We start from the raw sequence: 112,375 nt of genomic DNA, 5'->3' as shown, positions 1-112,375 counted from the left end.
GATGTTCCGCGCCTCCGCGCTGTTTGCCCGCGCCGCTGGGATCTCGCCCGCGTCGGCCGAAGCGCTGACTCTCCACTTCCGCGCCCCGCTCGCTCAGGAGCGCGCCGTCCGCCTGGCCGCGATTCCCCGCGACTGCGCCTACCGCGACTCCAACGAACTCGGCGAAGTGATCGCCAGGACCCTGGTCATCGCGGCAGAGCGCGACCCGGTGCATCCGGTGGCTATCGCCGAGGCCTGGGCTACGGGTCTTCCGGACGCGCATCTCGCGCAGGTACCGTCGCGCGACGCGGGCCTCGCCGACCAGCAGCAGCGGATCCGCGGCCATGTGCGCGACTGGCTCGCCCGGCGCTGAGATCTTCGCGCGCGAGCACGAGTCCGACGACCGCAAGCCACAGCACCGCAATCGCCGTCGCGACGAATTCGAGCGTGCCGCCGAGCCGAAGCCACACCCGCAGGAGTGACAGGATGCCGCCGGTTCCTGCAACCAGCGTCACCGCGATCCCCGCTCCCAACGAAAGCCGGGCGACCGCCGGACGCTCCTGCGCGGTCGCGAGCTGCAGCATCGCCATGCACGCCGCCGCGAAGCCGAGCACCGCGGCGCAGGTGTGGATCAGGTCCTGCCAGCTGAAGGCAGGGCCGACCGGGAGCGGGCATCCCGCTGTGCAGGTCACCTGCGACGCCAGCGCGAAGCAGGCGGCGGCCAGGAGTATCGCCGCCGCTGGCCGGACCGCGCGAAACAGGCGGACCCGCACCGACCACGCACCGGCGGCGATCAGCGTGCCGCCTCCCGCGACCAGCAGCAGCGCGATGCGAAAGGCGCCGGCTGTCGGCAGATCGGGCGCGCCCATCTCGCTGACATACACCCAGCGACTCGTGCCGATGCTGATCCGGGCCGCGAGGAGGATGACCAGACCCACCAGAACCAGGGTGGCACCGCCCACGAGCACGGGCCCTCGGGAGCGTCTGTGTGGCATCCCCTCATCGTGCCAGACCGTTCCGCCGCGCCTTCTCCGCTCCGAATCTTCTCCACGAGCCCGAATATTCTCCAAGGGGTGACACCGCCGTAACAGCGCTGACTCATTACCGCGGTTTAATAATCACGGCGTCGGAATGTGGGGATCGGGGCGACGCTCTCGACCCTGCTCGAACGTGGCGCCGCGACACGAAGGGCCATGATGCACACCAGCGCGCACGGGCACGGACTCGCAATCGGCGAGATTCCCCAAGAGGTCATCCTCCCCCGCATGATGACCGCGGCGGTGATCGACGCTCCGGGACGCGCCTCCGCTCTGCACCTGGCAACGGTGCCGACGCCGTCGGCGATCAATGCGGAGTTCACCGTGAAGGTGATTGCCGCCGGAGTGAATCCGCTGGACGCGAAGACGCGCGCAGGCCGGGGAGTCGCCTCTCAGATCACGTCCTATCCGGCGGTACTCGGCCACGACTTCTCGGGCGTCGTCGTCTCGAGCCCCTACCCGGCGCATCCCCTGCGACCGGGCGACGAGGTCTACGGCTTCGTCATGGTGCCCCGCTATTCCGGCTCGTATGCCGAGTACGTCAGCGTCCCGAGCGTGTCGATCGCGCGGAAGCCGTCGACCCTCTCGCACGTTGAAGCGGCTGGCGTTCCGCTCGCGGCGCTCACGGCGTGGGGCATGGTGGTCGAACTCGCGAAAGCGCACGAGGGCCAGCGGATGCTGATCCACGCCGGATCGGGTGGAGTCGGCCACTTCGCGGTGCAATTCGCCGCCTACTTCGGCGCCTCGGTGACCGCGACCGGATCGACCCGCAACGTACAGTGGCTCCGCGAACTCGGCGCCGCGCAGGTCATCGACCATACGACCGAGCGATTCGACGAGATTCTCGACGGGATGGACGTGGTCATCGACCTGGTTGGCAACGTGCACGACGACACCGGCTCGCGGTCACTCCCGGTCCTGCGCCCTGGCGGTTTGATCGTCAACGCGCCGACGGGCAGCTGGCCCGGCTTCTTCGAGGAGGCAGCGGCGGCCGGCATGCGGGCTTCCACGTACCGTGTCGCCCCAGACGGAGCGACGCTTGCCGTGATCTCGCGCCTCCTCGAGTCGGGTGACGTCCGCGTCTTCATCGACGGTATCTTCCCGCTCGCCCGCGCCTGCGAAGCGCACGAGCAACTCGAGACCGGTCACACCCGCGGCAAGATCGTCCTCACCGTCTCGGACTGCTAACGCGCGTCTCCCTGCCGCCTCGCCCAGCTACACGCCGCGAGATGCGGCTTGAGTACGCCTTCTTCGGCGGGTCGCGTACTCACGTGGCATCTCGCGGCGGGGACGGCTTAGGCCAGGATGTTGACGTCCAGCGGGATGCCGGGGCCGAACGTCGTTGAGACGGCGGCCTTTTGGATGTAGCGGCCCTTCGAGGAGGACGGCTTCAAGCGGACGATCTCGTCGAGAGCGGTCTTGAAGTTCTCCTGGAGCTGCTCCTCGGTGAAGGCGGCCTTGCCGACGACAAGGTGCACGTTGGCGTGCTTGTCGACGCGGAATTCGATCTTGCCGCCCTTGATCTCGGTCACGGCCTTGGCCACATCCGGGGTCACGGTTCCGGTCTTCGGATTGGGCATGAGGCCACGGGGGCCGAGCACCTTCCCGAGACGACCGACCTGGCCCATGAGCTCAGGAGTGGACACGGCGGAGTCAAACGAGGTGTACCCGCCCGCGACCTTCTCGATGAGTTCGGCGCCACCGACCTCGTCGGCACCGGCGGCGATAGCGGCCTCCGCGGCCGGCCCCGTCGCGAACACGATCACACGAGCGGTCTTGCCCGTGCCGTGCGGCAGGATGACAGTGCCGCGGACCATCTGGTCGGCCTTGCGGGGGTCGACACCGAGCTTGAGAGCGACCTCGACGGTGCTGTTGAATTTGGCGGAACCGGTCTCGCGGGCGAGAGCGACGGCCTCATCGGCTGTGTAAAAGCGGCCCTCTTCGAGCTTGGCCGCTGCGGCCCGGTAGGCCTTCGACTTCTGTGCCATGTTGTTTCTCCTTGAAACGAGAATGTGGTTCTAGAGCCTGGCGGGCTCTCCCACGGAAAATGAGAGTTCTGGGGGCGCGACGGGATCGCGCTTTCTCACGCGGCACGGACTACTACGCGCCGCGCGGCAAAGGGGTTACGCCTCTACCGTGATGCCCATTGAACGAGCCGTACCGGCGATGATCTTCGCCGCGGCATCAATGTCGTTGGCGTTGAGGTCGACCTGCTTCGCCTCGGCAATCTCGCGAACCTGAGCCTGCGTGAGCTTGGCGACCTTGACGGTGTGCGGGGTCGACGATCCCTTAGCGACTCCGGCAGCCTTCTTGATGAGTTCCGCCGCGGGCGGGGTCTTCAGGATGAAGGTGAACGAGCGGTCCTCGTAGACGGTGATCTCGACGGGGATCACATTGCCGCGCTGAGACTCCGTCTGCGCGTTGTACGCCTTGCAGAACTCCATGATGTTGACGCCGTGCTGACCGAGCGCCGGACCGATCGGGGGCGCGGGGTTCGCTGCGCCGGCCTTGATCTGGAGCTTGATCAGGCCTGTGACCTTCTTCTTGGGGGCCATTCTGATTCCTTTTCTCAGGGTTCGAGCGGTCGGGGGCTCCCGGCCGCTCTCCCGCGCATCCGACTGTGCCGAATCGCGGTGGAGGAGGGTCGGCCGACGCGCACGAAGGCGCGCCGACACGAAAACCCAGGTAAGCCTACACGGGCAAAGCCGCCCCTACTCTCCGGGGCCAGTGCGATCTGCAGGAGGCAGTGCGATCTGCAGGAGGCAGTGCGATCTGCAGGAGATCTCGACCGCCGGACAGCGTCCAAGCGAATGAGAGCGCTCCCCCATCCACATCCCCTGCAGATCGCACCTCCCTGCAAATCGCACCGAGGCGTCCCGCCGTGCGCGGTGTTAGTGGCCCGTCAGAGCTTGGTGACCTGGTCGAACGAAAGTTCGACCGGAGTCTCGCGCTCGAAGAGCGACACGAGCACGGTGAGCTTGCCACTCTCGGGCTTGATCTCACTGATCGAGCCGGGAAGACCCGCGAACGAGCCCTCCTTGATGGTGATGGTCTCGCCGATCTCGAAGTCGACCTCGGCGGGCAGGACGCGCTGCGTCTGCTTCTGACCCTTCGCGCCGGCGGTCTTGGAGGGGGCGACATCCTTGATCTCGACGAGGCTCTTCAGCATCGTGAAAGCCTCCTCGAAGCGCAGCGGAGTCGGGTTGTGGGCGTTGCCGACGAAGCCGGTCACGCCGGGAGTGTGGCGGACGACAGACCACGAGTCCTCGTTGAGGTCCATCCGTACCAATACATAGCCGGGGATGCGCACGCGGGTCACCATCTTGCGCTGGCCGTTCTTGATCTCCACCACGTCCTCCATCGGGACCTGGACCTCGAAGATGTAGTCCTCGGCCTCAAGCGAGACCTTGCGGTTCTCGATGTTGGACTTCACGCGCTTCTCAAAGCCCGCATAGGAGTGGATGACGTACCACTTACCCGGCTTGCCGCGCAATTCGGTGCGGAAAGCCTCGTACGGGTCGATGTCGGCAAGCTCCTCGCCTGCGGACTCGGCATCCTCGGCGGCGACCTCGGCTTCGTCCTCGACTGCCTCGAGAGCCGCTTCGGCTTCCTCGACGGTGTCGATGTGGGCAGCCTCATCGACTGCGGAGTCGGCCTCGGGGTCATCGACCGAGCCGATCGCGTCGAGCGCTGCCTCGAGGTCGGAGGCAAGGTCATCCTCAGACTCGTTCTCGTCGATGACACTGAGGGCGCCCTCTTCGGCGGGCTCGACGGCGTCTTCGGCCTGAGTCTGCGTGTCGCCTTCCTGCTCCTCCTCGACCTCGGACGACTGCTCAGCAGCCGTCGCCCAGTCGACGTCGTCGCGGTTTCTGTCAGACACTCGTCACAACTCTCTCTTGATCAATCGGTCGCACCCGTCGGAGCCGGTCAGGCCGCGGGCGTGCCGAACACGTAGGTCACGGCCAGGGCGAACACCCAGTCGAGGAACGACACCAGCGCCATCATGATGACGACGAAGATGAGAACGACCACGACGTAATTACCCAGCTCCTTGCGGGTGGGTGTGACGACCTTCTTCAACTCGGCGATGACCTGCCGGATGAAGAGGGCGATGCGCGCGAACGGATTACGCCGCGCGGCTCGCTGCTGATTCGCGATCGCGACGACGTCCTCGCTCGGCTCGTCGACTGCTTTCCCGGCCACCTGCACGCACCTTTCCCGCACCGGAACCTCCGGTGTGGCCGACCGCCCGTTCCCGGGCGACCCTGGACCGATGACCGCTGCGTCGCGGGGACCGCGTGCGACGGGCATCGATGTGCAGGGCGGACAGGGCTCGAACCTGCAACCTGCGGTTTTGGAGACCGCTGCTCTACCAATTGAGCCACCGCCCTACGGATGCCATTGCGAGCATCCGAGGAGGAAATCGACCCGCCGGAGGAGCCCCGGCCGCCCCGAGGGCGCTGCGGATCCTGGCAGAGATCGACTACCTCGGACGAGTGTACGGGGACCCGCTGGGCGTGTCCAGCCGAGCGGCGCCAGGCCCGGAACCCCTCTCGCGCACGCACGTTACGCTGGCCGTCGTGTCTTCCACCACGCGCATCTCTGCCCGCATCTCCGCCATCGCCGAGTCCGCGACCCTCAAGGTCGATGCCAAGGCGAAAGCCCTCCAGGCCCAGGGCCGCCCGGTCGTGTCCTACGCCGCTGGGGAGCCCGACTTCGTCACTCCCGAGCACATTGTCGAGGCCGCCTCGGCCGCCGTACGTGATCCGCGGAACTATCGGTACACCCCGGCGGCGGGTCTCCCCGACCTGCGTGAGGCCATCGCCGAGAAGACGGCGCGCGACTCCGGTTGGGCGGTCGACGCCGCGCAGGTGGTCGTGACGAACGGCGGCAAACAGGCCGTCTACCAGGCGTTCCAGACCCTTCTCGATGACGGCGATGAAGTCCTCGTGCCGACGCCCTACTGGACCACCTATCCCGAGGCGATCAAGCTCGCAGGCGGCGTGCAGGTCGACGTTTTTGCCGGAGCCGACCAGGGCTACCTCGTCACCGTCGAGCAGCTCGAGGCGGCTCGCTCCGAGCGGACGAAGGTCCTTCTCTTCGTCTCCCCCTCCAATCCGACAGGAGCCGTCTACTCGCCCGAGCAGACGCGCGAGATCGGTGAGTGGGCCGACGCGCACGGGCTCTGGATCATCGCTGACGAGATCTACCAGAATCTCGTCTACTCCACTGGTGACCAGGACGACGCCGGTCCGCTGGAGCGCGCGACCTCGATCGTGGAGGCTGTCCCCTCCCTCCGCGACCGCACGATCCTCGTCAACGGCGTCGCCAAGACGTACGCGATGACCGGCTGGCGCGTGGGCTGGATGGTCGGACCGGCCGACGCGATCACGGGTGCCGCCAACCTGCAGTCGCACCTCTCGAGCAACGTGTCGAACATCTCGCAGCGCGCGGCGATTGCTGCCCTGACCGGTCCGCAGGAGCCGGCGGAGGAGATGCGCCTCGCCTTCGACCGCCGCCGCCGCACCATCGTGGCCGAACTCAGCGCGATCGACGGCATCGAGTGCCCGACCCCGGGCGGAGCGTTTTACGTCTACCCCGACGTGAAGGGGCTGCTGCACCGCGAATGGGGCGGCGTCACTCCGACGACCTCGCTCGAGCTCGCCGATCTGATCCTTGAGCAGGCCGACGTCGCGACGGTGCCCGGCGAGGCCTTCGGTCCGAGCGGATACCTTCGTCTCTCCTACGCCCTCGGCGACGACGCACTCCTTGACGGCGTCAAACGCCTCCAGCGGCTGTTCCGTTAAGCCGGTTCGCGGACGGATATCGCGGAACACTGTGTCTCGGCGGCGCGACAGGGCACGCTGGAACGATGAACGATGACCATGCGGTCCGCGTGCGCGACCTACGGAAGGACTACGGCGGTGCCCCAGCCGTCTCGGGTATCTCCTTCGACATCCACCGGGGCGAAACGTTCGCGCTGCTCGGGCCCAACGGCGCGGGCAAGTCGAGCACGATCGAGATCCTCGAGGGCTACCGCGACCGCTCCGGCGGCGAGGTCTCGGTCCTCGGAGTGGACCCACGGCACGGCGACCTGGCCTGGAAGGCGCGGCTCGGCATCGTGCTCCAGTCCAGCGGTGAGTCTGGCAACGCGACGGTCAGGGAGCAGATCGCGCACTTCGCGAGCCTGTACCCGCGTCCGCGCGACGTCGACGAGACTATTGATGCGGTCGGCCTGACGGCGAAGGCCCGCTCCCGCATCGGGCGGTTGTCAGGCGGCCAGCGCCGCCGTGTCGATGTCGCGCTCGGCATTATTGGCCGGCCGGAGCTGGTGTTCCTCGACGAGCCCACGACGGGTTTCGATCCGGAGGCGCGACATGGGTTCTGGGACCTGGTCGCGCTGCTGAAAAGCGAGGGCACGACCATCTTGCTCACGACGCACTACCTGGACGAAGCCGCTCACCTCGGTGACCGCGCCGCCGTCATCGCCAGCGGGCGACTCCTCGCAATCGGCCCGATGAGCGCCATCGGCGGCGACGAGGCACGCGTCCCGATCGTGCAGTGGCGGGAGGATGGCGCGCTCCGCCGTCTGCGCACGACTGAGCCCGCGCGGACTGTCGCCGACCTGCATACCCGACTCGGGGAGCCGGCAGCCCTCGAAGTGGTCCGGCCTAGCCTCGAGGACATCTACCTCGACCTCATCCGCGAGGATCGCGACGCCGTCGACCTGATCGGAGAGCCGGTATGACCGCCGTCGCCACTCGCCCCCGCGCGCTCCCCACCGGTCCGGGGAGAACGATCCGACTGGGCCTGTCCCGGGCTCGCTACGAGATCCGCTCCTACTTTCGGGCACCGGATCAGGTGTTCTTCACCTTCCTTTTCCCGGTGCTGCTGCTGACGATCTTCTCGGTCGCGTTCGGCGACAACGCCGTGATGCAGGCGAACCCGCAGGACCCGGGGATCCCGATGGCGGAGTATTACGTGCCGGGCTTGGCCGCGGCCGGCATCCTCCTGTCCGGAGTGCAGAACCTCGGCGTCGACATCGCCGTCGAGCGCAGCGACGGCACGCTCAAGCGCCTCGCGGGCACTCCGCTCCCTGTGTTCAGCTATTTCCTTGGAAAGTTCGGCCAGGTGCTGGTGACGAGCCTCGCGCAGACGGCGCTGCTCCTGATCGTGGCTGCCACGGTCTTCTCGGTCGAGCTGCCCAGCGATAGCGGCCGCTGGGCGACCTTCGCCTGGGTCTACCTCGCCGGAGTGGCGACGGCGGCGATCCTCGGCATTGCCGTCTCAGCGCTGCCCCGCTCCGGCAAGAGCGCGACGGCGGTGATCGTGCCGCCGCTGCTGGTGCTGCAATTCATCTCGGGCTCGTACCTGTCGTTCACCACGCTGCCCGACTGGCTGCAGAACACGGCGAGCGTGTTCCCGCTGAAGTGGATCGCCCAGGGGATGCGCGCCGTGTTCCTCCCCAGCGGCTTCGAGGAGGCGGAGGTCGGCGGCTCCTGGGATCTCAGCGGGATCGCGCTCGTGCTCGGTATCTGGCTGATCGTCGGCCTGATCGCGTGCCGCTTCGGTTTCCGCTGGATCCGCCGCGATAGCTGAGACCCTCGCGCGCACTCAGACGGACGTGCCGACGACCACGGGCTCAGGGTGCAGGAGCACGCCGAACTCGGCCAGGACCCGGCTCTGCACGAAGCGGGCGAGTTCGGCGACCTGCGCGGCCGTCGCCCCTCCGCGATTCGTGAGAGCGAGCGTGTGCTTGCTCGACACGGCCGCGCGCGAGCCGGGCAGCGCGAAACCACGGGCAACTCCGGCGTGCTCGATCAGCCAGGCTGCGCTGAGCTTGACCAGGTCTGCGCCGGGAGCGACAACGGGCCAGCGCGGCGCCTCGGAGGGCAGCGCCTCCGCGAACGCGGTGGTGACCAGGGGGTTGGTGAAGAAGGAGCCGGCGCTGGCGGTGTCGGGATCTGTCGGATCGAGCACCATGCCCTTTGCGGCCCGCAGCCGCAGCACTGTCTCGCGCACCTGCGCGAGCGAGACCCGCGCGCCGAGGGCAACCCCGAGCGCAGAAGCGAGCTGCGCGTAGGCGACGGGTGCGCCGATCTCGTCGGCTCCCGCCTCTTCGAGACCGAACTCGACGGCCAGCACGGCACCGCGACGACCCTGCTTGACGATCGAGGTGCGGTAGCCCAACTCGAGGTCGGCCGCGGTCAGCCGGACGGGCTCGCGCGTGCCCTCGTCGAGGAAGTCGACGGCGAGGAGCGTGTCGGAGAGTTCCTGCCCGTAGGCGCCAATGTTTTGCACCGGCGAGGCGCCGACCGTCCCCGGGATGCCGCTCAGAGCCTCGAGTCCGGCCCAGCCATGCTCGACGGTCGTCGCGACGAGGCCGTCCCATGACTCCCCCGCCTGCACTCGGAGCCGGACCTGGCCGGGCTTGTCGGACGGCAGCTGCTCGACGCCCGTGGTCCGCACCCGGACGACTGTCCCCTCGACGCCCTCGTCCCCCACGAGCAGGTTCGAGCCGCCGCCGAGCAGCAACCACGGCTCGTCCTCGGACCACACGCTCACCAGCGTCGCGACGAGTTCCGCCTCGGTGGCGGGTTCGAGGAGGCGTTCGGCCGGACCCCCGACGTGCAGGGTCGTGAGGGCGGAGAGGAGAGGCGCGGTCATCGGGAGGCGATCACGAGAGTCGGACCAGGGCCTGCGCCTTGCCGAGCACAGTCTGGCCTGCGACGGACACGGCAAGGTCGATGCGGACTGCGCCCTGGTCAGGGTCGAGCGCGCCGACCTTTGCGACGACCTCGATGGCGGCGCCGTCCTGGGCGTCGATGACGACCGGGCGCGTGAAGCGCACTTGGTAGTCGATGACGCGTCCCGGGTCGCCGACCCAGTCGACGACGACCTGCACGGCCGTGCCCATCGTGAGCATCCCGTGGGCGAGGACGCCGGGGAGGCCAACCTCGGCCGCGATGTCGTCGCGATAGTGGATGGGGTTGAAGTCTCCCGAGGCACCCGCATAGCGAACGAGAGTGCCCCGATCAATCGCGAACCGGTTCTCGGCGACGACCTGGCCAACACTCAGCTCAGCGAAGGCGGGAAGCGTTGCGCTCATTCGTCGCCCCTTACTACGAGGGTGGAGATCGCCGTGACGACATGCTCGCCGCGCGCGTCGACCATCCGCGACTCGGTGGTGACCATCGAGTGCGCGCCGAGCTTCTTAATGCTCGCGACCGACAGGGTTGCGGTCAGCTCGTCGCCGGCCACGACGGGGCGGCTGAGGCTGAAGCGCTGGTCGCCGTGCACGACTCGGCTGAAGTCGATGCCGCCGTCGGGCTCGGCGAGAAGCTGCGCGAGGGTGGACTCCTGCACGACGACGGAGAAGGTGGGCGGAGCGACGAGGTCGGGGTAACCGGCGGCGCGCGCAGCTTCGACGTCGTGATGGAGAGGAGAAGTCGCAGAGACGGCCCGCGCGAATTCGCGCACCTTTTCGCGTCCCACCTGATAGGGCTCCGTGGGCGCGAAGAGGCGCCCGACGAGTTCGGGATTCACTGACACTCGGCAATACTAGGCGCTGCCACGTGGCGTACTTTGGCGCATTCCGGCTCCATCGCGGCACGATCGGGCCATTCCGGTATGACCATCGAATATTACCCATCTGTATATGGCTGACCGGCAGCCCAACATCTTCGAAGCTGGCGGGCATGTCGACACCCACACCCGAGCGCGACTGGGCGACGTACGCCCGCGAGCTCGGCACGAATATGCACCGTGCCCGTATCGCCCTGGGCGCCAGCCAAGAGCGGATCGCCCATGCAGCGGGCCTCGCCGGCTACACGTACCAGAAGTTCGAGAAGGGCGAGTCGAAGCCGGGCTCGCCCGCGAACCCGACACTGCACACTCTGCTCGCGCTGTGCGAGGCGCTCCAGATCGACCTGATCGATCTTCTGCCGCCGAATCCGCCGCGCTCATCAGCGGGCCTCGAGTAGCCGCAGCACCACGTCGGCCGCACCGACGAGTCGCGCCGCCGAGCTGAGGTCGAGGTCGAGTTCGCCGATCCCGTCCGCCTCGAGGCGCAGGCGGTCCTCGCCGTGAGTTCCGGGACGGCACACCGAGAGGTGCACTGTCGCAGCGGAGGGTTCACTCTCGCCCGCCCACAGCACCACCGGGAGCGAGCGCGCCTGCGAGCGGTGTAGCCGCTGCCCGGCCGCCGCCGCTTCGTCATGCTCGCCCACGCACCACCGCGGGCACTCATTGTTTCTGTCGTCCTGTCGTCCGTCCACGTTTCGCACCAATCGTTCGAGGTGGCAAGCCCACCAGGCGGCACCGACATCGACGCCTCCCCCCGCCCGGATCCGGACCGGGCTGTGGACAGAAGCCGGTCTTTTTTCCGCTGTGGAGGAGCGCGGACAGAATCCCATACTCAGATGGTCGTCCTCGATGCGTGGCGCGAAGCGCGCAGAAACACAGGGGCAGCACGGTCCCGGACCCTGCGAGGATCAGGGAATGACCGTCCTGCGTGACCTCGGCCTCGGCGCTCGATTGTTCCTCCGCGGCTTTCGCACCTGGGGGCGCTCGCCGCGCGCGATGCTCCTCGGGGCGATCCCTCCGCTGATCGTCGGACTGGTCTTCGTCGGCGTGCTGGTCTTCGTGCTGACGCGCGTTCAGGACGTAGTGACCGCGCTCACGCCCTTCGCCGACGGCTGGGAGCAGGGCTGGGCCACCACCACGCGGCTCCTGCTTGCCGTCGCGGCGGTCGGAGCGATCGTCGCACTCGGCGTGGTTCTCTTCGCCGCGGTCACGCTGCTCGTCGGGGACCCCTTCTACGAGCGGATCTGGCGCCGCGTCGAGGACGGGCTCGGCGGTGTCCCGGACGAGCACGAGACTGGCTTCTGGCGCGGGCTTGGTCGAGGGCTCCGCGACTGTGCCGTGCTCGTCGCGACGTCGATCGGGGTCGGAGCGATCCTGGTGCTGCTGGGCCTCGTGCCCGTGATCGGATCGATCATCGGGCTCATCGCCGGCGCCCTCGTCGGCGGGCGGGCGCTCGCGCTCGAGCTGACCGGATTCGCGGGTGATGCTCGTGGGCTTTCGCTCGCGCAGCGGCGGCAACTCCTTGCCGAGCACCGGGCCGTCTCGCTCGGATTCGGGGTCGCCGTCTACCTCGCGTTCCTCATCCCGGGTGGCGCTGTCGTCGCCATGCCCGCGGCGACAGCGGGTGCGACGCTCCTGCTGCGCACCCTGCGAGGTGAACCGATCGACGCCGTGTGCGTCACCGCCTGATCTCCGCTTGGCCGCTCGCGAACGCGTCCCCTAGACTCCCTCCGTGCCCGCGTTGATCCCAAGCCCCTGGTGGACCGCCTCCTAGGCGGACCGACGCGCGCAGACCCTCGCACTCGACCGCCTCCTCCGGGCGGTCGTTCTGCATGTCAGGGCCCGGGTGGGGCACGACCCTCAAGGACCACGATGACCTCGCTCCTCTCCCGCATCCTCGCCTCCGACGGCTCGCTGCCGTTCGCGGTCGTCCTTCGCCAGGGGCGCCCCGACGTCGACGTCTTCACCGGTGACGTCCTCGACGTGGAGGGTTTGGCCGATATCCCGCTCGACGGCGACGACGTGCTGACCCTGGTGCCCTATCGCCAGGTGCGGGAGCGCGGCTTTGCGGCGAAGGACGACGGGGCACCGCTGCGCAACCTCGTCGTCCGCGAACGCGAGAGCGTGCCGCTGGAGGAAGTGCTGCGCCTTCTGCCCGAACGCGAGATCCCGGTGCAGGAGCGCGGCTTCGATGTCCCGGACGACGAGTACGCCGACATCGTCCGCCGAGTGATCGACAAAGAGATCGGGAGCGGGCAGGGCGCCAACTTCGTCATCAGCCGCGCCTTCGTCGCGCAGACCGACGCTCCTGCGGTGGCAGCGGTGCTCGCCTGGTTTCGCCGGCTGCTGACCGACGAGTCGGGCGCCTATTGGACCTTCGCCATCCACACCCCCGGCGCTAACGGCTCCCCCACCGTCACGGCGGTCGGGGCGACGCCCGAGCGACACGTCTCGGTGCGCGACGGCGTCGCGATGATGAACCCCATCAGTGGTACGTTCCGCCACCCCAGCGCCGGTCCGACCGGCGAGGAGGTACTCGCGTTCCTCGCGGATGTGAAGGAGAGCGAAGAACTCTTCATGGTGGTGGACGAGGAGATGAAGATGATGAGCGCGGTCTGCCCCGCCGGAGGCCGCATCCTCGGCCCGTTCCTCAAGCAGATGTCGCGGCTCAGCCACACGGAGTACCTGCTCGAGGGATACACCGACCTCGACGTCCGGGAGGTTCTGCGCCTTACGATGTTCGCGCCGACCGTCACCGGCTCACCGATGGAGAACGCCTGCGCTGTGATCGCAGAGTACGAAAAGGAGCCACGCGGCTACTACTCCGGCGTGCTCGCGCTCTTCGAGCCGAAGGAGAGCGGATACACGCTCGACGCGCCCATCCTCATCCGCACCGCCTACCTCCGTTCCGACGGGCGTCTCACCGTGCCGGCGGGCGCGACGCTCGTGCGCCACTCCACCCCAGAGGGCGAGGTCGCCGAGACGCGTGCCAAGGCGTCCGGCGTGCTCTCGGCCCTGGGTCTGCTGCCGCACCGCGACGTGCCGCCCACGATCGACCTCAACTCGCAGCCCGGCGTGCAGGAGGCGCTCGAAGCGCGCAATGAGCGGCTCGCGTCGTTCTGGCTGCGACCGCAGGCGCGCGACCACATCATCGGACTGGCCGGACACACTGCGCTCATCATCGACAACGAGGACCAGTTCACGACGATGCTCGCGCATCAACTGCGCCACCTCGGTATGGACGCCCGGGTCGAACGCTGGTCCGAGGTCGACGACGTGCTGAGCGATGACCTCGTCGTTTTCGGCCCCGGCCCCGGCGACCCGCGTGACCACTCCGAGCCGCGAATCGCGCGCCTGCGCGAGCTGATGACTGCGCGTCTCGACTCGAAGCGCCCGCTGCTAGCGGTGTGCCTGAGCCATCAGATGCTGTCGCTGCTGGCCGGCCTGACGGTCGAGCCGCTGCCCGCTCCGCGCCAGGGCGTCCGACTGGCCGTTGACGTGTTCGGCGAGGATGCGGCGATCGGTTTCTACAACACCTTCTCCGCACTCGCCCTGGGCGTCGAGCGCACGCCGAAGCTCGGACTCGAAGTCTCGGCCGATGCAGAGACGGGAGTGGTGAACGCCCTGCGCGGCGAGCACGTCGCGTCAGTGCAGGGGCACCTGGAGTCGGTGCTCTCCTCCGATGGCCTGCGCACTCTGGAGCGGCTGGTCCGCACCGCGACCGCGCAGCCCAGCCGCGCGTGAGCGGCGTGCGGCTGATCGCCTCCGCCGCCTACCCGGTCGAGCTGCAGGAGGCGGTGGCCGCCAGTGTCCGTGCGGCGGCCGAGGCGGCCCGCAGTTGGTACGGGCGCGGCGACAAGCTCGCGGCCGACGCCGCCTCGGTTGCCGCCATGCGCGCAGTGCTCGCCGAGGCACCGTTCGCAGGGGTCGTGGTGATCGGTGAGGGCGAGAAGGATGACGCTCCCATGCTCGCGAACGGCGAGCGACTGGGCAGCGCCGCCGCTCCCTCCTGCGATGTGGCGGTCGATCCGCTCGATGGCACTCGGCTCACGGCAGAGGGCCTCCCTGGCTCGGTGAGCGTCATCGCGCTCGCGCCGCGCGGCACGATGTTCGACCCGCGGGACGTCTTCTACATGGACAAGCTGATCTGCTCCGGAGCCGGGCGCGGCGCCGTCTCGCTCGATCTCGATCCAGGGGAGAATGCTTCTCGCCTGGCCGCCGCGCTGGGCAAGCCCGTGGGCGACCTGGTCGTGGTGGTGCTCGACAAACCGCGGCATGTGGGGCTGATCGCGACGCTCCGGGAGGCGGGGGTCGCGCTTGAGCTGCGCGGCGAGGGCGACGTGTCGGTCGCGATCGAGGCGGCGGACTCCGCCGGCCGCGTCGACCTGGTGCTCGGAGTCGGCGGGACTCCAGAGGGCGTGGTCGCTGCGTGCGCCGTCCGCGCCCTCGGCGGGGTCATGGAGGGGCGCCTGGCCCCGCAGTCGGTGGGCGAGCGAACCGCCGCCCTGGCCGCGGGCCACGATCTCGACCGCCTGCTCACCCTCGACGACCTCGTCGCCTCCGACGCTGTCCTCTTCGCGGGCTGCCCCGTCTGACCCTCCGCCGACCCTCGCGAGGTGACGGATGTCATGGGCGGGTGGTGACGGAGGGCCGGGGTGTGTGAGCGCGTGCGCGGACAGGCTGGGGGCATGACCTCGACCCTGCTCGCCGTCCAGGCGACCGCCCTCACCAAGAACTTCGGCTCCGTCGCCGCCGTCGCCGGCGTGGACCTCACCGTCCGACCCGGCGAGATCGTCGCGTTCCTCGGACCCAACGGGGCGGGCAAGACGACGACCATCGATATGCTCCTGGGCCTCTCGACACCGGACACCGGCGAGGTGCGCGTCTTCGGGCGTCCGCCGCGCACCGCCATTGCGCACGGACTGGTCTCGGCCGTCTTGCAGACCGGGGGCCTGATCAAGGACCTCACCGTGCGCGAGACCCTCGAACTCACTGCGAGCCTGTTCGCCGACCCCCGGCCCATCGCGGAGGCCCTGGACCGGGCCGGCATCGGCGAGCTCGCCTCCCGGCGGGTCGGCCTGTGTTCGGGTGGCCAGCAGCAGCGCCTTCGCTTCGCGATGGCGCTGCTCCCGGACCCGGGCCTGCTCCTGCTCGATGAGCCGACGACCGGCATGGACGTCGAGGGCCGCCGCGCGTTCTGGGGCGCCATCCGCGCCGACGCCGCCCGCGGCCGCACGGTCCTGTTCGCGACGCACTACCTCGAGGAGGCCGACGAGTATGCCGACCGGATCATCCTGATGAGCCGGGGCCGCATCGTCGCCGACGGCACGACCAGCAGCATCAAGAACCTCATCTCGGGGCGGATCGTCCGCGCCACTCTCCCCGACGCCGACCTTGCGGCACTCGCCGCCCTCCCCCGAGTCTCGAGCGTCGATGCGCAGGGTGACCGGATCGCGGTGCACACCGACGACTCCGACACACTCGCCCGGCATCTGCTCACCCGGACCGAGGCTCGCGACGTCGAGGTCACCGCGCAGACCCTCGAGAACGTCTTCCTCGCCCTCACCTCCGAAGGAGCCTGGGCATGACCGCCACGCCCCCCGCCGCCGCCGACCATGTCCGCCTCGACCGCCGCTCCCCTGCGCTGGGCGGCTTCACCGGCACGTATCTCCGCATCGAGATCCTGCGACGGCTGCGCAACCGGCGCACCCTGTTCTTCACCCTGCTCTTCCCGGTACTGATGTTCTTCATCGTCGGCTACACCCGCCTGGACGAACCGCTCACCGCGACTCCGGTCGCGGCCGGGGGCGTCTCGGTGGCGGCGTTCATCCTGGTGTCGATGGCAATGTACGGAGCGATGATGTCGGCCACGCAGACGGGCGCCGCGGTCGCCGTCGAGCGCGCCCAGGGCTGGAGCCGGCAACTGCGGCTCACTCCGCTGAACCCGGTCGTGAACGTGCTGATCAAGATGATCGCCGGGATGGCGCTCGGTCTGCTCGCCGTCGCCGCGACCTACGTGGTGGGCGCGTTCAGCGGCATTGAACTCTCGGCCGCGCAGTGGGTGGCGACCGGAGTGACAGGCTGGCTGCTCGCGAGCGCCATCTTCACCACGCTGGGACTCATGGTGGGCTATCTGGTGCCCGGCGAAAATGCGGCGCAGATCATCAGCCTCGTAATCGTGATGCTCGCGTTCCTCGGCGGACTCTTCTACCCGGTGAACACCATGCCAGAGTTCATGCAGAGCATCGCCGCCTTCACTCCGGTGTACGGCATCGCCGAACTCGCCCGCGCCCCACTGACGGGCGAAGGCTTCAACCTTGGCGCCCTCGTGAACGCGCTGGTCTGGCTGGGCATCTTCCTCACGGGGACGGTCGTCTTCTTCCGCCGCGACACGAAGCGGGTCTGACAGATGCGCGAAGCCCCGGTCTTCCCGCCCCTAAGGTGAGCGCGTGAGCAGCACGAGCACAAGGCAGCACGGCGAGCATGGCATGTTCTGGACGCCGCTCGCACGGCGCTGGTACATCGGCGCCGTCCTCTCGCTTTTTTGGGTCTACATGACACTCCCCTCGGTTCTTGCATTCCCCGAGTGGCCGGGGCGGGTCGCCGGCGTCGCCCTGATCGCGGGCTTCAGCATCGCCTTCCTCGTTGCGCCGCCGATCGCATGGACGGTGGCGCCCCGCGGCCGGGCGCTGATCTGCGCGGGGATGCTCGCCCTCTCGCTCACACTCCTCCCCTGGCTAGGCCGTGACGTGACAGGTCTCTGGACCTACGTAGGCGTGGTCGTGGGAATGTGCCTGTTCTCGTGGTGGCTGACGCTGGGCATCATCGGAGCGCTGGCGCTGGTGGCACTCGCCCTCCGCTGTGACGGCAGCGCCGGAACCGAAGGCACCGTCGTCGTGCCCGTCATCATCTTCTCGATCTCGCTGATGATGGCCACCTTCGCCCGCACCATCGCCACCGTCGACCAGCTCCGCACGACCCGCGCCGAACTCGAGGTGCTGACGGCCGAGCGCGAGCGGAGCCGCGTCGCCCGTGATATCCACGACATCCTGGGGCACTCTCTCACGGTGATCGCGGTGAAATCGGAGCTGGCGGGACACCTCCTTGCCGCCGACCCTGCTCGTGCGCGGGCCGAGATCGCTGATGTGGAGTCCCTCGCGCGCGGCGCCCTCGCCGACGTCCGCGCCACCGTCTCGGGGTTCCGCGCGACAACCGCAAGCGGCGCGCTGGCCGCTGCCCGGGATGCCCTGAGCGCCGCGGGGATCTCGGCCGATCTGCCCGCGTCCACCGACGCCGTCCTTCCCCAACACCACGAGCTGGCGGGCTGGGTGATTCGCGAGGGGGTGACCAATGTTCTCCGCCATTCCGCCGCCTCGCACTGCCGCATCCGTCTCACGCCCTGCGAAGTCGACATCGCCGACGATGGCGTGGGCCTGCAGGAGGGGACGGCGAACTCGACCGGGCTGGCCGGGCTCCGCGAGCGGGTCGAGGCGGCGGGCGGGCATCTGTCGGTCGGCATGAGCGAGCTCGGTGGGTTCCGTCTGGCCGCGACGCTGCCCCGCGGCGTGCGATGAGCGCGGCGCCGCTGCGCCTCCTGATCGCCGACGACCAGGCGCTGGTACGGGGCGCGCTCGCCGCGCTGCTCTCGCTCGAGCGCGACATCGACGTGGTCGCTGAGGTGGGCCGCGGCGACGAGGTGGTCGCGGCTGCACTCGCCTCGGCGCCTGACGTCGCGCTCCTGGACATCGAGATGCCAGGCCTCGACGGGATCGCGGCAGCGGTTCTCCTCCGGGAGGCGCTGCCCTCCTGCCGCGTGCTGATCGTGACGACCTTCGGCCGGCCCGGCTACCTCACCCGAGCGATGCAGGCCGGCGCCTCGGGCTTCGTCGTGAAGGACACCCCCTCGGCTCAACTCGCCGACGCGGTGCGGCGGGTCGGGCAGGGGCTGCGCGTCGTCGATCCGACCCTCGCCGCGGAGTCACTGGCGCAAGGCGGCACACCGCTCACTGAACGCGAGACCGACGTCCTCGCTGCCATGCGCACTGGCGGATCGGTCGCTGACCTCGCGCGGATGCTGCACCTTTCGCAAGGGACGGTGCGGAACCACCTTTCGGCCGTCATCGGCAAGACCGGGGGCCGCAACCGGGCGGACGCGCTGCGCATCGCGGAGCGGAATGGGTGGCTGTGAGGAGCCGGCTCTAAGTCCCAGCTCAGGGCCGATAAGAGCCGTAGCGCACCGCATGAACCGGTGGGCTTCAACTCCACCGGAAGTGGAACATAATTCAGGCTCGTACCGAATCCCCCAACTTTACTGGCGGCCGCAACTACAACTGCTTATATGATCGGGACGCGGATAGTTCGAGACCTCACCGTTAGCCCGGCAGGGCGTTAATAAGATCGAATTTTTTAGTTAGTTGCCTGACGTCTACTGAGCCAAGCTACATTGAGACCTATTCCAGACAACTTTTCCAGAAATCGGTAATTTTCAACTATCAGTAAGGAGTGGGTGCTCTGGCGCTTCACGATGCCTAAGTTCACGATAAGTGACATTGACGCGCCGAATATAAAGCACAGTGACGATAACGCCAGGCCAAGCAGCGAGAACCGCGGCAAAGACAAGGAGGTCATAGAGGGCGCTGATGATCTGATCCATAACTACGTTATCGGCAAATGCGCCAAGCGGGCCAACCAGCGGCCAACTTGCTTGCAACAGAAGGATAGATGCGATCCACGTGATTAGCCCCCACCAGCGGAAACCTTTCCGCTTCACTACCCAACCGGCGCTGGCGATCGCGCGATACTTCTGAATCCACTCGATGGCCGAGACAAAGCCCGATGCCATCCCGACCAGGCCGACCGCTGACATGCCGTAAAGCAAAAGCGGATTCAGGTATGGTACATGCATACCGAAAACAGTATCGAGAGTGAACAGCACGTAACACGCGCTGATTAATACGAGCAACAGCAAACAAGCAACGGTCAAAATCCGGTCGCTGAGCACCACAGTTCGAGCCCGAATCCAGGTCCAGAGGTTTCGGATGACGTAGCCTAGAAGGACAAGCGTCATCAGACTACCAACGAAAGTAGTTGCTTGCTTCCCGAGATCGATGTTCAACATAGCGAGGGTTGCACTTTGCTGCCAGTGACTCAACTTTCCTGAAAAGTTGAGGTAACACATAGTGCCGGCGAATGTTAGCATGAAGATGCCGACACCAATTCCCTTTGCTGTCCACTGCCGGACTTCGCCGAAGCTGGTGACCAGGAAAAGTGCGAACAGCTCAAAAGTTGCGGTCGCCATTACTGCCAGAGTGACCAGGAGTACTGCGTTGGAGACAATGGCTTCCCAATCGGTCGCCGCCGCCTTATCCGAGCCAACGAGACTAAATCCTGCCACAAGGATGCCGAGAAAAATGCCACCTATTGTCGCACCAACGAGGTGTTTCCCGTGAATCTTGACGAGATACGGAATGGTTCGCGGCAGAAACCAGGCCAAACCATTGAGCGCGAAATGGAAAGCATTTACGCCTCTGAGAAAAGACCAGAGGTGGCTCGCAACCGTGAGGCTCGAGACATTTGCAACCAGACTCACCTGCCGCCGGAGGGCGGTCGTTGCCAGCCGGTCTCGCCTCCTCTCGAGCCGCTTTGCAAGCACTGACCGGTCCGCGGCATCAGTCATGATCGCGACGGCATCGAGAATTACCCGATCGGACTCGCTCTCCTCCGGCTTGGGCTTCGGCCCCAGGAGTCGCTGGGCAGCGAGGTGATCAGCCTGCGACACGGTACGGACCTGCTGATAGCGCCGGGCTATTTCAATCTCGCCTGCCGCATAAAGCTTCTCACTCCATCGCGACGGCCACACGGACACAGCACCAATTACCAAAGTCAGAGTCAGAAAGAACACGGCCAGCGTGAAGACGGGCCACAATAACCACGAGAAGAAATCCATGCCGCGTACATTAGCGCGGAGCACAGACGGTCCCGCATGCGTACTCTGCAAGCTTCACCCTAGTCACATGCCAGGTCTCTCAGCCTGGTGGAGTGACTTAGGCGAGGCGATCTTCGAGCAGCCCGTAATCACACTTCGACCAGCCGAGGGACTTAGGCGGGCAGATAATCGCAGACGCGGGAGCAGGTCCGGTGCCGGAACCTCGGGTCGCTCGCCGGCCCGGAGCTGCCGACCATGACGATTCAGCGTCTGCGGCACACGATAGCCAGGCTCAATAATATGATTCGCGATTTTCGCGTCAAGTGTCCATGGCTATGAATTAACGTGCGCGTCTCTCAGTTGCCGAGGGGTGCGCAAGTCGTGATGAACGAGATATATTCCGTGAGACGCGAGCTTGCGGCCGAAATATCGGTGGCGGACATCGAATGCTGGCTCGCGTTGCCGCTACATTCCGTTGCGAATCTCCACAGACGCCGGTGCGCCAGTGAGGGGTTACGTGCATTTCTCACCTGGATTGCCCAACGCCCGAAGTTATTCGACGCGAAGTATCGATGTCACTGCACGAACGCACTCGTGTCGATCCAGCGCAGCGACGGTACTTCGGAGCTTGCGTTCCGGTGCCGAGTGAATTCCGATGAGAAGGCTCGCGATGTGATCACGATCTGCTCTGGTCTCTCGTTCTCGCGGTGAGGTTTGAGCGAGGGTCTCCACCGAGACGTCGTTATCCGCCAACGCTGCCGCGACTCTCGCCAGCACGTCGGAGCGATCGACGACGGTGAGAGCAACCTGATAGCGAGTGAAGACATCTCCCATCGGCACCATCGGAAGAGCGCCGACAACGACCGGCGTCATGCCGGGACCACCCGCGACACGCCGACGGGCCGCGGAGACGAGATCACCAAGGATCGTCGACGCCCGCCCGCGCCGGCACCGTAGAACATCAGGTCTCCCGCGGCTTCTGCCTCGACGAATACCGCGTTGCAGGCGCCGCGGACCATCGCGAGCCGACGGTCAGGACTGATCAGCGCCAGGTAGACGCGCGCACTAACCCCGACTGGTTCTCCGCCCGGACCGAAGAGTCGTTCGCGAATCGTCAGGAGCTTGATGACCAGGCCGTTCAGTCGCGCCGACTCGATCTGCTTCCGAGTGATCCCCGTAATCCCCTCCCGGTATATAGGCTCGAGCGGCACATCCTGGTGGAAGGCAAGCCGGGAGAGGATCGCTGCCTTGTTCGCGGCGCCCAGACCCTCGATGTCGGCGATTGGATCTGTTTCGGCGTTGCCGGCGGCCGTTGCCGGCGCAAGAGCCTCGGCGAAGCTCTCGCCGTGAGCGTCCATCCGGTCGAGGATGAAATTGGTGGTGCCGTTCACGATCCCAAGCACGCGCGTGACCCGGTCTGCCGCGAGGGATTGGCTCAGCGGGCGCACGATGGGAATCGCTGTGGCCACGGCGGCCACGTAGTGGATTTCGGCTCCGACCCGCTCGGATTGGGCGAAGAGTTCCGCGCCGTGGGCGGCGAGCAGCGCCTTGTTCGCCGTGATGACATCCGATCCGGAGCTGAGTGCTAGTTCGATCAGACTCTTCGCCGGATCGATGCCGCCGATCACTTCGATCACGAGGTCGGCGCCGACGATCAACTGCTCGAAATCGGACGTCAGCAGTGCGGACGGGATGTCCGGATACTTGGACGGATCCGACGTGCGCACGCCAACACCGACCAGTTCAACGTCGACGCCTACCCGATCTCCGAGTTCTCGATGGTGCTCAAGCAGCAACCGAGCGACCTGGCTGCCAACCGCGCCAGCGCCGAGCAGCGCAACACGCAGTCCGCTCATGCTGCGACGCCGTTCGGGACTGCGGCGAAAACGGTCCGAGCCGCGGAGGGCAGATCAGCATTCGGTAGGCGCGCGCGGGTAGGAGACGCTGGATGATCAGCCACGGTGAGACCTTGAAGATTAGGGGAGTGAGTCACTGCTAGGCGAGCGGATCCGGATTGACCCCTGAAGCCATCGGTTTCAGTGCAGCCCCTGGCAAAATATTGGGGTGAGCGATCGTCACCCTAGTACATCCACCATCGTAAGAAGCGAACTCGGCAAAGCGGACGCACGCGCAGGGGTCCGATGCGCGCGACGCAGAACACCTCGCCGTTCTCGGCAGCGTGCGCCGACGTCTCAAGGAGGACAACCGGTACAGCACGAGTGATCGTTGCAACCTGCTTGTACGCAGAAACGGCACCTGACTCGACCGGTCAGGCGCCATTTCGTTAGATGTAGCGGGAGCGGGACTTGAACCCGCGACACCACGATTATGAGCCGTGTGCTCTAACCACCTGAGCTACCCCGCCGCGCGTTACCCACAGGCTCGACCTGCGGGGAACGGAGCCCCCTGTGGGAATCGGACCCACTACCTCTTCCTTACCAAGGAAGTGCTCTACCAATGAGCTAAGGGGGCGCACCCGCGGGTCGAACGGCCCCGATCGGGGCGTGCCCGCGATTTGGCACCGTTAGATGCTAGCACCCTGCCGAAGAGCCGGAGACCGGGAGTCTTCACGGTTCAGCGGGTAGTCGGCGTAGGCGAAGCGCGTCGAGTCTGGCGACCAACCCGCGACGTTGATCGTGCCCTGCCCGCCGTACAGCCGCTGCACGACTCGTCCGGGTTCGCGGGTCGCCCGCCCCGTGAGATCGAGCAGCCGCAGCTCGACGTCGACGTTCTCGGGATGCCCGATCGTCCCCGCGGGATAGGCCAGATAGAGGAGGTGCGCGCCGTCCGGCGACTCGTGCGGGAACCAGTCGACAGTCTCGGACTCGACCAGCCGCGAAAGCCCGGAGCCGTCAAGGCCCATCCGAAACAGTTGCGCTCCCCCACCGCCGCGTTCCGAGTTGAACACGAGCCCATCGGCCGAGACGTCGACCCCGTCGTCGGCGAAGGCGTCGTCGGTCAGCGCGGTGAGGTCGCCTCCCTCGGCCGGCATCGTGTACACGTTCGTCCGCCAGCGCCCGGAGTCGACGCCGCCGCCGATCAGCGCGAGCAGCGTGCCGTCGGGCGAGACGCCGTGCAGATAGTGCTTGAAGCCCTCGCGCACCTCGGTGAGCCGTCGGGCGGGAGCGGAGCCGTCGAGCGCGACTGCATAGAGGTGCCCGTCCCGCGCAGAGACGTACGCCGTGCCGCCGGAGGGAGCCAGCACGTGATCGTTGTTGAGTTCGGCCGGCACGCCGTCGAGGGGAATCGGCTCAAGCGCCGCCGGCCCGTCGAGCGGGAGGCGAAACAGCCGGCCGTCGCCGTTGACCACGAGCGCTGTCCCGTCCGGAGTCCAGTTCGGCGCCTCGACGAGCACTGAGTCGGATTCGAAGACGGTGGTCGCGATTCCGGTGGCGAGATCGTGGATGCGGAGGCGGCAGAGCTGAGCGGGCAGAAGGGAGCGGGCCATATCCCCACGCTAGAGGTCATCGCTCAGGGAGTCGCGAGCGTCAAGCCTCTCCACACTCAGGTTGGGCAGGAAACGCCTCCGGTATCCTTGGCGGACGAATGCGCTGGGTACACGTTGAGAGGAACATGTGATGCTCCTCATCCTCCTCATCTCGTTTGCGCTCGCCGTGGTCACCCCGTGGATCGTCGGCCGCTTCGGCCCTAAGACCTTCTACGCGCTGGCTCTCGTGCCTGCGGCGAGTTTCGTCGCCACCGCCACGGCGCTCCCGACCATTCTCGACGGCGGCGAGATCCGCGAGAGCGTGCCGTGGATCCCAGCGCTCGATATCGCGCTCTCCTTCCGGCTCGACGCGCTCTCGATCGTGCTCGCGCTGGTGGTCAGCGGGGTCGGCGCGCTCGTGCTCGCCTACTGTGCCCGCTACTTCGAGCCTGACGAGCCCTCGCTCGGCCGGTTTGCCGCGCTGCTCTTCGCCTTCGCCGGAGTGATGTACGGCCTCGTTACTGCCGACGACGTCATCATCCTCTTCGTCTTCTGGGAGGCGACGAGCGTCCTCTCCTACCTCCTAATCGGCCATTACAACGGCCGGAAAGAGAGCCGTGGAGCAGGTCTCCAGGCGCTGCTGGTCACGACGCTCGGCGGCCTGGCGATGCTGGTGGGGATCATCGTCCTGATCGTGCAGGCCGGCACGACGAGCCTCTCGGGGATCGTCGACGCGGCCCCCTCCGGACCGATGACCTCGGTGGCGCTCATCCTCGTACTGCTCGGTGCTTTCTCGAAATCGGCCCTGGTGCCCTTCCACTTCTGGCTGCCGGCCGCGATGGCCGCGCCCACACCGGTGAGCGCCTACCTGCACGCCGCCGCGATGGTGAAGGCGGGCATCTACCTCGTGGCACGCCTCGCGCCCGGCTTTGCCGACGACTCCGTCTGGCTACCCGTCGTGGTGAGCGCCGGAGTCTGGACGATGCTTGTCGGCGGCTGGCGCTCGCTCCGGCAATATGACCTCAAGCTCGTGCTCGCCTATGGCACGGTCAGTCAGCTCGGCTTCCTGACCGTCGCGGTCGGTTTCGGCTCGCGCGACGCCGCGCTCGCCGGGTTGACGCTCCTGATCGGCCACGCCCTCTTTAAGGCGCTGCTCTTTCTCGTGGTCGGGATCGTCGACCACCGCGCAAGAACGCGCGACCTTCGCAAGCTCAGCGGCCTCGGCCGGCAGGCGCCCGTCCTCGCGGCCGCGGCGCTGATTGGCGTGCTCTCGATGGCGGGAGTCCCGCCGCTCCTCGGGTTTGTGGCGAAGGAGGCGGTGTTCACCAGCCTGATCTCGGCACTCGAGCAGGGCTCGTTCTGGGCCTGGGTCGCGCTGGTCGGGCTGGTACTCGGCTCGATCCTCACCGTCGCCTACTCCGCCCGCTTCTTCTGGGGTGCCTTCGCGCGGAAAAAGGGGTTGGCGGACACGCACCTGCACGCGGAGCCGTGGACGTTCACCGCCGCTCCGGTGCTGCTCGCCGCCGCCACCGTGATCGGCGGGCTGACCGCCTCCGTGCTCGATCCGCTCGTGGCCGTCTACGCCGATACGCTCCCGTACGCCGCCCCGGACGCCGACCCGCAGCTCGCCGCGGCCGCCGAGGCTTCGGACCACGGCGGCTACCACCTCGCCCTGTGGCACGGGTTCGAACCAGCGCTGGGCCTGAGCGCCCTGGTCATTGCCGTCGGCCTCCTCCTCTTCGCCAAGCGCGTGGTCGTCGCCCGAGCCCAATCGATGCTCCCTCACCGGATCGACTCCGCCGAGGGCTACTGGGCGAGCGTCCGCTCGCTCGACCGCGTCGCGAGTACCGTCACCGAGTTCGTGCAGCGCGGCTCGCTCCCCCGCTACCTCACGGTGATTTTCGCCGTCTTCGTGCTCGGTGTGGGCGGCGCGGCCGCCCTGAACCGCACTTGGCCGGGTGATCTCGTCTTCTGGGACAGTCCGGGGCAGCTCGCGGTCGCGGCCGTGATGATCCTCGCCGCGGTGCTCTGCGCCGTGGCCCGCAATCGCGTCGCCGCCGTGCTCCTGGCCGGCGCCACGGGCTACGGGATGGTCGCCCTCTTCGCGCTGCAGGGTGCTCCCGACCTCGCTCTCACTCAGGCCCTCATCGAGACGGTGACCCTGGTGGTCTTCGTGCTCGTGCTGCGCCGCCTTCCCACCAGGATCGCGACGAAGCACCAGCCGATGCGCAAGCGCCTGCGCGCGGTCATCGGTATCGCGGTCGGAGCCGTCATGGCCCTTGCCGCGACCATCGCTTTGGGCGCCCGCACGGCGACGCCGATCTCGGCCGACCTGCCGCGTCTTGCCTACGAGGAGGGGAAAGGGCGCAACATCGTGAACGTCCTCCTGGTCGACATCCGCGCCTGGGACACAATGGGCGAGATCTCGGTGCTGGTCGTGGTTGCGACCGGAGTGGCAAGCCTGATCTTCCTTTCGAGCCGGGCGGGAGGCGCGCCCCGCCTCGACATGCAAGGCGCGGGTGACCGCCGCGAATCCGCCGGGCCCGAGAACACCGGCGACCGCGGCTCCTGGCTCGTTGCCGGCCGCACCCTCCGTCCCGAGAACCGCTCGATCGTGCTCGAGGTTCTGGTGCGCCTGCTCTTCCACCCGGCGATGATCGTCTCGGTCTACCTGCTCTTCGCCGGCCACAACGCCCCGGGCGGAGGCTTCGCGGGCGGCCTGCTCGCGGGTCTCGCCCTGGTCGCGCGCTACCTCGCGGGCGGCCGCTTCGAACTCGGCGAGGCCGCTCCGATCGACGCGGGTAAGGTGCTCGGCCTGGGCCTCTTCTTCGCCGTCGGCACCGCCGTCTCCTCGCTCGCCTTCGGCCTCGAGGTTCTGGAGTCGGGCTGGCTCGATCTCGAGGTGCCGGTGCTCGGCGAGCTCCACCTCGGTACCTCCACCCTCTTCGACATCGGGGTGTACCTGATCGTGATTGGCCTCGCGCTCGACATCCTGCGCAGCCTCGGCGGTGAAGTCGACCGCCACGGCGAGGAGGCCGAGAACGGCGCACCCTCAGGTGACGGCGTCACCCACTCGATCGCCAACACGCCCGGCCCCGCAGTGGGCACGGTCGACGGCCTTGAGACGACACTCCCCACCGGCTCCACAGTCGTCGGCGGACCAGGCAGAGGGGACGGCTCATGAGCATCACGCTTGTCCTCGTCGTCGTGATGGCCGCGATGTACGCGGCGGGTGTCTACCAGATGCTCGAACGCAGCCTCACCCGCATCTTGATCGGGTTCCTGCTCGTCGGGAATGCGACCAACATCCTGATCCTGCTGATGGCCGGCCGCTCGGGCGTCGCCCCCTTCGTCACCGACGACGGCCGCTCCTACGAGCAGATCGCCGCCGAGATGGCCGACCCGCTACCGCAGGCGCTGATCCTGACGGCGATCGTGATCACCTTCGGCGTCTCCGCGTTCCTCCTCGCGATGATCTACCGGCGCTGGCGCCTCGCCAACGCCGACCAAGTGGAGGACGACGAGACAGACGCCTCCGTCCGCGAGGACGCCGCCGGCATCTCGGCCCAGACCACCGCCGACGACCGGGCGCTCGACGTGCTGCTCGAGTCCAGTGACGAGGGCACCGCCGCCAAGCACGGGGAGAGCGCCATGACCGACGACAGGAAGGAGGACCGATGAATGCCCTGATCCCGCTCGTCGTCACCCTCCCCCTCCTCGGAGCGGCCGTCGCGCTGATCCTCGGTCGCCACCGGCGCGCGCAGATCACCGTGAATATCGCGACGCTCTCGAGCGTGCTCGTGATCTCCTCGGTGCTGCTCGTGCTGGTCCTCGCCGGCGACGAGGGCGGCAGCGCCGTCTACGTGGGCGGCTGGGAGCCGCCGTGGGGCATCGTCCTGGTCGTCGATCCACTCGCCGCCCTGATGCTCGTGATCACCTCAATCACGCTGCTGGGCGTCCTGCTCTTCTCTGTCGGCCAGGGCCTGGTGGACGGCAATCGCGAGACGCCCGTCACGATCTTCCACCCGACCTACCTGATCCTCTCGGCGGGCATCCTCAACGCCTTCGTCGCGGGCGACCTGTTCAACCTCTACGTCGGCTTCGAGATCCTGCTCGCCGCGAGTTACGTGCTGATCACTCTCGGCGGCACGGCGCCGCGGATCCGGGCCGGCACGACATACGTGGTCGTCAGCCTGGTCTCGAGTGTCTTCTTCCTCTCGGCGATCGGCCTGCTCTACGGCGCGACCGGCACCGTCAACATGGCGCAGCTCTCGATCCGCATCGCCGAACTGCCGGCCGATGTGCAGCTGGTACTGCACGTGGTGCTGCTGCTGGGCTTCGGCATCAAGGCGGCCGTGTTCCCCCTCTCGTTCTGGCTCCCGGATTCGTACCCGACCGCTCCGGCGCCGGTCACCGCGGTCTTCGCGGGACTGCTCACCAAGGTCGGCGTGTACGCGCTGATCCGCACCGAGACGCTGCTCTTCCCGGGCGGCAGGCTGAGCGACGTGCTGCTGGTGGTGGCGCTGCTGACGCTGATCGTCGGCATCCTCGGCGCGGTCGCGCAAGCCGACATCAAGCGGATGCTGTCGTTCACCCTCGTCTCGCACATCGGTTACATGGTGTTCGGGATCGCCATCGGCACCCCGGCCGGTTACGCGGCGACGATCTTCTACGTCATCCACCACATCACGGTGCAGACGACCCTGTTCCTCGCGACCGGCCTGATCGAGCGCGTCGGCGGCACCACGTCGATCCTGCGACTCGGCGGGCTCCTCAAGGCCTCGCCGTTGCTCGCCCTGCTCTACTTCATCCCGGCGATGAACCTCGGCGGCATCCCGCCGTTCACCGGCTTCCTCGGCAAGGTCGGACTCTTCGTCGCCGGCACGGAGTCCGCCGTCGACCGCCCGTCGTGGCTGATCTGGGCCGTCATCGCGGCCGGCGCCGTGACCTCGCTGCTCACCCTCTACGCGGTCGCTCGCGTCTGGAACATGGCGTTCTGGCGGCGCCAGGAGGAGGTGCCCGGCTACGAATCACCCCTGATCGACCAGCTCCAGGAGGACCCGCACGACACGGGCAGCATCCGCACCCGTCACTCCCCGCCGATGATGGTCCTCGCGACCGCCGGCATGGTCGTGGTCGGCGTCGCGCTCACCGTCGGCGCCGGTCCGCTCTACGACGCGAGCGAGCACGCCGCGAGCGCCGTCGCCGATCCCGCGACCTACATCGCGACCGTCTACCGAGACTCGTCCTTCGGAGAGGAGGGCCCCCGATGAGCCCCCGCCGCCGCATCGACATCTGGAACCGCGTCGCAATGTTCGTCACCCTGGTCGGCATTTGGGTGCTGCTCTGGGACGACGTCTCGGTGCTCTCGGTCGTCTCCGGCTTTCTGATCGCCCTGCTCATCACGCGAGTCTTCTACCTGCCGCCGGTCGAGTTCTCGAACCGCGTGAACCCCTGGTTCGTGCTGGTCTTCCTCCTGCGCCTCCTCTACGACATCGCCGTCGCGTCGGTCCGAGTCTCGTGGCAAATCGTCGCCCTGCCGGTGCCGGTGCACAACGCGATCGTCGCCGTGCACCTGCGCAGCCGCTCAGAGGGGATGCTCGTCTGGACGACCGAGGCCGTCTCGCTCGTGCCGGGGTCGCTCGTGATCGACGTCGACCCGCAGCAGAACGTGCTCTACCTGCACGTGCTCGGCGTCCTGCACGATGAGGGCGAGCGGATCGAGGACGTGCGCCGCACGGTCCTGCAGACGGAGGCGCGCATCGTCCGCGCCATCGGCTCCCGAGAGGACGTACGGCGCGTGAACCAGCCGCTCGATGCCAAGGCAGGGGCGGTCGGATGATCGGCTGGCTCGTCTGGATTCTGGTACCCGTGTTCGGGGTCGCCTGCCTGCTCGCGCTCGTGCGCATCCTCCGCGGCCCCTCGGTGCTCGACCGCGTCGTCGCCGCCGACGTGCTCGTCGCGACGATCATCTGTGGGATCGGCGCCGAGATGGCAATCAACCACCACGCGAGCACTCTGCCCGTGGCTCTAGGGCTCGCGCTGTTCGCCGTCTTCGGCTCGATCAGCGTGGCGAAGTTCATGGCGAATCGCGAAGAGGACTGACATGGACCTGTTCTTCGACATTCTCACCGCCGTGTTGCTGATTATCGGCGCACTGCTCTCACTCATTGCCGCCGTCGGCCTGCTGCGTTTCGACGATCTCCTCTCGCGGATGCACGCCGGCACCAAGCCGCAGGTGCTCGGGCTGATCTGTGTGATGCTCGCCGTGGCGATCCGCAATCCCGGTTTCGCCGCGGCCGGAACGATCGTGCTCGTGATCGGCTTCCAGCTGCTCACCGTGCCGGTCTCGGCGCACATGGTCGGCCGGGCGGCGTACCGGGCCGAGTCCGTGTCTCCCGGTTTCCTCGTGATCGATGAGCTCGCAGACGCGGTCAACCGCGCCGACGAGCAGGCCTAAAAGCGCGGATTGTCGCTCGCACCCTCGCGTGCGCACATCCCCAGACCGGCGGACCCACCCTCTCCCTAGGCTCGATGCCATGACAGTGGATTCCACCCTTTCCAACGTGCCCGAGAACTCACCCCGTCCGTCTCGGGAGGGAGGTGAGCACCCGGGAGCCGAGTGGTGGCGCACCGCCGTGATCTACCAGATCTTCCCCCGCTCGTTCGCCGATGGTGACGGTGACGGCATCGGCGATCTGCCCGGCATCTCCTCACGGCTCGACAGCCTGGCCGAACTCGGCGTCGATGCCGTCTGGCTCTCGCCCTTCATGACCTCGCCGCAGAAGGACGCCGGTTACGACGTCGCCGACTACTGCGACGTCGATCCGCTCTTCGGCACCCTCGCGGACTTCGATGCGATGCTCGCTCGCGCGCACGCCCTCGGTATCCGCATCATCATCGACCTCGTCCCGAACCACTCCTCGAGCGCGCACCGCTGGTTCCAGGAGGCGCTGGTCGCCCCTGCCGGCAGTGCCGAGCGCGCGCGATACATGTTCCGCGACGGGCGGGGCGAGTCGGGCGAGCTGCCGCCGAACAACTGGGTGTCGGTCTTCGGCGGGCCCGCCTGGAGTCGAGTCACCGAGCCCGACGGCACTGCGGGCCAGTGGTACCTGCACCTCTTCGACCCCACGCAACCCGACTTCGACTGGACGAACGAGTGGGTGCGGGAGCGCTTCCGCGAGGTTCTCCGCTTCTGGCTCGACCGCGGTGTCGACGGCTTCCGCGTCGACGTCGCGCACGGGATGATCAAGGCGCCAGGACTGCCGGACTACACGCCTCCGGCCCACTACAGCCCGATGAGCGGAACGTCCTCGAAGAACCGCGACGATCCCACCACTGCGCCCTACTTTGCGCAGGAGGGCGTGCACGAGATCTACCGCGACTGGCATGTCCTCCTCGCCGAGTACCCGGACGACCGCGTCCTCTGCGCCGAGGCGTGGGTGCAGCCGCTGTCGCGGCTCGCGAAATGGGTGCGGCCCGACGAGATGCACCAGGCCTTCAACTTCGCCTACCTTGAGACGCCCTGGAGAGCCTCCGACCTGCGAGACGTCATCGACTCCTCCGTCGAGGCGTTCACCTCTGTCGGTGCTCCCCCGACCTGGGTGCTCTCGAATCACGACGTCATCCGTCACGCGAGCCGTCTCGGCCTCCCCGTCGAGATTCCGCAGGGATACGGGATCGGCCCGCTCACTCCGAGCCAGCCCGATCCCGTGCTCGGTCTGCGTCGCGCCCGAGCTGCGACGGCACTCATGCTCGCGCTTCCCGGCTCCGCCTACCTTTATCAGGGCGAGGAGCTGGGCCTGCCCGAAGCGATTGATCTCCCCGATTCCGCCCGGCAGGACCCGAGCTGGTTCCGCACCCGCGGCGAACGCTACGGCCGCGACGGTTGTCGGGTTCCGCTCCCCTGGGAGGCTCAGGCGCCGGCCTATGGCTTCAACTCGACAGGCGACTCCTGGCTGCCGCAGCCGCGCGAGTGGGCGCTCTTCGCGCGCGACCGTCAGCGCGGAGTCGAGGGCTCGACCCTGGAGTTCTACCGGACCCTGCTGTCGGTGCGCCACGCTGAGGACCTGGGCTCCAGCGTCCTCGAATGGCTCGATGGCTACCCGGAGGACGTGCTCGCGTTCAGGAACGGAGCGATCACCGTGATCGCGAACGTGGGCGAGGCGCCGGTCGAGTTGCCCGTCGGCTCCGTGGTGCTCTCGTCGGAGGAGCTGCACGAGCCGGCGCTGCCCGCCGACGTCACGGTCTGGCTGCGGACGGAGTAGGCCCGACGTTAGCGCCCTGCGTTTGCCTTGAGCCAGAGGTAGGAGTCGACCTTCGTCACGCCGTCGAGGCGGATCTCGAAGTGCAGGTGCGGGCCGGTCGACATGCCGGTCGTGCCGACGAGTCCGAGCAGCTGGCCGACCTTCACCGGGTCGCCCTCGTGCACTGCGGCGGAGCCGTGCTGCATGTGCGCATACACGCTCGACACGAGCTGCCCATCAATCTCGTGGTCGACGATCACGTGGACGCCGAGCGAGCCCTCGCCGTCGATGACCGTGCGCACGACTCCGTCGGCGATGGACTGGATGGGTGACCCGTCGCCCGGGTTGAAGTCGGTGCCGCCGTGGTTCACCGAGCAGCCGGCGCAGTTGCGGTAGCCGAACCGGTCGCCGACCGGCACGCCGACCGCGAAGGGCCATTGGATTGACGCGTTCGGGTCGTTCATGAAGCCGGAGTCGGAGGTGCGGACGATGTCGGCCACGTTGGTCTGGGTCTTGCGTTCCTGGACGCCGAATCCGTCGCGAGCAACGGTCTCGGCGCCGACCTCGCCGGCGACGAAGGATTGCGCTCCGCGGCGGAGGTCGGCGCCGAACGAACTCGCCAGACCCTGCGCCTGCACCTCCTCGGCGGTCAGGAGCGACGTGGCCGGCAGCGACGTGGCCGCCACGATCGCGGCGACGAACGAGAGGGCCACGACTCCGCCGACGCGGGCGCGGCGCACGGGCCTGAGCGGCGCCGCGCGAGGGGCGGCCACAGGTGCGGGGGCGGTGCTGCGGACGGAGGCGACGCGTCGCTCGGCCTCGCGCAGCTCGCGGCGCGTGAGGGGGGCGGGCGAATCGGGGCTCACTGAATCAGGATCTTCCGTTGGGGGCAGGCGGGGTGCGGGGACGTGAGTGCATCCTGTGCGAACATCACGAATTCGTAAAGACTAGCCACGGAAGCCGGATCCGGCCAGTGCTGCCCGCACGGAGGCGCGTTCCCCGACGCCCTCCACACCCCGCCTAGACCTCGTCCGCGCGCAGGCGGCGCAGCAGCTCCTCCAGCTCGACGAAGAGCGGGTCCGGCGCCGCGATGAGCATGCCGGAGCCGAAGGGAGCGCCGTCCAGGCCCGCTACCCGCGCGCCCGCCTCCTGCGCGATGAGCGCGCCCGCGGCCAGGTCCCACGGGTTGAGCCCCCGCTCGTAATAGGCGTTCAGCTGCCCTGTCGCCACCGAGCACAGGTCCAGCGCAGCCGACCCGATGCGTCGGATGTCACGGACCGAGCCGAGCAGCTCCTGCACCACCGCACCCTGCCGCATCCGGCGGCCGGCGTCGTAGCCGAACCCTGTGCCGACGAGAGCGAGAGAGAGTGACGGCGGAACCGCGACACGCAGCTCGACGCCGTTGCGTTCCGCTCCCTGACCGCGGCTCGCGGTGGTGACCTCGCCCGTCGCGCCGTTCACGACCGCGCCGGCGAGCGCCGTCCAGGTCACCGGGTCCGGTTCACCCTCGACAACCGCGATACTCACCGCGTACGAGGGGATGCCGTAGAGGTAGTTGACGGTGCCGTCGATCGGATCGACGACCCAGGTCAGCCCGCTGGTCCCACCGCCCGCACCCGACTCCTCCCCGAGGAATCCGTCATCCGGCCGTGCCTCGTCGATACGGCGGCGAATCAACTGCTCGACCTCGCGATCGGCCGCCGTCACCACGTCCTCCGGCGAGGACTTCGATGCGGCGATCTCGACTCCGTCCTGCCGCCGCTGACGGGCGAGGTGCGCCGCCTCGACGGCAACCGAGCGGGCGATGGCAAGGAGGGAGGCGTGGTCGCTCATGCCTCAAGCCTAAAGACGAGGCGCATCATGCGTTCCCCTGCACGCTCACCGCTTCATGAATGAGAATCCTCGAGGCTTATGCAAGATTGGGACAGGGCTTCGCGGAATGCAAGGTCAGAGGGTTGTTCGCTGGGCGTGCGAGAGAATTTTGTAAACGCCTTAGTGTTTTGCCTGCTCTGCGCGTCCTCGCGGACTCCCGGTCCGTACCGACGGGGGACGTTACCGGTGGACTCGATGGTGCACAGTGCCGCGCGGCAGCATCCGAGAACGAGCAGACTCGCGCTTCCTAAAGACGAACAAAGTAGTCTTCACCGGCATCGGGACACGCCGCGCAAAGATCTGCGCCTCAGGTACGGCTTCGGCCTCTTGGCGCATCTGCCGTCACGCTGAGCGGCGAACCTTTCTGCTACCGCTACTCTCTCCGTGTGATCGAACTTGGCTTCGCGGCCCTATCAGCACCCCACATCCGCCAGGACAGTAAGAGAAGCAGAGCCCCGCATGAGTGACCGAGCCGACAACCAACTTGTGACTGGCACCTCGCCCTCTCGACCCGGACGACGTTCACCCTCGAATCGCCTTCTATGGTGCATCATTGCGTTGGTGTCGCTTGCTGCCATCGCTGCCGGAGGTTTCTGGGCGAACGATTTTTTGCGGGGCGGACCCTCCCACGACGTGAGTATCCTCAACGACACCGGAACAGTTCTTGATTGGTCTTGCTCCTGGTCTGACCTCAAGCTTTCCCCTGGCGAAACGGGTAACATTCGCATTAGTGAACACCCATCGGAGGAATTTGGGTGCGTACCGCAACCTACATCTCTACGCCAGGACATGTGTCCTAAATTGGATTTAATGACAGTCGGCGCCGCCTTCACCGCTACCGAGTTCGCACAACGCTTCCGCTGTCGAGGATGACTTTCGCCACGCGAAAACGCAGCACTGGTACGGCACTTGGTGTGATCGCTCGGATGTAATCCGAGTTCATTTGCGCCGGCGGAGAAGGGCCATACCGCCTGTGCGACCCTTCTCTTTTTCTCAGGAACCGTCGGACCGAGACGCATGAGTGAATTTTATGCATGGGAAGCGGGCATCGTTACTCGCGTGAAGCATTCGATCGCACTCCTCACCCTCCTGTTCAGCCACTACGATTAAGGCTGACAATGTCAACAACTCTCTCGTGCGACGCGCTAGCGATCACCTCAGCAATTATCCTGACGACAATCCTCGGCCCTACGAACGCAGTCGTTCAAAAGCCCCGTTTGTTACGCCAGTAGTGCGCGCAACCGCACTGATTTTTGGCGGTTATAATGCGGAACGAGTAGCAAAGAAAGGTTACGACGTGAGAACCGACGTAGACGGATGGCAGTACGCGATGCCCATAGGCACTCCGAATGGAAGCTTGGAGGGAGCGATGCCAAAATACAATCCAACGACGGATGAGACCAGGGCAGAATTATACAGTCTCAACGGGCTTCTCGGCACAGCGCTCGCCGATCATCCGAGCGATTCCCTCTGAGCATGGCTGAGGCAGATCTTCCGCCCGGCATCGTTCGAGTGCACGTGAATGATGACCGCGCCCGTACTTTCGGCCTTCCTGTCCTGCAATCGAACCATGCTGATGCACGATTGCTCGGGTACTCGATCTACGGACGGGACGGCATCGACCTGACCGTCGAGGCCGGTCACGTGCTCCTGGACGGCACAGCGCCGACGCCCTTCACGACGCGTTCCTCACAGTCCGGCGAGGACGACGAGCGGGAGTGGTCATTCCACGCGCTCGATCATCTTCAGAACAGTGCGCAGGAGGTCGCCACGGCCAGTCGCGCGGAGTTGATCGAGAGGCTCCGGTCAGCGCCGAGGAAAAGAGGGATCATTCGAGTCGATGGTCAGCGCATCCCCTCCGAGGAATTCACTCTCCTGAATTCGGTGTTCGCCAGAGTTCACCTCGCCGACGACGCGCTCATCACCATCGCTGCGCCGCAGACGATCATCGCGGCCCCTTTCTCGACGCTCACGAACTGACCAGAGTCATCGCCAGCCGCGTTCCTCGGCCCACGACGCGATCCCGTCTACCAGCCGGTCAATGAACACGTGCGGTCCAAGGACGGCGCGCGCTTCGTCAGCCGCGCGATCGAAGGCGTCGACCACTCCTGCCGTGATGACGCCCGCCCGGTCTCGCGCGTACCCCGCGTCGAGGCCGAGCGAGACGGCGGCGCGGACGAGCGCATCCGTCCCGATGGCGCGGATGCGGTACTCGTCGTCGATGGACATCGCGAGTGTCAGCGCCGCGCCCCGCGTGGGGTACGGTGCATGGCTGCCCAGGTCATACAGGGGCGCCAGCCTTGCGCGGTCTCCTTCGAGCAGGAGCGAGTAGTTCTTCGCGTGGGCGTCAGTCCCCTGCGAGGCGACGGAGAAGACGAGGGCGTCGTAGAACCGCTCCGCGTTACGCACCCTGTCCTGTGCCTCCGGAAGACTACGGAACAGGCGAGCGATCTGCCGGACGCTCGGCCCCCGTCGACCTGGTACTTCTTCTGAGGCAGGACAGCCATGCTCCGGCAGAGGTCTTCCTGGTGCAGCCGCACCCACCGAGCACCGATCGTGACGCGGTCGTACCGCTCGGAGACGAAGGCCGCATCACCGCGGGTCGTCACGATCATCGTGTCGTTCGCGACGTCCAGGCCTAGGTGGCGAGCCGCTGCCATCGTCATGAACTCGTTGAGATGGTGGTCCGGGTAGGGCGGGACCGCAGGCTTGATGATGTGCGTTGTCGGAGTCGAATCGTTCGGGACTCCCCAGAGTTGATCGCGTGATCGGAAGAGCGCGATCTTTGGCTGCGCTCCCGGCAGGCTCCAGCGGACGCCGAGTTCGCGCCTCCCCCAGACGTCCCGATTGGCGATCACGTCGGCGACAACGTCGGCGAAGCGATCGTCGTCGAGCAGTTCGACGTCCCCCTGACGCCGCGCAGCATCGGGGCTGCTCTCTCCCGCGGGCAGGATCTGCACAGCGCCAGCCGCATCCCGGCCGATGTGCGAGAGCAGCGCAAATGGATTCCTCGCGGAAACTCCGTGCTCCCGGGCGAGGGCGTTCCGCCGATCGGCGCTATCCGGGAGCAGACCTTCGAGGAACGGCAGCACCGCGCGACTCGGATGCGCCCGGCGCTCGAGCGGCATCGACAGCGAAAGCGGAGTTGCGGCCGCCGACGCAGAGTACTCGCCGTCGTACTCGAAGGTGACGTTCCCAGTGACACCCTGCCGAAGAAGTCCGGCCGGCTCCCCGTCGAGGAACAGGGCGAGTTCAGCCATTATCCCGGGTGTCCGCCGCGCGCACGACGACCTCCAACCGCAGCTCCCGGAGGACCCTCATCACACGGAACAGGGTCACGGAGGGCGATCCCGCCTCGAACCGGTTGAGCCACTCCCGCGTCACTCCGGCCCGTTCAGCGAGCTGCGCCTGCGTCAGCCCCTGCCCTGCGCGGCTCTCGGCGACGAGTGCACCCACGCCACTGGCCGACCTGATGATCGTTCCCCGTTCATGTGACATAAACATCACATTAAGGGATGTGCGATTTACCGCACAACACGATCTGGTGGCGAGTGAGGGATTCGAACCCCCGAAGGCTACGCCGTCTGATTTACAGTCAGATCCCTTTGGCCGCTAGGGTAACTCGCCGTGGCGCACCCGACCGTGTTCACAACCGGAGACGCTGGATCAGGATACCCACGGGGTGGACGGATCGGAAATCGGGACGACATTGCGTCAGGAGACCTCATCCGCATAGCGCGACGCCGCCTCCGCGACCTTCCCCGCGTAACTTTCGGCCGGATTGTAGGCGGCGATGGCCGCGCGCCAGCCCGACTCCGTCGAGAGATCGCCGCCGGACGCGCAGAGATAGCGGGCCGCAGTCACCGCTTGCTGGTCGACGTTCTGCGGATCCCAGCCGCTCGACGCCCAGGCCATCCAGGTCGCGGGGATGATCTGAAGCGGCCCCATTGCGCGGTCGACCTCCGCGTCACCGTCGAGGGTTCCGCCGTCCCTGTCCTCGACGCGATCGAAGCGCGTGCCGTCCAGCCGCGGGCCATAGATCGATGTGGTCGGTCGGCCGTCGGCTCCGAGTTCGCCGCCGTCGATGGTGCCGTGCCGGCTCTCGACGTAGCCGATACCGGCGAGCGTCGCCCAGTCGAGCCGACAGCCCGGAGTGACGATCGAGGTGAGCAGGGCGGTACCCGCGTAGGCGGTGAGTGCTCGCAGCGGGATGCCCGTCTTCTCGGCGGCCCCGGCCAGCCAGTTCTCGTCGGTCAGGAGGCGCACCGGCGTCCCCGCCGCCTCTGCGGGATCGCTCAGCACGGCCGGATCGGCGGCGACCGGCGTCGTCGCGGCGGGCGGGACCGTCGACATCCCCTCCTCGACCTGCCGCGCAGGGGCGTGCCGACCGCAGCCCACGACGAGTAGCCCGACGAGCGGAACCAGAAAGAGGGAGGGGAAGCGGCGCACTCACTCAGGGATACCAGTAGCGCCTGATAGCTACACTCGCAGCCATGGCAGATTCAACGTTCGACGTCGTCAGCAAGATCGACAAGATGGAGGCGGACAACGCCCTGAACCAAGCCCACAAGGAAGTCGAGCAGCGCTACGACTTCAAGAACGTCGGCGCCTCGATCGCATGGAGCGGCGAGAAAATCCTAATCAAGGCCAACACCGAGGAGCGGGCGAACGCCATCCTCGACGTGTTCCAGTCAAAGCTCATCAAACGTGGCATCAGCCTCAAGAGCCTCGACTCTGGCGAGCCCTTCGCCTCGGGCAAGGAGTATCGGATCGAGGCCACGCTCAAGGAGGGCATCGACCAAGAGCACGCGAAGAAGATCAACAAGCTCATCCGCGACGAGGCGCCGAAGTCGGTGAAGTCGCAGATTCAGGGCGATGAGCTGCGTGTCTCCTCGAAGAGTCGCGACGACCTCCAGGCCACGATGACCCTGCTGCGCGGAGCCGATCTCGAACTCGACCTCCAGTTCGTCAACTTCCGTTGAGGCGTCAGCGCGCGTAGTCGGCCAGCGCCCGCCCCGTCAGCGTGTCGGCCGCGGCGAGTTGCACCGCCGTGCCCTCGAACACGATTGTGCCGCCGTCGTGGCCTGCGCCCGGTCCCACGTCGATGATCCAGTCGGCGTAGGCCATCAGTGCCCGGTGGTGCTCGATGACGACCACCGAGTTCCCGGAGTCGACCAGCCGGTCGAGCAGGCCGAGGAGCGTATCGACGTCGGCCAGGTGCAGACCGGTCGTCGGCTCGTCGAGCAGGTATACCGAGCCCGACGAAGCCATATTGATCGCCAGCTTGAGCCGCTGACGCTCACCCCCAGAGAGGGTGTTCAGCGGCTGGCCGAGCGTGAGGTAACCGAGCCCGACGTCGACCAGCCGCGCAAGCACCGTCTGCGCCGGCCCGGTGGCGAAGAACTCGGCGGCTTCGCCAATCGGCATCGACAGCACGTCATGGATGTTCTTCCCGCGGAGGCGGTACTCGAGCACCTCGGCCGTGAAGCGTTTTCCCTCGCATTCCTCGCAGACCGAGGACACGGTGGCCGCCGGCCCGAGCTCGGTGAAGATCATCCCCGCGCCCTTGCAGACAGGGCAGGCGCCCGCCGAGTTGGCACTGAACAGCGCCGGCTTCACTCCGTTCGCCTTGGCGAAGGCGGCGCGGATGGCGTCGAGTACGCCCGTGTACGTGGCGGGGTTGCTCCGCCGCGAACCACGGATGGGCGATTGGTCAGCGACTACCACTCCCGGCCGGGTCGCGAGCGAGCCGTGCAGGAGCGACGACTTGCCCGAGCCGGCGACTCCGGTGACGACCGTGAGCACGCCGAGCGGGATGTCCACGTCGACGCCGCGCAGATTGTGGGTGGAGGCGCCGCGGATCTCGACTACACCGGTCGGGCGGCGCACCACCTCCTTCAGCGGCACGCGGTGGTCGAGGTGGCGCCCCGTGAGGGTGTCGGAGGCACGCAACCCCTCGACCGTGCCCTCGAACCGCAGCTCGCCGCCGTCGGCACCCGCGCGCGGGCCGAGGTCCACAACGTGGTCGGCGATCTCGATGATCTCGGGCTTGTGCTCGACTACCAGCACGGTATTGCCCTTGTCGCGCAGGCGGCGCAGCAGCTCGATCATCCGCGAGACGTCGTGTGGATGCAGGCCCGCCGTCGGCTCGTCAAAGACGTAGGTGACATCGGTGAGGCTCGATCCCAGATGCCGCACCATCTTGACCCGCTGCGCCTCGCCGCCCGAGAGAGTCCCCGACTCGCGGTCGAGCGAGAGGTAACCGAGACCAACCTGCACGAGTGCATCGAGCGTGCCGAGCAGCGTGTCGACAATCGGCGCGACCGAGGGCTCATGGAGCCCGCGAAGCCACCGGGCCAGGTCGGTCGCCTGCATACCCGAGCATTCGGCGATGTTGCGGCTGTCGATTCGTGACGCCAGCGCCGCACGGATGAGTCGACCACCTCCGCACTCGGGGCAGGCCGCGAAAGTGGCCACCCGCTCCGCGAACGCGCGGATGTGCGGCTGGGACGCCTCCTTCGCCAGATAGAGGCGGGTCACCTTCACCAGGAGCCCCTCGTAGGTCATCGTCATGCCGGCGATGGCCATCTTGGTCGCGGGGCGGTGGAGGAACGCGTCGAGCTGCTCCGCAGTGAACTCGGCGATGGGCACATCCGCCGGGTAGAGCCCCGACTCCGCGAGCCCCTTCCAGTACCAGCCGCCGACGACGAAGTTGGGGATCGCGTCGAGTGCGCCACCCTCGAGCGACTTCGACGCGTCGTACAGAGCGTGAAGGTCGATGTCCGAAACGCGACCCGTGCCCTCGCAGCGCGGGCACATTCCCTCGGGCAGGTTGAACGAGAAGGCACCGCTCGTGCCCGCGTGCGGAGTTCCGACCCGGCTAAAGAGGATGCGCAGCATCGTGTACGCGTCGGTCGCGGTGCCCACTGTGGACCGGCCATTCGAGCCCATCCGCTCTTGGTCGACCACGATCGTGGCCGAGAGCCCATCGAGGGACTCAACATCCGGACGCGCCGGTGTGCCCATGAACTGCTGCACGAACGCGGAGTACGTCTCGTTGATGAGCCGCTGCGACTCCGCTGCAATGGTGCCGAAGACGAGCGACGACTTACCGGAGCCCGATACCCCCGTGAACACGGTGATCTGCCGTTTGGGGATGTCGACGTCGATCCCGCGGAGGTTATTCTGACGCGCGCCGCGCACCCGGATGACGTCGTGGGGCGCGGGCGCGGTCATGCTGTCTCCGTCCGAAGCGGTGACCGAAGCCTAGGCCGTTCGCGAGATCTCGACCATGTCCTCTCGGGGCACGACCTTTACCCGCGCTCGGCCCTCGGGAGCGCCGAGCGACATCTCGTGCTGGTCGAGACGGTGCCAGCCGGCGAGATCGGTGTAGGCCACCTCGCGCTCCTGGAGGAGCGCGACGACCGCCGACTCCTCCGGATGCTCCGGGGTCCACCACGAGGCCTGGTCGTTGAGCACGTGCGCGACAGTCTCCATCGCGTCCGATTTGGTGTGACCGATCAGCCCGACCGGTCCGCGCTTGATCCAACCGGTCGCGTAGACACCGTGCACCTGCTCGTCCCGGTCGTCGAGCACCTGGCCCTCGCGGTTTGGGATGACTCCGCGCATCTCATCGAACGGCAGGCCGTCCAGCGGCGAACCGAAGTAGCCGACCGCGCGGTAGACCGCCTGCACTGGGATCTCGCGAATCTCGCCGGTGCCGCGAACGCCGCCCTCCCCGTCGGGCTCAGTGCGCTCGTAGCGGATCGCGCCGACGCGTCCGGTGCCGTCATCGACGAAGCCGAGCGGCTTGGCCCAGAAGTGCAGGTGGAGGCGACGCGAGGCGCTGCCCACCTCGCGGGTGCGCCACTGGTTCAGCACCCGGTTGATGACCATGACCTGCTTGTTCGTCTCGATCGCGGCTTGCGAGGCCGGGTCGAGATCGAAGTCCTCGTCGGCGACGATCATGTCGACGTCGCGCAGCTCGCCCAGCTCGCGCAACTCCAGCGGAGTGAACTTGACCTGCGCCGGGCCACGACGACCGAAGACGTGGACGTCGGTGACCGGGGAGGCCTTCAGCCCCTCGTAGACGTTGGGCGGGACCTCGGTGGGGAGGAGATCGACAGCGTGCTTGACCAGCATCCGCGAGACGTCGAGCGCGACGTTGCCGTTGCCGATCACCGCGACGGAGGATGCCGCCAGCGGCCAGGTCCGCGGCACGTCGGGGTGGCCGTCGAACCAGCTGACGAACTCCGCCGCGCCGTAGGAGCCCTCGAGTCCGACGCCGGGGACGTCCAGCGGGGCGTCGCGCACGGCTCCCGTCGCGAAGATCACGGCGTGATAGTGCCGTTTGAGGTCCTCCAGCGTGATGTCGGTCCCGAAGTGCACGTTGCCGAAGATGCGGATGTCGCCGCGGTCGAGGACCTCGCGCAGGGCGGTGATGATGCCCTTGATGCGGGGGTGGTCGGGTGCGACTCCGTAGCGCACCAGCCCGTATGGCGCCGGGAGATGCTCGAAGAGGTCGATCGAGACGTCGTACTTCTTCTCGGCCTTAATCATGAGGTCGGCGGCGTAGATGCCCGCGGGCCCCGCACCGACGATGGCCAGCCTGAGCTTGGTCATTGCGTTCCATTCCTGCGGCGCAGGGGCGCGCCGCGACGATCGGGGTTAACCGTTGCGGTCGACGACCGTGTCGGCGAAGCGCGTGAGCGCCTTGCGGACCGAGCCGTCGGGCAGCGGGGCGAGAGCAGCGACGGCTTCGTCGGCCCAGCGGTGGGCTTCGGCGAGAGTCTGCGCGGTGACGTCGTGGTCGCGCAGCTGCGCGACGGCGTCCGAGATGTCGGCGCTCTGCTCCTGGGTGTGCGCGATTGCATCGTTCGATCGACTCACGTAGCTCTCGATGCGGGCGAGGAGCGCCGCGGCCTCCGGGTCGGAGGAAGCGCGTTCGCGCAGGCGAAGGATGGGCATGGTCGAGACGCCGGCGCGGATGTCGGTGCCCGGGGTCTTGCCCGTCGTCTCCGGCTGCGGCGAGAGGTCGATCACGTCGTCGACGATCTGGAACGCGACACCGATCTTCTCGCCGAAGACGCGCATAGCATCCTCGTACTCCTCCGGTCCGTTCGCGAAGGCGACGCCGGTGCGGCCTGCCGCCGCGATGAGTGACCCGGTCTTGTCCGCCAGGACCGAGAGGTAGTGCTCCACGGGGTCCTCGCCGTCGGTCGGGCCGACGGTCTCGTGCAGTTGTCCGAGGACGAGACGCTCGAACGTATCGGCCTGGAGGCGGATCGCCTTGTCGCCGAGTTCGACCATCAACTGGTTGGCCCGCGCGAAAAGCAGATCGCCGGTGAGGATCGCCACATTGTTACCCCAGACGGTCTGCGCCGAGGGAACACCGCGGCGCTTCTCGGCCTCGTCCATGACATCGTCGTGGTAAAGCGAGGCGAGATGGGTGATCTCGATCGCCTGCGCACCGAGCAGCACCTGCGGAGTGTTGCCGCGGCCGAGTTGCGCGGCGAGAAGGGTGAGCACGGGCCGCACCCGCTTGCCGCCGGCCTCGAGAAGGTACCGGGTCGACACGTCGGCCACGGCGTCGGCGAAGGACAGCTGCCGAACGAGACCCTCCTCGACCTGCTCGAGCCCGGCGTCGATCGTGCGGGCGAGAGCGCGGTCGGAGGTGGAGGAGAAGATGCGCTCGGAGAGGCCAAGCTGCGCCGTCAAAGACGGGCTGCGGCGGGCGACGGGCGCAGTGGCGTTCACAATGGAACCCTAACGTCTCGGCCTGCGGAGACACCCGCCGTCATCGACTCGCTGCGATCGGCTTGACGCCGCGATGCAGGGCCACAATCCCCGCGGTCAGGTCGCGGTGGGCGACACGCTCGAAGCCGGCGGTACGGAGCCACTGGGCGACGACCCGCTGCTTCGGCCAGGCGCGGATCGAGTCGCCCAGGTACTCGTAGGCGGGGTTGTTCGAGGAGGCGAGCCGCACGACGGCCGGCATGACCATCGAGAGGTAGAAGTCGTAGGCGGCGGCCAGCGGAGCCAGCGGCGGAGTCGAGAACTCGCAGATAACGATGCGTCCGCCCGGCTTGACCACACGGAAGAACTCGGCGAGCGCAGTCCGTGGCTCCGCGACGTTGCGCAGGCCGAACGAGATGGTCACGACGTCGAAAGAGTCGTCCTCGAAGGGGAGGTCCATTGCATCGGCATGGACGAACTCGATCCGCTCGTTACCGGCCTGGCGTCGACGGCCGACCTCGATCATCCCGGGTGAGAAGTCGGCGGCGACGACGTGGGCGCCGGAGCGGGCGAGGGAGGCACTGGACGTGCCCGTGCCAGCGCCGACGTCGAGAATGCGTTCGCCGCGCGCGGGGTTGACCGCTCGTGTCGTCGCCACGCGCCAGAGATGATCGTTGCCCACCGAGAGGAGGGTGTTCACGAGGTCGTAGGCGGGAGCAACCGTGTCGAACATCGAAGCGACGTCGTGAGGGCGCTTGGTGAGATCAGCCTTCGTCACGATCCACGAGTCTACGGCGAGACGCGGGATGACGGCTGTGCATCCATCATCCCGCGCCCGGTCCTCGCGCTCCTGGTGAGAGGAGCGCCGAGGTCGCCCCGCTCCGCCTCGCGAGACGCCCTCAGGACTGGATCACGGTAGCAACGTGCTCCAGAGACGCCGCCCGGACGGCGTACGACGTCTCACCTTCTGGCGCGGGCGTACTCTGTCTGGGTGACGCTCATCGGCGCCGGGGCTCCTCCCCTTCGGGTGGAGACGACCCCGCTGGACCCCCCGCTGACGCCCCTCCCCCTCTCCCATCCGCAGCGCCCACTCCTCTGGCAGCGCGGAAGTGCCGGGTTGAGCGGGCGCGGCGAGACGTTGCGCCTGACGTTCTCCGGGCCGGACCGCCTGCGTCAAGCGGCGGACGCCTGGCGCGCACTCTCCGCCTCCGCGACCGTCGATGATCCGCTCGGAATGCCGGGCACCGGGCTCGTCGCTTTCGGTGCGTTCGCCTTCTCGAGCCTGTCCCGCGCCACCAGTGTTCTGATCGTGCCGCGGACCGTCGTCGGAATCCGCGACGGGCGCTCCTGGCTCACCCGCATTGCGCCGGAGGGGACGGCCCTGCCGGAGGTCCCGGTCGAGCAGTCGATCGGCGACGAGTACCACGTCCCGTTGCTTCCCGGCGCGATGTCCCCTGGGGCGTTCCGCGACGCCGTCTCCGCAGCGGTCGCCGCGATCCGTGCCGGTGATCTCGAGAAGGTCGTGCTCGCTCGGGATCTGCAGGGTCGGCTCCCCAGAGACGCCGACCTGCGACGCGTGCTTGCGGCGCTCGGCGAGGGGTACCCCGACTGCTGGACGTTCGCCGTCGATGGCTTCCTCGGCGCCAGTCCCGAGACGCTCGTCGCTGTCGACCACGGGACCGTCTCGGCGCGGGTGCTCGCGGGCACCGCCGCTCGTGGAGACGACGACCCCGGCGATGAGGCGGTCGCCGCTGCACTCTTCGCCAGCGCTAAGGACCGTTCGGAACATGCCTTCGCGCTGGCGAGCTTGCTCTGTGAGCTCCGCCCGCACACCCGCGAACTCACAGCCGGCACCGAACCGTTCGCTCTGCGCCTGCCCAACCTCTGGCATCTCGCGACCGATGTGAGCGGCGTGCTCGCCGACTCCTCTACCGCCCTCGACCTGGTCGACGCTCTGCACCCGACGGCGGCCGTGGCGGGCACCCCGACCGTCGACGCGCTGGCGCTGCTGGAGCAACTAGAGCCCTTTGATCGCAGCCGCTACGCCGGGCCGGTGGGCTGGATCGACGGGAACGGCGACGGCGAGTGGGCCGTCGGCCTCCGTAGCGCCGAGATCGCCGCCGACGGCGCGGTCACAGCCTGGGCAGGAGCCGGCATCGTGGCCGACAGCGAGCCCGACTCCGAACTCGCCGAGACGCGCATGAAGTTCCGGCCGATACTCGACGCTCTGGGCTGACAGCGCGATCCGCCCCGGAATACGCGCCTGGCGCCTCAGAACGGTGGTGGCGTGTCGACGAATCGGGGTCGCGGCCCCGGTGGACGGCCCGGGAGCACCGGCGACCGGGTGGTGACTCGACGGCCGGTGGGGGTGGTCCATTCGGCCGTGCCGTCGGGATGCAGGACGTAGGTCCAGCGGTCGCCGTGGCGGACGTGGTGATGCCCGACACACAGGGAGGCGAGGTTCGCGGGAGACGTCTCGCCACCGTTGCGCCATTCGATCGTATGGTCCGCCTCGGCCGTCGACGCCGGTCGTGTGCAGCCCGGAAACCGGCACGTCTGGTCGCGCAGATGCAGGAGGAGCCGCATCCGCGGCGGCGGGACGCGGTGAGTGCGTCCGACGGAGACGACCGCGCCCGTCTCTGCGTCGGTCAGTACCGTCGTGAAGGAGGCGCCGACTCCGACCAGCATTCGGGCGGTTTCGGCGGGAATCGGTCCGTAGCCGTCGAGCTCGCCCGGAGCGTCGTCGGCTCCGGAGGCGGTGCTCGCCGCCAGGGTCAGCCTGATCTCGGCGCGCAGGCCGGGCACGAATGTCGCCACGCCCTGATTCTCGACGATCGGTGCGGTACCCGCGATATCGCCGTGGCAGAGCAGATCACCCCACGCATCGGCGCGCATCTGCGCCAGCGTCCGTTCGCCGCCGCGTGGCTGCTCCCCTTCGCCGTCGCGGAGGCTGCGGGCGATGCGATCGAGGCGGGCCAGAGCGCCCACCGCGACGGGCGCCGGAACGTAGGCACATACCGTCGCCATTCCATCGATCTCGGGCGTTAACCACACCCCGCGGTCGGCTAGAGCGCGCGCGTGCCGCTCGACAAGCGGCTGCTCGTGCAGCTCGTCCCGCAACCGCGCCACCGCGCGTCGCAGCTGGGTGGGCGTCATCCTCACGGCCAACTCCACCGCGCGCTCGTCGAATTCAGCGCGGGACGCCGCAGGGAGTGACGCCGCCACCGCGCAGATCGCCTGCCCCGCCTCCCACCGCAGTCTCGCCGCGGCCAGAGCTGCACGCGTGCAGGGCAGCTCTTCGACAAGAAGCTGCGCCCGCACGAGTTCCCGCGACGCGACCCGCTCCGAGACTCCGAGGGCGACGGCGAACTCGGCCCGAATCGACCGCTCCACCAGATCGCTCGACTCACTGCGTGCCAGCGAGCGTCCCCGCGCGAACGCTTCAGGACACACAAGCGCCGCCCGATAGCCCGCATGCAACGCCTCGGCCGCGGCGAGGAGCACCGGTGACGCGCTCCGCGCCAGGGCGGCGGCGCGGTCGCCGAGCGCCCGCACCTCGTCCATCGCTGCCTCTGCCACACCCGCATCTCTCATACGAGTATTGAACCAGGGACCACCGACACAGGAAGGTCCGCGGTGACGGATCAGGACAACTCGTGCACCACGAACGCCTGTGGAGGGACATCGACCGCGCCGCAGCTCTCAGCGCCCGAGCGGAATCTCCACGATTCCCGGCCCGTCACCCGGCGACGTCAGCGCCTGCTCCAGCTCGCCACGCGTCGACGTCCGACGGTAACTCCAGCCGTACGCCCGCGCCAACGCCTCCAGATCGACCGACTGCGGGGTGAACTGCACCCGGTCGAAGGCATCGGGTGACGAACTCGACGCCACCTCTAAGCCGTCGAAGATCGTCCCGCCGCCGTCGTTCACCACCACGAGCTGCACACGCGGGCGCCGCTCGCCCGGCGCGAGCAGCAGGCCTCCCGCCTCGTGCAGAAGCGTGAGGTCACCGAGGACGACGCGCGTCACTCCCGCCGCGCCACGCCCGACCGCTTGAGACGCGACCGCGATGCCCAGGGCGGTCGAGACCGTACCGTCGATGCCGGCAAGCCCCCGATTGGAATGCACCGTGATCCTCTTGCCGGGGAGCGATCCGTCGGCGACACGGATGAGACGCGAGGCGCCGAAGAGCAGGCGGTCGTGCGGCCAGGTCACGCGCCAGACGGCCGCCACGACCGACTCGCGGGTGAGCGGCGCGCGCACGGCAGCGAGCGCGTTGCGAGCAAAGCTGCGGCGGTCCTCCAACGACATAGTGCCGCCGTCCGGCGCCTCCGCCAGCGACTCAGGGTCGGCGGCCTGCACGAGAGCGCGGCTCCGGAACACCCACGAGCCAGCCCAGGCACGCTCAGCCCGGGTGGCTCCTGCGGAGCGCACCACCTCGACGCCGGCCACCCGACGCGCGCGTCGTCCCGGGTTGTAAAACTGCGGACGGCCCCGGTCGACGACGATCACCTCCACGTCCTTGCGGCGCAGCAGTTCTGGCACCTCCCGCGAGAGGGTCGGGTGACCGAAGACGATCGCGCGCCGCACGCGTCCGCCGAATTCGGCCTCGGCCAGGAGGCGACGCCAGGCGACGACGACCTGCGGCCCGAAGCGGGCACCGGAGGACACTTCGGCCAGCAGCGGCCAGTCGCCCGCGCGGGCGGTCGCCTCGGCGTCCTCGCCCGACTTGTCCCCCGCGATGACGACAGTGAGCGGCTCGTCCTGTCCGGCGGCGACACGCTCGATCTCCTCCGCGGGGCCGGGCTCGACAGGGGGAACGGCCGTCGGGATGTCGATCTCCGGCAGACGAGACGAGAGCGGCTCCCGGAACGCGAGGTTGAGATGGACCGGTCCGCCCGGATGCAGCGCCGCGGCCAGCGCACGGTCGGCAAGCGCCACGGCCTCCGCCAACGTCGACTCCGGGCCAGGGGCGGCGACGTCCTCGAACAGCCGAACGGCGCGCCCGTAGAGTTCGCGCTGCTCTGTTGTCTGATTCGAGCGGATGCCGCGCAGCTCGTCCGGGCGGTCGGCGGTGAGCACGATGAGCGGCACGTCCGAGGCATCGGCCTCGAGCACGGCCGGGTGCACGTTCGCGGTCGCGGTCCCGGAGGTGGTGATCATCAGCGCGGGCAGGCCCGTCTCGAGCGCTAACCCGAGAGCAAGGAAGCTCGCCGAGCGCTCGTCGATCCGCACGTGCAAACGGACGACGCCGCGGGTCTCAAGTTCGGCGGCGACCAGCGCGAGCGCCTGGGACCGGGAGCCAGGTGCCACGACCACATCGCGGACGCCGAGCGCGACGAACCGAGTAAGGAGGTCGACCGCAAAACGAGTGGAGGGGGCGACCGGTGACGAATCAGGCATCGCGGCGGCCAGGGCCGTCCGCCTCGCCCTGCTCGTCCATCTCGGCGAGGTCGCGCTCGAGCTGGGCGATGCGCTCGGCCTGAAGGCGCTCCTGCTCGGGATCCCGCTCTGTGCGGATCGTGCCGAGGAAGTCGGGGTCGTCATCGGGCGCGGTGTAGCGGCGTCCTCCCGAGTGCTCTCGACGCGGGCGGCCGATCCAGAACCACAGACCCGCGCCGACGCCGGGCAGCAGGATCACGACGAGAAGCCAGGCCCACTTCGGGATCGCCCGCACCACGTGGCGCTTGCTCATGGCGCAGTCGATCACGGTGTAGACCGTGAAGACGGCAAGGGCCACAAGCAGGCCGATGACAAGGCGGATCATGGACTTGAGTCTACGTCTGGCACCCTGTTCGGGAGGTTCCGCACGGATGCTGGACAGCAGGCTCTCATGGTGCTCACGGAACGGTATGCGGGGGCCGACGTCTCCGGGAGCCGACGTACACTGTCCCGGTGAAACTGAGCCGCGCGGTCGCCGTCTACTCGCTCCTGCGCCTGGCGATGTTCGCCGGCGTCTTCGTGCTGGTGTACCTGCCGGCGCGCACCTTCGTCGACTCCGAGCTGACCGCCGCGGTCACCGCTGGGTTCGTGGCCGCGATCGCGAGCCTGTCGCTCTCGTACATCATGCTCCGCGCACCCCGAGAGCGGATCGCGGAGGCGATCTACGAGCGCCGCAAGGATGCTCCGCGCACCCCGACCGACGACGACATCGAGGACGCCGCGGTGGACGCCTCCCGCGACGAGCGCTGAGGCACCGGCCGCCCGCAGAGGTGCTAGCAGCCCCTGCGGATCGCACACGGCCGCGCCGATCCTCCCACCGCCCAAGGCTCAGAACGCCAGCGCCGCCCCAAGTATCACGGCGTACGCCAGCCCGCCGAGGCTCGTCAACTGGAGCGCCAGGACCAGCTCCTTGCCCGTGCGCGCCGTGAGCGTGATCAGGATCGCCGGCAGGATCATCAGCAAGACGAAGAGCGTCAGCCAGGCCAGCGGATAGAAGAGCGCGAGGATCACCGCGATCGCGAACGGCACCAGCACGAAGCCGATGTAGATCGCACGGGCCACCGGCGGTCCCACCAGGACCGCGAGAGTGCGCTTACCCGAAAGGCGGTCGGTCGGGATGTCACGGATGTTATTGACCATCAGAACTGCGCAGGCGAAGAGCCCGGCAGCGACCGCGCCGAGCCACGACTCCTGGTTGGTGCGACCGATCTGCACGAAGGTCGTGCCAACGGTGGCGACCAGACCAAAGAAGACGAAGACGAAGAGATCGCCGAGACCCAGGTAGCCGTAGGGACGGCGTCCACCCGTATAGAACCAGCCGGCGGCAATCGCGGCCGCACCGACAATCAGGAACCACCAGTAGCCGGAGAGCACGGTCAACACGAGTCCCGCGACGGCGGCGAGGCCGAAGAAGACCAGGGCCACCGTGAGCACCTGCTTCGGCTTCGCCGCTCCGGAGCCGGTCAGGCGCGATGGACCGACACGGTTCGCGTCGGTCCCGCGGACGCCATCCGAGTAATCGTTGGCGAAGTTGACCGCGATCTGGAGCGCGAGGGCGACGGCAAGGCAGAGCAGGGCGCGCACCCAGTGCCAGCCTTCGTCGAGCACCTGAGTGGCGCCGGTGCCGATGAGCACGGGGGCGACCGCGAGCGGGAGCGTTCGCAGGCGGGCACCGGCAATCCATTCACGCGGACCGGCGGGCGTCACGGCGACTGCGCTGGGTCTGCCGCCGGGTCGCCCGCTGCGAGATTTCGCTGACGACTTCTTCTTGCGACTCGTACTCGACACGGAGGGAATCCTACCGAGTGGCCCTAGCCTGCCTCGGCGATGACTCGTTCGAGGGCGCGGCGGTCGGGTTTGCCGGACGCGAGCAGCGGCATCGTCGGCACGGCGAGGACCGCGGCAGGAGCAGCGGCACGCCCGAGACGGTCCACGACGAGAGCGCGCACGACGGCGAGTGCCGGCGCCTCCTGTGCAGTGACCACCACGGGGACCTCGCCCCACTGCTCATCCGCGCGGCGCACGACGACCGCATCCAGCACGGTCCCCTCCCGAAGCAGGCTCTCTACCACGTCAAGCGACACCTTCTCACCGCCGGAGATAATCACTCGATCGAGCCGACCCGTTACCCGGAGGCGACCGTCGATGATCGCGCCCGCGTCGCCCGTGCGATACCAGCGCTCTCCGTCGAGAACGCCGAAGACCGAGACAGTGCGCTCAAGGGCACCCGCCGCGTCGAGGTAGCCCTCGGCGAGGATTGGGCCGCCGAGCAGGACCTGCCCGTCCTCGACTCGCATCTGCACATCACGCAGGGGGACGCCGTCGTAGACACAACCGCCCGCCGTCTCACTCGAGCCGTAGGTGAGGCGGATTTTCACCCCGAGCGCGGCGGCGCGCTCTCGGAGAGCCTGCGGCGTCGACTGTCCACCGATCAGGAGAGCGTCGAACGAGCGCAGCACCTCCGCCTGGGCGGAATCGCGCTCGGCGAGATCCAGAAGCCGCGCGAGCTGCACAGGCACGAGCGAGGAGTAGCGGCGTTCCCCCGCGGGCAGGGTGCGGGCGAGCGCCATAAACGCGGCTGCGTCGAAGCCACCTGGCGGGAGCACGAACGGATCCGCCTCCGCGGTCACCGACCGCACCAGCACCTGCAGCCCGGCCACGTAGTGCGTCGGCAGACAGAGGAGCCAGTGACCAGGACCGCCGAGCTCGGCCAGCGTCGCCGACGCGCTGGTGAGCAGGGCGGAGGTGGCGAGCGCCACGCGCTTCGGAGGACCGGACGAGCCCGAGGTCTCGACGACCACCGCAACACGCTGCGGGACGACCTGGTCCTCCGCGGACACGACGGCGCCGGGCGGAGGCACGCGGATCGCGGGACCGCTGCCGTCGAGCGCGGCGCGCAGGGCGACCAGCACCGTGTCGGGGGCCGGATCGACGTCGGCAAGCCGGCGGGTCACCGCCGCTCCACGCCGCTCAGAACTGCCACGGGAATGGTGACCAGTCGGGCTCGCGCTTCTCGAGGAAGGAGTCGCGGCCCTCGACCGCTTCGTCGGTGCCGTAAGCGAGGCGGGTGGTCTCACCGGCGAACAACTGCTGGCCGACGAGGCCGTCATCGACAGCATTGAAGGCGTACTTCAGCATGCGGATGGCCGTAGGCGACTTGGTCAGGATCGTCTCCGCCCACTCCACAGCGGTCGTTTCGAGTTCGGCGTGCGGAACGACCGCGTTCACGGCGCCCATCTCGTAGGCGCGCTGCGCCGAATACTCCCGAGCCAGGAAAAACACCTCGCGGGCCGCCTTCTGCCCGATCTGGCGAGCGAAGTAGGCGGAGCCGTAGCCCGCGTCGAAGGAGCCGACGTCGGCATCCGTCTGCTTGAACCGGCCGTGCTCGGCCGAAGCGACGGTCAGATCGCAGACCACATGCAGCGAGTGGCCGCCTCCCGCCGCCCAGCCGGGGACCGCGGCGATGACGACCTTGGGCATGAAGCGGATGAGTCGCTGCACCTCCAGAATGTGCAGGCGGCCCGTGCGCGCCGCGTCGATCCCCTCCGCGGTCTCGCCGTCGGAGTAGCGATAGCCGTCGCGACCGCGAATGCGCTGGTCGCCTCCCGAGCAAAATGCCCAGCCGCCGTCTCTCGGGCTCGGGCCATTGCCCGTGAGAATCACGACGCCGATGTGGGGATTCGTGCGCGCGTCTTCGAGTGCGCGGAATAACTCGTCGACGGTCTGCGGCCGAAATGCATTGCGCACTTCGGGCCGATCGAACGCGACGCGCGCGACCCGGCCGGATCGGTCGTGGTGGTAGGTGACGTCCTCGAGTGCGTCGAACCCCTCGACCGACGTCCAGCGGTGCGCGTCGAAGAGTGCGGAGACCTGCGTGCTCATGTCCTCGACCCTACTGATACGCACCGAAGCGGAAGACCTCGATACGCCCCTCCGCGGGAGAAGCGGCGTATCGAGCCTCCCGCCGCTGTTACTTCGCGGTGGACGTCCGACGGTTCTCCGCCGACACCATCCAGGCGTACTGCTCGAGGCTCTGGATGATCGCGTGCAGGAGGTCCGCGCTGGTCGGATCCTCCTCGTCCACCCGGTCGTGCACCTCGCGCATGGTGGCGGCGGTGTTCTCGAGGCGGACGGTAATCAGGTCGACGGTCTCAGCCGTATCAATCTCGCCGTGCGGGTACTCGGGGAGGGTCGTGGTCGCGGCGACCGTGTCGCTGCGGCCGTCCGGGATGCCGTGCAGCGCGCGCATCCGCTCGGCGATGTCGTCGCTGAACTCGCGCGCCGATTCGATGATCTCGTCGAGCTGGAGGTGGAGGTCGCGGAAGTTCTTGCCGACGACGTTCCAGTGGGCCTGCTTGCCCTGGACGTGAAGCTCGATGAGATCAACGAGCACATGCTGGAGGCTGTCGAGCAACTCCTTCGACGCCTTGAAGCCCTTTTCGGCGTTCTGACGGCGGCTGGTCTTGGCACCGGAGCCCGCGGGGGCTTCGACGTGGCGATCGAGTGTGGTGGTCATGGACCGTTCCTTTCTCTTGCAGTGCCGGGGTGCGGTGTCCCGCTCCCGAGCCTGGCTTCTTCGGCTGGGCACCGCCCGGATGCGCGGGGTACGCATGGGCGGAGGTCATCAGATCGTGGCGACGGACCCGGCGTCGACGCGATAGTTCGAGCCGTTCACGAACGAGGCTCGGTCGGAGCAGAGGAACGCGATCACGGCAGCGACCTCGTCCGCCTCACCGCGGCGCTTCAGCTCCAGATAGGGGCGCTCCTCATCAAGGAACGACGAAATCGCTTCGTCGACCGAGGTGCCGCGCTGGTCAGCCCGCTTGCGCATCATCGCGTCGGTCATCGGAGTGTGGATGAACGCCGGCGAGACCGTGTTCACCAGCAGGCCCTCCTTCGCGTAGGAGCGCGAGAGGCCCTTGGCGAAGGCGAGGACGCCCGCCTTTGCAGCGCAGTAGGGCAGTTCGTCGTCATAGGGCTGGACGGCATCCTCCGACGCAGTGAGCACGAGGCGCCCCCAGCCGCCGGAGCGCAGATCGGACAGGAACTCGCGCACGAGCCGGACCGGCCCGAGCAGGTCGACCTCGAGGGTGCTCGTCCAGCCCTCGTCGTCGATCTCGTGGAACAGACCCTGAGCGCCGGTGATTCCGGAGCACTGCACGAGGATGTCGATCGCACCGACCGACTCCGCGACGCGACGGTGCAGCTCGGCGAGTTGCCCCGTGCTCGTGACGTCGGCGGCAAAGGAGTGCAGTCGCCCTTCCGGAGCGTCGAGCCGCTCGGCCGCCTCATCAAGCTTGCCCTGGTCCTTGTCCGAGATCACGACCGTGACGCCCTCCGCGAGCAGGAATTTCGCGGTGCTCCAGCCGATGCCGGAGTCGCCTCCCGTGACGAGGGCGGTGCGGCCGGTGATTCCAAGGTCCATGCTGAGGGGTCTCCTTGCGGGTGCGGTGGGAGTGCGTGGTATCCGGTTTACGCTCCCCCGGGCCGCCCCTCAATGGGTTGCGTCGGTACCGCATGCGGGGTTACGCGCGACCGACCTTCTCCGGCGCCAGCTCCTCAATGGTGATCGCCGCGTTGATGAGCGCGAGATGGCTGAGACCCTGGGGCAGATTGCCCCAGAAGGCGAGGTCGTCCACGGCGACCATCTCGGACATGATGCCGACATCGTTCGGCACCGTCGCGACCAACTCGTCCATTAGCGCGACCGACTCGTCATGTCGGCCGACGCAGGCCAGCGCGGAGGCCAGCCAGAACGAGCAGGCGACGAACGGGTGCTCCTCGCCTTCCATACCGGAGTAGCGGAACATCAGAGCCCCACGGCCGAGTTCGCCGACCAGGGCGTCGATCGTCGAGATCATCCGCTCGCCGCGCTCGTATCCACTCGGAGCGTGGAGCAGCACCGAGGCGTCCAGCTCTTCGCTGCCCGGGTACATCACGTACGAGCCGAGGTCCTCAGCCCAGCAGTGCTCCTCGATCCAGTCGCGAATGCGGTCACGCTCGAAACGCCAGCGGTCGGGGCTACCCGCCACCTGGCCCGCCTCGGCCAGGTGCACCGCCGCGTCCAGCGCCTGCCAACAGCCCATCTTGGAGGAGGTGTAGTGCTGTTCCTCCTCCAGTTCCCACATCCCGGCGTCGCGGTTGCGCCAGAGGTCGCAGGTCGTATCGGCCACCCGGGCCAGCAACCGGCCCGTCTGGATGTCGAGGACATTCCCCTCGTCGACGTAGATGCGGCAGATGTCGAAGAGGTCGCCGAAGACGCCGAGCTGGAGCTGGCTCTGCGCACCATTGCCGGCGACTACGGGGCCGATCCCCGCATAGCCCGGAACGTCGTACTCCGTCAGCGCGGGCGGCGCAGAGCAGTCGAGCCCGTAGAAGATATGGAGGTCCGGTCCGTGCGCCTTGATCGTGCGGAGGAGCCACGAGAGCGCCGCATGCGTCTCCTCGCGCAGGCCGAAACGCACCAGCGCGTGCATCGTGTAGGCAGCGTCGCGCACCCAGGCGAAGCGGTAATCCCAGTTCTTGCCGCCGTTCGGCGACTCCGGGAGCGACGTGGTCGCGGCCGCGGCAATCGCGCCCGTGGGCGAATAGATCAGGAGCTTGAGCGCGAGGGCGCTGCGTTGCACCGCCCGGGCCCACGGACCGTCGTAGGAGAACTCCTCCGACCACGCCTGCCAACTGCGAATGGTGCGGTCGATGCCGCGGTCGACATTTTTCGCGACTGGGAAATGCAGGGGCTCGTCATGCGTAGCCGAGATGACCAGAACGTGCCGGACGGCGTCCTTCCCGGACGTGACCACGAACGATCCGGTGAGTTCATCGCCGGCGCCGGAGGGGGCATCGTCGCCGTCCGGCCCATGCTCCTCACCGGTGACACCGATCGTGATGTCGCCAGCGCGGATGAGGGAGCGGCCGTCGGCGTTCTGAATCCACGGGGAGAAGGTGCCGAGACCGGTGCCTGGGCGGACCGCCCACCGCATCCGCACCGTGCCGTCGACGCCGTCGATCCGGCGGGCCAACTCGGCCCACGGGAGCCGACCGGCGATCCCGGTGACAAGCGCATCGGTGACGCGAACGGTCCCCGACTCGGTGGTGAAGGTGGTCTCGAGCACATTGGTGTCGCGCACGTAGGCCCGCATCACCTCCGCGGGCTCGTCGGGAGCAAGCTCGATGCAGCCCCCGGACTCGGCGTCGAGAAGCGCGGCGAACGCGGGCGTCGAGCTGAGGTCCGGAACGGGTAGCCAGTCGACGCTGCCGTCCCTCGCGATCAGAGCGACCGTGCGCCCGTCGCCGATCGCGGCGTAGTCGCGCAGGGGCCGGGTCGCTCGGGGTTCCGCCATGCCTTCACGGTAGGTGCCACCCGATCCGGCGGCTCGGGCTTGCGGAGGCAACGTGCGCCCTGTACCGCGCGGGTCACGACCGACGCGGTGTTATGACGTCCGGACGCCGCCGTACTTCTTCATCCGGTCGATGAATTCGTCGCGGTCGCCCTCCGCGAGCAGGCCATTGGCGTAACCCGCGAGAAAAGCACCCTGTGGATCTGGCGAGAGGCCGAAGTCCTCGAGCATCGAGGTCACCCGCCCGCTCTTGTCCGCGTCGAGGTCCGCGAGTCCGAGTTCGATTGCGGGTACCTTGTCGATGGAGGAGCGGGCGGTCACGATCCACAGGGTCGCCGACGCCTCCTCCGCCGACAGATTGCCCTCAAGCTCGTAACCCTGCTCGGACCACTGCGCGGGAGTCCGCGCGACGTCGATCTCGTCGAAGCCGAGCGGAGCAAGCGCCGCCGTGAAGTGGTCGACCGCTTCCTGCTTGTCCGTCCCGGTCGTCACGTCGCCCGCCGCGTACTCGGTCGCCGAGACGTAGTCGTAGAGAAGTGACGGGCCACCATACGCGTTTTCAGACTGCTCGTAATACTCGTCGTCGGCCGAGGTCCAGCCCGAGAGCAGCGCGGCCTCGACGGCAGCGACGGCAACCTCGGAGGTCTGCCGCACCTTCTCGGCCGAGGCCTGACCAAGCACCAACTCGGCATCGCCGTCCTGGTAGCCGGGGTAGTCGTAGAGCGGATCGGACGGGTGACCGCTGCCGAAGGGATCATCGGTGGGATCGCCCGGAGCCGCGGTGGGGATGTCCTGAGGAGCGGCGTCGAACGCCGTGCCGACGCCGAGCGCGAGAAACGTGCCGAGGACACCGGTGTAGACCAGTCCGACGACGACGCTCGTGCCCAGCGCGATCCAGCTTCCCCTCCCGAGCGGGCGATGCGAGGGAATCGAGCCCTGCGTCGGGCCCGGAGCGGGCGGCATCGACGGCGGCGGACTCGTAGGGACCTGGCTCATCGCACTCCTCCGCTTTGCGTGACAACCTGGTTAGTCTTACATCTCCGTGAGTCCCGTGCCTCGGCGCGCCCGATCGCCGCCACCGTGGGGGGACAATGGCCGAATGGACGATGACGTGCCCGCCTCCCCGCTCCCCTCCCTCCGCGAGCTCGATGCGGGACTTCGCGTCGTCTCCCTGCCGCTGCGCACCCGATTCCGTGGCGTCGACCACCGCGAAATCGCGCTCGTGCGCGGGCCCGAGGGCTGGACCGAGTTCTCGCCGTTCCTCGAGTACAGCGCCCCGGAGGCGGCGGCCTGGCTGCGTGCCTCCATCGACTACGGCTGGAACGAGCAGCCCACAGCCCTGCGCGAGCGGATCCCCGTGAACGCCACCGTCCCGGCCGTCGCCCCCGACGAGGTCGCGGCCGTGCTCGCGAGCTATCACGGCTGCCGCACAGCCAAGGTGAAAGTCGCCGAGCGCGGCCAGACCCTGGCGGACGATGTGGCGCGCGCCGCCGAGGTGCGGCGCGTGCTGGGGCCCGAGGGACGGATCCGCATCGACGCCAACGGTGGCTGGAACCTCGACGAGGCCGAGCACGCCGTGCACGCGCTCGCCGTCGTCGACCTCGAGTACGTCGAGCAGCCCTGCGCGGAGGTGGATGACCTGGCCGAACTGCGTCGCCGGGTCGCGTACATGGGTATCCCGATCGCCGCGGACGAGAGCGTGCGCAAGGCCGCCGATCCGCTCGCCGTCGCCCGGGCCGGCGCGGCCGATCTTCTTGTGATCAAAGCGCAGCCGCTTGGCGGCGCCCGCCGCGCTCTCGCTCTCGTGGCCGAAGCCGGCCTCCCCGCGGTCGTCTCCAGCGCACTCGACAGTTCCGTCGGACTCGCGATGGGCGCCACGCTTGCCGCGGCCCTCCCCGACCTGCCCTACGACTGCGGACTCGGCACCGCGTCCCTCCTCGCCGAGGACGTCACGGAACAACCGCTGCGCCCGGTCGACGGGTCGATCCCGGTCGGCCGCGTGACCGTCTCGGAGGAGCTGCTCGCGCGCCACGCCGTCTCGTCAGAGCGGCTCGCCTGGTGGCGGGCCCGACTCCGCGACACCTACGTGCTGCTCTGAGGCGCGCGCTGCCGCCGACTCCAGCTACTCATCCGCCTTCGGACTGCGACGAAACTCCCCGCTCAGCGCGTACGCCGCCAGCGCGAGCACGAAGGTAGCGGCGGCGAACAACCCGACGCCCACGAACCCGGGGGAACCGGCGAGTAGCGGCCCTCCGACGACACCGCCGACGGTCACTCCGATGTACATCGCAGAGTTCGAGAGGGCACTCACCGTCCCCCGAGCACCATCGACGTGACTCTGAAGCTGCGTCATCAGAACGGGAAACAGGAAACCGGCGACGACCATTGCAAGCGCCAGAACGAGGGCGGCGGCCCACAACGAACTGGCGAGCCCGGCACCGAGATAGGCGCACCCCAGCGCCACAACTCCGACGATCAGGGACGGGCGACGCCCGAGCCTCGTGACGAGACGCGGACCGACGAGCGAACCGGTGGCGTTGCCGAGGCCCACGAGGACCATCGTTCCGGCAATCAGCATCTGGCTAGCTCCGTAGTCACGGGCAAACCAGGAGCCAATGAAGGAGAGTGCCGTGAAGTTTCCGGTTTGGAAGACGAGGTAGCCGACGAGCGAGAGGAGCAGCGGGCGCGATGTCATGACGACGCGATACGGCGCGAACAGGCCCGAGGAGGGAGCATGCGTCGGAGGCACCGAAGGAAAGACTCGGTACAGGAGCAACCAGAGCAGGACGCCGAGCGCGGCGATCGCGAAGAAGGGCAGCCTCCACCCGGCCGCCGAGAGGAATGACCCGAGCGGGATTCCCGCCACCTGAGCGATCGCGAGACCGGCGGTTGCAGCACCCATCGTCCTGACGATCGCAGCCCTCGGAACAAGCACCGGAATGGACGCCCAGATCTGCGGGGTCACGAAAGCCGCCGCCACGCCGGCCAGGAACCTCGCGACACACAACGACCAGAAATCCCATGTCACACCACACGCTGCGGTAAAGACGGTGAAGGCGACCACTCCGATGAGGAGAACTGTGCGCCGGTCGAGCCGGTCGGAGATCGGCCCTGAGATCAGTGCGAGAAGGGCGTAGCCGAGCGCGTACGCCGACACCAGCCAGCCGGAGCGTCCTACATCGACGTGAAAGTGCTCCTGAAGCAGGGGGAGCAGTGGCGCCGTGAGAAACGTGTCGGTACCGATGACGAAAAGCGTGCAGAACGCGAATAGTCGGACGCGGATTTCGGAGACGCCGCGCCCATACGCCTGACCTCTGCGCATTGAGAGCATGGCGGCACCTCCTCGACTAAGTTCGACAATCATCGAACTACACGCACCGGAGAAAGTCAAGAATTGCTCGCCTGCGCGCGGGGCTACCCTGGAAGTCGGAGGAAGGCACCCCGTGGTTTCAGTAGTTCTCGTGCACCCCATGCCCGACCAGATCGAGGTCGGCCGGGTGCTGGTCGCCCTGGCAGACGACGTTCGCCGGGACGTCCTGCGGCGGATCGCCACGGACGGGCCGCTCTTCTGTGGCGACCTGGATCTCGGCGTGGGCAAGAGCACGATGTCCCACCACTTCAAGGTGCTGCGGGAGTCGGGCCTGATGCACACCGAGGCACTGGGAACTCGCCGGCGCATCAGCCGCCGCGACGCGGCGATCGACCGCCTCTTCCCGGGTCTGCTCGCCTCCGTGGGACTGCCGCCGGGACGAGGCTCCTGGCACGAATGACAGGGACCCATACCTCTGCCCGCGCTTGTGATATCGGAGTCCTATGACTGCATCGACCGTTCCCGTCTTCCTCGACTGCGACACCGGCATCGACGATGCGCTCGCCCTGGCGTACCTGCTCCGGTCGCCACGCGCTCGCCTCGTCGGCATCAGCACCGTCAGCGGGAACACCGACGCGCGCCAAGCGGCTGCCAACAGTCTCGGGCTGCTCGCCTTGGCCGGGCGGAGCGACGTCCCGGTCGCCGTCGGGGCGCACCACTTCCTCGAGGAGGACTACGTCGGCGGCTCGCCGCAGGTGCACGGGGACAACGGTATCGGCGGTGTCGAGTTGCCCGCGGGCGGTGCGCCGGTCGATGAGGATCCGGCCGACCTGCTCCTCCGCCTCGCCCGAGAACACGAGGGTGAGCTACGCCTGGTCGCTGTCGGACCGCTCACCAACCTGGCGCTCGCGCTGCGCAAGCACCCCGAGCTCCCGTCGCTGCTGCACTCGGTCACCGTCATGGGCGGAGCCGCCCTCGTCCCGGGCAATATCACCGCCGTCTCAGAAGCGAATATCTGGCATGATCCCGCCGCAGCCGCCGACGTCATCGCCGCCGACTGGGACCTCACTCTCGTCCCCCTCGATGTCACGATGCGCCACCTCATGACGGAGGAGCACCGGGCGGTGCTGCTCGACTCGTCCGACCCGCTGTTGCAGGCCATCGGGCAGGCGCTGGACCACTACTTCGACTTCCACGTTGGCCACCTCGGCGAGCGCACGGCGGCCATGCACGATCCGATGGCCGCCGCGGTCGCCGTGGACGCGGTGGGTCTCGCCTCCGCACCGCGCGTGCACGTCGAGGTCGATGCCGGCTCGGGTCCCGGTCGCGGCCAGACCATCTCGGACCTGCGCGGCATCTACCGCGGCGTCCACCCCGAGAACGCTCGCACCCGCGTCATCCTCGCACTCGAGGCCCCCTTCGCGCCCCACCTGATCGACGTGATCACCCCGCACTGACGCCCTTCGCGTGCGCAACCGAGGTTGAGCGGCACGGTATGCCCCTGAACGCCCCTCCTGCGCTTTTCCCACCTCGGTTACGTACACCTCAGGCGACCCAGATGCCCTCCGCACCCTTCTCGCTCACCCGGGCCACCCCTCCACTGCACCCGCGAAGCGCAGCGCCCGTGCTCCCGCAACTGCTGGGAGCGGATCGGCGGGCCCTGGTGGGGTCGATCGCAAGGCGGAGGCGACGGCCATAGCGCCGCTATGGTCGTCGCCGACAACGCCGCGAGCGGCCCCACCAGGGCCCGCCGATCACATGCCGGTGTCGAGGCCGGAGTAGGCGTGGAGCCCCTTGAAGAACACATTGACGACGCCGAAGTTGAACATGACGGCCGCGAAGCCGACGATGGCGAGCCAGGCGGAGGGGGCGCCGCGCCAACCGCGGGTAGCGCGGGCGTGAATATAGCCGGCGTAGATGGTCCAGATGATGAAGGTCCAGACCTCCTTGGTGTCCCAGCCCCAGTAGCGGCCCCAGGCCTTTTCGGCCCAGACGGCGCCAGCGATCAGAGTGAAGGTCCAGAGGATGAAACCGATGATCGTGACGCGATAGGCGAGATTCTCGAGGGTAAGCGAACCCGGGAGTGTGCGGAGGAAGCGAAGGACGGAGCGGGGGCTGTCTCCGACACTCTCCCTCTGCGCCTGGAGTAGTTGAGTGACCGAGAGCGCGAAGCCGAGGGCAAAAAAGGCAGTGCCGAGGATCGCGACGAGCACGTGGATGACGAGCCAGTACGACTGCAGTGCCGGCGGGAGCGGGACGACGGCAACGTAGTAGTTGACGGTCGCGACTCCGAGCAGCACCAGGACGAGACCGGTGATGAACGCACCGAGGAAGCGGAGGTCCCAGCGCAGCTGCACGGCGAGGAAAACGCCGATGATAATCAGCGTCCCTGTCATCGAGAACTCGTACATGTTCGCCCAGGGGACGCGGCCGGCGGCAACGCCTCGCAGGATGGTCGCGGCGACGTGGAGCACGAACGCGAGGAGCGTGAGCGAGAAGCCGATGCGTATCGCCGTCGAGCGAGCGGGGGCGGCGTACACCTCGTCCTCGACGCGGCTGCCGAGGCGCGAGAGAGTTGCGGTGCGTCCCCCGCCGACGGTGGCGACGGTGGCCCTGCCGTTCGCGGCGCGATCAGCCGCAGCAGCGGAGGCGACGCGCTCCGCCTCCTGCACAACCTCGATCGACTCACCATCGGCCAAAGAAGCGCGGCGGGCGAGGTCGATCGCGAAGAAAACGAACGCCAGCGCGTACACACCCATAGCGGAGGAGAGGCACAGCACCGAGTACTGCGAAAGGATCGCGATCACCTCCCTAGGCTAATCGCTCCCCGCCCTCCCCCCCCCCCCCCCCCCCCCCCCCGCTTCTTCCCCGCCCCTCCCCCGCTTCTTCCCCGCTTCTTCCCCGAAATGTCGCGAGATGCGCACGAACGGACGAGATGCGGTGCCGCGGCGGACGATCTCGACTGTCTCCCCGCATCTCGCGAGATTCGGGGTCGCACGTGTCCGAAAAGGCGCATCTCGCGACATTTCGCGAGAGGCGCGGCGGGCGGCCGCAGTCAGTCGAGCGGAGCGTGCCGGTCCGCGACCGCCCGCACGGCTCGCACGAGCTGCGGGTCCTCGCCGCGGGCGAGCCCCGCGTACTCGAGCAGCAGTCCGCCGTCCTCCTGCGCCGCCGCCTTCAGCCAGACGCGCCGGCGCGGCACGAACAGCGAGGTGAGCAGGCCCGCCAACACCAGAATCGCGAACAGCAGCACCCAGCCCTGGGTCGCATCGTGGTGGATATCGAACGAGGCAAAGCGCTTCACGCTATCGGTCCCGATGCGTGTCGGATCCGCTCCCACGTTCTCGAAAGTCACACTGCCGAGCCCGTTCGGCAGCTCGGCCGTATCGCCGGGCTTGAGGCTGATCGGCGCAACCCCCGTGCTCCCGCCGGTGAGCCGGGTCAGCGAGTCGGTATTGAGCACGTAAACGGAGGTGGGCACTCCGCCGTCGAGCCCGAGGTCGCCCGCGAAGACGTTGAGCGAAAGCACCGGGTACTGCACGTCGGGGAAGATCGAGGTCGAGGCGCCGGAGGGGAGCTCGTCCTGCGTCGGATAGAAGAACCCGGTCAGCCCGAGTTGCTCCGAGAGCCCGTCCGGCACCTTGATGACGCCGACCGAGGTGAGGTTGGCATCCTGCGGAAGGAACGGGACGGAGTCGGTGAAGATCGCTGTGCCGGAGGGGTCGCGCACCGTGATCGTTGGCGCGTAGCCGTTGCCGAGCAGGTAGACGTTCGTCCCGCCGATCGCGAGCGGGTCGTTGACCTTGATGGTGCGGGCCTCGGAGCCGCCGCCGCGCTCGGTCGTCGTGACATGCGCGGTGAAGTCGACAGGTTGGCCGAGCGCCGACTGATTCTGCTCCTCGTACTTCACATCAAGGCCGTCAAGCGTCAGCTGATAAGGGTCGAGCTGACTGGTATCGAAGAAGCGGCCCGGGTTGAAGGAATCGTAGGCCGCGAGGTTGTTCGCAAAGCCCTGCGAACCCTCGACCAACACGCGCTGGCCGCTGTATCCGAATCCCCCGCCGACTCCGACGGCCACGAGAATGCCCACCAGCGCCGAGTGGAACACCAGGTTGCCCGTCTCACGGAGGTAGCCGCGCTCGGCAGAAACGCTCGACCAGCGCCCGCGCGGGTCGTCGTACCGCTCGACCCGGTAGCCGGCGCGGCGCAGCACGGCGTGGGCGGAGGCGACGGCCTCTTGCTCCGAGGCACCCTCCACCTCGCGCACGGTGTAGCCGGCGAGGCGCTGCAGGCGCGCAGGCGTGCGCGGCGGACGCGAGCGCATCGCCTGGAAGTGATGGCGAGTGCGCGGGATGATGCAGCCGATCAGCGAGATGAACAGCAGCAGGTAGATGCTCGAGAACCAGGCCGAGGTGTAGGTATCGAACGCCTGGACCTTATCGAGCAGGGGCGCGAGATCCGGGTTGTCGATGAAGTACTGCGTTACTCCGTTGGGGTCGGAGGAGCGCTGCGGTACGAGCGAGCCGGGCACGGCCGCGATGGCGAGCAGGAGCAGCAGGAACAGCGCGGTGCGCATGCTGGTGATCTGGCGCCAGATCCAGCGCAGCCAACCGGTGAACCCGAGCGCGGGCTGCGTGAGTGAGCCGTCGGAGTCGTAGTGGTCGGCCGGGCGGAAGGACGCGTCGGTCTTCTCCTGCGTCGCCTCGTCCGGGCGGCGCGTGCTTTCCCCTGGCTCAGAGCGCCGGCTGGAAGCCATTGATCACCGCCGAGAGGGATCCATAGACGAGCGTGTTCCAGATGCCCGTGACCATCAAGACTCCGATCAGGACGAGGGCGACTCCACCGGCGATGTTCACCGTGCGAATGTGACGCTTCACCACCGCGAGAGTGCCGGTCACCCAGCTGAAGCCGAAGGCGACGAGGAGGAACGGGATGCCGAGTCCGAGGCAGTAGACCAACGCGAGCACTGCGCCGCGCCAAGGCGAGCCGACACCGTAACTGAGGGCGAGGATCGAGCTCAGAGTCGGTCCGAGGCAGGGAGTCCAGCCCACGCCGAAGACGATGCCGAGGAGAGGGGCGCCGATCAGGCCGGTGGCGGGACGGAGGCCGGGGCGAAGTGTGCGCTGCAAGAACGAGAACTGACCGACGAAGACGAGTCCCATTGCGATCACGACGACGCCGAGCACCCGCGTAATGACGTCCGTGTACTGACGCAGCCAGAAACCGACGGTACCGGCCGCCGCTCCGTAGAGCACGAACACCAGCGAGAACCCAAGCACGAACAGCAGCACTCCGAGCACAATCCGGCGGCGGCCCCGCACGGCACGCTCGGTCGCGTCGGTGAATCCGCCGACATAGGCGAGGTAGCCGGGCACCAGCGGGAGTATGCAGGGCGACGCGAACGACACGAGCCCCGCCAGCAGCGCGATCGGCACCGCGAGGAGGAGTTGACCGCTGATGACGATCTCGCCCACGCCGCTACTCCCCCTCGGCGAGCGTGTCGCCGACAAGGGTCGAGAGGATGGACGCCTCCTGTAGCTGGCCGAGGATGCGCGACGCGACGCGACCCTGTTTGTCGAGAACGAGCGTGGTGGGCACGGCATTCGGCGGAACCGTACCGGTAAAGGCGAGCTGCACCGACGAGTCGGTGTCGACGATCGAGCGGTAGCCAAGTCCGAACGTCTCGGCGAAGGCCGCAGCAGTGGGCGCCTGGTCGCGCACGTTGACACCGACAAAGGAGACGCCCTTGTCGGCGAATTCGGAGTGCACCTTCTCGAGGTCGGCGGCCTCGGCGCGGCAGGGAGCGCAGCTGGCATACCAGAAGTTGATGACGACGACCTGCCCGACCAGGGCGGCGGAGTCGATGGCGACGCCATTCTCATCCATCCCCGAGAAGACGATCGGATCGTCGCGCTCGTCACTCCTGATCTCGGTGACCGTGCCGTCCCCCGAGATGTAGCCCTTATTGCTGCCGGTGCGGTACTGGTCGGCGAGCGGATCCTCGGTGCAGCCCGTGAGCGCTAGCGCGGCCAGCAGAGTGAGGGCGACGGCAGGGTGAGGGCGGCGCATCACACGGCTCCGACGTCGGTGGCCAGCCCCTGCAGGTCGGCGGCGGGGTCAGAGTAGCCGACCTCGACAAAGCCGTCGCCCCGCCGCTCGAGCGTGGTGATGCTGGAAAGAGCGCAGCGGCGCTTGCGCGGATCGTGGAACAGGCGCTCGCCCGCGAGGGCGCGGTGCGCGGTCCAGATCGGGAGCTGGTGGCTGACGATGGCGGCGTCACCCCGCGCGGTCTTCTCCCACGCCGACTCGATCGCGGCGTACATCCGCGCCGAGATGGCGAGGTAGGGCTCGCCCCAGCTGGGCTCGAACGGGTTGCGGAGCCACGGCCAGTGCTTGGGGTTCCGCAGGGCGGAGTTGCGGGCGGCGAGAGACGTGCCCTCGAAGTGGTTGCTCGGCTCGATCACGCGCTCGTCGGTGCGAATCTCGAGCTCGAACGCCTGCGAAATCGGCTGAGCCGACTCCTGGGTGCGCTGGAGCGGCGAGGCGATCAGGACGGTGACGTGCCGCCTGCGCTCGAGGAGGTTGTCGGCTGCAGAGCGGGCCATCCGGTGCCCGAGATCCGAGAGCCGGAAGTTCGGGAGTCGCCCGTAGAGGACCCGGTCGGGGTTGAATACCTCGCCGTGCCGCACGAGATGGATCTGATCGGCAACCACGAGCGTCAAGTGTACGGAACGCGGCAGTCAGGAGCGCCGGGAAAGGCTCGCCTCAGCCGCACCTTCCCTGCGCGCCGGCAGCGTTCGACGTCAGCGGCGCGCGAGCACCACCGCCGAGAGCCGCCGCACCAAGGATCCGGGCAGGTGCCGCACGACGGCCATCGGCACTCCGAACCGCCAGGACGGAACCGAGACCACCCGGCCGCGTGCGACGTCGAGAAGGAACTCCTCCACCACGGCATCGGCGTCGAGCCAGAGCAGGGCGGGGATCGAGGAGGTGTCCATTCCGGCCCGCTCGTGGAAATCGGTGCGCACCCAGCCAGGGCAGAGTACGGCCGAGCGGACCCCGGTGCCCCGCAACTCCACGGCGAGCGACTGGGCGAACGAGGTCGTCCAGGCCTTCACGGCCGAGTAGGGGCCGAGATGCACGAAGCCCGCGACGCTCGACACGGTGAGGATCGCGCCCCGTCCCCGTCTGGTCATCGCCTCCGCCGCCGCACCCGAGAGCACGGCGACCGAGCGCAGCATGACCTCGAACGCGTGGTCCTGCGCGGCGACGTCCGGGTGCGCGAAGGTGCCGTCGATCCCGAAACCAGCGTTATTGACGAGCACCCGCACCGGCCGCTCGGGATCGACGAGCCGCGCACGCACGCGCTCGACCTGCTCGCGGTCGCCGAGGTCGGCGGGCAGGACCTCGACTCTCGGGGCACCGAGCGCGCGCAAACCGGCAGCCGCCTCCAGGAGCCGCCCCTTGCCTCGGGCGACGAGGACGAGGACGAACCCGCGGCGGGCAAAGGCGCGTGCGAACGCGAGTCCGATACCGGAGGACGCCCCGGTGATCAGGACGGTGCTCATAATCCCAGGAGGGCGATGAGACCGTCCTCGTTGACGACAGTGATCCCATAGTCGCGGGCTTTCCTCGCCTTCCCAGACAGGGAATCCGGATCAGCGGCGACGACCAGCTTGACCTTCCTCGTCACACCGGGGTGCGCGATCACGCCGTGCTCCATGAGGATCGTCGTCCACTCCTGGCGCGTCCGACCCATCTCCCCGGTCAGGACGACGAGGTCTCCCGCATTGAGCGAGAAGCGATCCACGACTGGCTCCGGCCGATCCACCGCGTTCCGCGGCTCTGTTGCGGCGACCAGCCGCTCGTGATCGATGCCGAGGAGGTCAGCAACCATCGCGAGATCCATGAGCTCATCGTCGGCGAGTACACCATCCGACCACGCGATGGCGGTCAGGTCATCGAAGTAGCGGTCATGGAGAACCCGGACGACCGCCCGTCCGATTCCGAGTGCGTCGGCCGTGCTGACGAGCTCCTGCTCTTCGTGCGCCGACAGGACGCGGTCGAGTAGGCAGCGGTCAAGAAGGGCGAGGTATTCGGTGTGCTCAGCCGGGCCAGAATGGTCAGGCATTCGCTGCACAACGCGATCAAGGAAAGACGCGGGGGCCGGAACAGAGTCCGGACGAGGCATCCAAAGCGTGCGCCTGCGGGGGACGGGCGGCCAGCCGTAGGCGAGAGCCTCTTTCAGATGGGCATCCCAGCGATCACGACCCCCAGAGACGGCAATGTATTCGGCGAGGAGGCGCCCAGTCGCCTTGGCATCAATGACCGCACGGTGGGCATTCTCCAGCGGGATGTCGAACATCTCGCAGCAACTTGCGAGCGACCGTCCGCCGCCGGGCAGGAACTCGCGCGCGAGCTGCATCGTGCACAGCACCATTTCGCTCGTCAGCGTTGTCTGAACGCCGAGCCGGGTCAGCTCCGCCGCCAGAAACCGGCGCTCGAAGCTCGCATTGTGCGCGACGACTACCCGCCCGTCGAGATGTGCGAGCAAATCGGCGGCAATTGCCGCGAACGACGGCGCGTCGAGGATCTCGCGCGCCGAAATCCCGTGGATTGCCTGCGCGCCGAGATCGCGGTCCGGATTGAGCAGAGTCTCGAACGCGGCCTCGAATCGCCCCTCCGCATCGAGATGAACCACGGCCACCTCGATGATGCGATCTCCCCGCTCCGGACGCACACCCGTGGTCTCGAAGTCGATTACCACGAATCCGGGTCCGGTCATAGCGCCCCCTGAGTCCTTTTGCGCTTCAGCAGGCGCATCGAGATGCTAGCTCGCCGCGAAGAAGACGGCCGGGACGCCGCTCGCCCCCTTTCCGGGGGGCACTTTTATCGGCCCCGTGTTCGTGGAACCGCGCTTCTTGGTGCGTCACGAGGCCAACGCTTGCCCCGCGACGGCACCCGCTCAGCCCGCTCACGTCCTCGCGATGACCACGCCCCCTCCCGCGAACGCCGCGATCGGACGCACCTGCCACGTGCCCTCGACCGGATCGACGTACGGGCTCGCAACCGCGGCCAGGCAGGCGAGGGCGGTCGCCGCGGACCAGGCCTGCGGCCGGCACGCCGTGGGGTAGTTCACCGGCCGATCGGATCTGCCGAGTGTGTCGCCGCCCCACACCTCCGGGAGGCGTCCGTCGAAGTGCCGCGACGTCTCGACGATCCGGCTGGCGAGTTCGACCGCCTCCGCGCGGAACCCGCTGCCCAGAAGTCCCCGGACGATGATCCCCACGTCGTGCGGCCAGACCGAGCCGTTGTGATACGAGAACGGGCTGTAGCGCACTTCCGAGGCGGCGAGCGTGCGCAGGCCGAGCGGAGTGGCGAGATCGGTCGACATCAGCAGGTCGACGACCCGCCGCTCCCCGTCGGAGTCGAGCACGCCGGTGCCGAGCAGGTGACCGATGTTCGAGGCGAGGACGTCGGCGCACCGGCCGTCCGCGTTCAGTGCCAGCGCGGGGATCCGGCCCCAGCGGGCGTGCTGAACCCAGAAGTCGGCGTCGAAGTCGGCCCGCAGGTCGGCGGCGAGATGGTCCAGACGTCCCGCGCCGTCAAGCGCGAAAACGCGGTAGAGGCGCGCGGCGGCCGCCAGGGCCGCGTGAGCGTAGCCCTGGAGCTCGACCAGTGCAACGGGGAAGGCGAGGTCGCGTCCGTCGCTGTCAAAAACGCTGTCAGTGGAGTCCTTCCAGGCCTGGTGCACCGCGCCGATGCCCGGGATCTCGTCGTAGAAAAGAAAGCGGTCGCGCTCGATTCGGTGGGCCAGCCACTCGGTCGCCCTGGTCAGAGCGGGGAGCAGATCGCTCAGCGCAGCGCGAGGCACACCCGCGTCCAGCGCTTCGACCAGAAGCAGGATCCAGAGCGGCGTCGCGTCCGAACTCGCGAACGAGATGGACGCTCGGCCATCGCCATCCACCTCCCGTCGCTCGTGCAGGATCTTCCCGGGCAACTCACCGGTTCGCGCGTCCTCAATGCGCCCCTGGTGCCGTGCCAGGACGCGCAACGTCGACAGGGCCAGATCGGGGTCGAACGGTAGGCACAGTCGCGCGGCCCAGATCGAGTCGCGTCCGAACAGGGCGAGGTACCACGGCGCTCCCGCCGCGAGCACCTCGTCCCCGTCGACAGACATCCGCAATGCGTCGAGGTCCGAAATGCTCCGCTCGATGTGGCGCTGCCAAAGCGAGTCGGAGTAGCTGATAGCCAGCGGAAATCGGGCCGGTTCGTCGCGCGGTGCGGCAGGCTGGGCGCTCGAGCGTACCCGGAGCGTCAGCTCTTCAGAGGCGCCGGGAGGAAGATCGAGCGTCCACGCCATCCGGCCGGGAACGAGCACGGCGGGCGCCGGTGAGGCCTCGACGACGGCACCGGCGCCCTTCTTCGACCACGTCAGCTCCCGGTCGCCGCGTGGTACGGACAGGAGCTCGGGGATGCGCTGCCCCGAGCGGACCAGGGCGAGGCTCGCCAGGTCGGAGCCGAGATGCACCGCAATCGTCGGACGTACCCGGGTGCGGCCACCGTTGCTGACGAGGACGCGGTCGACGAACCCGTCGCGATGTGCGGTGCGCACGAGCGTGGTGCCAACAGTGGCGTGCGGCTCGGGATCCCCGACTCCCCTGACGACGCACTGGAACACGGCCGACGACGCCTCCACGAGCGCCGTACCCGCTGGGGCCACCTCACCGCCGTCGCAGACGAGCCGCCAGGACGAGAGAAGGCGAAGATCGCCGTCGTACAGCCCGGAGGCGCCGGTGGGATCAATCACCCCTGCGGCGTCGGACAGTCCGACGCACGGAGCGGCAAGGACGGTGACGAGGTCGGCGGAGAGCGGCTGCTCTCCAGGACGGTGCGGGTGCGACATACGCTCTCCTGACAAAGGTTGACCGGTCCAAACATAGCGGCCACGGCACTGTCTACCATTTCGCGCCACTTTTTTTGACCGGTCCATTCGTCTTCCATACTCCATTCACGCCACTCCAGCGAAGGAGTCGGCGACCGACGAGAGGGACAACGAATGTCTCCACACCTACACCGACGTCAGCTCCTGCGCGGAGCTCTCGCAGGAGCGGCCACTGTGACGCTGCTTTCCGGCTGCGCGGCCAGCGGCGGACGCGAACCGGTCCGCTTCTTCATCAGCAAAGCCGAGGCGTTCCCGTTCTTCCGCGAAGCGGTCGCCACCTTCAATGCCTCGCAGAGCGACGTGATCGTGACCATGGACAACACGTCGTCGCTGCAGGCGGGCTTCGTCCGAGGGAACCCGCCCGACATCGCGCTGCACAGCTACAACATGGAGGTCGCGCGCTTCCTGGAACGCGGCGCCCTCTCCGACCTGTCGGACCTTCCCGAGGCGGGTCGCATCCGCCCCGAGGTGCAGGCGCTCGTCGACCAGTACGCCACCTACCCGGGCCGAACCAGCGTGCTCCCCTTCTCAGTAATGGCGGGGGCGGTGATCTACAACCGACGTCTCTTCGCCGAGCACGGGCTGGCGGTGCCGCAGACCCACTCCGAGCTCCTCCATGTCTGCGAGGTGTTCGCGTCGGCAGGAATCACGCCCTTCTTCGGCACCTTCAAGGACCCGTGGACCATCGGGCAAGGCTGGTTCGACGTCACCTCCGGCGGACTCGTCGACACGAATTCGTTCTTCAACGCGGTGAAGGCGGAGGGCTCTGCGGTCGAGAGGTCCTCGGCCGTCTCCTTCGAGAGCACCATGACGCCGGTCCTCGAGAAGATGCTCGAGCTGACCCGCACCTTCGTCAATGACGATGCTGCCGGGCGCATCTACGCCGACGGCAATGCGGCGATGGCTCGGGGTGAGGCGGCGATGTACCTCCAGGGCCCGTGGGCCTTCGGTCCGATCTCGGTGATCGATCGCGACGTGGAGCTTGGGACCTTCCCTCTCCCGGTGACGGAGAATCCCGCCGATCTGCGCGTCCGCGTGAATCTCGACCTCGCCGCGTGGATTCCCGAGGTCTCGCCGCACCAACAGGCCGCCCGCCAGTTCCTGTCCTTCCTTTTCGAGCAGCAGCTGCTCGACCGCTACAACGCGTCCCAGCTCGGCTTCGGCACCACCGTCGAGGCGGCGCCGCCGACCGACGCGCGGATCATCGAGATGGCGCCCTATTACCAGAGCGGGCGCATCTATCAGGGCGCCTCGCAGCAGGTACCCCGCACCATCCCCTTCGAGAACTACCTGCAGTCGGTCGTCCTGGGCGCCGATCCCGCGACGGTGATGCGCACGGTCGATGCGGACTGGGCCCGATTGGCCCGACGCCAGCGACCGGCACGACAAGAGAGGTCCTGACGTCATGACCGCATCGACCAGCCTTCCCCCGGCCCCCGTGCGCCGGAGTCGGCGCCCAGCGGAGCGGATCCACTACCTGCTGCTGCTGCCCGCGCTCATCCTGTTCACGCTGGCCGTGACCGTTCCCGCGGTCACGGGGATTTTCTTCAGCTTCACCGACTCCCTCGGCTTCGGCGATTGGCAGTTCATCGGGATCACGAACTACGAGGCGGCGTTCTCCGATCCGGCGATCCTGCAAAGCTACGCCTTCACCATCGGCTTCGCCGTGGTCACCGTGCTCCTGGTGAACGTGATCGCCTTCCTCCTCGCGCTCGGCATGACCTCGCGGATCGCGGCGACCTCCACCCTGCGGGCCGTCTTCGTCATGCCGATGGTGATCTCGGGCATCATCATCGCCTACGTTTTCAACTTCCTCTTTTCCTACTCCGTCCCCGCCATCGCGTCGGCTCTCGGGATCGAACCGCTCGCGACGACCGTGCTGACGAACCCGGACCTGGCCTGGATCGCGCTGGTGATCGTCACGGCCTGGCAGGCCGTCCCCGGAATCATGCTCGTCTACATCGCCGGTCTGCTCGCTGTTCCTGGCGACGTGTACGAAGCCGCGGCACTCGACGGCGCGCGACGCGGTCAGCGGCTCCTGCGCATCACGCTCCCGCTGATGTCGAGCTACGTCGCCATCAACGTGATCCTCGGCTTCAAGAATTTCCTCAACTCCTACGACATCATCGTCGGCCTCACCAACGGCGGGCCGGGCACCTCGACCCGCAGCATCGCGATGACCGTCATCACGGGGTTCACGAGCGGCGACTACGCCTATCAAATGGCGAACGCGACAATCTTTTTGGCCTTCACCGTTCTCGTCTCCCTCTTGCAACTCTCGCTCACGCGGGGAAGGACCGTGCTCTGATGTCGTCTCCCGCCACCTCCGCTCCCCGCCGTCTCCACTCGCGGCGGCGATTTGACTGGACCACCACGGTCCTTCTCGCCCTGTGCAGCCTCTCCGTCCTGATCCCGCTGTACGCAACGATCGCCATCAGCCTGAAGACCAAGGAGCAGGCCACCGACCCCCGGCAGGCCTTCGCCCTGCCCGATCCGGTGAGCCTGGACGCGTTCGTACAGGCCTGGAGCCTCGTCGGCTTTCCCCGCGGGCTGGCCGTGTCCGCCGTGACCACCGCCGTCGTGGTGACGGCGACAATCCTGCTCTCGTCGTTCGCCTCCTACGCGATCGCCCGAAACTGGGATCGCCGGCTTTTCCGCTGGTCTTTCTTCTACCTCCTCGGTGCGATGTTCATCCCGTTCCCCGTCGTCGCCCTGCCGCAGATCAGGCTCACCGGGATACTCGGACTCGACAACCCCGTCGGCGTGATGATCCTGGCAACGATGTTCCAACTGAGCTTCAGCACGCTGCTGTTCACGGCGTTCCTGCGCTCGATCCCGCCCGAACTCGAGGAGAGCGCCCGGATCGACGGAGCCTCGACCTGGCAGACGTTCTGGCGACTCGTCTTCCCGCTCCTGGCCCCGATGAGCGCAACGGTCGGGATCTTCGCGTTCCTCGCCTCCTGGAACGACTTCATGATGCCGTCGCTGATTATCTCCGACCCGGCATTGCAAACCCTCCCCGTCCTGCAGAGCATCTACCAGTCGCAGTTCACCGACGACTACTCGGTCCCGTTCGCCTCGTACCTGATGGCGATGGCCCCGGCGATCCTCGTCTACGTCTTCGCTCAGCGCTGGGTCATGGAAGGAGTCACCCGAGGAGCGGTCAAAGGCTGAGGTACCCTCTCCTAGATCAGTCGCACCGCCGGGAGGCTAGGGTGTCACGAGCCAGAGGAGATCGTCCTGACCGGGAGCCGCAGCCCCTCTGCCGGACGGAGTGGTGAGCCCCGGATGCCTGGGACGAGGAGCAGTCGACGGGAACAGAACCGTCCGACCATCCGTGAGGTCGCCGCCGCCGCGGGCGTCTCGCGCCAGACGGTCTCCAACGTGGTCAATGCTGGCGAGCGGGTAGCACCCGCGACGCGCTCCCGGGTCCTCGAGGCAATTGCCCGCCTGGGCTACGCACCGAACGAGGCGGCGCGGTCGTTGACCTCGCGGGACACGCGCGCGATCGCCGTCTCCATCGGCCGCTCCGAACACGACCCCGGGGCCGTGGAGTATCCGTTCCTGCAGGCTCTTGTCCGAGCAGCAGGGCAGCGCGGGATCCGTATCCTCCTGGTGGATCGCGGTGACGACGCCGCTGGCGACGTGGCGGCCCTCGCGGACGTGTGGAACCGGCGAGCGGCCGACGGGGTCGTGCTCACGGAGACGAGGCTCAACGACTACCGCGCCGATCAGCTGGTCGAGCTCGGGATACCGGTCGCGGTCTTCGGCGCACCGTGGGGTCGCGAGCGGGTGGGTCACGACTGGACCGACATTGACGGCGCCGAGGGGATGCGATTGGGCGTCGAGCACCTCGTGGACCGCGGGCATCGGCGCATCGGGTTCGTCGGCTGGCAGCCAGACGGTGCGGGCGGTGATGTTCGTGCGGAGGGGTGGTCGCGGGCGGTGCGGCGCTCGGGTCTAGATCCTGTCCTGCGCGTGCACGCCGCAGAGGACTCGATCGACGCCGGACACGCCGCCGCCGCTGAGCTCCTGCGCCGGGATGATCGTCCAAGCGCCCTCTCGTGCGCCTCGGATTCGCTCGCGTTCGGCGCCTGCCAGGCGCTGACGGACGCCGGTCTGACCCCCGGCGTCGATGTGGCTGTCGTCGGCTACGACGACTCCGGAATCGCCCGCATCGCCCGCCCGCCGATCAGCAGCCTGCACCAGCCTCTCGAAGAGGTGGCCGTTCTCGTGCTCGACGCCCTTCGCCGCCGCGCGGGCACACCCGACGCCGAACCGCTCTCCCGGATGCTTGCGCCGACGCTCGTCGTGCGCTCCTCGAGTGCAGCACCCGCCGCCCCTGCGGCCAGACGAGAACGCTCGGGGCGCCCCGAGTAGACTCCCCTTTCGTGACCGACGAGACCCGCCTCCCCCGAACCACAGTCAAGAAGCTCGCTTCGCTCGAGGATGGGCCCGTCCGCGTGTCCGGCTGGGTCGAGACCGTACGCGACCAGAAGAAGGTGCAGTTCGTCGTCCTCCGCGACGAGTTTGGCGCCGTGCAGCTGGTGAACCCGGCGGTGCGGGAGGCCGTCGAGGGCGATGGTTTTTCGGCCGAGCGCCTGGCGATCACGGAGGCGATCTCGGGCCTCGCGCAGGGCTCCTTCATCACGGTCACCGGCTCGCTCAAGCACGACGAACGGGTGAAGCTCGGTGGCATCGAGGTCAAGCTCGAGACCCTCGAGGTTGTCACCGCATCCATCGCCGAGGCTCCGATCGCGCCCGACTCCGGCATCGACAAGCGGATGGACTGGCGCTTCCTCGACCTGCGCCGCCCCGAGCAGAACCTCGTCGCGCGTGTGCAGACCACGTTCGAGCACGCACTGCGCACCTACTGGATCGAGCACGACTTCATCGAGATTCATACTCCCAAGCTCATGGCGAGCGCCTCGGAGTCGCGCGCCGAGCTTTTCGAGGTCGAGTACTTCGACACCAAGGCCTACCTCGCGCAGAGCCCGCAGTTCTTCAAGCAGATGGCACAGCCCGCCGGCTTCGGCAAGGTGTTCGAGGTCGGACCGGCCTTCCGCGCCGACCCGAGCTTTACCTCCCGGCACGCGACCGAGTTCACCAGCGTTGACGCCGAAGTCTCCTGGATCGAGTCGCACGAGGACGTCATGGAGCTGCACGAGCAGCTGATGGTCGCCGGGCTCACTGCCGTCGTCGAGAAGCACGGCGCCGAGGTCAAGGCCCTCTTCGACATCGACCTGACGGTGCCGAGCACGCCGTTCCCGCGCATCCCGCTTGCCGAGGCGAAGCGCATCGTCGCGGAGCGCGGCTATGAGGTGCCCCGCGCCGACGACGATATGGACCCCGAGGGCGAGCGGCGCATTGCGGCCTACGTTCAGGAGGAGTTCGGCCACGATTTCGTGTTCCTCACCGACTACGCATCGAGCATCCGGCCGTTTTACCACATGCGCCGCGAGGGCGACGGAACGATTACCAACAGCTACGACCTCATCTACAACGGTGTCGAGATTTCGACCGGAGCGCAGCGCGAGCACCGCGTCGACGTCCTGATCGAGCAGGCGCGCGAGAAGGGGCTCGACCCCGAGGAGCTTGAGTTCTACCTCAACTTCTTCCGCTACGGCGTCCCGCCGCACGGCGGCTTCGGGATGGGTCTCTCGCGCGTCATCATGCTGATGCTCAACCAGGCCAACCTGCGTGAAGTCACGTACCTCTTCCGCGGCCCCACGCGCCTCCTGCCGTAGGCCGCCCGCCACCGAGAGAACCCCGGACCGTCGAGACCGCCCATGTGGGCTGGCTCCCCCGACGATCTGGGGTTCCTTCGCGCGCACAAGGGCTCACTCGTGCCGCGGAAGCGGACCGCCGATGAACAGGTCAGTGTTCTCGCGGCGGCGCCGCAGAACGACCAAGATCACGGCGCAGGCCAAGAGAGAGGCGACGACAGCGCCTCCGCCGATCATCAGAGCAGTGGTCGGCGTAATCCCCGCAGGGCCTGACTCGGCGGCCGTGGTGATGAACTCGGAGCGTGCCGCGCTGATCGCGGTGCCGCAGACCTGTGGTGCCTCCCAGATCGGGGCGGACTTCTCTCCTTCGCGGTACGCCACGGTGACCGCCGCCGTGTGGTGCGAGTCCCGCCCGAAGGCGACGATGCAATACACGGAGGCGTCCGGCTCCGCGACGATCGCTTCACCCAGCGCCAACTCGGCCCAGCCGATGGCGTCCGATCGCACTGCGACGTTGCCGGCGGCCAGTTCGGCGCGGTCGCCGGTGGTCCTAAAAGCGCCGACAGCGACCGTCTCCTCCGCATCGAAGCCCCAGACAGCACCGCGAGGCGGCTCGGTCGTGCTGCCGTCGAATTCCCGCGGCTCGAGGAAGAGGCCGACTCCCGAAGACGCCGCCAGCCGGAAACCGACCTTCGCCGCCGATCCGCGGTCGCCTGAGAATTCGACGGTGTACGGGCCCGCCTTCGTGATCATTGCGGTCGGCACGGAGGCAGTGCCTTCACCGGTCGTACCCGCCTTCGGCTGCAGCGTCAGCGGCGCCTTCCCGCCGTCGGGGTTGCGAAGCGTCGCTGTCGCGGTCTCAGCTCTGCCAAAGCCCGCATAGGAGACGCCGACGCCGTAGAAGCGGGCGAACTCGACGGTCAACGAGCCGGGACCTACGTCGGTCTGCCGCAGAAGGAAGACCGAAGCGGTCGCGGTCCCGGACGCAGGCCGTGAGGCGATGCCGGATTCCTGTACGTCCGTTCCAGCCGAGGTGGAGAGCGTGGTGCGGCCGGGTGCCGAGACCCGGGGCGCCGTCACGCCGGCATCCGTGGTGGCCGTGCCGCCGGAGGAGCCGGCGCCGGAACTGCCGGACGTACCTCCGGTGCCCGAGCCGCCGCCAGACGACGAGGACCCGCCGGGTTGCCCGCTCTCGGGAGCCTGATCGGCGGACTCTGGCGCGCTGGGCTGCTGAGGCTGACTGGGCTGCTCGGGTTGCGACGGCTGCTCGGGCGCCGGATCCACGGGGGCGGGCTTTTCCGGTACGGTCGGCTCCTCGGGACCGGGGACGCTCGGCTCCTCGGGGACATCCGGCACCGGCTCCGAACCACCATCGCCCGGCTCGGCGGGGCTACCTGGCACGCTCGGCGCCTCGGTCGAGCCCGGCTGCTCGACCGCGGTCGTGATCGTCGACGCCGCCACCGCCGCGCTCGGGAGAGACAAACCGACGACGAGTGCCGCCAGAACGGTGACGGGCACAACCGGGCGACGCGATGACGACATGACTCTTCCTTCCCCCGCGGCCGGCGATCTGCGTCCGCGCGCAGGAGAACGCGCTCCCCCCAGGAGAGCCTAAAGCGGCACAGCCACTCCCCTGATCTCCCAAGTGTCCCCTATCAGAGGGACAGACCCTGGAAGGCTCCCAGGCCAACTCTGACCCATGAAGGCTCTGGGGTCAGCAGCTCACCCATGAAGGCTCTGGGGTCAGCAGTTCGGGGTCAGCAGTTCAGACCTCGAAGTCGACGCAGGCCCGCTCCCGCACAAGCGGGCGAATGAAGCCGGCGACGCGGCGATGCTCCGGATGCTCGATATACGCCTTCAATCCCTCGGCGTCGGCGTACTCCGCGATCAGGACCATGTCGAAGTTATCCTTCGGGAACAGCACGTTCTGCCCGATCGTCATCGACTCGATCTCGGGGATGATCGGGAGCAGGCCGCGCAGCGCCTCCGAAATCTGCTCGACATGCTCGGCCCGCTGTACCGGATCGGCGGCGTTCAATTTCCACGAGACGACGTGGCGGACGGTCATGCGCGCTCCAGGAGTGCTCGGCGAAGGCGGTCGGGATCAACGCGCCAGTAGGTGTGGACACGGCCGTCCACAAGGACCACCGGAATCTCCTCGACGAAGCGCTCGTGCAGCTCGGAATCCTCGAGAATCGAGACCTCGCTGAGGGTAACGGCCGGTGCTGCCGGCTCACTCGCGAGGCCGGCGAGCACCTGCTCTACTACGGCGCGCGCCTCATCGCAGAGATGACAGCCCGGCTTGCCCACCAGCGTCAGCTCCACACCCACCATTCGGTCAGTGTAGGGGCACGGATCAGGGGTGCGCTCCAGCTGCGCCACCTCGCGTCGGAGCGCGAAAGGCCCGGAACGCAGACGAGCGCCCGACCCTGAGAAGGCGGACGCTCGAGTGGGAAGAGGCGCGAGCCTACTTCTTGTTGCGACGCTGGTGACGAGTCTTGCGAAGCAGCTTGCGGTGCTTCTTCTTCGCCATACGCTTGCGACGCTTCTTGATGACAGAACCCACGAAGACCTCACAACGTTCAGGGGGTCGACCGCCCGACGGACGGCCGCTTACGAAAAACTGGCTCCCGCGAGCTTACACGACCCGCGACCGCACAAGACTCGGGGCGTGCCGGGGTCACTTGCGGATGCGCAGCGCCTCCGCCACCTTCGTCGCGCCCTCGCTGACACCGCGCTGGATGTCCTGCACCACCGTGCTGACCTGGTGAGTGCGCTCAGCGAGCGCGCGCCCGAGCGACTCCGCCCGTGCCGCCGTCGGAGCATCGAGGAGGGCGCCGTTCCCGGCCTCCTCCTCGGCAAGGAAAGGCAGCAGCCAATCCTCGACCTCCTCCAGCGGACCGTACTCGAGGGCGTAGAAGCGGCGCTGGCCACTCTCGCGCACCGTCACCAGCCCCGCTTCCCGCAGCACTTTCAGATGCTTGGACACGGTCGGCTGACTGAGCTCGAGGCGCGCGACGATCCGCGAGACACTTATGCCCTCGCCCGTTCTGCGCCGCTCCAGCAGGAGGGAGAGGATGTCGCGCCGCGTGCCGTCCGCGATCACCGCGAAAATGTCAGCCATGGGCCCAGGCTAGCCAGCCCTCCGGCCTCGCGGCCCCGAGCCGATAGCATGGCCGCGATCGAGTGGAGGATCCGCCGTGGTGGTTCGGCAGCAGTTCCGCAGCCCCGTGGGCGTCTCGCCCCTGTCGCCGTGGTCGGGCCTCGAGCGAGCCCGCGACCTCATCGACGACTTCGCCGGTCGCTCGCCCTCGCGCTTCGCCATCCTGATCTTCTCGGCACTCGTGCTCGTCTTCACACTCCTGTTCTCCCTGCCGATCTCGAGCACCGAGGGCACCGTCACTCCACTGCACGACGCCTTCTTCACCGCGATGTCGGTCATCTGCGTTACCGGCCTCGCCACCGTCGACATGGCGACACACTGGTCGGCGTTCGGCCACTCCATCATCTTCATCGGCGTGAATATCGGCGCCCTCGGCGTGCTCACACTCGCCTCGATCATGGGTCTCGCGATCTCGCGCCGCCTCGGCCTGCGCGCGAAACTCATGGTCGCCAGCGACTCGAACCCGCTGCGAATCCACTCCGGGCCCGTCGCCGAGGGCCAGGCCGTGCGCCTCGGCGAGATCGGCGGCCTGCTCGCCACCGTCGCGATCAGTGCCGCCGCGATCGAGATCATCGTCGCGCTCCTCCTCTTCCCGCGGATGCTCATCGACGGCATCCCGATCGGCGAGGCCGCCTGGCACTCCTTTTACTATTCGGCGATGGCGTTCACCAACACGGGCTTCTCGCCCAATGCCGCGGGCCTGACGCCATTCGAGGACGACTACTGGTTCCTCGGCATCTTGATGATCGGGGTCTTCCTCGGCTCGATCGGCTTCCCCGTCATCTATGCGTTCTCCCGCGGCTGGAGGCGCCCACGTAAGTGGTCGGTGCACGTCAAGCTCACGCTGGTCACCTCGGTGGTCCTCCTCGTCACCGGCGCCGTCCTCTACATCGTGCTCGAATTCGACAACCCGACAACCTTCGGCACCCTCGACGCCGGCGACACCGTCTTCCAATCTTTCTTCCTCTCGACGATGACCCGCTCCGGCGGCTTCTCGACCATCTCGGTACCGGACCTGAATGGCTCCAGCCTCCTTGTCACCGACATGCTGATGTTCATCGGCGGCGGCTCGGCGTCGACCGCGGGCGGCATCAAGGTGACGACGTTGGCGATTCTGTTCCTCGCCGCCTTTGCCGAGGCGCGCGGGAACAACGATATGGAGGCGTTCGGCCGCCGCATCCCGAACGACGTGCTGCGCCTGGCGGTCTCGGTGGTGCTGTGGGGAGCGACGACCGTCGCAGTGTCATCGGTGCTGATCCTGCACATCACGAAGGCCTCGCTCGACCATGTCCTCTTCGATGTGATCTCGGCCTTCGCCACCTCGGGCCTCTCGACAGGACTCACAGCCGAGCTCCCCACCTCCGGCGTGTACGTGCTGGCGCTGACGATGTTCATGGGACGCGTTGGTACCGTGACTCTCGCCGCCGCGCTCGCCGCGAGCCAGCGGAGGCAGTTGTTCAGACGACCAGAAGAGAGGCCCATCGTTGGTTGACCGCATCAGGTATGACGCCCCGGTGCTGGTGATCGGCCTCGGGCGCTTCGGAGCAGCGACGGCCGGCCAGCTCGACCGCCTCGACCGCGAGGTCCTGGCCATCGACGCCGACGCCGGGCTCGTGCAGAAGTGGTCGGAGCGGGTCACCCACGCGGTGCAGGCCGACGCACGCTCCCTCGACGCCCTCGCTCAGATCGGCGCGCAGGATTTCCAGGTCGCCGTCGTCGCGGTCGGCTCCTCGATCGAGGCCTCCGTGCTAATCACGGCGAATCTCGTCGACCTCAAGATCCCGCAGATCTGGGCAAAGGCGATCTCGCGCTCGCACGGCAAGATCCTCGAACGGATCGGCGCGAACCACGTCATCTATCCCGAGGCGGAGGCGGGCGAGCGGGTAGCGCACTTAGTCTCGGGCCGCATGCTCGACTTCATCGAATTCGACGACGACTTCGTGCTCGCCAAGATGTACCCGCCGAAGCCGATCCGCGGCCTCACCCTCACGGAGTCGGGCGTGCGCCGCAAGCACCGCGTCACCGTCGTCGGCGTCAAGAGCCCCGGCAAACCGTTCACCTACGCGACCGAGCAGACCGTCGTCTCGAACCACGACCTCATCGTCGTCAGCGGCACCCCCAGCGACATCGAGCGCTTTGCAGCCCTCGGCTCCTAACCCCCGCCCCTGCCACGCTGCGCGAGGAGCGGTCAGGAGGCGGCGAGTTCGCGCGCGCGGGCGAGGGCCGCGTCGGTCGCCCGGGTGAAGAGAGCGGCGAGGTCCGCCTCCTGCAAGACGGCGATCGCGCGCTCCGTGGTGCCGTTTGGGCTCGTGACGCGGCGGCGCAACTCAGCGGGCTCCTCGCCGGAGTGGACGAGCAATTCGGCGGCGCCGCGAACAGTGCCTACCACCATGGTCGACGCCTGCTCCGGAGTGAAGCCCTTCGCTACGGCGGCGGCGATCAACTCCTCGATCACCAGGAACACATAGGCGGGCCCCGAGCCTGAGATGGTCGAGAGCGCGTCGAGCTGCGACTCTGGCACCTCGACCACCTCGCCGACCGTTTCGAATAACCGGCGGACGAGCGCTAAGTCGTCCCCGCTTGACCGGGTGCCCGCGCTGAGGCCCGTGACCGCGCGGCCGACAACCGCCGGAGTGTTCGGCATCGAGCGCAGCACAGCGACCGACTCGGGTAGGTGCCGCTCGAACGTCTCGATTGTCACTCCGGCCGCAACGCTCACGACGACGGTCCCGGGAGCGAGCGCCGGTGCGATCTCCTCGAGCAGGTCGACGACCATGTGCGGCTTGACCGCCACGAGGACGACCGCGGCGCCGTCGACCGCACGCCGGTTCGCCTCCGGATCGTCGGCGGTGGCGGAGGCGGTCACCAGACGGTGTCCCTCCCAGGCCGCGGCCTTCGCAGGATCGCGATTCGTCACCCGGACACCACCCTCGACGTGGACGCCCGGTGCGAGCAGCCCCGTCAGGATCGCGCCTCCCATCGAGCCGAGACCGAGAACGGCGATGGTCGGAAGCAGCACGGGCGCATCAGTCATCCGCTCATCCTACGAACCGGAAGCCGACCGAAGGAGCCGCGGCGCGGGTGCCGCCTCGTAGGATGGCCCGACCATCGACCGGCGAGCCCGAGGAGACCCTGTGAGTGCATTCGGAGGCGGCACCGCGAGTATCGCCGCTCCCTCGGCCGGCTCCCTTCGCCCGCTGCTCGCCAGCGAAGTGGACGTCGATGCCCCAGGATTCCCCGTGCCAGTCGCCGCTGCACCCGGCCCTCCCTCCGCCTTCCCCCCTGCGAGCACCTGACATGCGACGTGCAGTGGCGATCGTCAACGAGCGCGGCGCTGGGCTGGGCGCGCTCGAGCCCATGCTGCACGAACAGGGGTTCACGGTCGACGCGGTAGCAGGCACGGACCTTGACGCGATCGACATCCTCGCGCCCGACCTCATCGTCACCCTCGGCTCCAGCGCCGGTGTCTACGAGACCACCCGGCACCCCTTCATCAGTCCCGAAGTCGCCCTGTTACAGGACCGGATCCACCACCGCCGTCCGACGCTTGGCGTGTGCTTCGGTGCGCAGCTGATCGCTGCCGCGCTGGGTGAGACCGTTCGGCCGGGAGCGACGCGCGAGGTGGGCTTCCGCTCCGTCTCACTCACCGAAGAGGGCGAAAGCTCGTCCCTCCGGCACCTCGCGGGAGTCGACGTGATGGAGTGGCACGGCGACACCTTCGACCTGCCCGCGGGCTCTGCGCTGCTGGCGTCATCGCCGTCGGGCGGGGTGGAGGCGTTCGCGATCGGCGGCTGGCTGCTCGGCGTGCAGTTCCATCCAGAACTGACCGGCACGATGGCGGCGCACTGGCTCGAGGGCGACGCCGAGTACGCGGGAGCCGCGGGCTATGACTCCTCCCGGCTCGAAGCCGACGTCGCGGCCGGCCGGTTCGAGCGGATGCACGCGGCGACGCGGCTCGCCCTGGCAGAGTGGCTGACCGCTCAGCGCTGACCGAACGCGCTGACCGCGCCGGTCACCGCCGCGCCGCGAAGAAGGAGAGTAGGAGTCGCGAGCTCTCCTCGGCGCGAACCCCCGGGTACACCTCGACGACGTGGTTGTGCCGGCGGTCACGGAGGAGATCGTGCACCGAACCCGCGGCTCCCGCCTTCTCGTCCCACGCACCGAACACGACGCGCTCGATCCGCGCCGCGAGGATCGCCCCCGCGCAGAGGACGCAGGGCTCAAGAGTGACGACGAGGGTGCAGCCCTCGAGGTGCCAGTCGCCTCTCGTGGCAGCAGCGGCGCGCAGTGCCACCACCTCCGCGTGCGCCGTCGGATCGGCGCGGAGCTCGCGCTCGTTGCGACCACGCGCGAGCACCGCGCCGTCAGAGTCGATGACGACGGCACCGACCGGGACGTCGCCCCACTGGGCCGCACGCCGCGCCTCGTTGAGGGCCAGTCCCATCCACTCGCTGGAACCGTGCGGGGAGGGGAGGTCGCTCTCGCGCATCGTGTCCCCTCCCGGCAGCGGCGGCCGCGGGTCGGCCAGCGAGTAGATTGAGCTTATGCGCGTCCACGTAGCCGACCATCCGCTGATTACGCACAAGCTCACCGTGCTGCGCGACAAGCGCACTCCCTCCCCCACCTTTCGGCAGCTCGCCGAGGAGCTGATGACCCTGCTCGCCTATGAGGCGACCCGCGGGGTTCGCACTCGCACCGTCACGATCGAGACCCCCGTCACGCACACCACCGGGCTCGCTCTCAGCGATCCGCAACCGCTCGTCGTACCGATTCTGCGCGCTGGCCTCGGGATGCTCGAAGGCATGGTCAAGCTCATCCCGACCGCGGAGGTTGGCTTCCTTGGTATGGCGCGCAACGAGGAGACTCTCGAGCCGACGACGTACGCCGAGCGCCTCCCTGACGACCTCTCGAACCGCCAATGCTTCATCCTCGACCCGATGCTCGCCACCGGGGGCTCACTGATCGCGGCGATCAAATTCCTCTTTGATCGCGGAGCCGTCGACGTCACCGCCGTCTGCCTCCTCGCCGCGCCCGAGGGCGTCGCCGCCGTGGAAAAGGCGTTCGGAGACCGCGACGTGACGATCGTCCTTGGCTCTCTCGATGAGAGGCTCAACGAGCTCGGCTACATCGTCCCCGGACTCGGTGACGCCGGCGACCGCCTCTACGGGCTCGCGGGCTAAGGCCGTCCGAGGCCCCTCCGCGCGCACCTCTGGCGCACGTTCCGCAGTGCAGACTCCACGCCCTGGCTTACGGTCTACGGGGAAGGCGGCCCCGTCCTCCGTGCCGACTTCGACACCGGAGCCTCCGAAAACTCCTCCAGCATCGGCGCGACAGCACGCTGCGCCCCCGGCGACGAAGGAACAGTGCAGCGCCCGCGCAATGACCCGCACTGCCCTCCAGCCACGACAGGAATCAACAGGGGAGCGACGCCGCGCCGGAACAACCTTGACGCGCATCCCCCGCCTCCGCTTTACTGGCGGACATGACTGACGCCCTGCACGCCCTAACCTCCTTCGAGGCCCTTGGGAATGCCGGAATGATGATGGCCGGTGGCCCCGTCATGTGCTGTCGAATGTGTGCATGAGGAACTGACCTCGCCGGATCTGCGCACAGCCTCCATCCTCCGATCTTCCTGATCGGGCCGATCTCTTCGATCAACCGGGTGTTGCAGGCGTGAGCGATCCCCTGGATGCCCAGCATCCGTCCCTGCCGGAACCGCTCATCGCGAGCCGGCTCGATTGCGCACACCCGGATCCGCTCCCTCGGACACTCGTCCCGGATCCGCCCAGCCAAGGATTCGTCATGACCCTCCTCCACGCCCGTATCGCCACCACGACCGCTTCGCACCTCCAGCCGGTGCGCGGCACCACACCGACCACACCTCGCCTGCGCGCCGTGACCCACAGCACCGAGGCACGCGGCTTCGCACTCTACGTAGGCATCGACGAGGCCAAGGCTCGCGCCGCCGGCGTCGACCTCGGCCGACTCGTCGAAGAACTCAAGCGCGTCACCGCGCAGCTCGTCCCTGACGCCGAGACGTGGGCGTCCGTCGCGCTCGCCCCACAGGGAGCCGGTGGCCGCGACGTCGACGTCGTGCGGCTCGCCCTCCAGGACCCGGCCGCAGTCGCGAAGCGCCGTGCAGAAGCGGAACCGGACCTCGATCGCGCGCCCGGTGGTGTCACCATCGACATTTCCCGCAAGCGGGTCGTCCTCGACGAGGAGACGACTGCGCTCACCTACAAAGAGTTCGAACTCTTGCAGTACCTCGTCCTCCGCGAGGGCCGCACCATCGAGCGCGCCGAACTCATCGCTTCCCTCTGGGGCGCTACCGACGACGACGCTCCGAACGAACGCACCATCGACGTGCACATCCGTCGCCTCCGCGCCAAGCTCGGCCGTTACGAGGAGATCGTGCGCACCGTCCGCGGAGTCGGCTACCGCTTCGACCGCCATGCCGACGTCACCATCCGCTACGCCTCGGCGCCATCTCCTGACCTGTTGTGAGTTGCATTCGCCTCGAGAGAGGGCGGCTGACGTGTAGTGAGGCGAGGACGGGGGTGGCTGCGACGACCGTGTTTTTTCGGGGGCCGGAGCCGGCCGGACCTTGTGTCGTCGCGGCAGGTCGGGCGTGCGGAGGCTCAGGAAGGTCACAGCAAAGAGGCGGTTGCGCCGTTACCGTGTCGTTATATAGTTCAGGTGCGTCAGTCGTTTGCTGTGGCGGCGAAGCGCGAGAAATGAATGCAGGACACTCTTGGTGCAAGGGAACGAAGGCCGGCCGCTCGCCTCAGCGGCCGGCCTTCTGTCATTTTCGGCAGACTTCTCCCCAGGACCCCGGCGTAGGCTGTACGGCGTCTGGACGCCAGGGAGCCGATCCCTGAGTACGACAGGGAGGTTTTGTGGGGTCAAGAGAGGCCGTGGCCGCGTGGGAGTCGCTCTTCCGAGCCCAGGTGCACGTGATGCGTGCACTCAGCGCAGAGTTCCCGTCGAGGGAGATCTCGCTCAATGAGTACGATGTCCTTTTCAATCTCACCCGGCAACCGGAGCGCCGAGCTCGCCTGCGAGACCTCAACAAGCACGTCCTCCTGACGCAACCGAGCGTCAGCCGCCTGATCGACCGCCTTGTCGCGCGGGGCTACGTCGAGAAGAGCGAGGACCCCTCCGACGCCCGCGGCACGCTCATCGCCATCACGGACGCCGGCTATGCGCTCTTTCGCCGCGTCGCCCTCACCCATATGGACACGATCTCGCAGCAAGTCGGCGGAGCGCTCAACGAGGATGAACTGCGGCAGCTGACCGCACTCTGCGACAAGCTGCGCCATGGGATCGCCTCCTCCTGACGCACTGCTCCGCTAGCACGGGCCGGCCCGCCCGACCACCTCTTCGCCAGGCCGACGGACGCGCGGATCATGAGAGCACTATGAGCGACTCCTCCCCCACTCTCGTCTGGCTCCGCGACGATCTGCGCCTGGCTGACAATCCCGCCCTGCGCGCCGCGATCGACCGCGGTGGGTCAGTAGTGCTCTGCTACGTGTTGGACGAGGAATCGACGGGGATCCGTCCATTAGGCGGCGCCTCCCGCTGGTGGCTGCACGGCAGTCTCACGGCTCTCGCAGCCGATCTCGCTGCGCTAGGAGCACCGCTCATCCTACGCCGCGGGCCCGCCGAGGCCGTCATCCTGCAGCTCGCCGACGACATCGACGCCGGAGCGGTGCACTGGAACCGCCGCTACGGCCTGGCCGAACGCACCATCGACGCGGCGATCAAGGAGGCACTGCGCGACCAGGGCCGCGAAGCCGAGAGCCACCAGGGATCGCTCCTCTTCGAGCCGTGGACGGTGCAGACAGGAGCGGGCGGACCGTACTCGGTGTACACACCATTCGCGCGCGCCTGCCGCGCCAAGCCGACTCCCCGCGCACCGCTCGCTTGCCCCCGCTCGCTCGACGGGTACCCGGACGGCATCACCTCCGACTCCCTCGCCGACTGGGAGCTACTGCCAACCCGGCCGGACTGGGCCGGCGGCCTGCGCGAGCGCTGGGAGCCGGGCGAGAAAGCCGGCGCGGCCCGGTTGCGGGCGTTCTTAGCGGAGCAACTGGACGAGTACGCCGACGGACGGGATCGGCCAGCGCAGGACGCGACCTCGAACCTCTCCGCTCATCTGCGCTGGGGCGAGGTCAGCCCCTTCCAGGTGTGGCACGCACTGGAGGACGCGCACGCGAAGGGGCTGCACCGCGGCGAAGGCAGCGAGCGCTTTGTCTCGGAAGTGCTCTGGCGCGAATTCTGCTACCACCTCCTCTTCCACTGGCCCGCACTCGCCACCGCGAATTTCGACACCCGCTTCGACTCCTTCCCCTGGGGGCACCCTGGCGAGGCGGCCGTCGATGCCTGGCATCAGGGCCGTACCGGGTATCCGCTGGTCGACGCGGGCATGCGCGAACTCTGGCGCACTGGCTACATGCACAACCGGGTGCGGATGGTCACCGCCTCGTTCCTGATTAAGAACCTGCTCGTCGACTGGCGCGTGGGCGAGGAGTGGTTCTGGGACACTCTCGTTGACGCCGACCCGGCGAGCAACGCGGCGAACTGGCAGTGGGTCGCCGGCTCCGGCGCTGATGCCTCGCCGTTCTTCCGCGTCTTCAACCCGGTCACGCAGTCACAGAAGTTCGATCCGCGCGGCGAGTACATCCGGCTGAACGTCCCGGAACTCGCGGACGTCGAGGGGTCGGCGGTGCACGAGCCGTGGACGCTCGCGGAGACTCTGATCCAGAGTTCCACCGAGTACCCGGCGCCGATCCTGGATCTGAAAGAAACGCGCGCTCACGCTCTCGACGCCTTCGCGCAGATCAAGAGCGCGCCACGCGACATCACGCCGCGGGGAAACGACTAAGGGCGATCTGCGGAGTCGTCCGGCGCAGCAGGGTCAGCCGGAATCGCGGAGTCGGCCAGGGCGTCGTCGGCGTGACCGTGCACCCGCAGATTCCGAGCCGGAATGCCCACGAGGACCGCTTTGTCCGGCGCATCCCTGACGACCACGGCGTTCGCTCCCACGCTCACATCCGACCCGAGCACGATCGGCCCGAGCACGACCGCCCCCGCTCCGACGACGACGCGGTCACCGAGAGCAGGATGCCTCCGCTCCCGCCGACCCGACTTCCCGCCCAGCGTGACGCCGTGGTAGAGCAGGCAGTCATCGCCAATCCGTGCAGTCTCGCCAATGACAACACCCATGCCGTGATCGATGAAGAGCCGCCGGCCGATCGTCGCCCCGGGGTGGATTTCGACGCCCGTCGCCACTCGCGCCGCCTGGCTCAGCAGCCGGGCGGGCAGGCGGAGGCCGCGTCGCCACCACGCATGCGCAACTCGGTGCGCCCAGACGGCGTGCACGCCCGGATAGCCGAGCACGACCTCGATCGCGCTGCGGGCGGCGGGGTCGCGGCGGCGTGCGGTACGGACGTCCTCACGGAGCCGGGCGAGGACGCCGAGATCGGGAGTTTCGGACGAGATGCGGCGCCTCGGCAGCCGATCTCGACCGCGGCGGGACATTTCGCGAAATTTCGCGAGATTCAGCTGCGGAGGTCCTCGTAGAGGACGGTCGAGATGTAGCGCTCGCCGAAGTCGCAGACGATGGCGACGATGGTCTTGCCAGCGTTCTCGGGGCGCTTCGCGACCTCGAGCGCGGCCCACATGATCGAACCGGAGGAGATACCGCCGAGGATCCCCTCTCTCGCAGCGAGGTCGCGGGCGACGCGGACGGAATCGTCGAGGGTGACGTCGATAATTTCGTCGTACACGTCGCGGTCGAGGATCGCGGGCACGAAGTTCGCGCCGATGCCCTGAATCTTGTGGGGGCCCGCGGTGCCCTGGGTGAGCAGTGGCGAGTCGATCGGCTCGACCCCGATGATCTGCACTCCCGGTTTGCGCTCCTTGAGAACCTGGCCGACTCCGGTGATGGTGCCTCCCGTACCGATGCCGGCGACGAAGACATCGACCTCGCCGTCGGTGTCGTCCCACACCTCCTCGGCGGTGCTGCGGCGGTGTGCCTCCGGGTTGGCGGCGTTTTCGAACTGGCGGGCGAGGATCGCGCCGGGAGTCTCATCGACGATGGAGCGCGCCTTTTCGACCGCGCCACGCATACCTTCTCCACCCGGGGTCAGCACGATCTCGGCGCCATACGCCCGGAGGAGGACGCGGCGCTCCACGGACATCGTCTCGGGCATCGTCAATACCACCCTGTAGCCGCGGGCGGCGCCCACCATGGCCAGCGCGATCCCCGTGTTCCCGCTGGTCCCCTCGACGATGGTCCCGCCTGGCGGAAGTTCGCCCGATGCTTCGGCCGCGTCGATGATCGCGACGCCGATGCGGTCCTTCACGCTGTTCGCGGGATTGTAGAACTCTAGCTTCGCTAGGACGGACGCTTGATCGGCGCCCTCAAGCCGATTGATGCGGACGAGCGGGGTCCTGCCGACGAGCTGGGTCACATCGTCATAAATGCGTGCCATGGTGTGCGCTTTCTGCCGGGAACGTCCGCCCGGGAGTCCGGAGCGGCGGGTGGAGTAGGTGCTGCCGCGTCCCGCGCAGGAGACGCTGCCTCCACGATACGGATGCGCCGCCCGGACGGCAGAACGGATGCGCATCCGTGACCCGCTCCGCGCCGTGCCGGGCGGTGTTTTTCGGCGACTCAGGCGCCTCATTCGCGCGGTCCGCGCCCAGTCGCACCCATCCCCCGCCAACGCGCATCTCGTCCGGAAGGAGGACGCCGCGCGGACGGGCGCGTCCCGTACCATGAACTCGGGGGATCGCGCGACTGCTCGCGAGGCTCTCGCCACCTTCCCCTCTGCATCTCCGCGGCCTGCGCCGCGTCGAAAGGACGACCGCTTCATGGCACTCCCCACAGCATCCCGACGCTCTGTCCGGCCGCTCGGGATGTCACTGCGGGCGATCATGGGGTTCATCGGGATGAGCGCCGTGGCAGGCGTTCTCGTCACGGTGGGAGTGACGCCAGCGCTTGCGCTGACGGGCCTGGCGACGAGCAACACAATCGGCATGTTCCAGAATCTGCCCGGCTACCTCGACGTCGGCCAGCTCATGCAGCGCACCAACATTTACGCGAGCAACGGTACGACCCTCCTCGCCTCCGTCTACAACCAGAACCGCGTCGAAGTGGGCTGGGATGACGTCGCGCAATCGGCCAAGGATGCCGCCGTCGCCGGTGAGGATCCCCGGTTCTACAAACACGGTGGGATTGATCTGCAGGGCACGCTGCGCGCACTCGCCGTCACGCTGATGGGTAAGGACCTCCAGGGCGGATCCTCGATCACGCAGCAGTACGTCAAGAACGTGCTGGTACAGAAAGCCGAGTCGATTGCCGACGCTGCCGAGCGCGAGAAGGCCTACGCCGAAGCAACCGAGCCCACCCCCGAGCGCAAGCTCAAGGAGATGCGCCTGTCGATCGGACTCGAAAAGGAAGCGTCGAAAGACGACATCCTGCTCGGTTACCTCAACATTGCGCTGTTCGGCGGAACTGTCTATGGCATTGAGGCCGCCGCGAACTACTACTACGGCATCCCCGCGAGCCAGCTCTCGACCTCGCAGGCCGCAGCTCTCGTGGGGATCGTGAACAACCCGCAGAAGTTCCGCTTCGACCTCCCCGACGACAGCGTGAACGGTGCGGCGAACGGGTACGAACAGACGAGGGATCGCCGCAATTACATCCTCGGGGAAGAACTGAAGTACGGCCGCATCGACCAGGCCACACACGATGCGGCGGTCGCCGAGCCCATCACGCCGAACATCACCGAGCCTTCGACGGGCTGCACGACCGCCGGTAACGCCGCCTACTTCTGCGACTACGTACTCAACGTCCTCGGCAATGACGAGGCATTCGGCGCGACGACCGATGAGCGTTTTGCGCGCGTTCGACAGGGCGGCTTCGACATCGTGACCACTCTCGACCTCGACATTCAGCAGGCCTCGCAAGCTGCGCTCAACGCGTACATTCCGCCCGTCGACCCGCGCTTCGAGGTCGGCGCGACCGCCGCCTCGGTCGAGGCTAAAACTGGTCGCGTGCTCTCGATGGTCCAAAACACCAAGTACAGCCAGGACCAAGAGTTCCTCGCCGCGAATCCGGGTTACAGCGCGATCAACCTCAACGTCGACCTGGACATGGGCGGCGGCTCCGGCGTGCAGACGGGCTCAACCTACAAGGTCTTCACTTTGGCGCAGTGGCTGCAGGCGGGACGGACGATCAACGAGTCGTTCCCGTCGCCGACGTCGGGGTTTGGCAGTTACGCCAAGAAGTGCAACCTCAAGAGCGGCGGATACTACGACGGTCAGCGTTTTGCGCCGCGAAACGACGACCCGTCGGAGGACGCGCGCTCAATGACCGCGCTCGAGTCGACGACTAACTCGATCAATACAGGCTTCATGGGCATGGCCAATCAGCTCGACCTGTGCGACATCAGAACGACCGCTCAGGCATTTGGAGTGCATGGCGCCAACGGCAAGGAACTCAGCAGCGGCCCCGCCGCCGTCCTCGGCACCAACGAGATCGCCCCGCTCACGATGGCGAGCGCCTACGCGGGTATTGCGAACGACGGAACGACCTGCGATGCCGTGGTCATCGATCGGATTACCGACAGCCAGGGTTCAGCGGTGCCGGTCCCACCCTCCAATTGCAGAGCGTCCGTCTCGGCGGAGGTCGCGCGCGGGATGCAGTACGCGATGCAGCGGGTAATGACCTCCGGTACCGCAACCCAATCCAATCCGCGCGACGGCATCGAGCACATCGGCAAGACCGGAACGACCGACGAGGCCGCCGATGTCTGGACAGCGGGCGCGAGCAGGGCCGCGTCGCTCGCCGTCTGGGTGGGCAGTATTAAAGGGTTCAGCGACGACACAAAGCAGAATCTGCGCTTCACCAACCTCACCGGCGACCAGGGGACGATCAAGGCATCGAATGCCCGGCACGCCATCTGGAAGCCGATCATGACCGCGCTCGACCAGAAGTACGGCGGCGACAATTTCATCGACCCGCCCGCTTCGATGCTCGCCGGCTCGTCGCGCGGCGCAACTCTCGCGAAGGTCCCGGACATTTCTGGCAAGACGGTGGCGGAGGCGTCGGCTGCTTTGACCGCAGCGGGCTTCGTAGGGGGTATGACCGAACCCGTCGACTCTGCGACGATCGCCGAAGGCTCCGTCGTCTCTACGACGCCGAGCGCGACGAAGACGGCGCTGCGCGGCGCGGTCATTCCGCTACAGGTGAGCACCGGGAAGGCGCCGAAGAATGTGAGCGACATCGCTGACATCGACGGCGATCTACTTCCCTAAAGTCTCTGCTGACGAGGAGTTCGTCGTAACAAGAGCTGTCAAGCACGTTTTCGACGGTTGTCGTGACCCTCGGTCTCCTCCTCACCTTCGCCTGGGGCGTGTGGATGATCCGCGACGCACTCCTCCTGTGGAGCCACTGTCCGGCGTCAGCGTGGGATGACGCTCTCGCACGGTTCTTCACTCGCTGACGGTGACGACCTGCGCTGTCGTGATCGTTTCTTCGACTCGTCGGCCTGGACTCCGACGATCGCTGCCGACCGGCTGCTGTGCGGGGTAACGGACGCCGTTGCCTTTGTACGTGCCATAGCACTCCTCCTCCCCGGATGAGGTCTCGGAGGCGCGGGATTGTCTCTGCTTGCCTGGCCGACACGATTGCGCCTCACGACGGTTCTCCTAACCGGACTCGCCGTCGCGACCGGCTGGATTATTTTGCTGGCTGCAATCGGGGCATCGTGAAGAGCGGCTGTTCCTTGGTCAGGCACGGCCGATCGGTGTGGATCCCGAAGGACACACTCCGGCTTTGGAATCTCTTGGACAGGACCGCCCTCTCCACCGCCGTTCTGGGCACCGGTCGCTTTACCCCGGATGTGCGGCAAGCTGGCGGTCGCTATTGCGCTTGGCAGCCAGGTCGGCGACGAACACGGTGGGGTTCTTGCCGCGGAGGCAGCTTCCACACCGCCATCAAGACCGGGAGGTTTTAGGGGATGAGTCCGCCCACGCCGAGAGGTTCGTGGTAGTGGCAGGCGATCGTGTCGTGGTGGCCCCTCTACGCCAGCGATGGCATTGGCCGTGGATCCTGGCACCTGCGGTGCCTGCTCGGCGTACCGCGTCTTGCGGACCTCCATCGACTCCGTTGTCATAGGCGAAGTGTCGGCGCCCGACTCCGACGCTCTGTTCGGCGTGGTTGCAACGACGCTGAATGCGGAGACCGGCTTAGGTGCTCGCGAGGAGGCGCTGCGCGAAGCACGACATGGAGGCGCCGTAGGCGAATGTCGCCGCCGCCGCACCCGCGCCCACCCACGACCAGACGACCGGCCAGGTGGAACCGTCGAACAGCACGACCACGACGCCGACCGCGCCGACGAGCGTCGTCCAAGTCGCGAGCCAGAGATCGAGAGTGCGGCCGAAGATACGCGCCATCGGGAAGAAGTGCAGCCCGACGATCACCGCGATCCCTGGGACGAGGAACCGGTTGAGCCCGTGCGCACCGAGGATGCCGACCGCGACTCCGATGAGCACTCCCTCCGCCGCGAAGACCGCGCCAAAGAGCGCACCGTTCGGCTTTGTAGCACGGTCGGAATCGGTCCGCTCCGGGGACATCCGAGAGCGCGCGATCAGCAGGCGAAAGGCCTGCACCACGAAGAGCACTGCAGCACAGGCGCAGAACACGGTGACCACCATCGCGGCCGGCACCGGCCATCCAGTAAAGGTGTCGCTCGCCCACCACATCGTGAACACCGCCATCAGGAGGAGGCCCCCCGCGACTCCGCTCACCAGGGCTCGGGGAGGAGGTGCGACCACGCTCATGCGTCGAGGCTAGCGAACGCGTCTCCGACCAGGAGCGGCCGTCCAGCACAGTGTCGCAGGCATGGCGCGTTCTCTTCCGCCTGTCGCCGGTGGGGCCCAGGATGGACAAGACGACTCAGTAGAGGAGCAGACGTGGGCATGGTGGAACCGTTCGATCTCGACGACCACCGTCGCAACGCGCAGCGCGGCCTCAGCACGTACTTCTCCCTGAAAGAGTTTGAGGACGCGCCGCTGGACCGGGAGGCGATCGTCGCCACCGCGTTCCTCCGCGCGATCGAACATGCCGCCGTCGCCCGCGTGCTGCCCGTTGTGCGCGCCCATCCCACTGAGCAGATACGCGCCTTCGCGAGCATCTGGGCAGCCGAACGGCTGCGAATCGCTGACGCGCTCGGTGACGTGCTGGCGGCCTCACCGCAGATCCGCGGCATCGATATCCACCCGCCCGAGCCTCCGGCGGGTGCGCATCCGCTGCCCGAGCGTGCCTACGCCGCGCTGGCGGGCCCGATCGCGCTCGCGCTGGCAGTGGATGCGCGTGTCGCCGTCCACGCCTACCGCAGGCTCGCTCGGCTTTCGCTGCACCCCGAGATGGAGCGGCTCGCCGAGACGATCACCGGCATCCTGGAGCGGCAGGCCGACTTCTTCACTGTGCACGCGGCGTCGCGCCTCGGACGTCCGCTGCCGCGTCGAATGCTCGCTGCCGGACTGCTGGCGGTGCTGCGCCTTCCCCTCGGCGAGGCCGATCTGCCCGAGACTCTCGCCCGCGAGGGGCGTGAGTTGCTCTTCCGACGCGATGACGGTGGCCTCGACGGCATCGACGCGAGAGTGGTGGCAGAGTTCGCGCTGCCCTGCACCGCGGCACGGAGACTCGCACATCCGTACCGATCCCCGTCGATCCGCGCGGCGCACCGGCTCGGACGCCTCTCCGCCGACACCCGCGCGGCCGTCGCGACCCTGCTCGAGCAGGTACGGGAATAGCTCAGCCCAGCAGCTCGCGAACGTCCTCCGCGGTGATCCCGCCGGTGGCGGCCGCACCGTCATCGGACATGACGGCGGCGAAAAGCGCGGCCTTCGCCTCCTTGAGGGCCATGACCTTCTCCTCGATCGTGTCCTTCGCGACGAGTCGGTAGACCATCACCGAGCGGGTCTGGCCGATACGGTGCGCACGGTCGACGGCCTGCGACTCCGTCGCCGGATTCCACCACGGATCGAGCAGGATGCAGTAATCGGCCTCGGTGAGGTTGAGACCGAAGCCGCCCGCCTTCAGCGAAATGAGGAAGACGCCGGCCTCGCCGGACCGGAACCGCTCGATCACTTCGTCGCGCTTCTTCGTCGCGCCGTCGAGATAGGCGTAGTCGATCCCCGCGGCGTCGAGCCGGGAGCGCACACGGCCGAGGAAGCGGGTGAACTGGCTGAACACCAGCACGCGGTGTCCCTCGCCGAGAGCGTCATCGAGCAGTTCGTCGAGCAAATCGAGCTTGGTCGAAGGAACGCTCTCGTGCGCCTCATCGACTAGCGCGGCGTCGAGCGCGACCTGGCGCAGGACGGTGAGGGCGCGGAAGATGGCGAAACGGTTCTTTTCGAAGTCACCGATCAGGCCCAACACACGCTGCCGCTCCCGCGCCAGGTAGGTGTCATACACCTTGCGCTGCTTGGGGCCGAGCTCGACCTCAAGGGTCTGCTCCTGCTTAGGCGGCAACTCCTTGGCGACGAGTTCTTTGGTGCGCCGCAGCATCAGGGGGCGGATGCGTCGCCGCAGCTGCGCGAGCTTCTCGGTGTCGGCCTCGCGCTCGATCGGCTTTTGGTAGAACTCGGCGAAGCCCGCGGGCGAGGGGAACAGGCCCGGCGCGACGATCGAGAGGAGCGACCACAGCTCCATCACGTTGTTCTCCATCGGAGTGCCCGTGATGGCGAGCTTGAAGGGCACGTCGAGCCGGCGGGCGAGCTGATGCGTCGCCGACTGCCGGTTCTTCACGAACTGGGCCTCGTCGAGCAGGAGTCCCGACCACTGGATGCTCGAGTACGACTCGTAATCGAGGCGAAACAGGGCGTAGGACGTGATGACTAACTCGGCTTCACCGATGACGCTCGTGAGCGCCCTCCGCTTCTTTTTCGACGTCTCATCGATACCGACCACCCGCAGACCAGGAGCGAAACGCTTGGCCTCGCCGACCCAGTTGGGCACGACACTGGTTGGCGCCACGACGAGGAACGGACGCGGCGACGTGCCCGCCTCCTGGGCCGCGGCGCGCTGCTCCTGCATCACTCGAGTGACGAGCGCGAGCGACTGCACAGTCTTACCCAGGCCCATGTCGTCGGCGAGGACGCCGCCGAGCTGGTTGTCGTAGAGGAACGAGAGCCAGTCGTAGCCGAGCTGCTGGTAGGGCCGTAGCTCGACCTCGAAGCCCTCGGGGAGCGCGCGCGACTCCAGGGCACCCGTGGCAGTGAATCCGGAGAGGCCTTCAATGGAGCGACGCCACGCCGCAGCCTGCGCCTCCACGACGCCGAGTTCGACCAGTTCATCCCAGAGGGAGGATTGGAACCGGCTGATCCGAAGGGTCTCGCTCGGATCGTCGGAGAGTTCGCGCGCCTCGGCAATCAGCTCGCGGAGGCGGCCGAAGCGCTCATCGTCGAGAGCGAAGTAGACGCCGCTGGGCAACACCATGTACTCGTCGCCCCGGGCGAGTGCAAGGAAGATTTCGGCCAGGGGCACCGCCTCATCATTGACGGTGACCGAGATCTCGAGGTTGAACCAGTCGCGACTATCGGGCTGAGCGACGGTCTGCACGGCGACAACCGGCGCAGTGAGCGCCTCCCGGTAGTCGACCCGCTCGCCGACTTCCTCGATCTCGACCGTTCCGAGCTCGCGGAGGCGCTCGAACTCGCCGGTCAGGAAGTCGACAGTCGGCATTCCGCGCAGGTCGAAGGTCGGGCGCAGGCGACGGCTCGACGGCGAGACAAGCGCCGGGGTCGACTCCGGGTCGAGGCCGGCTCCGACAAGGGAATCGAGGACGCGCTGCTCGGCCTCAGGGTCGCGGTAGCCCGCGTCCTCGCCGATCCGCAGCGGCAGGCGCTCGGCGTCGGCGCCGCGCGCTCCCTCGACTCCGTAGCGCCACCACCACGAGCCACGCAAACCTGCGCCCTCGGTGTGCTCGAGTGTGAGGCCCAAACGCGGCTGCGGGACCGGCGGCGCCTCGAAGGAGCCATCGAGCGAGACGATGTCGAACAGGCGGTGCAAGCGCTGGTAATGCTCAGTGAGGAACGCCGCCTCCTCCTCCGCCGGGATGCGAATGGCCTCACGGCTCCACAGGAACGTGCGCGCCGACGACAGCAGCGGGGCAGCGAACGGGATGAGCGTGACGGGACGAGCGCGGAACTCGTCGCCGCCCTCCCAGGTGTAAAGGCCGACGGCGGGATCGCCGATGAAACCGAACTCCTCCGGAGCCGGGTGGTCGCCGATCGCGACCAGTGAGCGCAGCTCTAGGCCTGCGGCGGTCCGGGTAACGTCGATCGAGGCGGTGGCGGTGGTGTCGAGGATCTTTAGGGCGGTCTGGTCGCGATCGCCCATCACCAGGCCGATACCCGAGCGCACAGCGCCGTGCAGCGCCGCCCAGATGGCCTCACTCCGGCACTGGTCGAGGTAGAGCCAGGTATCGGGCGAGTAGTAGCTCGAGGCGCTGTGACCCGAGAGCAGCGCCTGCATCTCGCGGATCAGGTCGATCTGGCGCTCGTCGTAGTCGTGGCTGTAATGCAGGTAGCCGAGGTCGCGCCAACTGGCGCCAGTGCGCACCCAGCGGTCGCGGTCCCCCATCCGCACCGGTCGAACGCCCAGGCGTGGGCGCGGCTCGGGCGGTGGTCGGTAGGAGTTGTAGCGGCCCGGCGGACGGCGCACGGGCTCGCCGGGAAGCAACTCGAACTGTAGGCCGAGCGGGATGCCGGTGTGCGAGCGCTCCGCGCCCGCGAGGAGCGGGGCGAGCACGCTGCGCCACTCCGGAACCGCGTCGGCTGCCTCTCCGGAGACAGGGCCGGCCGTTCCGCCCTCGCGCTCGCGACGCAGGGCCTCGAGGAGGACGGCAGCGACATGCTTGCACTCGTGGCTCACCGGGCAGCTGCAGGCCCCGCCGAGCAGGCTCCAGTGCTCACCCTCGTCGCGGAGCTGCACGCTCACCGCGTAGGGCGAGCGCTCGGATCCGCGGACCTGGCCGAAGAGACGAGTACGCCCGCCGAACCACTGAAGTTCGCGCACGCGGCCCTCTGCGGCGTAGGCGACGCCCCTGGCGAAGGCGGCCGAGCCGACGAGCGAGCGGATGTCCTGATCGGAGAAGGGCTCGTGCCCGGCGGTCGCTGACCCGGGTGCGGCCAACGGCAGCACCTTCCCGGGGGGACTCTGGCGGGCCATGAACCTCATGCTTTCCGCGCTCAAAACGAGCGCATCCGTCTATTCAACCCGATCTCGAAGACTCCGCGAGCCGTGCGACGGGATCCGCGGACGACTCGGAGGCCTGCCTACGATGGAGGGATGCCTCGCCTGTCCGTCGTCTCGGCGCACACCTCCCCGCTCGAGCAGCCGTCGATGGGTGACGCGGGCGGGATGAACGTGTACCTGGCGGCGGTACTGCCCGAGCTGGCGGCACTCGGCTGGGAGATCGAGGTGCTGACCCGCGGCGACGACGTACGCCTGCTGGCTCCGGGCGTGCGGGTGGTCGGCGTGCCGGTGGCGACGGGAGATAAGTACGCGCTGGCGTCCGCGGCAGCGCAGTTCGCACGGGCGGCGGCAGGAGCTGACGTGGTGCACTCGCACTACTGGGTCTCAGGCCTCGCCGGGATGCTCACCGGCCTGCCACACGTGCACTCGATGCACTCGAGTTCGCTCGCCAAGAACGCGCGAATCGCGCCTGGGGACGTGCCGGAGCCGCAGAGACGGATCGACGCGGAACGCTCGGTACTCGCCGCAGCCGACACGATCGTGGTGGCGGGCGTCTCCGAACGGGACGACGTCGTGGGGCGCTACGGCGCGGATCCGTCGCGCGTGGTCGTCGTGCCGCCCGGCGTGGCGGCACGGTTTCGGCCGGGAGGTGGCGCGCGTGCTGGCATCGTGCTGGTCGGCCGGGTTCAGCCGCTGAAGGGGCAGCTTCTCGCCGTCAGGGCGCTCGCGGCCATGGCGCCGTCCTCGCGGCCCGTGCTGCGGCTGGTGGGTGGGGCGGCTCCGGGACGGGAGGCGTACCTCGACGCGGTGCGTGCCGCGGCGGCTCCGCTCGGCGACCGGGTACTGATCGACGGGCCGGCCGGCCGGGAGCTGGTGGCTCGGCGGCTCCGGAATGCTCGGCTGGCGCTGGTGCCGTCGGCGGCCGAGACATTCGGGTTGATCGCGCTGGAGGCGGCAGCGAGCGGGACGCCTGTGCTGGCGCGGCGGACGACCGGTCTGGTGGATGCGGTGCGCGACGACATGAGCGGGGTGCTGCTCGACTCCGACGACCCTGACGTGTGGGCGGAGGCGATGCGTGCGCTGCTGGATGACGGCGGGGAGCTGACCCGGCTCGGCCGCGGCGGCGTGGAATGGGCGTCGCTCCACTCCTGGGGCGCGGCGGCAGCTCGCCTCGACGGCATCTACCGGCGGTTGCTGGCGCGCTGACCGTGCGCGGCCTGTGCCGAGGGAACCCCGAACGCTCGGGGGAGCCCGGTAGTACGGGCGGTCTCGACGGTCGGGGGTTCCCACGGTGGCGGGAGACGGAGGGGGGGTCAGTCGGCTATAGCGGGGGCGTTGGGGTCGAGGCAGGCGCCACGCGTGGAGCGGTACCAGGGGGCGAGGCGGTCCGGGGAGACCGCGACCATTGCGGCGCCGGTGAAGCCCGCGTCGTTGCCGAAGCGGGCGGGCACGATGTCGGTACCGATGTCGAGGAAGCCGGCGAACTCGTCGAAAACGTGTGCGGCCGCGCCTCCGATCACGAAGAGTTGGGGCGAGAGCAACATCTCGAGGTGGCGGTAGTAAACGCTGAGGCGGGCCGCCCACTCCTCGAGCGTGATCCCCTCTCGGCGCACCGCAGAGAAGCCGACGCGCGGCTCGAAGTCGGGGCCGTCGATATGGACATGGCCGAGTTCGGAGTTGGGGATGACGACGCCCTCGTGCACCAGCGCCGTGCCGATTCCCGTCCCGAGAGTGGTCAGGAGGAGCAGACCCTCGCGGCCGCGCATCGCGCCGAACTCGCGCTCGGCGACAGCGGCCGCGTCCGCGTCGTTGACGACCACGACGTCGACCCCGGTCGCCTCCGAGAGGAGGGCCTGAGCATCGAGGCCGACCCAGCGCTGCGAGACGTGCGTGGTCTGGCGGATGATCCCTCCGCGCACGATGCCCGGGAAGCCGACGCCAACGGGCGTGCCCGCGATCGGTGAGACATCGCGGACGATGCGCGCGATGGCGGTCGCAAAGTCCTCCGGCTCCTTGCCGAGCGGATTCGCCACTGCGAGGCGGTGAGCCGCGCGCTCACCGGTGGTGACGTCGACCAGGGAGGCCTTGATCGAGGTTCCGCCGATGTCGACGCCGACGGCGAAGCGCGGAAGGAGGCCGTCCTGGGGCTGGGTCACGGATGCTCCGTCTGCAGTGGTGGCGAATCGGGGACTCGGGAACGCGGTCGGCTCGTCGGATCCGTGGGATCGCGACGAGCCACCTGTGATCCTACGAGCCGGAAGTGCGGGCGGGCTCCGAGACTCCGGCCACGACATAGTCGATCACCGGATCGTAGAGGTGCACGGCGAGCCCGTCATCGAGGGGGACGACCACCTCGATCGAGCCTTGCGCCTCCGCCACGAAAACCGCCGGGTCGTTGCAGTCGGCGATTGCGAGGACGGGGAACCCTCGGCGACCGGCCGCACCCGCCCATCCATGATCGGCGATGACCAGGTCCGGGCGGATGCCGAGCTCGTCGAGGCGAACGAGCAGCGCGTCCATCGGCTCGGGAGAGTGAGTGTGCAGCAGACTCCCGCCGCGGTAGGCGCAGGTCACGCCGCCCGTGCACCACAGCGCCTGGTGTTTGTCGGCGAGTGGCACGCGGATGCCATCCGGCGAGGCGAAGGGCAGCGCATTGACGTCGAGCACACGGGCACCCGCAGCCGTCGCAGCCGAGGCGAACCGGCGGTAGACGTCCATCAGCGTGGCCGGGTGAGCCGTGGCGAACAGGAGTAGCGCGCCCTGGCGCACGGCGGAGGAGAAGCGGTCGCGGTAGCGGGCAAGGCGCTCGACGGTGAGCCGAGCGTCGATGCGGTCCTGGCCGCTCTCGAACGAGGGGTCGGTGCTGATCCCGACGCGCTCGCCCATCAGGGCGAGCAGGCTCTCGAGCGTCCAGTGCTCGGCAACGTCGACGCCGTAGAGGTGCGCGGGCTCGCGGGCGGCGAGGCGGCGGAGGTTGCCGAGGTTGCTCGCGCGGTCGGTGAGGACGGCGCCGGTGAGCAGGGTCGCGTCGAGGACGGCCTCGAGGTCGGAATCGGACAGCGGCATGGGAGTGGCCTTCCGGAGGAGAGGTTCCCAGGCTAGCGAGCGCGAGAAGAGTTGACTCGCGATACTGCGGCGATATATCGTTACTACATCGCCGACAGATCACGGGCACTCGCTCGAGACGGGCGACCGGATCCGATCGACACGGATCCTCCACGACAGAGAGCAGTGCATCCATGAACCCCAGAACCTTTTTCACCGACGACCGCCGCGACCCCCGCGACGGCGACCACTCCACCCGTCACGAGCACGCCGGGCAGCGACGCGGACCCGGCGGCCACGGTCGCGGCTTCGGGCCCGGCTTCGGGCCCGGCTTCGGGCCCGGCTTCGGTGGTCCTTTCGGCCGCGGCGGAGGGCGTGCACGACGCGGTGATGTCCGCGCGGCGCTCCTCTCCCTCCTGGCCGAGGCCTCCTCGAACGGCTACGGCCTCATCAAGGCCATCGCCGAGAAGACGAACGGGTCGTGGCGCCCCAGCCCCGGCTCCGTTTACCCCACCCTCCAGCAGCTCGTCGACGAGGGCCTTATCACGGCCGTCGGCGAGGGTCGCGGCACCGAGTACCAGCTCACGGATGCGGGCGGCACCTATGTGCGCGAGTATGCCGATGAACTCGCCGCGGCCTGGGAGGCCACTCCTGGCGCGAGCGACGCCGACCGCGCGTTCATGGAGAACATCGGCAAGCTGATGGGCGTCGTGCAGCAGTTCCGCGGGGCGAGCGAGGCGCAGCGTGCCGCCGCCTCCGCGAAGCTCGACGAGACCCGTCGCGCGCTGTACCTCATCCTCGCCGACTGATCCGTGCCCCTCTTCCCCCGCGAAATGTCGCGAGGTGTCCCGGAACGGCGTCAGCGGGTCGCGGCGCACGCTCGATGCACGGAGGCACGCCCGATCCGCTCGCCGAGCGTGCGCGCGAGCGTTGGCCGCCGCGAGATCGCACCAGACGGACGAGATGTGCCGGAACGGACCGGTGTCTCGTCCGTGTCACCCGATCTCGCGACATTTCGCGAGATGTGGGGCGGCGAGATGGGGGCGGGGAGGCGGCGGAGGCCCTCGTCGAGGGGGACGGCGGGGGTCCAGTGCAGGTCGGCGCGGGTGCGGCGCTGGTCGAACCAGTGTGCGGTCGAGAGCTGCTCGGCGAGGAAACGGGTCATCGGCGGCTCGTCGGTGCCGGGGCGGACGGCCCAGATCCGCTCGACGAGCGAGCCGGCGACGCGGGCGACGGATGCGGGCACCGACCAGCGCGGCGGCTCGACTCCGGATGCGCGGCAGATTCCGGCGAGTAGTTCGGCGACGGGCCGCGGCTCGCCGTTGGTGACGACGTAGGAGCGGCCGTGCACCTCCTCGGCGCGCCCAAGAGCGGCGATGATCGCAGAGGCGGCGTTGTCGATGTAGGTCGAGTCGATCAACGCCTGGCCGTGGCCGAGCAACGGCAGTCGGCCGGCGCGAGCGCGCTCGACGATGCGGGCGACGAGCTGCGTGTCCCCCGGTCCCCAAACCAGGTGCGGACGGACGGCGACGACCGCGAAATCCGGCGCGTCGGCCGCGAGGGCCAGCAACTCGGCCCGCGCCTTCGTGCGCGCATAGTCGCCGCGGGCGTGCTCGGGATCCGCGGGCTCGGCGTCGTCGCCGGTGATCGAGGATCCGGCGTGCGCGACCGAGGGGGACGAAATCTGCACGAAACGGCGCACCCCGGCACGGGATGCCGCGGCGAGGAGCCGACGCGTCCCGTCGATGTTGACGCGGTCGAAGTCGCCGGGGTCACCCGCCAGCGAGACCTTGGCGGCGAGGTGCACGACGGCCTCGGAGTCGGCGACCGCCTCCTCCACCGCGCGCGGGTCGGTCAGCGAGCCGCGCGCCTCCTCGACGCCCACCACCCCGGAGGCTCGGCGCTGGAAGGTGCGCACGTCGTGACCCTGCGCGACGAGTCCGGCCGCGACCGCTCCGCCGAGCAGCCCGCTCGCCCCGGTCACCAGAACCTTCACGGCGCGGCCATCCGCCCGCCGGCCAGGACGCCCTCGGCCCAGCGAGCGAGTGCGGCCCGGTCGATCTTCGAGTTGTGCCGGATGTCGGTCGGCAGCGCGGGGACGACGAGCACAGCGGCGACCCGGGCGCCCACGGCGGCGCGCACGGCGGCGGCGAGACCGGCGTCGGCCAACGCCACGCGGCGAGCGCCCGAGCGCAGCTCGACCACGGCGACGAGTTGCGAGACGCCGCGCGGACCGACCCCCACGACGGCGGCGCGGGCGACGGCAGCGACCCCCGCCTCGATCCGCTGCTCGGGACCGACCGGGGTGACCACTCCCTCCGCCGTGACGATCACGTGCGGCAGCCGGCCTTCGACCCAGAGTCGGCCATCAGCGTCGATCCGGCCGACGTCGCCGGTGCGGTGCCAGCGCTCGCCCGCGGCAGCGCCGATCCGAGCGGAGCGGTCGGTCAGCCAGAGCCGCTCATAGTGGTCCTCGACGTGGCCGGCCGAGACCACGATCTCACCGGTGAGCCCGGTCATCTCGACGGGTTCGTCAAGCGGGTGGCCGGCGGAGTCGAGCGGGGCGATCCGCAGCCGCACTCCCGCGGCGGGGGGGCCGACGCAGACCCCTCCGCGCGGGTCCTCGTCGGACGCGGCGGCGCGGATGCCCTCGAGCGAGGTATCGGTGAGCAGCAGCGCTTCCGTCATGCCGTAGGGGGTGCGGGCGGAGGCGTTCGGCATCAGCGCCTGCGCCTCGCCGAGTAGCCCCGCCGAGACCGGGGCGCCGGCGGAGAGGAACGTGCGGACGCCCGCGAGCGCACGCCGATCGTCGGCGTCGAGCGCGTCGGCGGTGGCAACCACATTGGCGAGGGCGGCGGGAGAGAGAAACAGCACGGTGGCGTCGACCCGGGCGGCAGCCGCGGCGACGGCCGCGGCAGTCAGGGTGCGCGGCGCAGTCACGTCCATGTCGGGAGTCGCGGAGCGCGTGCCGAGCGCGGGCCCGAGCAGCGCGAACGGTGCGAAGCCGGCGACGAGCCCCGTGCCCGGGCCCACTCCGTACTGGCGAGCGAGCGCATCGCGGACACCGGCGAGCTGGCGGTGCGTGTACACGACTCCTTTGGCCGGCCCCGTCGATCCGGAGGTGAAGAGGATCGCGGCGACCAAGTCGGCGGCAGGCGGCTCGCCCAGCGCCTCCGGATCCGCGGCCAGCTCGGCGCGGCCGATCTCGATCAGCTGGCTGAGCGACGCGTCGACGCCCAGGGCGGCGGCAGAGGCACGCGGCAGAGTCTGCGTCGACACACGTGCACCGGGCCAGCGCAACGCGCGTGCGACGCTCAGCCCCGGCAGGGCGCCCACCACGAGGTCGGGCCAGGCGCCGCGGACCGCGCGGGTCAGGCCGCGCAGACCCAGGCCCGCGTCGGCGACGACCACGACGGCTCCGATGCGCAGGCACGCATAGAGCGCAGCGGTGAGATCGGCGCCGGGCGGCACGAGCAGTGAGACTCGGTCGCCAGGACCGACACCGGAGGCCCGGAGCCCCGCGGCCAGCTCGCGGACTCGTTGTGAGAGCAGGCGCCACGAGATCGAGCGCGGCCCGCCACCTCCGGGAGGCGCCATCTCGACCAGGGCGAGCGAGTCGTCCGCTGCGTTGCGGTCGAGGTGCGCCCACAGCGGCTCGACGGACGCTGTTGGCCGGCGGACATCCGGAGCGGGATCACCGCCGAAAGGGTCGTCACCCGCAGCGAGGTCGCCGAGCCAGGTGAGCACTGCCGAGGCGTAGTCGACGTCCTCGGCAAGCAGGTGGCCCGCGCCCTCGAAGCGGTGCACTTGAGCGTGCGGCAGGCGGTCGACCAGGTCATCGAGGTAGCGGTCAGAGAAGATCGGATCGAGCGGACCCCAGAGCATCAGGGCGGGAGTGGCGAGAGCACAGACTCCGTCGGCGATGCGCTGGAGTTCTGGGTCGCTCGGGTGTGCGGAGTCGACCGGGATATCAGCGACGAACCCACCCACTCCCCCTCGGCGCGAGGCCGAGCGATAGGGGCTTCGGTACCCCTCTTTGACGGACGCCGGCAGTGCCGGATGCCCGAGCGCGAGCGTCGTCTCGAGGAACGCCGGAGTGCCGACGGTGGACGCGCCCAAGACGCCCGAGGCGAGCGCGAGCCGCAGCGGCGCGGGGATCGGCGCGTCGGCGCTCCGGTGGACCGCGGTATTCAGGAGCATCGTCCCGCGCAGCTGCTCCGGATGATCCACGGCCCAGCCCAGCGACACGACTCCGCCCCAGTCGTGGCCGAGGGTGACGACATCGTCGAGCCCGAGCACAGACGTCAGGTTCGAGAGTTCCTGTACGCGGTCGGCGAGCGGATGCAGTGCACCCGTGCGCTCGGAGAAGCCCATCTCGAGCTGGTCGACCGCGACCACGCGCCACGCGGGACCGCCCCGGCGAGCGGACTCGAGCGTGGCCGCGGCGAGGCGGCGCCAGAGGTACGACCAGGTCGGGTTGCCGTGCACGCAGAGGATCGTGCCGACCGGCCGGACGCCGAGCTCGTTACCTGTGTCCAGCAGGTGCCAGCGGCGCGTCACCCCCTGCGCGTCCGGCGCATCGACGAGGCGGGACCAGGCCGGGTCGAGCCCGTCGAGCCCGGCAGGGGGTAGCCGGGCAACATCGGTCGCACCGAGCGCGCCGCGGATCCGCGCGGCCGGGTGAAGCGCGGTCACCAGGCGATCTCGAGCATTGCGGTATTGATCCCCGAGCCCACTCCCATGAGCAGCACGCGGTTGCCGGGCTGTAGGGTCTCGGCCTCGTGCGCGAGGGTGATCGGGATCGACGCGGGTCCAACGTTGCCGAGCGTCGGGTACGTCGTGGGGACGCGGCTGCGATCGAGACCGACCGCCTTTACCAGGGCGTTGGTGTGCACATCCGACACCTGATGCATGATGTAGCGGTCCATCCCACCCCAGTTCCAGTCGCGCGTGGCCTCTTTCCAGGCGGAGACGACGAGTTCCATCCCACCTTTGAGGAGGGCCTTCGCATCGGTGAACATACCGTCGACGCTGCCGACGCAGAGCTCGTTGAATTGCGTGGCCGCGCGAGTGATTCCGCCGAGGATGCGGTGCCCCTTGGGGTGCTCGTCGGCCGGGCCGAGGATCGCGGCGGCGGCGCCCGAGCCGAGGGTGAGGCTCGCGAACTCGCTCATGAAGTCCTTGCGCTTGACGCCATCGCGGCTCAGACGGTCAATGGTGTTGGCCTGAATCTCGTCGGCGTCCTCGCCATCAATGATCATCGCGTAGCGGATCTGTCCGGAGTCGATGAGCTGCGCGGCGAGGGTTATGCCGTTGACGAAACCCAGGCAGGCGTTGGCGATGTCGAAGTTGACGGCCGATGACGGCAAGCCGAGACCGTGATGCAGGCGCACGGCGACCGACGGCTCGAGGTGCTTGCGGGTGACCGACGTATTGATGATCAGCCCGATCTGGTCGGGGCGGATGCCCGCCTCGGCCAGGGCCCGCTTGCCGGCATCGATCGCGGCACCGTCAAAGCCCTGCTCCGTTCCCCAGTTGCGGCGCTCGTGTACGCCGGCGACCCGCTGAAGAAGGCCGGTGGGGAGTCGGAGGCGCTTGAGTGCCGGGGCCAGTCGCGCATCGATCTCGGCCGACGTCGTCACTCGCGGAGCCATCGTGGTCGCGACGGAGAGCAATGCGACGTTGCGGTGCGTGGTCGTTGCGTTTCCGTCCAACGGAACTCCCTGTCGAGTTGTCGATCCTGGCATGTGCCTCCGTGATTTTACGCTGTCGTTCAGGTAACGCTTCCTGGATGGCTGCTGGGCGACTCCAGCGTGCGAACTCGGCGACGGCGGAAGCCCTCCTGGCCCGTGATTGCGCGTCAGTAGAGGGTGCGACACACGGCGGGCGCGGTGTCAACCCACCGGCGCGGGCACCCCCAATCGGAGGCCATGTTGGGCTCGTGACAAGGGCTGAACCGGCGGCTACGTACCCATCGCCCACGGCTCGCGGTCACCGCGGAGCCGGGCGGCGAGTGCCATCGCCTGCTCGTCGGTGAGCGTCGCGACGTAGTCGACGACCCCGCGGCCCCGCCCGAGCCGATGCAGCACCGCCGGATCGGACGTCGGTCGCCCGCGGTCGGCGGTCGGCAGCCAGTCCGGGTGGTCGGCGCGCAGCCGGAAGTAGCCGTCGGTCGCGAGCTCGATCAGATCGAGCAGCTTCTGCGGCGCGCGTGAGCCATCGCGCGGATCCGCGAGCCAGGCGTCGAGGTGAGTGACCAGCGTCTCGAGCACCTGCGACTGACCGCGCTGGTAGGTGGCAAAGTCTGGCCGGTCGATGACGAAGCGCGTGTGCACGAACTTGAGCACCGTCACGTCGTGCCACGCGTCGGGGAGGAGCGAGAGGTGGCCCGAGCGGACGTTCGGCTCGGCGAGCACCACCACCGAGCGCTGCAATCGGCCGATCCAGGAGGAAACGAACGCCTCGATCGCTCGCTCGGTCCGGGTCGAGCCGTCGAACGGGACCGCCAGCAGCCCCTCCACCAGCTCGGTCGAGACCCGCTCGACGGAGGCGCGGAAGTGCTCGTCGCTCGCGATCCACGGGTCCCGCGCGACCATCCTCCGCCGCAACATCTCGAGGGAGTGCCCGGGCGCCCGTGCCCACAGTTCCGCCGCGTCGAGCGCAGCCAGCGCGTTCTGCTCGCGCAGAAACGCCCGGAACTCGACCGCGACCGCCGCCTGCTGCAGCACGCCCGCGCGATAGAAGTCGTCCAGGTCGTGTAGCGAGTAGGCGATGTCGTCGGCGACATCCATCACCGAGCACTCGAGGGTCTGCTGCCAGGGAGCGATCACCGCGAAGCCAGAGCGCGCGTCGAGCATGTCGTCGAGGTCGAGCGTGTACGCCGAGAATTTCGGCGGTGCGGTCTCCCACCGACTGGCGGTGGAGCCGCGCGGCAGCTCTGTCGGGTCGGCGGAGTCGATGGCCGGTCGGCAGACGGTCCGCCCCCACGGGTACTTGAGGACGGCGGCGCGGGACGCGGCCGTGAGGTTGAGTCCCGCCTCCACCGTCTCGCAGACATCGAGCTCAGAGAGGATCCGGAACGACTGCGCATTGCCTTCGAAGCCCTCGACGAGGCCGAGCCGGTCGCGGGCGAGCCGGTCGAGCGCCTGCTCGCCGAGGTGACCGAACGGAGGGTGGCCGAGGTCGTGCGCGCTCGCGGCGGCCTGCACGACGACCGGGTCGCAGCCGCCGAGCCGCTCGACAAGCTCGCGCTGTGCTGGATCAGTCGTGGTCAGCTGCATCGCGATGGCGCGGGCTACCGCGGTCACCTTGATCGAGTGGGTGAGCCGGTTGTGCACGACTTGGCCGACTCCAGAGGGAGAGATCACCTGGGTGACCGCGGAGAGGCGGGCGAAGTAGGGCGAGAACCGAATCCGCTCGAGGTCGACCCGGTACTCGGGATACTCCTCTCCCGTCGCGAAGCGGTCGACAGGTTCGGGGATGCGCCGGTCGCGGCGGTAGTCGTGCCTGCGGATGGCGGACGGGAGTCCGAGCGCCTCGGGGCTTCCGCTCCGCGCGCCTGCGAGTGCTTCCGCGCCGAGGGAGGCCAACTCATCCATGGAGCAACCCTACGATCGCGGCGGCGCTGCCCGCGGCGGGCGGTGTCTTCGCGAGAGCGGGACGTCTCGGCACCCGGATCACTCCGGAACCTCGCGGGGAGCGACCGCGGTCACGGCGGCGGCCGCGACGACGGCGCCGAGGACGTAGGCCGCGATGTCGAGCCAGGAGAACGTAGTGCCGACGACGAGGGCGAGCGGCGCCCAGAGTTCGACGAGCCGCGAGGCGACTCCGATCGCCTGCAACTGCTCCATCGCGATCGACCAGGCCAGCGCGATCCCCGCGGCCGTCACTGCCGGGATCCGCGGCAGCAGCACCGCGACCAGCAGCGCTACCAGCACGACGTAGGCCACTCCCCCGGTGATGTCGGCGAGCAGCCCCGTCAGCACGAAACGCAGCGCGAGGCCGAGGCCCAGCGTGGCGAGAGCGGCAACGGCGAACCGGAAGCGCCCCCGGATCACCTGTGCTCCTCCTGCGCCTGCCGCAACCGGTCAAGCGCGAGGAGGAACGTGCGATCATCCGCGACGCGCCAACCCAGCGGGGCCGGCGAGGCGACGACAAGCGGGATCAGGACCGTGCGCGGGCGGCGGCGAGCGGCGAGCGCCTCCGCCACCGCACGGGCGGCGGCAGACCCGGCGGGCGCCCTCCCCGGAGCGAGCACCGCAAGGACGAGGGCACGAACCCGATGCGCGCCCGCGGGCGTCGTCCCCACTCCGACCGAAACGATCCCCTCCCACTCGGCGATGCGGAGTGCGTCGGCGCGCTCGGCAGCAAGTTCCACGCCGTCACGGCCAACTGCCAGCACGGAGGCGGCGTCGCCGGGGGCCGCGGCGGCCGGAGCAGCGATCCGGCGCAGTGCCCGCGTGAACTCGCGGGTATGCAGCACGGCGAAGCCCTCGGTCACGTCGGCGAGCGCGAGGAGGCGGCGCTGCCGCTCCGGAGCCGCCTGCCGCATGCGGGCGCGGAGGCTGGCCGGGAGCGCGCCGACCCGCAGCGTAGAGCCGACCAGGGCGGTCGGCTCGAACCGGACGCGCGCGGGGAGAGGGACGGATGGTGGCGTGCGGCTCGAAGGAGCACCCCAGTGCGGCGTCGATGCGGGGTCCATACCTCTCCTCCTCTGCTCGTGCGGCGGTTCCTCCCGCCCGGACGATTCTCACCCCTGCGCTCTTCCACCTTGCCGGGAAGTCGTGATCGGCTTACCATGGAGGTACCCCCGGGGGGTATTCGAGCCGCCCGGTCGCACGATGCAGGAGGACTTCATGAGCACCAGAATCGACCTCGGCCTGACCGCAAGCGGCACACAGGGCGGCTGCGCCTGCGGAGGCGGTGGAGCCTGCGGGGGCCACGAAAGCCACGGGCACTCCACGACATCCGGTGCTTCCGTGCAGAGCGTCGGCGTTGCCGGTATGACCTGCGAGCACTGCGTCCGCAGCATCACGCAAGAACTGGCCGCCTATCCCGATGTCTCCGGCGTCGATATCGCACTCGTCCCGGACGGAGTCTCGACCGTTACCGTCAGCTCCTCCCGTCCACTCGGCCGCGAGGAGATCGCCGCCGCCGTCGCCGACGCGGGCTACCGGCTCGCGCCCCTGAGCTGAGGTGGCCGAGACGGCCGGCACTCCGCTCGAACTCGCCATCGGAGGGATGACCTGCGCCTCCTGCGTCGCTCGTGTGGAACGGCGCCTGGACGCGCTGCCCGGCGTGCACGCCACCGTGAACCTCGCGCTCGAGCGGGCAACGCTGACCCTCCCCGAGGGTACGAGTCCCGCCGACGCGATCGCCGCCGTCGAGGCCGCGGGCTACAGCGCGACGCTCCCCTCCGCTCCGATCACCGCCGCCCCGGCTGACAGCGCCACCCGCGACGATATCGAGCGCCGCTCGCTGCGCACCCGACTTCGCGTCTCGACGCTGCTGGCCGTGCCGGTCGTCGTGCTCTCGATGATCCCCCCGCTGCAGTTCGCGAACTGGCAGTGGCTGTGCCTCGCACTCGCGTCGCCGGTCGCTGTGTGGGGCGCGCTACCCTTCCACCGCACCGCCTCGCGGGCGCTGCGGCACGGCTCCACCACGATGGACACCCTGATTAGCCTCGGGGTCAGCGCCGCGTTCCTCTGGTCGGTGTGGGCGCTCTTCTTTGGCGACGCAGGCCGGCCCGGGATGAGCATGCCCTTCCAGCTGCTCGGCAGCAGCTCCGGACACGACGAGATCTACCTCGAGGTCGCTGCCGCCGTGCCCGTGCTGGTGCTCGCCGGCCGGTACCTGGAGGCGCGCTCCAAGCGTGACGCCGGCGCTGCGCTGCGGGCGCTGCTCCGCCTCGGTGCGAAGGACGCCGTGCGGGTGAGCGCCGACGGGCAGGAGGAGCGAATCCCCGCGTCCGCGCTGGCCGTTGGCGACCGCCTCCTCGTGCGCCCCGGCGAGACCGTGGCCGCCGACGGCACCGTACTCGAAGGTTCCAGCGCCGTGGACGCGAGCATGCTGACCGGCGAGAGCGTACCCGTCGAGGTGGGGCCCGGCTCCTTTGTCACCGGCGGCGTCCTCAACGCGCACGGGCTGCTGAGCGTCCGCGTCGATCGCGTCGGCTCCGAGACCACGCTCGCCCGGATGGGTCGACTCGTCTCGGACGCGCAGGCGGGCAAGGCGCGCGTGCAGCGGCTCGCCGACCGCGTCTCGTCCGTGTTCGTTCCGGTCGTGGTGGTGCTCGCACTCGCGACCCTCGTCGGCTGGCTGATCGCCGG

General features: G+C 68.4%; 102 protein-coding genes, 4 tRNA genes and 3 pseudogenes (2 of these 109 running past the window's edge). 46 read left to right on the top strand and 63 right to left on the bottom strand.

The features are described from left to right. Window positions 1-352: the end of an alpha/beta fold hydrolase gene (locus B0H03_RS01395; protein WP_160487200.1), read on the top strand. Its footprint begins 404 nt before the window's first position; only the last 352 of its 756 coding nucleotides appear in the window; the start codon falls outside the window, past its left edge; it ends in the stop codon at window positions 350-352. Here the strand turns inward: B0H03_RS01395 and B0H03_RS01390 are convergent. Then, a complete protein-coding gene (locus B0H03_RS01390) occupies window positions 240-974 on the bottom strand; it encodes a DUF998 domain-containing protein (RefSeq protein ID WP_104266346.1) in 735 nt (244 codons plus the stop codon). The genes B0H03_RS01395 and B0H03_RS01390 overlap by 113 nt on opposite strands. 270 nt (window positions 975-1,244) lie before the next feature. On the opposite strand from B0H03_RS01390, the gene B0H03_RS01385 reads away from it, so the two are divergent. Next, window positions 1,245-2,204, top strand: coding sequence for an NADP-dependent oxidoreductase (locus tag B0H03_RS01385; RefSeq protein ID WP_419956885.1), 960 nt, complete (start codon window positions 1,245-1,247; stop codon window positions 2,202-2,204). A gap of 107 nt (window positions 2,205-2,311) precedes the next feature. On the opposite strand, the gene rplA is transcribed toward B0H03_RS01385, so the two are convergent. The 5 genes from rplA to B0H03_RS01360 all read right to left on the bottom strand — a co-directional run bounded on the left by rplA (window position 2,312) and on the right by B0H03_RS01360 (window position 5,407). Further along, entirely contained in the window at window positions 2,312-3,004 is a 693-nt protein-coding gene (rplA, locus tag B0H03_RS01380; protein ID WP_104266345.1) for a 50S ribosomal protein L1, read from the bottom strand. A gap of 135 nt (window positions 3,005-3,139) precedes the next feature. Then, window positions 3,140-3,571, bottom strand: coding sequence for a 50S ribosomal protein L11 (gene rplK, locus B0H03_RS01375; protein WP_104266344.1), 432 nt, complete (start codon window positions 3,569-3,571; stop codon window positions 3,140-3,142). A 347-nt stretch (window positions 3,572-3,918) separates the two neighbouring features. Further along, window positions 3,919-4,896, bottom strand: coding sequence for a transcription termination/antitermination protein NusG (gene nusG, locus B0H03_RS01370; protein WP_104266343.1), 978 nt, complete (start codon window positions 4,894-4,896; stop codon window positions 3,919-3,921). Window positions 4,897-4,943: 47 nt separating this feature from the next. Continuing rightward, complete coding sequence (secE, locus tag B0H03_RS01365) at window positions 4,944-5,219, bottom strand: preprotein translocase subunit SecE (protein ID WP_068208793.1); 276 nt, start codon at window positions 5,217-5,219, stop codon at window positions 4,944-4,946. A gap of 115 nt (window positions 5,220-5,334) precedes the next feature. Then, a tRNA-Trp gene (locus tag B0H03_RS01360) sits at window positions 5,335-5,407 on the bottom strand. 189 nt (window positions 5,408-5,596) lie between these two features. Between B0H03_RS01360 and B0H03_RS01355 the strand changes: the two genes are divergently transcribed. The 3 genes from B0H03_RS01355 to B0H03_RS01345 all read left to right on the top strand — a co-directional run bounded on the left by B0H03_RS01355 (window position 5,597) and on the right by B0H03_RS01345 (window position 8,615). Beyond that, window positions 5,597-6,823: a pyridoxal phosphate-dependent aminotransferase gene (locus B0H03_RS01355; protein ID WP_160487199.1), complete on the top strand. Its 1,227-nt coding sequence runs from the start codon at window positions 5,597-5,599 to the stop codon at window positions 6,821-6,823. Between the two features lie 65 nt (window positions 6,824-6,888). Further along, complete coding sequence (locus B0H03_RS01350) at window positions 6,889-7,764, top strand: ABC transporter ATP-binding protein (RefSeq protein WP_104266341.1); 876 nt, start codon at window positions 6,889-6,891, stop codon at window positions 7,762-7,764. After that, window positions 7,761-8,615, top strand: a complete 855-nt coding sequence (locus B0H03_RS01345) for an ABC transporter permease (RefSeq protein ID WP_104266340.1) — start codon at window positions 7,761-7,763, stop codon at window positions 8,613-8,615. The genes B0H03_RS01350 and B0H03_RS01345 overlap by 4 nt, the downstream gene beginning before the upstream one ends. A gap of 15 nt (window positions 8,616-8,630) precedes the next feature. On the opposite strand, the gene B0H03_RS01340 is transcribed toward B0H03_RS01345, so the two are convergent. From B0H03_RS01340 to B0H03_RS01330, 3 genes are read right to left on the bottom strand one after another with little or no spacing between them, the layout of a single operon-like run. After that, complete coding sequence (locus B0H03_RS01340) at window positions 8,631-9,683, bottom strand: UDP-N-acetylmuramate dehydrogenase (RefSeq protein ID WP_104266339.1); 1,053 nt, start codon at window positions 9,681-9,683, stop codon at window positions 8,631-8,633. Between the two features lie 10 nt (window positions 9,684-9,693). Next, a complete protein-coding gene (locus B0H03_RS01335) occupies window positions 9,694-10,125 on the bottom strand; it encodes a MaoC family dehydratase (RefSeq protein ID WP_104266338.1) in 432 nt (143 codons plus the stop codon). Continuing rightward, a complete protein-coding gene (locus B0H03_RS01330) occupies window positions 10,122-10,568 on the bottom strand; it encodes a MaoC family dehydratase N-terminal domain-containing protein (protein WP_104266337.1) in 447 nt (148 codons plus the stop codon). Before B0H03_RS01330 ends, B0H03_RS01335 begins: the two co-directional genes overlap by 4 nt. Window positions 10,569-10,714: 146 nt before the next feature. On the opposite strand from B0H03_RS01330, the gene B0H03_RS01325 reads away from it, so the two are divergent. Continuing rightward, the gene (locus tag B0H03_RS01325) at window positions 10,715-10,999 is read left to right on the top strand and encodes a helix-turn-helix domain-containing protein (protein WP_104266336.1); all 285 of its coding nucleotides are present in this window, start codon (window positions 10,715-10,717) and stop codon (window positions 10,997-10,999) included. Here the strand turns inward: B0H03_RS01325 and B0H03_RS01320 are convergent. Continuing rightward, window positions 10,982-11,245, bottom strand: coding sequence for a hypothetical protein (locus B0H03_RS01320; protein WP_104266335.1), 264 nt, complete (start codon window positions 11,243-11,245; stop codon window positions 10,982-10,984). The two genes, B0H03_RS01325 and B0H03_RS01320, sit on opposite strands and share 18 nt — an antisense overlap. Before the next feature lie 271 nt (window positions 11,246-11,516). On the opposite strand from B0H03_RS01320, the gene B0H03_RS01315 reads away from it, so the two are divergent. The 7 genes from B0H03_RS01315 to B0H03_RS01285 all read left to right on the top strand — a co-directional run bounded on the left by B0H03_RS01315 (window position 11,517) and on the right by B0H03_RS01285 (window position 18,789). Next, window positions 11,517-12,290 (top strand): EI24 domain-containing protein, encoded by a 774-nt coding sequence (locus B0H03_RS01315; protein WP_160487198.1) that lies wholly within the window; start codon window positions 11,517-11,519, stop codon window positions 12,288-12,290. Window positions 12,291-12,473: 183 nt separating this feature from the next. Further along, complete coding sequence (locus tag B0H03_RS01310; RefSeq protein WP_104266333.1) at window positions 12,474-14,345, top strand: chorismate-binding protein; 1,872 nt, start codon at window positions 12,474-12,476, stop codon at window positions 14,343-14,345. Next, on the top strand, window positions 14,342-15,196 hold the full coding sequence (locus B0H03_RS01305) for a fructose-bisphosphatase class II (RefSeq protein ID WP_104266332.1): 855 nt from the start codon (window positions 14,342-14,344) through the stop codon (window positions 15,194-15,196). The genes B0H03_RS01310 and B0H03_RS01305 overlap by 4 nt, the downstream gene beginning before the upstream one ends. Before the next feature lie 93 nt (window positions 15,197-15,289). Then, complete coding sequence (locus B0H03_RS01300; protein ID WP_104354414.1) at window positions 15,290-16,189, top strand: ABC transporter ATP-binding protein; 900 nt, start codon at window positions 15,290-15,292, stop codon at window positions 16,187-16,189. Next, window positions 16,186-17,007: an ABC transporter permease gene (locus B0H03_RS01295; protein WP_104354413.1), complete on the top strand. Its 822-nt coding sequence runs from the start codon at window positions 16,186-16,188 to the stop codon at window positions 17,005-17,007. Before B0H03_RS01300 ends, B0H03_RS01295 begins: the two co-directional genes overlap by 4 nt. Window positions 17,008-17,050: 43 nt before the next feature. Beyond that, complete coding sequence (locus B0H03_RS01290; RefSeq protein WP_241560478.1) at window positions 17,051-18,175, top strand: sensor histidine kinase; 1,125 nt, start codon at window positions 17,051-17,053, stop codon at window positions 18,173-18,175. Further along, entirely contained in the window at window positions 18,172-18,789 is a 618-nt protein-coding gene (locus B0H03_RS01285; protein ID WP_104354411.1) for a response regulator transcription factor, read from the top strand. Before B0H03_RS01290 ends, B0H03_RS01285 begins: the two co-directional genes overlap by 4 nt. A 297-nt stretch (window positions 18,790-19,086) precedes the next feature. Here the strand turns inward: B0H03_RS01285 and B0H03_RS01280 are convergent, their stop codons facing one another. The 5 genes and pseudogenes from B0H03_RS01280 to B0H03_RS01260 all read right to left on the bottom strand — a co-directional run bounded on the left by B0H03_RS01280 (window position 19,087) and on the right by B0H03_RS01260 (window position 23,974). Beyond that, window positions 19,087-20,547 (bottom strand): hypothetical protein, encoded by a 1,461-nt coding sequence (locus B0H03_RS01280; protein WP_104354410.1) that lies wholly within the window; start codon window positions 20,545-20,547, stop codon window positions 19,087-19,089. A gap of 531 nt (window positions 20,548-21,078) precedes the next feature. Further along, window positions 21,079-22,382, bottom strand: a pseudogene (locus tag B0H03_RS01275) (homoserine dehydrogenase). Between the two features lie 435 nt (window positions 22,383-22,817). Beyond that, window positions 22,818-22,891: transfer RNA gene (locus tag B0H03_RS01270), tRNA-Met, on the bottom strand. Between the two features lie 35 nt (window positions 22,892-22,926). Then, window positions 22,927-22,998 (bottom strand) — tRNA-Thr (locus B0H03_RS01265). Between the two features lie 52 nt (window positions 22,999-23,050). Further along, window positions 23,051-23,974, bottom strand: coding sequence for a TolB family protein (locus B0H03_RS01260; protein ID WP_104354409.1), 924 nt, complete (start codon window positions 23,972-23,974; stop codon window positions 23,051-23,053). 130 nt (window positions 23,975-24,104) lie between these two features. Here B0H03_RS01260 and B0H03_RS01255 point away from each other — a divergent pair, with 130 nt between their 5' ends. The 7 genes from B0H03_RS01255 to B0H03_RS01225 all read left to right on the top strand — a co-directional run bounded on the left by B0H03_RS01255 (window position 24,105) and on the right by B0H03_RS01225 (window position 32,220). Beyond that, a complete protein-coding gene (locus tag B0H03_RS01255) occupies window positions 24,105-27,137 on the top strand; it encodes a Na+/H+ antiporter subunit A (protein ID WP_104354408.1) in 3,033 nt (1,010 codons plus the stop codon). Beyond that, window positions 27,134-27,634, top strand: a complete 501-nt coding sequence (locus B0H03_RS01250) for a Na(+)/H(+) antiporter subunit C (RefSeq protein ID WP_104354407.1) — start codon at window positions 27,134-27,136, stop codon at window positions 27,632-27,634. The genes B0H03_RS01255 and B0H03_RS01250 overlap by 4 nt, the downstream gene beginning before the upstream one ends. After that, a complete protein-coding gene (locus tag B0H03_RS01245; RefSeq protein WP_104354406.1) occupies window positions 27,631-29,226 on the top strand; it encodes a Na+/H+ antiporter subunit D in 1,596 nt (531 codons plus the stop codon). The genes B0H03_RS01250 and B0H03_RS01245 overlap by 4 nt, the downstream gene beginning before the upstream one ends. After that, entirely contained in the window at window positions 29,223-29,795 is a 573-nt protein-coding gene (locus B0H03_RS01240) for a Na+/H+ antiporter subunit E (RefSeq protein ID WP_104266322.1), read from the top strand. Before B0H03_RS01245 ends, B0H03_RS01240 begins: the two co-directional genes overlap by 4 nt. Continuing rightward, a complete protein-coding gene (locus B0H03_RS01235) occupies window positions 29,792-30,058 on the top strand; it encodes an MrpF/PhaF family protein (protein WP_104266321.1) in 267 nt (88 codons plus the stop codon). The genes B0H03_RS01240 and B0H03_RS01235 overlap by 4 nt, the downstream gene beginning before the upstream one ends. Before the next feature lies 1 nt (window position 30,059). Continuing rightward, the gene (gene mnhG / locus B0H03_RS01230; protein ID WP_237399264.1) at window positions 30,060-30,413 is read left to right on the top strand and encodes a monovalent cation/H(+) antiporter subunit G; all 354 of its coding nucleotides are present in this window, start codon (window positions 30,060-30,062) and stop codon (window positions 30,411-30,413) included. Window positions 30,414-30,492: 79 nt separating this feature from the next. After that, complete coding sequence (locus tag B0H03_RS01225) at window positions 30,493-32,220, top strand: glycoside hydrolase family 13 protein (RefSeq protein ID WP_104266320.1); 1,728 nt, start codon at window positions 30,493-30,495, stop codon at window positions 32,218-32,220. 8 nt (window positions 32,221-32,228) lie between these two features. On the opposite strand, the gene B0H03_RS17210 is transcribed toward B0H03_RS01225, so the two are convergent. Together B0H03_RS17210 and B0H03_RS01215 are read right to left on the bottom strand one after the other, a co-directional pair. After that, window positions 32,229-33,065, bottom strand: coding sequence for a M23 family metallopeptidase (locus tag B0H03_RS17210; protein ID WP_104266319.1), 837 nt, complete (start codon window positions 33,063-33,065; stop codon window positions 32,229-32,231). A gap of 154 nt (window positions 33,066-33,219) precedes the next feature. Beyond that, entirely contained in the window at window positions 33,220-34,032 is an 813-nt protein-coding gene (locus tag B0H03_RS01215) for an inositol monophosphatase family protein (RefSeq protein WP_104266318.1), read from the bottom strand. 1,515 nt (window positions 34,033-35,547) lie between these two features. On the opposite strand from B0H03_RS01215, the gene B0H03_RS01210 reads away from it, so the two are divergent. Beyond that, complete coding sequence (locus B0H03_RS01210) at window positions 35,548-36,051, top strand: hypothetical protein (RefSeq protein ID WP_104266317.1); 504 nt, start codon at window positions 35,548-35,550, stop codon at window positions 36,049-36,051. A 6-nt stretch (window positions 36,052-36,057) separates the two neighbouring features. Here B0H03_RS01210 and B0H03_RS17630 read toward each other — a convergent pair. The 4 genes and pseudogenes from B0H03_RS17630 to B0H03_RS01185 form a co-directional block, all read right to left on the bottom strand. Continuing rightward, window positions 36,058-37,331: pseudogene (locus B0H03_RS17630) on the bottom strand (HipA domain-containing protein). Further along, window positions 37,324-37,527, bottom strand: a complete 204-nt coding sequence (locus B0H03_RS01195; RefSeq protein ID WP_181075092.1) for a helix-turn-helix domain-containing protein — start codon at window positions 37,525-37,527, stop codon at window positions 37,324-37,326. Before B0H03_RS01195 ends, B0H03_RS17630 begins: the two are co-directional and overlap by 8 nt. Before the next feature lie 86 nt (window positions 37,528-37,613). Next, a tRNA-Tyr gene (locus B0H03_RS01190) sits at window positions 37,614-37,698 on the bottom strand. 87 nt (window positions 37,699-37,785) lie between these two features. Beyond that, window positions 37,786-38,520: a lysozyme family protein gene (locus B0H03_RS01185; RefSeq protein WP_127844074.1), complete on the bottom strand. Its 735-nt coding sequence runs from the start codon at window positions 38,518-38,520 to the stop codon at window positions 37,786-37,788. Between the two features lie 44 nt (window positions 38,521-38,564). On the opposite strand from B0H03_RS01185, the gene B0H03_RS01180 reads away from it, so the two are divergent. Then, window positions 38,565-39,053 (top strand): YajQ family cyclic di-GMP-binding protein, encoded by a 489-nt coding sequence (locus B0H03_RS01180; RefSeq protein WP_104266314.1) that lies wholly within the window; start codon window positions 38,565-38,567, stop codon window positions 39,051-39,053. Between the two features lie 4 nt (window positions 39,054-39,057). Here the strand turns inward: B0H03_RS01180 and B0H03_RS01175 are convergent, their stop codons facing one another. The 4 genes from B0H03_RS01175 to ubiE are packed head-to-tail and all read right to left on the bottom strand — an operon-like array spanning window position 39,058 to window position 44,584. Then, window positions 39,058-41,307, bottom strand: coding sequence for an ATP-binding cassette domain-containing protein (locus B0H03_RS01175; RefSeq protein ID WP_104266313.1), 2,250 nt, complete (start codon window positions 41,305-41,307; stop codon window positions 39,058-39,060). Window positions 41,308-41,337: 30 nt separating this feature from the next. After that, window positions 41,338-42,693 carry an FAD-dependent oxidoreductase gene (locus tag B0H03_RS01170; RefSeq protein WP_104266312.1) on the bottom strand — a complete coding sequence of 452 codons (1,356 nt, stop codon included), beginning with the start codon at window positions 42,691-42,693 and terminating at the stop codon, window positions 41,338-41,340. 45 nt (window positions 42,694-42,738) lie between these two features. Then, complete coding sequence (locus B0H03_RS01165) at window positions 42,739-43,827, bottom strand: polyprenyl synthetase family protein (RefSeq protein WP_104266311.1); 1,089 nt, start codon at window positions 43,825-43,827, stop codon at window positions 42,739-42,741. A 40-nt stretch (window positions 43,828-43,867) separates the two neighbouring features. Further along, window positions 43,868-44,584 carry a bifunctional demethylmenaquinone methyltransferase/2-methoxy-6-polyprenyl-1,4-benzoquinol methylase UbiE gene (gene ubiE / locus B0H03_RS01160; RefSeq protein WP_104266310.1) on the bottom strand — a complete coding sequence of 239 codons (717 nt, stop codon included), beginning with the start codon at window positions 44,582-44,584 and terminating at the stop codon, window positions 43,868-43,870. Window positions 44,585-44,797: 213 nt separating this feature from the next. Here ubiE and B0H03_RS01155 point away from each other — a divergent pair, with 213 nt between their 5' ends. Beyond that, the gene (locus B0H03_RS01155; protein ID WP_241560477.1) at window positions 44,798-46,042 is read left to right on the top strand and encodes an isochorismate synthase; all 1,245 of its coding nucleotides are present in this window, start codon (window positions 44,798-44,800) and stop codon (window positions 46,040-46,042) included. A 35-nt stretch (window positions 46,043-46,077) separates the two neighbouring features. On the opposite strand, the gene B0H03_RS01150 is transcribed toward B0H03_RS01155, so the two are convergent. The 3 genes from B0H03_RS01150 to B0H03_RS01140 form a co-directional block, all read right to left on the bottom strand. Then, window positions 46,078-47,400, bottom strand: a complete 1,323-nt coding sequence (locus tag B0H03_RS01150; RefSeq protein WP_104266304.1) for an HNH endonuclease — start codon at window positions 47,398-47,400, stop codon at window positions 46,078-46,080. 108 nt (window positions 47,401-47,508) lie between these two features. Further along, a complete protein-coding gene (menD, locus tag B0H03_RS01145) occupies window positions 47,509-49,209 on the bottom strand; it encodes a 2-succinyl-5-enolpyruvyl-6-hydroxy-3-cyclohexene-1-carboxylic-acid synthase (protein WP_104266303.1) in 1,701 nt (566 codons plus the stop codon). Then, complete coding sequence (locus B0H03_RS01140) at window positions 49,202-49,573, bottom strand: PLD nuclease N-terminal domain-containing protein (RefSeq protein WP_104266302.1); 372 nt, start codon at window positions 49,571-49,573, stop codon at window positions 49,202-49,204. The genes menD and B0H03_RS01140 overlap by 8 nt, the downstream gene beginning before the upstream one ends. A gap of 128 nt (window positions 49,574-49,701) precedes the next feature. On the opposite strand from B0H03_RS01140, the gene B0H03_RS01135 reads away from it, so the two are divergent. Next, window positions 49,702-49,998 (top strand): DUF4229 domain-containing protein, encoded by a 297-nt coding sequence (locus tag B0H03_RS01135; RefSeq protein ID WP_104266301.1) that lies wholly within the window; start codon window positions 49,702-49,704, stop codon window positions 49,996-49,998. Between the two features lie 78 nt (window positions 49,999-50,076). Here the strand turns inward: B0H03_RS01135 and B0H03_RS01130 are convergent, their stop codons facing one another. From B0H03_RS01130 to B0H03_RS01100, 7 genes are all read right to left on the bottom strand, one after another. Continuing rightward, window positions 50,077-51,036, bottom strand: a complete 960-nt coding sequence (locus B0H03_RS01130) for a 1,4-dihydroxy-2-naphthoate polyprenyltransferase (RefSeq protein WP_419956881.1) — start codon at window positions 51,034-51,036, stop codon at window positions 50,077-50,079. Window positions 51,037-51,059: 23 nt separating this feature from the next. Next, a complete protein-coding gene (locus B0H03_RS01125; protein WP_206612074.1) occupies window positions 51,060-52,202 on the bottom strand; it encodes an AMP-binding protein in 1,143 nt (380 codons plus the stop codon). Window positions 52,203-52,218: 16 nt separating this feature from the next. Next, on the bottom strand, window positions 52,219-53,130 hold the full coding sequence (locus tag B0H03_RS01120) for a 1,4-dihydroxy-2-naphthoyl-CoA synthase (RefSeq protein ID WP_104266299.1): 912 nt from the start codon (window positions 53,128-53,130) through the stop codon (window positions 52,219-52,221). An 88-nt stretch (window positions 53,131-53,218) separates the two neighbouring features. After that, window positions 53,219-53,764: a Dps family protein gene (locus B0H03_RS01115; RefSeq protein ID WP_104266298.1), complete on the bottom strand. Its 546-nt coding sequence runs from the start codon at window positions 53,762-53,764 to the stop codon at window positions 53,219-53,221. Window positions 53,765-53,872: 108 nt separating this feature from the next. Continuing rightward, window positions 53,873-54,673, bottom strand: coding sequence for an SDR family NAD(P)-dependent oxidoreductase (locus B0H03_RS01110; RefSeq protein ID WP_104266297.1), 801 nt, complete (start codon window positions 54,671-54,673; stop codon window positions 53,873-53,875). A 100-nt stretch (window positions 54,674-54,773) separates the two neighbouring features. Beyond that, entirely contained in the window at window positions 54,774-56,588 is a 1,815-nt protein-coding gene (locus B0H03_RS01105) for a glycoside hydrolase family 15 protein (protein WP_104266296.1), read from the bottom strand. A gap of 90 nt (window positions 56,589-56,678) precedes the next feature. Continuing rightward, window positions 56,679-57,581 carry a hypothetical protein gene (locus B0H03_RS01100; RefSeq protein ID WP_104266295.1) on the bottom strand — a complete coding sequence of 301 codons (903 nt, stop codon included), beginning with the start codon at window positions 57,579-57,581 and terminating at the stop codon, window positions 56,679-56,681. 103 nt (window positions 57,582-57,684) lie between these two features. On the opposite strand from B0H03_RS01100, the gene B0H03_RS01095 reads away from it, so the two are divergent. Next, window positions 57,685-58,683: an o-succinylbenzoate synthase gene (locus tag B0H03_RS01095; protein ID WP_104266294.1), complete on the top strand. Its 999-nt coding sequence runs from the start codon at window positions 57,685-57,687 to the stop codon at window positions 58,681-58,683. 24 nt (window positions 58,684-58,707) lie between these two features. Here the strand turns inward: B0H03_RS01095 and B0H03_RS01090 are convergent, their stop codons facing one another. After that, window positions 58,708-59,916 (bottom strand): MFS transporter, encoded by a 1,209-nt coding sequence (locus B0H03_RS01090; RefSeq protein WP_237399263.1) that lies wholly within the window; start codon window positions 59,914-59,916, stop codon window positions 58,708-58,710. 139 nt (window positions 59,917-60,055) lie between these two features. Between B0H03_RS01090 and B0H03_RS01085 the strand changes: the two genes are divergently transcribed. Together B0H03_RS01085 and B0H03_RS01080 are read left to right on the top strand one after the other, a co-directional pair. Further along, the gene (locus B0H03_RS01085) at window positions 60,056-60,355 is read left to right on the top strand and encodes an ArsR/SmtB family transcription factor (protein WP_104266306.1); all 300 of its coding nucleotides are present in this window, start codon (window positions 60,056-60,058) and stop codon (window positions 60,353-60,355) included. A 43-nt stretch (window positions 60,356-60,398) separates the two neighbouring features. Next, window positions 60,399-61,352: a nucleoside hydrolase gene (locus tag B0H03_RS01080; protein ID WP_104266293.1), complete on the top strand. Its 954-nt coding sequence runs from the start codon at window positions 60,399-60,401 to the stop codon at window positions 61,350-61,352. Window positions 61,353-61,649: 297 nt separating this feature from the next. Here B0H03_RS01080 and ccsB read toward each other — a convergent pair whose 3' ends face one another. From ccsB to B0H03_RS01040, 8 genes are all read right to left on the bottom strand, one after another. Next, window positions 61,650-62,654: a c-type cytochrome biogenesis protein CcsB gene (gene ccsB / locus B0H03_RS01075; protein ID WP_104266305.1), complete on the bottom strand. Its 1,005-nt coding sequence runs from the start codon at window positions 62,652-62,654 to the stop codon at window positions 61,650-61,652. Window positions 62,655-62,950: 296 nt separating this feature from the next. Beyond that, complete coding sequence (gene resB, locus B0H03_RS01070) at window positions 62,951-64,651, bottom strand: cytochrome c biogenesis protein ResB (RefSeq protein WP_104266289.1); 1,701 nt, start codon at window positions 64,649-64,651, stop codon at window positions 62,951-62,953. After that, window positions 64,629-65,369: a cytochrome c biogenesis CcdA family protein gene (locus B0H03_RS01065; protein ID WP_104266288.1), complete on the bottom strand. Its 741-nt coding sequence runs from the start codon at window positions 65,367-65,369 to the stop codon at window positions 64,629-64,631. The genes resB and B0H03_RS01065 overlap by 23 nt, the downstream gene beginning before the upstream one ends. Before the next feature lie 4 nt (window positions 65,370-65,373). Then, window positions 65,374-65,964: a TlpA family protein disulfide reductase gene (locus B0H03_RS01060; protein WP_104266287.1), complete on the bottom strand. Its 591-nt coding sequence runs from the start codon at window positions 65,962-65,964 to the stop codon at window positions 65,374-65,376. Then, window positions 65,964-66,608, bottom strand: a complete 645-nt coding sequence (locus B0H03_RS01055; protein WP_104266286.1) for a histidine phosphatase family protein — start codon at window positions 66,606-66,608, stop codon at window positions 65,964-65,966. The genes B0H03_RS01060 and B0H03_RS01055 overlap by 1 nt, the downstream gene beginning before the upstream one ends. Window positions 66,609-66,698: 90 nt before the next feature. After that, complete coding sequence (locus B0H03_RS01050; RefSeq protein WP_104266285.1) at window positions 66,699-67,463, bottom strand: SDR family NAD(P)-dependent oxidoreductase; 765 nt, start codon at window positions 67,461-67,463, stop codon at window positions 66,699-66,701. Beyond that, on the bottom strand, window positions 67,460-68,680 hold the full coding sequence (locus B0H03_RS01045) for an exonuclease domain-containing protein (RefSeq protein ID WP_104266284.1): 1,221 nt from the start codon (window positions 68,678-68,680) through the stop codon (window positions 67,460-67,462). The genes B0H03_RS01050 and B0H03_RS01045 overlap by 4 nt, the downstream gene beginning before the upstream one ends. Window positions 68,681-68,869: 189 nt before the next feature. Then, a complete protein-coding gene (locus tag B0H03_RS01040) occupies window positions 68,870-70,801 on the bottom strand; it encodes a glycogen debranching N-terminal domain-containing protein (RefSeq protein ID WP_160487196.1) in 1,932 nt (643 codons plus the stop codon). Between the two features lie 213 nt (window positions 70,802-71,014). Here B0H03_RS01040 and B0H03_RS01035 point away from each other — a divergent pair, with 213 nt between their 5' ends. From B0H03_RS01035 to aspS, 5 genes are all read left to right on the top strand, one after another. After that, window positions 71,015-72,241, top strand: a complete 1,227-nt coding sequence (locus tag B0H03_RS01035; RefSeq protein ID WP_241560475.1) for an ABC transporter substrate-binding protein — start codon at window positions 71,015-71,017, stop codon at window positions 72,239-72,241. A gap of 4 nt (window positions 72,242-72,245) precedes the next feature. Beyond that, window positions 72,246-73,148, top strand: coding sequence for a carbohydrate ABC transporter permease (locus tag B0H03_RS01030; protein ID WP_104266281.1), 903 nt, complete (start codon window positions 72,246-72,248; stop codon window positions 73,146-73,148). Then, on the top strand, window positions 73,148-74,014 hold the full coding sequence (locus B0H03_RS01025) for a carbohydrate ABC transporter permease (RefSeq protein WP_104266280.1): 867 nt from the start codon (window positions 73,148-73,150) through the stop codon (window positions 74,012-74,014). Before B0H03_RS01030 ends, B0H03_RS01025 begins: the two co-directional genes overlap by 1 nt. A 114-nt stretch (window positions 74,015-74,128) precedes the next feature. Beyond that, window positions 74,129-75,220, top strand: a complete 1,092-nt coding sequence (locus B0H03_RS01020; protein ID WP_104266279.1) for a LacI family DNA-binding transcriptional regulator — start codon at window positions 74,129-74,131, stop codon at window positions 75,218-75,220. Window positions 75,221-75,231: 11 nt separating this feature from the next. Beyond that, on the top strand, window positions 75,232-76,587 hold the full coding sequence (aspS, locus tag B0H03_RS01015; protein ID WP_104266278.1) for an aspartate--tRNA(Asn) ligase: 1,356 nt from the start codon (window positions 75,232-75,234) through the stop codon (window positions 76,585-76,587). A gap of 93 nt (window positions 76,588-76,680) precedes the next feature. Here the strand turns inward: aspS and B0H03_RS01010 are convergent, their stop codons facing one another. The 5 genes from B0H03_RS01010 to B0H03_RS00990 form a co-directional block, all read right to left on the bottom strand. Further along, window positions 76,681-78,108 (bottom strand): hypothetical protein, encoded by a 1,428-nt coding sequence (locus B0H03_RS01010; protein WP_104266277.1) that lies wholly within the window; start codon window positions 78,106-78,108, stop codon window positions 76,681-76,683. Window positions 78,109-78,331: 223 nt separating this feature from the next. After that, window positions 78,332-78,634 carry a Dabb family protein gene (locus tag B0H03_RS01005; RefSeq protein ID WP_104266276.1) on the bottom strand — a complete coding sequence of 101 codons (303 nt, stop codon included), beginning with the start codon at window positions 78,632-78,634 and terminating at the stop codon, window positions 78,332-78,334. Then, window positions 78,631-78,900 carry a glutaredoxin family protein gene (locus tag B0H03_RS01000; RefSeq protein ID WP_104266275.1) on the bottom strand — a complete coding sequence of 90 codons (270 nt, stop codon included), beginning with the start codon at window positions 78,898-78,900 and terminating at the stop codon, window positions 78,631-78,633. Before B0H03_RS01000 ends, B0H03_RS01005 begins: the two co-directional genes overlap by 4 nt. Window positions 78,901-79,033: 133 nt before the next feature. Next, entirely contained in the window at window positions 79,034-79,132 is a 99-nt protein-coding gene (locus B0H03_RS00995; RefSeq protein WP_003792170.1) for a 30S ribosomal protein bS22, read from the bottom strand. Window positions 79,133-79,246: 114 nt separating this feature from the next. Beyond that, window positions 79,247-79,690: an ArsR/SmtB family transcription factor gene (locus tag B0H03_RS00990; protein WP_104266274.1), complete on the bottom strand. Its 444-nt coding sequence runs from the start codon at window positions 79,688-79,690 to the stop codon at window positions 79,247-79,249. 121 nt (window positions 79,691-79,811) lie between these two features. Between B0H03_RS00990 and B0H03_RS00985 the strand changes: the two genes are divergently transcribed. Continuing rightward, window positions 79,812-81,221 (top strand): TrkH family potassium uptake protein, encoded by a 1,410-nt coding sequence (locus B0H03_RS00985; protein WP_202129840.1) that lies wholly within the window; start codon window positions 79,812-79,814, stop codon window positions 81,219-81,221. Then, window positions 81,214-81,885: a potassium channel family protein gene (locus B0H03_RS00980; protein ID WP_068255410.1), complete on the top strand. Its 672-nt coding sequence runs from the start codon at window positions 81,214-81,216 to the stop codon at window positions 81,883-81,885. Before B0H03_RS00985 ends, B0H03_RS00980 begins: the two co-directional genes overlap by 8 nt. A 32-nt stretch (window positions 81,886-81,917) precedes the next feature. Here B0H03_RS00980 and proC read toward each other — a convergent pair whose 3' ends face one another. Beyond that, the gene (gene proC / locus B0H03_RS00975; RefSeq protein WP_104266273.1) at window positions 81,918-82,763 is read right to left on the bottom strand and encodes a pyrroline-5-carboxylate reductase; all 846 of its coding nucleotides are present in this window, start codon (window positions 82,761-82,763) and stop codon (window positions 81,918-81,920) included. Window positions 82,764-82,863: 100 nt separating this feature from the next. Between proC and B0H03_RS16425 the strand changes: the two genes are divergently transcribed. After that, window positions 82,864-83,025 (top strand): hypothetical protein, encoded by a 162-nt coding sequence (locus B0H03_RS16425; protein WP_160487195.1) that lies wholly within the window; start codon window positions 82,864-82,866, stop codon window positions 83,023-83,025. Window position 83,026: 1 nt separating this feature from the next. Beyond that, on the top strand, window positions 83,027-83,719 hold the full coding sequence (locus B0H03_RS00970; RefSeq protein ID WP_160487194.1) for a glutamine amidotransferase-related protein: 693 nt from the start codon (window positions 83,027-83,029) through the stop codon (window positions 83,717-83,719). Between the two features lie 22 nt (window positions 83,720-83,741). Here B0H03_RS00970 and B0H03_RS00965 read toward each other — a convergent pair whose 3' ends face one another. Further along, window positions 83,742-84,218 carry a nucleoside deaminase gene (locus B0H03_RS00965; RefSeq protein ID WP_237399262.1) on the bottom strand — a complete coding sequence of 159 codons (477 nt, stop codon included), beginning with the start codon at window positions 84,216-84,218 and terminating at the stop codon, window positions 83,742-83,744. Between the two features lie 55 nt (window positions 84,219-84,273). Here B0H03_RS00965 and upp point away from each other — a divergent pair, with 55 nt between their 5' ends. From upp to B0H03_RS00945, 4 genes are all read left to right on the top strand, one after another. Beyond that, the gene (gene upp / locus B0H03_RS00960) at window positions 84,274-84,909 is read left to right on the top strand and encodes a uracil phosphoribosyltransferase (protein ID WP_104266271.1); all 636 of its coding nucleotides are present in this window, start codon (window positions 84,274-84,276) and stop codon (window positions 84,907-84,909) included. A gap of 622 nt (window positions 84,910-85,531) precedes the next feature. After that, a complete protein-coding gene (locus B0H03_RS00955; RefSeq protein ID WP_104266270.1) occupies window positions 85,532-86,233 on the top strand; it encodes a winged helix-turn-helix domain-containing protein in 702 nt (233 codons plus the stop codon). Between the two features lie 452 nt (window positions 86,234-86,685). Further along, entirely contained in the window at window positions 86,686-87,066 is a 381-nt protein-coding gene (locus tag B0H03_RS00950) for a MarR family winged helix-turn-helix transcriptional regulator (protein ID WP_104266290.1), read from the top strand. A gap of 80 nt (window positions 87,067-87,146) precedes the next feature. Continuing rightward, on the top strand, window positions 87,147-88,613 hold the full coding sequence (locus B0H03_RS00945; RefSeq protein ID WP_104266269.1) for a cryptochrome/photolyase family protein: 1,467 nt from the start codon (window positions 87,147-87,149) through the stop codon (window positions 88,611-88,613). On the opposite strand, the gene epsC is transcribed toward B0H03_RS00945, so the two are convergent. Beyond that, window positions 88,610-89,269 carry a serine O-acetyltransferase EpsC gene (epsC, locus tag B0H03_RS00940; RefSeq protein WP_104266268.1) on the bottom strand — a complete coding sequence of 220 codons (660 nt, stop codon included), beginning with the start codon at window positions 89,267-89,269 and terminating at the stop codon, window positions 88,610-88,612. The two genes, B0H03_RS00945 and epsC, sit on opposite strands and share 4 nt — an antisense overlap. Before the next feature lie 20 nt (window positions 89,270-89,289). Then, complete coding sequence (cysK, locus tag B0H03_RS00935; RefSeq protein WP_104266267.1) at window positions 89,290-90,225, bottom strand: cysteine synthase A; 936 nt, start codon at window positions 90,223-90,225, stop codon at window positions 89,290-89,292. Between the two features lie 379 nt (window positions 90,226-90,604). On the opposite strand from cysK, the gene B0H03_RS00930 reads away from it, so the two are divergent. Then, window positions 90,605-93,052, top strand: a complete 2,448-nt coding sequence (locus B0H03_RS00930; protein ID WP_160487193.1) for a transglycosylase domain-containing protein — start codon at window positions 90,605-90,607, stop codon at window positions 93,050-93,052. Between the two features lie 933 nt (window positions 93,053-93,985). On the opposite strand, the gene B0H03_RS00925 is transcribed toward B0H03_RS00930, so the two are convergent. Then, a complete protein-coding gene (locus B0H03_RS00925; RefSeq protein ID WP_109714832.1) occupies window positions 93,986-94,579 on the bottom strand; it encodes a hypothetical protein in 594 nt (197 codons plus the stop codon). Window positions 94,580-94,717: 138 nt separating this feature from the next. Here B0H03_RS00925 and B0H03_RS00920 point away from each other — a divergent pair, with 138 nt between their 5' ends. Then, a complete protein-coding gene (locus tag B0H03_RS00920; RefSeq protein ID WP_104266264.1) occupies window positions 94,718-95,554 on the top strand; it encodes a hypothetical protein in 837 nt (278 codons plus the stop codon). 1 nt (window position 95,555) lies between these two features. Here B0H03_RS00920 and B0H03_RS00915 read toward each other — a convergent pair whose 3' ends face one another. Continuing rightward, window positions 95,556-98,975, bottom strand: a complete 3,420-nt coding sequence (locus B0H03_RS00915) for a DEAD/DEAH box helicase (RefSeq protein ID WP_104266263.1) — start codon at window positions 98,973-98,975, stop codon at window positions 95,556-95,558. Window positions 98,976-99,095: 120 nt separating this feature from the next. On the opposite strand from B0H03_RS00915, the gene B0H03_RS00910 reads away from it, so the two are divergent. Next, window positions 99,096-100,208 carry a glycosyltransferase gene (locus B0H03_RS00910; RefSeq protein WP_104266262.1) on the top strand — a complete coding sequence of 371 codons (1,113 nt, stop codon included), beginning with the start codon at window positions 99,096-99,098 and terminating at the stop codon, window positions 100,206-100,208. Window positions 100,209-100,315: 107 nt separating this feature from the next. On the opposite strand, the gene B0H03_RS00905 is transcribed toward B0H03_RS00910, so the two are convergent. Next, entirely contained in the window at window positions 100,316-101,158 is an 843-nt protein-coding gene (locus B0H03_RS00905) for an ROK family protein (RefSeq protein WP_241560473.1), read from the bottom strand. A 91-nt stretch (window positions 101,159-101,249) separates the two neighbouring features. Then, window positions 101,250-102,068: a phosphatase gene (locus B0H03_RS00900; RefSeq protein ID WP_104266260.1), complete on the bottom strand. Its 819-nt coding sequence runs from the start codon at window positions 102,066-102,068 to the stop codon at window positions 101,250-101,252. Between the two features lie 173 nt (window positions 102,069-102,241). Between B0H03_RS00900 and B0H03_RS00895 the strand changes: the two genes are divergently transcribed. Continuing rightward, window positions 102,242-102,856, top strand: a complete 615-nt coding sequence (locus tag B0H03_RS00895) for a PadR family transcriptional regulator (RefSeq protein WP_104266259.1) — start codon at window positions 102,242-102,244, stop codon at window positions 102,854-102,856. Window positions 102,857-103,095: 239 nt separating this feature from the next. On the opposite strand, the pseudogene B0H03_RS00890 reads toward B0H03_RS00895, so the two are convergent. From B0H03_RS00890 to B0H03_RS00865, 6 genes and pseudogenes are all read right to left on the bottom strand, one after another. Next, a pseudogene (locus B0H03_RS00890) lies at window positions 103,096-104,043 on the bottom strand (NAD-dependent epimerase/dehydratase family protein); the annotation flags it as partial. Further along, window positions 104,040-106,742, bottom strand: coding sequence for an alpha/beta fold hydrolase (locus tag B0H03_RS00885; RefSeq protein ID WP_241560472.1), 2,703 nt, complete (start codon window positions 106,740-106,742; stop codon window positions 104,040-104,042). The pseudogene B0H03_RS00890 and the gene B0H03_RS00885, both read right to left, overlap by 4 nt. Then, window positions 106,739-107,794, bottom strand: a complete 1,056-nt coding sequence (locus tag B0H03_RS00880; RefSeq protein ID WP_104266242.1) for a 3-oxoacyl-ACP synthase III — start codon at window positions 107,792-107,794, stop codon at window positions 106,739-106,741. The genes B0H03_RS00885 and B0H03_RS00880 overlap by 4 nt, the downstream gene beginning before the upstream one ends. A gap of 216 nt (window positions 107,795-108,010) precedes the next feature. Then, window positions 108,011-109,645: a deoxyguanosinetriphosphate triphosphohydrolase family protein gene (locus B0H03_RS00875; RefSeq protein ID WP_104266241.1), complete on the bottom strand. Its 1,635-nt coding sequence runs from the start codon at window positions 109,643-109,645 to the stop codon at window positions 108,011-108,013. Between the two features lie 78 nt (window positions 109,646-109,723). Beyond that, window positions 109,724-110,104: a DUF2809 domain-containing protein gene (locus B0H03_RS00870; RefSeq protein WP_104266240.1), complete on the bottom strand. Its 381-nt coding sequence runs from the start codon at window positions 110,102-110,104 to the stop codon at window positions 109,724-109,726. Then, a complete protein-coding gene (locus tag B0H03_RS00865) occupies window positions 110,101-110,748 on the bottom strand; it encodes a hypothetical protein (RefSeq protein ID WP_104266239.1) in 648 nt (215 codons plus the stop codon). The genes B0H03_RS00870 and B0H03_RS00865 overlap by 4 nt, the downstream gene beginning before the upstream one ends. Window positions 110,749-110,902: 154 nt before the next feature. Here B0H03_RS00865 and B0H03_RS16990 point away from each other — a divergent pair, with 154 nt between their 5' ends. Further along, window positions 110,903-111,241, top strand: coding sequence for a heavy-metal-associated domain-containing protein (locus B0H03_RS16990; protein WP_104266238.1), 339 nt, complete (start codon window positions 110,903-110,905; stop codon window positions 111,239-111,241). 1 nt (window position 111,242) lies between these two features. Beyond that, on the top strand, window positions 111,243-112,375 hold the 5' portion of the coding sequence (locus B0H03_RS00855) for a heavy metal translocating P-type ATPase (protein ID WP_258062081.1). The gene runs 1,078 nt beyond the window's last position; only the first 1,133 of its 2,211 coding nucleotides appear in the window; its start codon is at window positions 111,243-111,245; its stop codon lies beyond the right edge, outside the window.

It is taken from the genome of Rathayibacter iranicus NCPPB 2253 = VKM Ac-1602, assembly GCF_003149025.1.
GTDB classification, from domain to species: domain Bacteria; phylum Actinomycetota; class Actinomycetes; order Actinomycetales; family Microbacteriaceae; genus Rathayibacter; species Rathayibacter iranicus.
The sequence above is the reverse complement of the archived record's forward strand: the minus strand, read 5'-3'. Positions and strand labels throughout refer to the sequence as shown.

What these genes read in the sequence shown, in the direction of transcription:
- B0H03_RS01390 (WP_104266346.1), bottom strand. Translation starts at nt 974, where the DNA reads ATGCCACACAGACGCTCCCGAGGGCCCGTGCTCGTGGGCGGTGCCACC.
- B0H03_RS01385 (WP_419956885.1), top strand. Translation starts at nt 1,245, where the DNA reads ATGATGACCGCGGCGGTGATCGACGCTCCGGGACGCGCCTCCGCTCTG.
- rplA (WP_104266345.1), bottom strand. Translation starts at nt 3,004, where the DNA reads ATGGCACAGAAGTCGAAGGCCTACCGGGCCGCAGCGGCCAAGCTCGAA.
- rplK (WP_104266344.1), bottom strand. Translation starts at nt 3,571, where the DNA reads ATGGCCCCCAAGAAGAAGGTCACAGGCCTGATCAAGCTCCAGATCAAG.
- B0H03_RS01350 (WP_104266341.1), top strand. Translation starts at nt 6,889, where the DNA reads ATGAACGATGACCATGCGGTCCGCGTGCGCGACCTACGGAAGGACTAC.
- B0H03_RS01345 (WP_104266340.1), top strand. Translation starts at nt 7,761, where the DNA reads ATGACCGCCGTCGCCACTCGCCCCCGCGCGCTCCCCACCGGTCCGGGG.
- B0H03_RS01340 (WP_104266339.1), bottom strand. Translation starts at nt 9,683, where the DNA reads ATGACCGCGCCTCTCCTCTCCGCCCTCACGACCCTGCACGTCGGGGGT.
- B0H03_RS01335 (WP_104266338.1), bottom strand. Translation starts at nt 10,125, where the DNA reads ATGAGCGCAACGCTTCCCGCCTTCGCTGAGCTGAGTGTTGGCCAGGTC.
- B0H03_RS01325 (WP_104266336.1), top strand. Translation starts at nt 10,715, where the DNA reads ATGTCGACACCCACACCCGAGCGCGACTGGGCGACGTACGCCCGCGAG.
- B0H03_RS01315 (WP_160487198.1), top strand. Translation starts at nt 11,517, where the DNA reads ATGACCGTCCTGCGTGACCTCGGCCTCGGCGCTCGATTGTTCCTCCGC.
- B0H03_RS01310 (WP_104266333.1), top strand. Translation starts at nt 12,474, where the DNA reads ATGACCTCGCTCCTCTCCCGCATCCTCGCCTCCGACGGCTCGCTGCCG.
- B0H03_RS01300 (WP_104354414.1), top strand. Translation starts at nt 15,290, where the DNA reads ATGACCTCGACCCTGCTCGCCGTCCAGGCGACCGCCCTCACCAAGAAC.
- B0H03_RS01295 (WP_104354413.1), top strand. Translation starts at nt 16,186, where the DNA reads ATGACCGCCACGCCCCCCGCCGCCGCCGACCATGTCCGCCTCGACCGC.
- B0H03_RS01285 (WP_104354411.1), top strand. Translation starts at nt 18,172, where the DNA reads ATGAGCGCGGCGCCGCTGCGCCTCCTGATCGCCGACGACCAGGCGCTG.
- B0H03_RS01280 (WP_104354410.1), bottom strand. Translation starts at nt 20,547, where the DNA reads ATGGATTTCTTCTCGTGGTTATTGTGGCCCGTCTTCACGCTGGCCGTG.
- B0H03_RS01260 (WP_104354409.1), bottom strand. Translation starts at nt 23,974, where the DNA reads ATGGCCCGCTCCCTTCTGCCCGCTCAGCTCTGCCGCCTCCGCATCCAC.
- B0H03_RS01255 (WP_104354408.1), top strand. Translation starts at nt 24,105, where the DNA reads ATGCTCCTCATCCTCCTCATCTCGTTTGCGCTCGCCGTGGTCACCCCG.
- B0H03_RS01250 (WP_104354407.1), top strand. Translation starts at nt 27,134, where the DNA reads ATGAGCATCACGCTTGTCCTCGTCGTCGTGATGGCCGCGATGTACGCG.
- B0H03_RS01245 (WP_104354406.1), top strand. Translation starts at nt 27,631, where the DNA reads ATGAATGCCCTGATCCCGCTCGTCGTCACCCTCCCCCTCCTCGGAGCG.
- B0H03_RS01240 (WP_104266322.1), top strand. Translation starts at nt 29,223, where the DNA reads ATGAGCCCCCGCCGCCGCATCGACATCTGGAACCGCGTCGCAATGTTC.
- B0H03_RS01235 (WP_104266321.1), top strand. Translation starts at nt 29,792, where the DNA reads ATGATCGGCTGGCTCGTCTGGATTCTGGTACCCGTGTTCGGGGTCGCC.
- mnhG (WP_237399264.1), top strand. Translation starts at nt 30,060, where the DNA reads ATGGACCTGTTCTTCGACATTCTCACCGCCGTGTTGCTGATTATCGGC.
- B0H03_RS01225 (WP_104266320.1), top strand. Translation starts at nt 30,493, where the DNA reads ATGACAGTGGATTCCACCCTTTCCAACGTGCCCGAGAACTCACCCCGT.
- B0H03_RS01215 (WP_104266318.1), bottom strand. Translation starts at nt 34,032, where the DNA reads ATGAGCGACCACGCCTCCCTCCTTGCCATCGCCCGCTCGGTTGCCGTC.
- B0H03_RS01210 (WP_104266317.1), top strand. Translation starts at nt 35,548, where the DNA reads ATGGCTGAGGCAGATCTTCCGCCCGGCATCGTTCGAGTGCACGTGAAT.
- B0H03_RS01180 (WP_104266314.1), top strand. Translation starts at nt 38,565, where the DNA reads ATGGCAGATTCAACGTTCGACGTCGTCAGCAAGATCGACAAGATGGAG.
- B0H03_RS01175 (WP_104266313.1), bottom strand. Translation starts at nt 41,307, where the DNA reads ATGACCGCGCCCGCGCCCCACGACGTCATCCGGGTGCGCGGCGCGCGT.
- B0H03_RS01170 (WP_104266312.1), bottom strand. Translation starts at nt 42,693, where the DNA reads ATGACCAAGCTCAGGCTGGCCATCGTCGGTGCGGGGCCCGCGGGCATC.
- B0H03_RS01150 (WP_104266304.1), bottom strand. Translation starts at nt 47,400, where the DNA reads ATGAGAGATGCGGGTGTGGCAGAGGCAGCGATGGACGAGGTGCGGGCG.
- menD (WP_104266303.1), bottom strand. Translation starts at nt 49,209, where the DNA reads ATGCCTGATTCGTCACCGGTCGCCCCCTCCACTCGTTTTGCGGTCGAC.
- B0H03_RS01140 (WP_104266302.1), bottom strand. Translation starts at nt 49,573, where the DNA reads ATGATCCGCCTTGTCATCGGCCTGCTTGTGGCCCTTGCCGTCTTCACG.
- B0H03_RS01120 (WP_104266299.1), bottom strand. Translation starts at nt 53,130, where the DNA reads ATGAGCACGCAGGTCTCCGCACTCTTCGACGCGCACCGCTGGACGTCG.
- B0H03_RS01115 (WP_104266298.1), bottom strand. Translation starts at nt 53,764, where the DNA reads ATGACCACCACACTCGATCGCCACGTCGAAGCCCCCGCGGGCTCCGGT.
- B0H03_RS01110 (WP_104266297.1), bottom strand. Translation starts at nt 54,673, where the DNA reads ATGGACCTTGGAATCACCGGCCGCACCGCCCTCGTCACGGGAGGCGAC.
- B0H03_RS01105 (WP_104266296.1), bottom strand. Translation starts at nt 56,588, where the DNA reads ATGGCGGAACCCCGAGCGACCCGGCCCCTGCGCGACTACGCCGCGATC.
- B0H03_RS01100 (WP_104266295.1), bottom strand. Translation starts at nt 57,581, where the DNA reads ATGAGCCAGGTCCCTACGAGTCCGCCGCCGTCGATGCCGCCCGCTCCG.
- B0H03_RS01095 (WP_104266294.1), top strand. Translation starts at nt 57,685, where the DNA reads ATGGACGATGACGTGCCCGCCTCCCCGCTCCCCTCCCTCCGCGAGCTC.
- B0H03_RS01090 (WP_237399263.1), bottom strand. Translation starts at nt 59,916, where the DNA reads ATGCTCTCAATGCGCAGAGGTCAGGCGTATGGGCGCGGCGTCTCCGAA.
- B0H03_RS01085 (WP_104266306.1), top strand. Translation starts at nt 60,056, where the DNA reads ATGCCCGACCAGATCGAGGTCGGCCGGGTGCTGGTCGCCCTGGCAGAC.
- B0H03_RS01080 (WP_104266293.1), top strand. Translation starts at nt 60,399, where the DNA reads ATGACTGCATCGACCGTTCCCGTCTTCCTCGACTGCGACACCGGCATC.
- ccsB (WP_104266305.1), bottom strand. Translation starts at nt 62,654, where the DNA reads ATGGGTGTGTACGCGCTGGCGTTCGTTTTCTTCGCGATCGACCTCGCC.
- resB (WP_104266289.1), bottom strand. Translation starts at nt 64,651, where the DNA reads ATGGCTTCCAGCCGGCGCTCTGAGCCAGGGGAAAGCACGCGCCGCCCG.
- B0H03_RS01060 (WP_104266287.1), bottom strand. Translation starts at nt 65,964, where the DNA reads ATGCGCCGCCCTCACCCTGCCGTCGCCCTCACTCTGCTGGCCGCGCTA.
- B0H03_RS01050 (WP_104266285.1), bottom strand. Translation starts at nt 67,463, where the DNA reads ATGAGCACCGTCCTGATCACCGGGGCGTCCTCCGGTATCGGACTCGCG.
- B0H03_RS01045 (WP_104266284.1), bottom strand. Translation starts at nt 68,680, where the DNA reads ATGACCGGACCCGGATTCGTGGTAATCGACTTCGAGACCACGGGTGTG.
- B0H03_RS01040 (WP_160487196.1), bottom strand. Translation starts at nt 70,801, where the DNA reads ATGTCGCACCCGCACCGTCCTGGAGAGCAGCCGCTCTCCGCCGACCTC.
- B0H03_RS01030 (WP_104266281.1), top strand. Translation starts at nt 72,246, where the DNA reads ATGACCGCATCGACCAGCCTTCCCCCGGCCCCCGTGCGCCGGAGTCGG.
- B0H03_RS01025 (WP_104266280.1), top strand. Translation starts at nt 73,148, where the DNA reads ATGTCGTCTCCCGCCACCTCCGCTCCCCGCCGTCTCCACTCGCGGCGG.
- B0H03_RS01020 (WP_104266279.1), top strand. Translation starts at nt 74,129, where the DNA reads ATGCCTGGGACGAGGAGCAGTCGACGGGAACAGAACCGTCCGACCATC.
- B0H03_RS01010 (WP_104266277.1), bottom strand. Translation starts at nt 78,108, where the DNA reads ATGTCGTCATCGCGTCGCCCGGTTGTGCCCGTCACCGTTCTGGCGGCA.
- B0H03_RS01005 (WP_104266276.1), bottom strand. Translation starts at nt 78,634, where the DNA reads ATGACCGTCCGCCACGTCGTCTCGTGGAAATTGAACGCCGCCGATCCG.
- B0H03_RS01000 (WP_104266275.1), bottom strand. Translation starts at nt 78,900, where the DNA reads ATGGTGGGTGTGGAGCTGACGCTGGTGGGCAAGCCGGGCTGTCATCTC.
- B0H03_RS00990 (WP_104266274.1), bottom strand. Translation starts at nt 79,690, where the DNA reads ATGGCTGACATTTTCGCGGTGATCGCGGACGGCACGCGGCGCGACATC.
- proC (WP_104266273.1), bottom strand. Translation starts at nt 82,763, where the DNA reads ATGACTGATGCGCCCGTGCTGCTTCCGACCATCGCCGTTCTCGGTCTC.
- B0H03_RS00970 (WP_160487194.1), top strand. Translation starts at nt 83,027, where the DNA reads ATGCGACGTGCAGTGGCGATCGTCAACGAGCGCGGCGCTGGGCTGGGC.
- B0H03_RS00965 (WP_237399262.1), bottom strand. Translation starts at nt 84,218, where the DNA reads ATGCGCGAGAGCGACCTCCCCTCCCCGCACGGTTCCAGCGAGTGGATG.
- upp (WP_104266271.1), top strand. Translation starts at nt 84,274, where the DNA reads ATGCGCGTCCACGTAGCCGACCATCCGCTGATTACGCACAAGCTCACC.
- B0H03_RS00955 (WP_104266270.1), top strand. Translation starts at nt 85,532, where the DNA reads ATGACCCTCCTCCACGCCCGTATCGCCACCACGACCGCTTCGCACCTC.
- B0H03_RS00950 (WP_104266290.1), top strand. Translation starts at nt 86,686, where the DNA reads ATGCGTGCACTCAGCGCAGAGTTCCCGTCGAGGGAGATCTCGCTCAAT.
- B0H03_RS00945 (WP_104266269.1), top strand. Translation starts at nt 87,147, where the DNA reads ATGAGCGACTCCTCCCCCACTCTCGTCTGGCTCCGCGACGATCTGCGC.
- epsC (WP_104266268.1), bottom strand. Translation starts at nt 89,269, where the DNA reads ATGTCCCGCCGCGGTCGAGATCGGCTGCCGAGGCGCCGCATCTCGTCC.
- cysK (WP_104266267.1), bottom strand. Translation starts at nt 90,225, where the DNA reads ATGGCACGCATTTATGACGATGTGACCCAGCTCGTCGGCAGGACCCCG.
- B0H03_RS00930 (WP_160487193.1), top strand. Translation starts at nt 90,605, where the DNA reads ATGGCACTCCCCACAGCATCCCGACGCTCTGTCCGGCCGCTCGGGATG.
- B0H03_RS00925 (WP_109714832.1), bottom strand. Translation starts at nt 94,579, where the DNA reads ATGAGCGTGGTCGCACCTCCTCCCCGAGCCCTGGTGAGCGGAGTCGCG.
- B0H03_RS00920 (WP_104266264.1), top strand. Translation starts at nt 94,718, where the DNA reads ATGGTGGAACCGTTCGATCTCGACGACCACCGTCGCAACGCGCAGCGC.
- B0H03_RS00915 (WP_104266263.1), bottom strand. Translation starts at nt 98,975, where the DNA reads ATGGCCCGCCAGAGTCCCCCCGGGAAGGTGCTGCCGTTGGCCGCACCC.
- B0H03_RS00910 (WP_104266262.1), top strand. Translation starts at nt 99,096, where the DNA reads ATGCCTCGCCTGTCCGTCGTCTCGGCGCACACCTCCCCGCTCGAGCAG.
- B0H03_RS00900 (WP_104266260.1), bottom strand. Translation starts at nt 102,068, where the DNA reads ATGCCGCTGTCCGATTCCGACCTCGAGGCCGTCCTCGACGCGACCCTG.
- B0H03_RS00895 (WP_104266259.1), top strand. Translation starts at nt 102,242, where the DNA reads ATGAACCCCAGAACCTTTTTCACCGACGACCGCCGCGACCCCCGCGAC.
- B0H03_RS00880 (WP_104266242.1), bottom strand. Translation starts at nt 107,794, where the DNA reads ATGCCAGGATCGACAACTCGACAGGGAGTTCCGTTGGACGGAAACGCA.
- B0H03_RS00875 (WP_104266241.1), bottom strand. Translation starts at nt 109,645, where the DNA reads ATGGATGAGTTGGCCTCCCTCGGCGCGGAAGCACTCGCAGGCGCGCGG.
- B0H03_RS00865 (WP_104266239.1), bottom strand. Translation starts at nt 110,748, where the DNA reads ATGGACCCCGCATCGACGCCGCACTGGGGTGCTCCTTCGAGCCGCACG.
- B0H03_RS16990 (WP_104266238.1), top strand. Translation starts at nt 110,903, where the DNA reads ATGAGCACCAGAATCGACCTCGGCCTGACCGCAAGCGGCACACAGGGC.